The 81,762-nt window shown below is 70.3% G+C and carries 74 protein-coding genes and 1 pseudogene; 57 read left to right on the top strand and 18 right to left on the bottom strand.

All coding sequences use genetic code 11. The features are described from left to right. Nucleotides 1–534 precede the first annotated feature (534 nt). Nucleotides 535–768: a DNA-directed RNA polymerase subunit alpha C-terminal domain-containing protein gene (locus ACFYY8_RS40640; RefSeq protein WP_390050433.1), complete on the bottom strand. Its 234-nt coding sequence runs from the start codon at nt 766–768 to the stop codon at nt 535–537. A gap of 1,233 nt (nt 769–2,001) precedes the next feature. Continuing rightward, complete coding sequence (locus ACFYY8_RS40635; protein ID WP_390050432.1) at nt 2,002–2,574, bottom strand: hypothetical protein; 573 nt, start codon at nt 2,572–2,574, stop codon at nt 2,002–2,004. A gap of 744 nt (nt 2,575–3,318) precedes the next feature. On the opposite strand from ACFYY8_RS40635, the gene ACFYY8_RS40630 reads away from it, so the two are divergent. Both ACFYY8_RS40630 and ACFYY8_RS40625 read left to right on the top strand, forming a co-directional pair. Beyond that, nucleotides 3,319–3,942 carry a DUF4232 domain-containing protein gene (locus ACFYY8_RS40630; protein ID WP_390050431.1) on the top strand — a complete coding sequence of 208 codons (624 nt, stop codon included), beginning with the start codon at nt 3,319–3,321 and terminating at the stop codon, nt 3,940–3,942. Nucleotides 3,943–4,021: 79 nt separating this feature from the next. Continuing rightward, the gene (locus tag ACFYY8_RS40625; RefSeq protein WP_390050430.1) at nt 4,022–4,918 is read left to right on the top strand and encodes a TIGR03564 family F420-dependent LLM class oxidoreductase; all 897 of its coding nucleotides are present in this window, start codon (nt 4,022–4,024) and stop codon (nt 4,916–4,918) included. Here ACFYY8_RS40625 and ACFYY8_RS40620 read toward each other — a convergent pair. The 3 genes from ACFYY8_RS40620 to dapD form a co-directional block, all read right to left on the bottom strand. After that, complete coding sequence (locus tag ACFYY8_RS40620) at nt 4,902–5,162, bottom strand: hypothetical protein (RefSeq protein ID WP_390050429.1); 261 nt, start codon at nt 5,160–5,162, stop codon at nt 4,902–4,904. The two genes, ACFYY8_RS40625 and ACFYY8_RS40620, sit on opposite strands and share 17 nt — an antisense overlap. A 19-nt stretch (nt 5,163–5,181) precedes the next feature. Then, nucleotides 5,182–5,778, bottom strand: coding sequence for a hypothetical protein (locus ACFYY8_RS40615; protein ID WP_390050428.1), 597 nt, complete (start codon nt 5,776–5,778; stop codon nt 5,182–5,184). A 118-nt stretch (nt 5,779–5,896) separates the two neighbouring features. Further along, on the bottom strand, nt 5,897–6,874 hold the full coding sequence (gene dapD, locus ACFYY8_RS40610; RefSeq protein WP_390050427.1) for a 2,3,4,5-tetrahydropyridine-2,6-dicarboxylate N-succinyltransferase: 978 nt from the start codon (nt 6,872–6,874) through the stop codon (nt 5,897–5,899). A 93-nt stretch (nt 6,875–6,967) separates the two neighbouring features. Between dapD and ACFYY8_RS40605 the strand changes: the two genes are divergently transcribed. Together ACFYY8_RS40605 and thrS are read left to right on the top strand one after the other, a co-directional pair. Next, nucleotides 6,968–7,606, top strand: a complete 639-nt coding sequence (locus ACFYY8_RS40605; RefSeq protein WP_390050426.1) for a glycoside hydrolase family 25 protein — start codon at nt 6,968–6,970, stop codon at nt 7,604–7,606. 58 nt (nt 7,607–7,664) lie between these two features. Next, nucleotides 7,665–9,632, top strand: coding sequence for a threonine--tRNA ligase (thrS, locus tag ACFYY8_RS40600; RefSeq protein ID WP_390050425.1), 1,968 nt, complete (start codon nt 7,665–7,667; stop codon nt 9,630–9,632). 56 nt (nt 9,633–9,688) lie between these two features. Here the strand turns inward: thrS and ACFYY8_RS40595 are convergent, their stop codons facing one another. Beyond that, the gene (locus ACFYY8_RS40595) at nt 9,689–10,222 is read right to left on the bottom strand and encodes an Asp23/Gls24 family envelope stress response protein (RefSeq protein WP_390050424.1); all 534 of its coding nucleotides are present in this window, start codon (nt 10,220–10,222) and stop codon (nt 9,689–9,691) included. Between the two features lie 125 nt (nt 10,223–10,347). Here ACFYY8_RS40595 and ACFYY8_RS40590 point away from each other — a divergent pair, with 125 nt between their 5' ends. After that, a complete protein-coding gene (locus tag ACFYY8_RS40590) occupies nt 10,348–10,902 on the top strand; it encodes an HIT family protein (protein ID WP_390050423.1) in 555 nt (184 codons plus the stop codon). Here ACFYY8_RS40590 and ACFYY8_RS40585 read toward each other — a convergent pair. From ACFYY8_RS40585 to ACFYY8_RS40575, 3 genes are all read right to left on the bottom strand, one after another. Then, nucleotides 10,845–12,992, bottom strand: coding sequence for a hypothetical protein (locus ACFYY8_RS40585; RefSeq protein WP_390050422.1), 2,148 nt, complete (start codon nt 12,990–12,992; stop codon nt 10,845–10,847). The two genes, ACFYY8_RS40590 and ACFYY8_RS40585, sit on opposite strands and share 58 nt — an antisense overlap. Before the next feature lie 104 nt (nt 12,993–13,096). Then, nucleotides 13,097–14,725: a glycoside hydrolase family 10 protein gene (locus tag ACFYY8_RS40580; protein WP_390050421.1), complete on the bottom strand. Its 1,629-nt coding sequence runs from the start codon at nt 14,723–14,725 to the stop codon at nt 13,097–13,099. 125 nt (nt 14,726–14,850) lie between these two features. Beyond that, nucleotides 14,851–16,983 carry an elongation factor G-like protein EF-G2 gene (locus ACFYY8_RS40575; RefSeq protein WP_390050420.1) on the bottom strand — a complete coding sequence of 711 codons (2,133 nt, stop codon included), beginning with the start codon at nt 16,981–16,983 and terminating at the stop codon, nt 14,851–14,853. Between the two features lie 199 nt (nt 16,984–17,182). On the opposite strand from ACFYY8_RS40575, the gene pgsA reads away from it, so the two are divergent. From pgsA to ACFYY8_RS40475, 20 genes are all read left to right on the top strand, one after another. Then, a complete protein-coding gene (pgsA, locus tag ACFYY8_RS40570; protein ID WP_390050419.1) occupies nt 17,183–17,800 on the top strand; it encodes a phosphatidylinositol phosphate synthase in 618 nt (205 codons plus the stop codon). Between the two features lie 12 nt (nt 17,801–17,812). Further along, nucleotides 17,813–18,727, top strand: a complete 915-nt coding sequence (locus ACFYY8_RS40565) for a phosphatidylinositol mannoside acyltransferase (RefSeq protein ID WP_390050418.1) — start codon at nt 17,813–17,815, stop codon at nt 18,725–18,727. Between the two features lie 49 nt (nt 18,728–18,776). Next, on the top strand, nt 18,777–19,904 hold the full coding sequence (locus ACFYY8_RS40560) for a glycosyltransferase family 4 protein (RefSeq protein WP_390050417.1): 1,128 nt from the start codon (nt 18,777–18,779) through the stop codon (nt 19,902–19,904). Further along, on the top strand, nt 19,901–20,440 hold the full coding sequence (locus tag ACFYY8_RS40555; RefSeq protein WP_390050416.1) for a hypothetical protein: 540 nt from the start codon (nt 19,901–19,903) through the stop codon (nt 20,438–20,440). Before ACFYY8_RS40560 ends, ACFYY8_RS40555 begins: the two co-directional genes overlap by 4 nt. A gap of 81 nt (nt 20,441–20,521) precedes the next feature. Further along, nucleotides 20,522–21,538, top strand: coding sequence for a DUF3048 domain-containing protein (locus ACFYY8_RS40550; protein ID WP_390050415.1), 1,017 nt, complete (start codon nt 20,522–20,524; stop codon nt 21,536–21,538). Nucleotides 21,539–21,700: 162 nt separating this feature from the next. Next, a complete protein-coding gene (pdxS, locus tag ACFYY8_RS40545; protein ID WP_390050414.1) occupies nt 21,701–22,615 on the top strand; it encodes a pyridoxal 5'-phosphate synthase lyase subunit PdxS in 915 nt (304 codons plus the stop codon). A 191-nt stretch (nt 22,616–22,806) separates the two neighbouring features. Further along, complete coding sequence (locus ACFYY8_RS40540; RefSeq protein WP_390050413.1) at nt 22,807–24,471, top strand: alkaline phosphatase D family protein; 1,665 nt, start codon at nt 22,807–22,809, stop codon at nt 24,469–24,471. A gap of 83 nt (nt 24,472–24,554) precedes the next feature. Next, nucleotides 24,555–24,971: a MarR family winged helix-turn-helix transcriptional regulator gene (locus ACFYY8_RS40535; protein ID WP_390050412.1), complete on the top strand. Its 417-nt coding sequence runs from the start codon at nt 24,555–24,557 to the stop codon at nt 24,969–24,971. Between the two features lie 42 nt (nt 24,972–25,013). Beyond that, a complete protein-coding gene (locus ACFYY8_RS40530; protein ID WP_390050411.1) occupies nt 25,014–26,234 on the top strand; it encodes an MFS transporter in 1,221 nt (406 codons plus the stop codon). Between the two features lie 70 nt (nt 26,235–26,304). Beyond that, nucleotides 26,305–26,895 carry a pyridoxal 5'-phosphate synthase glutaminase subunit PdxT gene (gene pdxT / locus ACFYY8_RS40525; RefSeq protein WP_390050410.1) on the top strand — a complete coding sequence of 197 codons (591 nt, stop codon included), beginning with the start codon at nt 26,305–26,307 and terminating at the stop codon, nt 26,893–26,895. 3 nt (nt 26,896–26,898) lie between these two features. After that, the gene (locus ACFYY8_RS40520) at nt 26,899–27,651 is read left to right on the top strand and encodes a YebC/PmpR family DNA-binding transcriptional regulator (RefSeq protein WP_352011678.1); all 753 of its coding nucleotides are present in this window, start codon (nt 26,899–26,901) and stop codon (nt 27,649–27,651) included. 68 nt (nt 27,652–27,719) lie between these two features. After that, the gene (gene eis, locus ACFYY8_RS40515; protein WP_390050409.1) at nt 27,720–28,877 is read left to right on the top strand and encodes an enhanced intracellular survival protein Eis; all 1,158 of its coding nucleotides are present in this window, start codon (nt 27,720–27,722) and stop codon (nt 28,875–28,877) included. Nucleotides 28,878–28,980: 103 nt separating this feature from the next. After that, nucleotides 28,981–29,565 carry a crossover junction endodeoxyribonuclease RuvC gene (ruvC, locus tag ACFYY8_RS40510; RefSeq protein WP_352011732.1) on the top strand — a complete coding sequence of 195 codons (585 nt, stop codon included), beginning with the start codon at nt 28,981–28,983 and terminating at the stop codon, nt 29,563–29,565. Further along, nucleotides 29,562–30,182 (top strand): Holliday junction branch migration protein RuvA, encoded by a 621-nt coding sequence (gene ruvA / locus ACFYY8_RS40505; RefSeq protein ID WP_352011680.1) that lies wholly within the window; start codon nt 29,562–29,564, stop codon nt 30,180–30,182. The genes ruvC and ruvA overlap by 4 nt, the downstream gene beginning before the upstream one ends. Nucleotides 30,183–30,243: 61 nt before the next feature. Then, a complete protein-coding gene (gene ruvB / locus ACFYY8_RS40500; protein WP_352011733.1) occupies nt 30,244–31,290 on the top strand; it encodes a Holliday junction branch migration DNA helicase RuvB in 1,047 nt (348 codons plus the stop codon). Between the two features lie 226 nt (nt 31,291–31,516). Then, nucleotides 31,517–31,885 carry a preprotein translocase subunit YajC gene (gene yajC, locus ACFYY8_RS40495; RefSeq protein ID WP_390050408.1) on the top strand — a complete coding sequence of 123 codons (369 nt, stop codon included), beginning with the start codon at nt 31,517–31,519 and terminating at the stop codon, nt 31,883–31,885. 86 nt (nt 31,886–31,971) lie between these two features. Continuing rightward, complete coding sequence (gene secD, locus ACFYY8_RS40490; RefSeq protein WP_390050407.1) at nt 31,972–33,783, top strand: protein translocase subunit SecD; 1,812 nt, start codon at nt 31,972–31,974, stop codon at nt 33,781–33,783. Then, nucleotides 33,780–34,835, top strand: a complete 1,056-nt coding sequence (secF, locus tag ACFYY8_RS40485) for a protein translocase subunit SecF (RefSeq protein ID WP_390050406.1) — start codon at nt 33,780–33,782, stop codon at nt 34,833–34,835. The genes secD and secF overlap by 4 nt, the downstream gene beginning before the upstream one ends. A 64-nt stretch (nt 34,836–34,899) precedes the next feature. Next, entirely contained in the window at nt 34,900–35,418 is a 519-nt protein-coding gene (locus ACFYY8_RS40480) for an adenine phosphoribosyltransferase (protein WP_390050405.1), read from the top strand. Nucleotides 35,419–35,657: 239 nt separating this feature from the next. Next, nucleotides 35,658–37,850, top strand: a complete 2,193-nt coding sequence (locus ACFYY8_RS40475) for a bifunctional (p)ppGpp synthetase/guanosine-3',5'-bis(diphosphate) 3'-pyrophosphohydrolase (RefSeq protein ID WP_352011685.1) — start codon at nt 35,658–35,660, stop codon at nt 37,848–37,850. A gap of 96 nt (nt 37,851–37,946) precedes the next feature. On the opposite strand, the gene ACFYY8_RS40470 is transcribed toward ACFYY8_RS40475, so the two are convergent. After that, the gene (locus tag ACFYY8_RS40470) at nt 37,947–39,176 is read right to left on the bottom strand and encodes a DUF349 domain-containing protein (protein ID WP_390050404.1); all 1,230 of its coding nucleotides are present in this window, start codon (nt 39,174–39,176) and stop codon (nt 37,947–37,949) included. Nucleotides 39,177–39,236: 60 nt separating this feature from the next. Then, nucleotides 39,237–40,100: a peptidylprolyl isomerase gene (locus ACFYY8_RS40465; RefSeq protein ID WP_390050403.1), complete on the bottom strand. Its 864-nt coding sequence runs from the start codon at nt 40,098–40,100 to the stop codon at nt 39,237–39,239. 148 nt (nt 40,101–40,248) lie between these two features. Here ACFYY8_RS40465 and ACFYY8_RS40460 point away from each other — a divergent pair, with 148 nt between their 5' ends. From ACFYY8_RS40460 to aspS, 3 genes are read left to right on the top strand one after another with little or no spacing between them, the layout of a single operon-like run. Continuing rightward, nucleotides 40,249–40,944: an MBL fold metallo-hydrolase gene (locus ACFYY8_RS40460; RefSeq protein WP_390050402.1), complete on the top strand. Its 696-nt coding sequence runs from the start codon at nt 40,249–40,251 to the stop codon at nt 40,942–40,944. Nucleotides 40,945–40,947: 3 nt separating this feature from the next. Then, complete coding sequence (gene hisS / locus ACFYY8_RS40455) at nt 40,948–42,213, top strand: histidine--tRNA ligase (RefSeq protein ID WP_362775863.1); 1,266 nt, start codon at nt 40,948–40,950, stop codon at nt 42,211–42,213. Beyond that, nucleotides 42,210–43,946 (top strand): aspartate--tRNA ligase, encoded by a 1,737-nt coding sequence (gene aspS / locus ACFYY8_RS40450; RefSeq protein WP_390050401.1) that lies wholly within the window; start codon nt 42,210–42,212, stop codon nt 43,944–43,946. Before hisS ends, aspS begins: the two co-directional genes overlap by 4 nt. A 91-nt stretch (nt 43,947–44,037) precedes the next feature. On the opposite strand, the gene ACFYY8_RS40445 is transcribed toward aspS, so the two are convergent. Together ACFYY8_RS40445 and ACFYY8_RS40440 are read right to left on the bottom strand one after the other, a co-directional pair. After that, complete coding sequence (locus ACFYY8_RS40445; RefSeq protein WP_390050400.1) at nt 44,038–45,234, bottom strand: cytochrome P450; 1,197 nt, start codon at nt 45,232–45,234, stop codon at nt 44,038–44,040. Between the two features lie 168 nt (nt 45,235–45,402). Continuing rightward, nucleotides 45,403–46,311: a peptidylprolyl isomerase gene (locus tag ACFYY8_RS40440; RefSeq protein ID WP_390050399.1), complete on the bottom strand. Its 909-nt coding sequence runs from the start codon at nt 46,309–46,311 to the stop codon at nt 45,403–45,405. Between the two features lie 197 nt (nt 46,312–46,508). On the opposite strand from ACFYY8_RS40440, the gene ACFYY8_RS40435 reads away from it, so the two are divergent. Both ACFYY8_RS40435 and ACFYY8_RS40430 read left to right on the top strand, forming a co-directional pair. Beyond that, the gene (locus ACFYY8_RS40435; RefSeq protein ID WP_390050398.1) at nt 46,509–46,982 is read left to right on the top strand and encodes a DUF2231 domain-containing protein; all 474 of its coding nucleotides are present in this window, start codon (nt 46,509–46,511) and stop codon (nt 46,980–46,982) included. Between the two features lie 38 nt (nt 46,983–47,020). Further along, the gene (locus tag ACFYY8_RS40430) at nt 47,021–48,334 is read left to right on the top strand and encodes a replication-associated recombination protein A (RefSeq protein WP_390050397.1); all 1,314 of its coding nucleotides are present in this window, start codon (nt 47,021–47,023) and stop codon (nt 48,332–48,334) included. A gap of 3 nt (nt 48,335–48,337) precedes the next feature. Here ACFYY8_RS40430 and ACFYY8_RS40425 read toward each other — a convergent pair whose 3' ends face one another. Then, nucleotides 48,338–48,985, bottom strand: a complete 648-nt coding sequence (locus ACFYY8_RS40425) for a TetR/AcrR family transcriptional regulator (protein ID WP_390050396.1) — start codon at nt 48,983–48,985, stop codon at nt 48,338–48,340. An 81-nt stretch (nt 48,986–49,066) separates the two neighbouring features. Here ACFYY8_RS40425 and ACFYY8_RS40420 point away from each other — a divergent pair, with 81 nt between their 5' ends. The 9 genes and pseudogenes from ACFYY8_RS40420 to ACFYY8_RS40380 all read left to right on the top strand — a co-directional run bounded on the left by ACFYY8_RS40420 (nt 49,067) and on the right by ACFYY8_RS40380 (nt 58,446). Next, the gene (locus tag ACFYY8_RS40420; RefSeq protein ID WP_390050395.1) at nt 49,067–49,981 is read left to right on the top strand and encodes a hypothetical protein; all 915 of its coding nucleotides are present in this window, start codon (nt 49,067–49,069) and stop codon (nt 49,979–49,981) included. Further along, the gene (locus ACFYY8_RS40415) at nt 49,978–51,393 is read left to right on the top strand and encodes an isoprenylcysteine carboxylmethyltransferase family protein (protein WP_390050394.1); all 1,416 of its coding nucleotides are present in this window, start codon (nt 49,978–49,980) and stop codon (nt 51,391–51,393) included. Before ACFYY8_RS40420 ends, ACFYY8_RS40415 begins: the two co-directional genes overlap by 4 nt. Further along, nucleotides 51,363–51,755, top strand: a complete 393-nt coding sequence (locus ACFYY8_RS40410) for a DUF948 domain-containing protein (RefSeq protein ID WP_352011698.1) — start codon at nt 51,363–51,365, stop codon at nt 51,753–51,755. The genes ACFYY8_RS40415 and ACFYY8_RS40410 overlap by 31 nt, the downstream gene beginning before the upstream one ends. Next, complete coding sequence (locus tag ACFYY8_RS40405; RefSeq protein ID WP_352011699.1) at nt 51,752–52,006, top strand: hypothetical protein; 255 nt, start codon at nt 51,752–51,754, stop codon at nt 52,004–52,006. The genes ACFYY8_RS40410 and ACFYY8_RS40405 overlap by 4 nt, the downstream gene beginning before the upstream one ends. A 1-nt stretch (nt 52,007) precedes the next feature. Further along, on the top strand, nt 52,008–54,677 hold the full coding sequence (gene alaS / locus ACFYY8_RS40400) for an alanine--tRNA ligase (protein ID WP_390050393.1): 2,670 nt from the start codon (nt 52,008–52,010) through the stop codon (nt 54,675–54,677). A gap of 53 nt (nt 54,678–54,730) precedes the next feature. Further along, nucleotides 54,731–55,189: pseudogene (gene ruvX, locus ACFYY8_RS40395) on the top strand (Holliday junction resolvase RuvX); the annotation flags it as partial. 86 nt (nt 55,190–55,275) lie between these two features. Then, nucleotides 55,276–56,307 (top strand): endolytic transglycosylase MltG, encoded by a 1,032-nt coding sequence (mltG, locus tag ACFYY8_RS40390; RefSeq protein ID WP_390050392.1) that lies wholly within the window; start codon nt 55,276–55,278, stop codon nt 56,305–56,307. A gap of 178 nt (nt 56,308–56,485) precedes the next feature. Then, on the top strand, nt 56,486–57,622 hold the full coding sequence (mltG, locus tag ACFYY8_RS40385; RefSeq protein ID WP_390050391.1) for an endolytic transglycosylase MltG: 1,137 nt from the start codon (nt 56,486–56,488) through the stop codon (nt 57,620–57,622). Further along, nucleotides 57,619–58,446 carry a shikimate dehydrogenase gene (locus ACFYY8_RS40380; RefSeq protein WP_390050390.1) on the top strand — a complete coding sequence of 276 codons (828 nt, stop codon included), beginning with the start codon at nt 57,619–57,621 and terminating at the stop codon, nt 58,444–58,446. Before mltG (ACFYY8_RS40385) ends, ACFYY8_RS40380 begins: the two co-directional genes overlap by 4 nt. Here the strand turns inward: ACFYY8_RS40380 and ACFYY8_RS40375 are convergent. Further along, a complete protein-coding gene (locus tag ACFYY8_RS40375) occupies nt 58,421–59,395 on the bottom strand; it encodes a hypothetical protein (protein WP_390050389.1) in 975 nt (324 codons plus the stop codon). The genes ACFYY8_RS40380 and ACFYY8_RS40375 overlap by 26 nt on opposite strands. Then, entirely contained in the window at nt 59,392–59,739 is a 348-nt protein-coding gene (locus ACFYY8_RS40370; RefSeq protein WP_390050388.1) for a PadR family transcriptional regulator, read from the bottom strand. Before ACFYY8_RS40370 ends, ACFYY8_RS40375 begins: the two co-directional genes overlap by 4 nt. Before the next feature lie 367 nt (nt 59,740–60,106). On the opposite strand from ACFYY8_RS40370, the gene infC reads away from it, so the two are divergent. The 8 genes from infC to ACFYY8_RS40330 all read left to right on the top strand — a co-directional run bounded on the left by infC (nt 60,107) and on the right by ACFYY8_RS40330 (nt 67,517). Continuing rightward, the gene (gene infC / locus ACFYY8_RS40365; RefSeq protein ID WP_390050436.1) at nt 60,107–60,718 is read left to right on the top strand and encodes a translation initiation factor IF-3; all 612 of its coding nucleotides are present in this window, start codon (nt 60,107–60,109) and stop codon (nt 60,716–60,718) included. Between the two features lie 130 nt (nt 60,719–60,848). Then, on the top strand, nt 60,849–61,043 hold the full coding sequence (rpmI, locus tag ACFYY8_RS40360; protein WP_184716514.1) for a 50S ribosomal protein L35: 195 nt from the start codon (nt 60,849–60,851) through the stop codon (nt 61,041–61,043). A 24-nt stretch (nt 61,044–61,067) separates the two neighbouring features. Further along, a complete protein-coding gene (rplT, locus tag ACFYY8_RS40355) occupies nt 61,068–61,451 on the top strand; it encodes a 50S ribosomal protein L20 (RefSeq protein ID WP_344968263.1) in 384 nt (127 codons plus the stop codon). An 84-nt stretch (nt 61,452–61,535) separates the two neighbouring features. Continuing rightward, entirely contained in the window at nt 61,536–62,351 is an 816-nt protein-coding gene (locus tag ACFYY8_RS40350) for a TrmH family RNA methyltransferase (RefSeq protein WP_390050387.1), read from the top strand. A 77-nt stretch (nt 62,352–62,428) separates the two neighbouring features. After that, complete coding sequence (locus tag ACFYY8_RS40345; protein WP_390050386.1) at nt 62,429–63,511, top strand: ATP-binding protein; 1,083 nt, start codon at nt 62,429–62,431, stop codon at nt 63,509–63,511. Between the two features lie 130 nt (nt 63,512–63,641). Continuing rightward, entirely contained in the window at nt 63,642–64,682 is a 1,041-nt protein-coding gene (gene pheS, locus ACFYY8_RS40340) for a phenylalanine--tRNA ligase subunit alpha (RefSeq protein ID WP_390050435.1), read from the top strand. Next, a complete protein-coding gene (gene pheT / locus ACFYY8_RS40335; RefSeq protein WP_390050385.1) occupies nt 64,682–67,198 on the top strand; it encodes a phenylalanine--tRNA ligase subunit beta in 2,517 nt (838 codons plus the stop codon). The genes pheS and pheT overlap by 1 nt, the downstream gene beginning before the upstream one ends. 70 nt (nt 67,199–67,268) lie before the next feature. Continuing rightward, nucleotides 67,269–67,517 carry a hypothetical protein gene (locus ACFYY8_RS40330; RefSeq protein ID WP_390050384.1) on the top strand — a complete coding sequence of 83 codons (249 nt, stop codon included), beginning with the start codon at nt 67,269–67,271 and terminating at the stop codon, nt 67,515–67,517. Here ACFYY8_RS40330 and ACFYY8_RS40325 read toward each other — a convergent pair. Both ACFYY8_RS40325 and ACFYY8_RS40320 read right to left on the bottom strand, forming a co-directional pair. Next, nucleotides 67,514–68,818 (bottom strand): MFS transporter, encoded by a 1,305-nt coding sequence (locus ACFYY8_RS40325; protein WP_390050383.1) that lies wholly within the window; start codon nt 68,816–68,818, stop codon nt 67,514–67,516. The two genes, ACFYY8_RS40330 and ACFYY8_RS40325, sit on opposite strands and share 4 nt — an antisense overlap. Before the next feature lie 66 nt (nt 68,819–68,884). Continuing rightward, nucleotides 68,885–70,546 carry a class I adenylate-forming enzyme family protein gene (locus ACFYY8_RS40320; RefSeq protein WP_390050382.1) on the bottom strand — a complete coding sequence of 554 codons (1,662 nt, stop codon included), beginning with the start codon at nt 70,544–70,546 and terminating at the stop codon, nt 68,885–68,887. A 212-nt stretch (nt 70,547–70,758) separates the two neighbouring features. Here ACFYY8_RS40320 and argC point away from each other — a divergent pair, with 212 nt between their 5' ends. The 10 genes from argC (at nt 70,759) to tyrS (ending at nt 81,286) form a co-directional block, all read left to right on the top strand. Beyond that, a complete protein-coding gene (gene argC / locus ACFYY8_RS40315) occupies nt 70,759–71,781 on the top strand; it encodes an N-acetyl-gamma-glutamyl-phosphate reductase (protein ID WP_390050381.1) in 1,023 nt (340 codons plus the stop codon). Beyond that, nucleotides 71,778–72,932 (top strand): bifunctional glutamate N-acetyltransferase/amino-acid acetyltransferase ArgJ, encoded by a 1,155-nt coding sequence (argJ, locus tag ACFYY8_RS40310; protein ID WP_390050380.1) that lies wholly within the window; start codon nt 71,778–71,780, stop codon nt 72,930–72,932. Before argC ends, argJ begins: the two co-directional genes overlap by 4 nt. Beyond that, nucleotides 72,929–73,882: an acetylglutamate kinase gene (gene argB, locus ACFYY8_RS40305; RefSeq protein ID WP_390050379.1), complete on the top strand. Its 954-nt coding sequence runs from the start codon at nt 72,929–72,931 to the stop codon at nt 73,880–73,882. Before argJ ends, argB begins: the two co-directional genes overlap by 4 nt. Nucleotides 73,883–73,926: 44 nt before the next feature. Further along, nucleotides 73,927–75,075, top strand: coding sequence for an acetylornithine transaminase (locus ACFYY8_RS40300; protein ID WP_390050434.1), 1,149 nt, complete (start codon nt 73,927–73,929; stop codon nt 75,073–75,075). Beyond that, complete coding sequence (gene argF / locus ACFYY8_RS40295) at nt 75,068–76,036, top strand: ornithine carbamoyltransferase (protein WP_390050378.1); 969 nt, start codon at nt 75,068–75,070, stop codon at nt 76,034–76,036. Before ACFYY8_RS40300 ends, argF begins: the two co-directional genes overlap by 8 nt. An 8-nt stretch (nt 76,037–76,044) precedes the next feature. Next, the gene (locus ACFYY8_RS40290; RefSeq protein WP_184716701.1) at nt 76,045–76,539 is read left to right on the top strand and encodes an arginine repressor; all 495 of its coding nucleotides are present in this window, start codon (nt 76,045–76,047) and stop codon (nt 76,537–76,539) included. 65 nt (nt 76,540–76,604) lie between these two features. Beyond that, the gene (locus ACFYY8_RS40285) at nt 76,605–77,804 is read left to right on the top strand and encodes an argininosuccinate synthase (protein WP_390050377.1); all 1,200 of its coding nucleotides are present in this window, start codon (nt 76,605–76,607) and stop codon (nt 77,802–77,804) included. A 40-nt stretch (nt 77,805–77,844) separates the two neighbouring features. Then, complete coding sequence (gene argH, locus ACFYY8_RS40280) at nt 77,845–79,263, top strand: argininosuccinate lyase (protein WP_352011717.1); 1,419 nt, start codon at nt 77,845–77,847, stop codon at nt 79,261–79,263. Further along, a complete protein-coding gene (locus ACFYY8_RS40275) occupies nt 79,245–79,901 on the top strand; it encodes a DNA-3-methyladenine glycosylase (RefSeq protein ID WP_390050376.1) in 657 nt (218 codons plus the stop codon). Before argH ends, ACFYY8_RS40275 begins: the two co-directional genes overlap by 19 nt. 116 nt (nt 79,902–80,017) lie before the next feature. After that, nucleotides 80,018–81,286: a tyrosine--tRNA ligase gene (tyrS, locus tag ACFYY8_RS40270; RefSeq protein ID WP_352011719.1), complete on the top strand. Its 1,269-nt coding sequence runs from the start codon at nt 80,018–80,020 to the stop codon at nt 81,284–81,286. Nucleotides 81,287–81,762 lie beyond the last annotated feature (476 nt).

Genomic DNA, 81,762 nt, shown 5'->3' with positions numbered 1-81,762 from the left:
AACGCTCGACTGGGAAACCCCAGCCGAGCGTCTCGCTAAGCTTCTGGCGACAGCCAGTTGATCAACTGTGTTGCAACGACCCCTCGAATTCGCCCACCAGTCGGGGTCGCCTGGCTTGCGCTTGCGCGGTCTACAGGTACACCGGCGCGGTTGAAGGTTCGCCATCAGCTCGTCAAGGAACGGCGGCAGGTCGATCTGCCTGACCGAACCGTCCTTGGGGATGCCTCTGTAGAAGCGGCCTCCAAGCTCGTACAACTTTTCTTGCACGTCCAGTTGGCCATCCTCGGAGAGGCACACGGCTCCCTAGGGGCAGGAGAGCGGAGTGCTTTCCCGACGGCGGCGACGGGGACGACGTGCCGGACTTCCTGAAGTGAACCGTCCCCCTCCGGAGGGAGCAGGCCTGCAGCGCCCGCGAAAGGATGGACGTGGCAGGGCGAGCAGCGCGAAGTTCCCGCCGGGCATGACGAGGATGGAGCGTAACCCTCGGAGGGCTCCTCCCGCTGCGTGCGGGAACGCCGCGACAGCTACTACTCCTCAAGCTTCGGCTTCGGCTCCTGAGGGTGCAAGAGACAGTCCGATGGCGGCGAGCCTCTGCTTGACCTCCTCGACATACATGGGGCCGTTGCGCTCGACCGCCAGAAGGTCTTGCTCGCTGTGAGCGACCAGCTCGCCGTAGGTGTCGATGCCCGCACGCTTCAGGGGCAAGTACGCGCGCACCGTGAGGCCAAGTTCCTCAATGGCCACCTTGGCGTGTTTGTCGTTCAGCATGTGCCCTCCCGCACCCGTACGTAGCCGCTCCGAGAAGATAAGCATCACGCAGCCACCGCTCGTGCGGCGCGGACGTCTCCAGGACGGCGGCGGACTCTTCCTCGAACGCGCCGACGTCTCGGATGCGTAGCGCTCAGCGGGCGTCGTCGGTCGACAGGGCTCCCGAATGTCCCCGTTTCGTCATTTGCCGGATCGGACCAGAAGGACCCGCAGCACGCTGCCCCTCGTGGGAATCGATGATTCCATCACCCGTCATTGCGGTAAATGTCGCCAATTTGCGGTTCCTGAGGGCCGGAGGTGAGTAGGTTCCTCTCACGTGATCGACAACCGATATCGAGGCCATACGTGACAGCTATGCCGCTTTTTCCTTATGGCTCATTGGGTCCTCCTGGGCTGGGGTGTGGCCAGGGTATGGTCCGGCGGCCGGGCGGGCAGGCGGACGCCGGCCGTACTTGCCGTTGAGCCTCTTGATGTCCGCTTCCGGTCAGGGAGCGGGATCGCTCTCCCGGGTTACCTTCGAGGCGCTTCCCGAACCTCGCCAGCCTCCTCCGTGGAAGGGCACCCCATGTCTCTGATTAAGCGTCTTGCCGTCACCGCCGCCGCCGTGGTTCTCGCGGTTCCGCTGGCGGCGGTCCCGGCCGCCGCTTCCGGCAGCTCTACTTTCGTCTGCGCCCAGGGAAGGTGGGAGAGTGAGCCGCTGTTCCACTCCTTGTGGCTGATCGGAGAGGGATGCATTGGGACCGCGAGCCCGACGCCTGGTTCCCACGTGATCACCATCACCCCCTGGACCGAGACCTATAGCTGCACGGCATTGATCACCCTTGACGGGGAAAGCGTGGCCGCCAACGCAAAGAAGTGCGTCCGGGCTTAGCGGCTTTATGACGGCGCCCCCGCCCTGAAGGACGGGGGCGCTGTTGCTTACGGCCGTCGGCGTCGCGGGGCGGACTGGTGGCTCATCACCCTGTGAGAGTTCACAACATCGCGCCGTCGGTGGCGACCGGTCCCAACCCCCGGTCCTCATCAAGCCCTACGAGGGTTCGCAACTCGTTCGTATAGACGTCTCCTCCCTCACCGCGCCTCCTCATCGCCCTTCGAGGGTCCGGACATGATGGCGCCCCCGCCTCTACGGAGGACGGGGGCGCTACGCGTTCGCCAGGCCAAGGCCGTGGTCACCACATGCCGACACCCTCTTGAGGGGCGCTCCTGAGGCGCCGCCGGGCCGTAGAGGGCTTTCTAGATCGGCCCGTGCCAGCTTCCCTCGCATTCGATCTTTCCCCCGGACGAGTTGACGTGGCATGCACGCGAGCTGACGTTCCTGGTCTTCAAATAGCTGTAGTAATAGCGACCGTTGACGGCGTCGTTGTTGGTCGAACAGTCGTAGCTCGGAATCATGCGGTAGTGATAGCCCGACCACCCGCTGCCGGTGTAGACCTGGTAGCGGATCTCCGCTCCGGCACAGTAGCCGTCCGTCGCCTCGTCGTTGATAAACGACTCGAGCACAACGTAGTTATTGTCGCGCCACATCATGACGTGCTGCCAGACACCGCCGACTGTGCTTTGGGCATAGCCCACGAATCCGTACCCCTTATCTTGCGGGCGTTCGTTGGACGTGAACCACTCATTGCCGAAGCTCACGACACTCGGTTCGTCGGCGGCGCTCACGAAACCAGGCGTTCCGGCGCTCGCCGCACCCTCCTTGACAGTGCTCGCGGTGTCGGGATCGTTGGCGGCGTTCGCGATGCCGGGAGTTGCCGCCAGCAGCCCTGCGGCGCCTATGACGACGGCGGCCATTCTCATGAAACTCATTTCGTCTCCTTCTTCGTGCGGTGAGCAGGAAGATAGGCAGGCCGATGTTGAGTCCATGTTGAGTTTGTGTTGACTCCGCTCGGGTCAGTCTGTGGGCGGGAACGCCGGCACCTCGTGGGAAGCATGCCGCACGCGTGCTGTCGGGCAGTCCATGGCCGGCGACCCGACCGGGTGGCACCCTTACGGAGGGCGGGGGCTCTGCGGCGTGCTCAACGAGAGCGACGCCCCTGATGGTGGCCGGTCACCACTCCCGCGTGGTGGCCTAGCCGGTAGGCGATGAGCGGCACCAGCTCGGCTACGACCGCACGCGGCTGGGCGTCGACGCCACCTTCGGTGCTGTCCCACACCGGCCGAACGGCGATGACCAGGTCCTCCACCCGGGAGGACTCGACCTTGGCCGGGCGGACGACTGCGTAGCCCTCCTCCAGCAGCTCGTCGAGGACGCGGCCGGTAGCGGAGTCCAGCAGCTCGTCGTGGTACTCCAGGCTGAGCGCCGCCTGCAGAGGACGGGGCCATTAGGGCCGCGGCCGTCGCCGCACGAGTTCTTCGCGACGATCGGCGTGGCCGTGGAGTCCGTCAGCACGGTGGCCGAGGCCGTCGAGGTCTTCCCGGCCACGACGCCGTCCGGCGCCCGGCGGGCCGGAGCACCCCGTGGTCGCTCGGCGATCCGGCGTTCCGCCGTGACCACGGGGGAGAGGGCGAGGCACGGCCAACAAAACCCGGGTGTCGTGTGTCCAAGAAGACATGGAATGGAGAAACAGGACACGACGTGGCCCGGCGACCTCTCTGGTGACGACGGCGGTGCTGGCGGCCGTCACCGCGTGCGCTCCGCCCGCGCTCTCCGGGACGGCGGCCGCACCGGTCCCCGCGCGGCCCACCGGCCCCTCGGCGGGCGCGGGGACGCAGCAGGGCACCGGGACGGCGGTGTTCGAGGGCGCGAGCCTGTCCACCGCGGCCGCCGGGCGCTGCCGTACCGAGGGACTCAGGGCGGATGTCGGCAGGGTGGACGCGGGGGCGGGGCAGCGGTACGCGCCGCTGGTGCTCACCAACGCCTCGGCGAAGAGCTGCTGGGTCTACGGCTTCGTCGGCCTGGTCATGTTCGACGCCAAGGGGGACGCCCTGCGCACCAGGGTCCGCAGGGAGAACGTCCCGGCGCACCGGGTGACGCTACGCCCCGGGGCCTCGGCGCACGCCAGACTCCACTGGACCACGGTGCCGAGCGGGCGCGAGACCTCGTGCCCGTCCTCGGCACGCCTGATGATCATCCCGCCGGACGAGGTGGCGCACCTGGAGATCCCCTTCGCCGGCGTGGTCTGCGGCGACGGCAGACTCGACGTCGCCCCGATGGTCTCCGGTTCCAGGCTGTGAACGCGCCGGGAGTCGCGTTCTCCGAAAAACGATCAACAGGTGCCTAAACTGGCCGCAGTCACGAGAACGGAGTTCTGTGGTGCGGATCGGACTGTCACTCGGTGAGCCCGCGGGCCCCGGCGAACTGGTGAACCTGCGTCGGCAGATCGAGAGGGCGGCCGACGACGGCTTCTCCTCCGCCTGGCTGTCCAACATCTTCGGCCTCGACGCGCTGACCGCGCTGGCCGTCGCGGGTGGTCAGGTGCCCGGGATCGAACTGGGCACCTCCGTCGTGCCCGCGTATCCGCGCCATCCGGCGGCTCTGGCCCAGCAGGCGCTCACGGTCAACGCCGCCCTCGACGGCAGGCTCGCCCTGGGCGTCGGCCTGTCGCACAAGGTCGTCATCGAGGACATGTACGGCTACAGCTTCGACCGGCCTGCCAGGTACATGCGGGAGTACCTCTCCATCCTGGTGCCCCTCCTGCGCGGCGAGCAGGTGGCCTTCGAGGGCGAGACCCTCACCGCGCGGATCGGGCTGACCACCCCCGGCGCCGGGAACCTGCCCGTGCTGGTCGCCGCGCTGGCCCCGCGCATGCTCAAGCTGGCGGGAGAGCTGGCCGACGGGACCGTGCTGTGGATGACCGGCCCCAAGACCGTGGCCGAGCACATCGCGCCCGCCGTGACCGAGGCCGCGCGGGCGGCGGGACGGCCCGCGCCCAGGATCGTGTGCGTCCTGCCGGTCTGTGTCACCGACGACGCGGAGGCCGCGAGGGCGAGGGCCGCCGAGCTGTTCGCGCTCTACGGCGAGTTGCCGTCCTACCGGGCGGTCCTCGACCGGGAGGGGGCCGCGGGCCCGGCGGACGTCGCGATCATCGGGGACGAGGAGAGCGTCTCGGCCAGGATCGGCGAGCTCGCCAAGGCCGGGGTCACCGACTTCGCCGCCGCGGTGTTCGCCGAGGGCCGCAGGACACGGGAGTTCCTTAAGACCCTCCTGTGACGCCCGCCTTCATGACCGCCCTCCTGGACCGCCAGGACAGGACGGACCAGCGGGCGAGCCCCGACAGGATCGATCCGGCGGAGAGCACCGAGCCGATCGACAGGACGGAGGCGGCCGAGCCGATCGAGCCGATCGACAGCACGGAGCCCGCAGAACCGATCGACAGGATCGAGCCGGTGGAACCGATGGAAAGGATCGACCCCTTCGACCCGATCGACCACAACGAATCACGATTTTTCGGCATGAAGAGAATCATGCGTCACTCAGACGCCGAACGCGGTCAGCGTCACCCACGCGGTGCCGAGCCCGGTCAGCGCCCCGACGGCGACCTGGGTCGGGGTGTGGTGGCCCAGCCGTACCCTGGCCCAGCAGACGACGGCCACGACCAGCGCCCCCGCGGCCAGTGTCGGTACGGCGGGCAGCACTCTGGAGAGCACGACGACGCTCCCCGCGGACACGGCGGCGTGGAAGGAGATCTTCCACCTGAGCGTGACCGGGACCGTCACCGCGAGGGCGGCCAGCATCGCGGTCACCGTGGAGACCAGCAGCGTGGGCGCCCGCAGCAGGACGAGCAGCACCAGCGCGGCCAGTACCGCGCAGACGGCGACCAGCAGCGGCTTCGTCCGGCTCGCGCGGTCGACCAGATGATGGGAGTCGAGCCGTCCTGAGCGGACCCCGGCCGCGATCACCCCGGCGGGGACCCCGCCGCACAGCGCCGAGGTCCCCAGCCCCCACAGGACGCCCGGCCAGCCGTCGGCCAGCAGCCCGACGACCGGGGGCAGTGCGATGACCAGCACCTGCGGGGCGAAGACGCCGGTGACCAGCCGGGCCGCCGCCGTCCCCGGCTCATCGCGTGCCATCTCCCGACCGTCCATGCCGTCCTCCCCGCCTGTGCCAGGTCCGCCGGGATAACCTTGGCAGGCGGGCGGCCCCGGGGTGACATCCCGCAGGCCGCCGGAGCGCGGTGGGCGTGAGAGGTCAGTCGTTGGCGTGCAGGGCGCTGTTGAGCTCGATACCCGTGCCGGAGCGCGGCACGACCTCGACGGCCCCGGAGGTGGAGTTACGGCGGAACAGCAGGCCCGGCGAGCCGGAGAGCTCGGCGGCCTTGGCGACCTTCCCGTCGGGCAGGACGACCTTCGTCCCGGCCGTGACGTACAGGCCCGCCTCGACGACGCAGTCGTCGCCCAGCGAGATGCCCACGCCGCTGTTGGCGCCGAGCAGGCAGCGGCCTCCGATGGAGATGACCTGCTTGCCGCCGCCGGACAGGGTGCCCATGATCGAGGCACCGCCGCCGACGTCGGAGCCGTCGCCGACCACCACGCCCGCCGAGATGCGGCCCTCGACCATGGACGTGCCGAGCGTGCCCGCGTTGAAGTTGACGAACCCCTCGTGCATCACGGTCGTGCCCGCGGCCAGATGGGCGCCGAGGCGCACCCGGTCGGCGTCGGCGATCCGCACTCCGGAGGGCATCACGTAGTCGGCCATCCGGGGGAACTTGTCCACGCCGTGGACGGTCACCGGGCCACGCGCGCGCAGGCGCAGCCGTACGGCCTCGAAGCCCTCGACGGGGCACGGGCCGTGGCTGGTCCACACCACGTTGGCGAGCAGACCGAAGATGCCGTCCAGGTTCTGCCCGTGCGGCTGGACGAGGCGGGCGGAGAGCAGGTGGAGACGGAGGTAGACGTCGTGGGTGTCGGCGGGGGCCTCCGACAGCTTGGTGATCCCGGTGAAGACCGCGACCACCTCGACTCCCCTGGCATCGTCCGGTCCGAGAAGCGCGGTGACCTCGGGGCCGAGGGCCTCGGCGGCCTCCTGGGCGGTCAGCCGCCTGGTGCCCGGCGAGGCGGGGTCACCCAGGCGCGGGTCGGGGAACCAGGTGTCGAGCACGGTGCCGTCTGAGGCGATGGTGGCGATGCCGACGCCGTGGGCGCCGGAGGTCTGAGCTGCTGCGTTCACGCCGACCAAGCCTAGTCAAAGCGGGTGCAACGGCCGTACGGCGAGGGTGTGGCCGGCGTGTGCGGGAGCCTCTCCGTCAATAGCCTGGCCGCCATGTTGCCCATGTTGCACGGCATCGATGTGTCGAACTGGCAGGGGGCGGTCGACTGGGGCGGGCACGCCGACAACGGCGTGTCCTTCGCCTTCGCCAAGGCCACCGAGGGGAGCACCTTCACCGACCGGTGGTTCGAGCGCAACTGGACCGGCATGCGGGAGAACTGGATCGTCTGTGGCGCCTATCACTTCGCCAGGCCCGCGGGCGACCCGGAGGACCAGGCGCGCCGCTTCCTCGGGACGGTCGAGCGGGCGGGTGGGCTGCGCCACGGAGACCTGGTCGCCCTCGACCTGGAGACCGGTGACCGGCTGCCGCCCGGGAAGGTGGCCCGTTTCGCGCGCGCCTGGTGCGAGGCCGTCGCCGCCCACGCGAGGGTCAGGCCGGTGATCTACACCTTTCTGGCCTTCGCCGACGCGGGCAACTGCGCCGGGCTTGAGGACCACCCGCTGTGGATCGCCGCCCCCGACCATCCGACGGGCAGACCGGAGATCCCGCAGCCGTGGCACAGATGGACGATCCACCAGTACTGTCACGAACCGCTGGACCGCAACGTCTTCCGGGGGACCAGGGCGCAGCTCACCTCGCTGGGCTACCGGCCCCGGCGGCGCGCTGGAAAAAGGCGTGGCGGACACCGGTAGCATCGGATCCGTAGTCGGGTTTCCCGAGAACCAGCGTCACGCATACCGAGGAGCAACCGTGTCGGCCGTGTCAGAACTGCGCATCACCCTCGCCGGAGCCGAGCGTGTGGTGGCGGGAGGCACGACGTACGGCGACGCCCTCGGGGCGGACGGCCGCTCGGTGGTCGCCGCCAGGGTGAACGGCGAGCTGAGGGACCTCGCGGCCGTGGTGTCCGAGGGTGACCGGGTCGAGCCCGTCGAGGCGGCCAGCGCCGACGGCCGGGCCATCGTGCGCCACTCGACCGCCCACGTCATGGCCCAGGCGGTGCAGGAGATCTTCCCCGAGGCCAGGCTCGGCATCGGCCCGCCGGTCGAGAACGGCTTCTACTACGACTTCGACGTCAAGGACCCCTTCACCCCGGACGACCTCAAGCGCATCGAGAAGCGCATGCGGGAGATCGTCAAGCAGGGGCAGCTCTTCTCCCGCAGGAGGGTCTCCGACGAGGAGGCGCGCGCGGAGCTGGCGGCCGAGCCGTACAAGCTGGAGCTGATCGGGCTCAAGGGCGGCGGCGACGCCGAGGAGAGCGTCGAGGTGGGCGGCGCCGAGCTGACCATCTACGACAACCTCGACGCCAAGTCCGGCGAGCTGTGCTGGAAGGACCTGTGCCGGGGCCCGCACGTGCCCAGCACCCGTTCCATCCCGGCGTTCAAGCTGATGCGCACCGGCGGCGCCTACTGGCGGGGCAGCGAGAAGAACCCGCAGCTGCAGCGCATCTACGGCACCGCGTGGGAGTCCAGGGAGCGGCAGGACGAGTACCTCCACATGCTGGAGGAGGCCGAGAAGCGCGACCACCGCAAGCTGGGCGCCGAGCTCGACCTGTTCTCCTTCCCCGAGGAGCTCGGTTCGGGGCTGCCGGTCTTCCACCCCAAGGGCGGTGTGATCCGCAGGGTGCTCGAGGACTACTCGCGGCGCAGGCACGAGGAGGCGGACTACTCCTTCGTCAACACCCCGCACATCACCAAGGGCCACCTCTACGAGATCTCCGGTCACCTCGACTGGTACGCCGACGGCATGTTCCCGCCCATGGAGCTTGAGGGGGCCAGCTACTACCTCAAGCCGATGAACTGCCCGATGCACAACCTGATCTTCAGGTCGCGCGGGCGTTCCTACCGTGAGCTGCCGCTGCGGCTGTTCGAGTTCGGCACCGTCTACCGTTACGAGAAGTCGGGCGTGGTCCACGGCCTGACCCGGGTGCGCGGCCTGACCCAGGACGACGCCCACATCTACTGCACCCGCGACCAGATGCGCGACGAGCTGAAGTCGCTGCTGAGGTTCGTCCTCGACCTGCTGCGCGACTACGGCCTCGACGACTTCTACCTTGAGCTGTCCACCAAGGACCCGGAGAAGTTCGTCGGCTCCGACGAGGACTGGGAGGAGGCGACCGCGACGCTGCGCGAGGTCGCCGAGTCGGAGAACCTCGACCTCGTCCTCGACCCCGGCGGGGCCGCCTTCTACGGGCCGAAGATCTCCGTACAGGCGCGCGACGCCATCGGGCGCAGCTGGCAGATGTCGACCATCCAGCTCGACTTCAACCTGCCGAAGCTCTTCGAGCTGGAGTACCAGTCGTCGGACGGCACGCGTCAGCAGCCCATCATGATCCACCGGGCGCTGTTCGGCTCGATCGAGCGCTTCTTCGGCGTCCTGGTCGAGCACTACGCGGGCGCCTTCCCTCCCTGGCTCGCCCCCGTGCAGGTCGTCGGCATCCCGATCGGCGACGCCCACGTCCCCTACCTTCAGGACCTGGCCAAGAAGGCCCGCGAGCGGGGTGTCAGGATCGAGGTCGACGCCTCCGGCGACCGCATGCAGAAGAAGATCCGCAACGCGCAGAAGGCCAAGGTGCCGTTCATGCTCCTGGCCGGTGACGAGGACATCGCCAACGACGCGGTCTCCTTCAGGTTCCGCAACGGTGAGCAGAAGAACGGCGTCCCCGTCGCCCAGGCGATCGACGAGATCGTCGACGCGATCGAGCGGCGCGTCCAGGTCTGATCCCCGCCTCCGGCGCGGCCCGTGCCTCCGACGCGGAGCACGGGCCGCTCACCGGGTCAGACGTCCTCGGCGGAACGGCCCTTGACGGGCTCGCCGGGCAGGCGGACGTCCTCGACGCCCACGTTGACCTCGACGACCCGCATGCCCAGCATCCGGCTGACGGTGCGGGCCACGTTGTTCTTGACCTCGTTGGCCACGTCCATCACGACGTGGCCGTACTCCGCGACGATCGAGACGTCGATCGCGACCGTGCGATCCTGGACGTGGGCGCTCACGCCCCGCCCGCCCTTCCTGGCCCCGGGGGCCACCCGCTCGCCGATCGCCTCAAGCACGCCGGAGGGGTCCTCGCCGAGCCCCACGACACCGGCGACCTCCAGGGTCGCGAGGGAGGCCACCTTCTCGACCACCTCGTCGGCCACCCTGATGCGGCCCTTCACCACCGCGGCGGCCGCGGCGGGTCCCGGGTTCTCGGGGATCCCGGGAGCGGTGGCGAGGGAAGCCGAGAGGTTCAGCGGGAACGGGCGGGCGGCCGGGGTCTCAGCGGGAGAGTCGGTCTCCTCGGTGATCTCTTCGACGGAGACGTCGGTCATGGGTACTCCTCGGCTTTCGGTGGTCATGCTCGCGAGGATTCTGCCGGAAAATAGGCCGCTTTGTCCGCATATACGGGCGGCACCGGCTGGGGGCGCCCGAAACCGGTGGGCCTATGCTGCAATGCATGCAGGAGAGCGAGCCGATCGAGCAGGCGGGGGCTGGGGTCCCTGACAACTTCCAGCGACTGTGGACTCCGCACCGGATGGCCTACATCAAGGGGGAGAACAAGCCGGCGGGCTCCGGCCCCGGCGACGGCTGCCCGTTCTGCGAGATCCCCGAACTGAGCGACGAGGACGGCCTGATCATCGCCAGGGGGACCGCGGTCTTCGCCTTGCTCAACCTCTACCCGTACAACTCCGGCCACCTGATGGTCTGCCCCTACCGGCACGTGGCCGACTACGCCGACCTCGACGAGGTGGAGACCGCCGAACTGGCCGACTTCACCAAACGGGCGCTCACCGCCCTGCGCAAGGCCAGCGGCGCGCAGGGCTTCAACGTGGGCATGAACCTCGGCGACGTCGCCGGAGCGGGCATCGCCGCCCACCTGCACCAGCACGTGGTGCCCCGCTGGGGCGGGGACACCAACTTCATGCCGGTCGTCGGTCACACCAAGGTGCTGCCTCAGCTGCTGCGCGACACCAGGGAGCTGCTCGCGGGCTCCTGGCCCGCCTCCGCGTAGGACCGCGCGCTCTCTCCGAGGGCCCTCACCCCGACCGAGAGCGCCAGCGGTACGGCCAGCGCCAGGGCCATGGACAGCACGGCGGCGCCCGAGTCGTTGACCAGGGTGCCGACGACCCCGCTGGCCAGGGTGCCGATCAGACCGGCGCGCAGCGTGGGGGAGTACTCGAAGGCCGCGGGCAGCACCCCCGCGCTGGCCGCGTCCGGCCGCAGCAGCGCGTAGACCAGGAAGGCGAACGCGGCGATCACGATCGGCATCAGGTTCGGGTTGAGCAGCGTGCCCAGCATCGCGCCGAGCTTGCGGCTCACCACCTCGAAGGCCTCGCCGGTGAAGATCTGGCCGACGAAGCGGCCCAGGTGGGTCTGGGACCCGGGCGGACGCAGGTGGTCGAGATAGGCGATGGTCATCACGATGACGCCGCCCGCCACGCAGAAGGCGCCCAGCTTGACGATCGAGACCCGCCTGCCCGCGATCAGCAGCGCCGTCACGGCGATGCCGGGCACGAAGGCGATCACCCCGCCGAAGTCACTGCCGATCCCGGGGAAGCCGCCCAGGATCATCGCGACGCCTCCCAGCGTCGCCACGATCCCGACCGCCGCGTTCTTACGCCCCACGCTCACCAGCCGGTGGGCGATCGAGGTCACCACCAGCAGGACCGAGGTGGCGAACAGCGCGAACGGGATGTTGCCCAGGCCCGAGTAACGGGCGCCGACCACGGCGGTGTAGCCCATGACGCTGTTGAACTGCAGGTTCGTCCCGGTCACCAGGTCACCGGCGATGACCGCCGCGGTGACCCCCGTGACGAGCACCAGCGGCCCGAGCGGGGAACGGCGCCACGGGCCCGCCAGCGCGGTCACGGCCAGCAGCAGGGTGATCACGACGATCCCGCCGACCACGGCGGCCAGCGGCGCCCCCGTGTGCTCCCAGGCGAGAAGGTTGACCAGGTAGGTCGAGACCGGCAGGCACGCCAGGGTGACCGCGGCCACCCTGACCCCGCCGAGCCCGCGCCTGCGACGCATCAGCAGGAAGGCGACGACGTAGAACAGCACCTGCAGCACGGCCACCGAGGTGAAGAAGATCCCACCCATGTCCCTGATCGCCTGGCCGGCCCCGTCGTCGTCGACCAGTTCGGTCTTGGCCCCCTCGACCCCGCCCGTACGGCTCGCCGCCACCCGCCAGGGCACCCCGATCACCGAGGGCGGTACGGCCACGCCCGTGATCCCGAGCATCGTGGCCGTGATGTCGGGCACGATGGAGACGTCCTCACGGTGGGTCGAGGGCGCCCCGAGGAAGCGGCCCGAGGCGTCCTGGGCGCGCATCATGGCCACCCGCAGGTGCGGGGTGCCCCCGTGGTCTCCCAGACCCGCCAGCAGCACGACGGCGTCCTGCGGGAGGGCGTTCAGCGCCGCCCCCGTCTTGGCGTCCGCCAGCCGCAGCGCCTGCGCCCGCTGCTCCGGGGTGAGGATGTCCTCGGCCTCGGGCAGCCGCCCGCCGGTCACGTAGGGCCGGATCAGGTCGTCGACGTCGACCGCGGCCACCCGGCACGTGTCGAACGCGCCGGGGGCCAGCCGTTCCGGGGAGGCGGCGTAGCGGTCGACCCGCCCCGACCGGTCGGCTAGGGCGACGGCCGCCCCGGGCCCCACCGCGAGCGTGCAGCCGCCCGCGGCGTGCACGGCGTCGCCGAGGGTGCCGGTGCCGCGCTGCCCCGCGACCCGGTACAGGTAGTCGTAGCCGGGGATGACGGCGCCCTGCCCCTCGGGGGCGGGCTCGGGCGGCAGGCCGCAGCCGTACCCGACGGCGGACCTGATCCCGGCGGAGACCGTGAGCCAGCCGTCGTAGGGGCAGGTCACGCGGCCGACCGTGCGGACCGAGAGCGACCCGGTCGCGCTCCGGCCCGCCAGGGCCCACAGGTTCGGCGTGCCCTGGGGGGTCAGGTCGCTCCACAGCAGGCCGGGAACCCCGATCAGCACCACCCGCGCGGGGCCTTCCGCATGGGCCGTGACCCGGACCGCCGGTTGCGCCGCCGCGTGCGCGGCCCCAGGCCACAGCACTCCCAGGACCAGCGCGAACACGGCAAGCGTTCGCCTCACCGGAGACCTCCCTGACTCAGCCGAGTGTCGGCACCGTACGGGAAGGTAGGGGAAGAGTCCGCCCGAGGTCTACCGGAAGGAGAGAATCACCGGTATCAACCGGGTCAAGGTAGGACGATCTTGGCGATTGGGCTCTCGTTCTGCAGGCGGTCGAGCGCGGTGACGAGGTAGGTCCCGCTCCCACGCGCGGTGAAGCTCTGCCGCGCCTGGTCCGAGGCGGGCACGACGGCGAGAAGGTTGCGGGCGTCCGCGGTCGCGCACGCCCCGGCCTCACCGGAGGTGACCCGGTAGACGGCGTAGGAGCGGGCGTCGGGGGAGGGGTTCCAGCTGATCGTGCCGTCCTGGACCCTCAGGTCCGCGGGCGTGGCCGGGGCCTTGCCGCCGAGACCCTTGATCAGGGGCAGCAGCGCGGGACGGCTGTAGTACTTGGCGACGACCCGGTCGAGCGCGCCGAGCGGGTTGGTCAGGAGCTGTTTGGCGCTGAAGTAGACGTCGCCGTTGACCTCCTTGTACTTGCGGTTCACCGCCAGGTGCGAGGCCAGCTCACCCGCCTTGGTCCAGGCCGGGGTGTCGGTCGCCCCGACCCGGTAGAGGCCCTGCCCGATGTACAGGTCGACGTCGGTGCCCTTGACCTGGGCGGCCCACCACGGCACCAGCACGTCGTAGTCGGCCGCCTTGAAGCCGCGCGGCCAGTACAGCTGCGGGATGACGTAGTCGACCGTGCCCTTCTTGATCCAGTGGCGGGCGTCGGCGTAGATGGAGTCGTAGGCGGACATGCCGCCGGTGGCCGAGCCCGTCGGGTCCTGTGCCTTGTTGCGCCAGATCCCGAAGGGACTCACGCCGAACTTGAGGTACGGCTTCACCTGGTGAACGGCCGTGTCGACCTGGGAGATCAGCGTGTTGACGTTGGCACGCCGCCAGTCGGCCCGCTTGGCGCCCTTGCCGTACTTCCTGAAGGCCGCGTCGTCGTCGAACGGCGCGCCCGCGCCGGGATAGGGGTAGAAGTAGTCGTCGAAGTGGACGCCGTCCACGTCGTAGCGCTGGGCCACGTCCTTGACGACCGCGGTGACGTGGTCGCGGACCGCGGGCAGGCCGGGGTTGTAGTAGATCTTGCCCTCGTGCTTGACGATCCACTCGGGGTGCTCACGGGCGGGGTGGCCGGCGGGAAGCCCCTCCGCCCCTCCCTCGAACGCGGCGCGGTAGGGGTTGAACCAGGCGTGGAACTCGAGTCCGCGCCGGTGGGCCTCGGCGATCAGGAACGGCAGCGGGTCCCAGCCGGGGTCCTTGCCCGCCGTACCGGTCAGGTACTCCGACCAGGGCTCCAGAGAGGACTTGTACAGCGCGTCCGAGGCCGGGCGGACCTGGAAGAACACCGCGTTGAAGCGGCGTTTGACCGCCTGGTCGAGGATCTTGACGTACTCGGCGCGCTGCCTGGCGGGCGAGAGCCCGGTGCGCGAGGGCCAGTCGATGTTCTTCACCGTCGCGATCCAGATGCCGCGCATCTCCCGCTTGGGGTATTTCGCGTCGGTCTGGCAGGCGGCCGTCACGCTGTCCGCCGCCGGTGTGCCCGAAGCCGGTTCGGTCCCGGTCTGTGCGGCGGACTCGGCGGCCTTGGTGGTCTTGGAGTGCTTGGCCGGCTTCACCGGAGGGGCGTCCGGGCCGAAGGTGTAGGCCGCGCCGGTCGTGAGGACAGCGAGGGCGGTTGCGGCGAGCAAAGGACGTCCGGTTCGCATGGTTCATCAGTCTGTCATCGGGGCCGGGGTGCTTTGGCCCTGAAAAAAGAAATCATTCCGTGACGCTACTGTTATGTAGTCAATTCTTGGGAGGCGTGGGCGGCGACGCCCACGCCTCCCTCGGGTCAGCTCGCGACCTTGTCCGCCAGGTGGGCGGGCAGCGGCTCGTAGCGCAGGAAGACACGGTGGAACGTCCCCGTGCCGTGCGACATGGACCGCAGGTCGATCGCGTAACGGGTGATCTCAAGCTCGGGCACCTCGGCGCGGACGAGCGTGCGCCCGGTGCCGACCGGCTCGGTGCCGAGGACGCGCCCCCTGCGGGAGGACAGGTCGGACATCACCGAGCCGACGTGGTCGTCGGAAACCAGCACGGTCACCTCGTCGACCGGTTCGAGCAGCAGCGTGGGGACCTTGGCGGCGGCCTCCTTCAGCGCCAGCGCCCCGGCGATCTGGAAGGCCATGTCCGAGGAGTCGACCGAGTGGGCCTTGCCGTCGTACAGCGTCACCCGCACGTCGACCAGCGGGTAGCCGGCCAGCACGCCGCGCTGCATCTGGGTGCGCACCCCCTTCTCGACGGAGGGGATGAACTGGCGTGGGACCACGCCGCCGACGATCTTGTCGACGAACTCGAAGCCCCCGCCGGAGGGCAGCGGCTCGATCTCCAGATGGCAGATGGCGTACTGGCCGTGCCCGCCGGTCTGCTTGACGTTGCGGCCCAGCGCCTGACAGCTGCCGCCGAAGGTCTCCCTGAGCGGCACCCGCAGCCCGATCTTCTCGACCTCGACGCCGTGGCGCCTGCTCAGCCGGTCGAGCAGGACGTCCGCGTGGGCCTCGCCCATGCACCACAGCACCAGCTGCCTGGTCTCCGGGTTGTTCTCCAGTCTGAGCGTGGGGTCCTCGGCGACCAGGCGCTGCAGGGCCTGCCCGAGCTTGTCGTCGTCGGCCTTCGACTTCGCCTGGATCGCCACGGGCAGCAGCGGGTCGGGCATGCTCCAGGCGGTCATCAGCAGTGGCCGCTCCTTGTCGGACAGGGTGTCGCCGGTCTCGGCGCGCGACAGCTTCGCCACCGCGGCGATATCGCCCGCCACGCATTCGGCGACCGTGCGCTGGGTCTTGCCCAGGGGGCAGGAGAGCGCGCCGATGCGTTCGTCCACGTCGTGGTCCTCGTGCCCCCGCTCGGCCAGCCCGTGGCCGGAGACGTGCACGGTCATGTCGGGGCGCAACGTCCCGGAGAACACCCTGACCAGGCTGATGCGGCCGACATAGGGGTCGCTGGTGGTCTTGACGACCTCGGCGACAAGAGGTCCCTCCGGGTCGCAGGTGACATCGGTGACCGGTTTGCCGTCGATCGTGGTGATCTCGGGCAGCGGATGCTCAAGCGGGGAGGGGAAGCCCTGGGTGACGAGTTCGAGGATCTCGAAGGCGCCGACCCCCGCCCCGGTGGCGAGCACCGGATAGAAGCCCCCGCGGGCCACGGCCTTCTCCAGGTCGCCGATGAGGATCTCGGTGCCGATCTCCTCACCCGAGAGGTAACGGTCCATCAGGGACTCGTCCTCGCTCTCCTGGATGATCCCCTCGATCAGGGAGGCGCGGTAGAAGTCGATCCGGTCCCGCTGTGAGGCGTCGGGGACGCCCTCGGTGCGCCTGCCGCCGGTGTAGTCGTGGAAGGTCTGGGTCAGCAGCCCGACCAGGCCCCTCAGCTCGCCCCCCTCGGTGACCGGCAGGTACAGCGGTGCCACGCCGTCGCCGAAGGCGTCCTGGCAGGCGGTCAGCACCTCGTCGAACTCGGCCCGCTGGTGGTCGAGCTTCGTGATCACCACGGCGCGGGGCATCCCGACGGCCGCGCACTCCTCCCAGAGCATCCGGGTGAGGCCGTCGATCCCCTCGGAGGCGGAGACGACGAAGAGCGCCGCGTCCGCCGCGCGCAGCCCGGCCCGCAGGTCACCCACGAAGTCGGCGTAACCGGGGGTGTCCAGCAGGTTGACCTTGACGCCGTTGTGGACCAGCGGGGCCAGGGTCAGGTTGACCGAGCGCTGCTGGCGCACCTCGACCTCGTCGAAGTCGCTGACCGTTCCGCCGTCCTCGACCCGGCCCGCGCGCTGCACGGTCCGCGTCGCGGTCAGCAGCGTCTCCACGAGGGTCGTCTTGCCCGAGCCGGAATGGCCGACCAGTACGACATTGCGAATCATGTCCGGCCGGTCGGCCGCGGGCGCCCTACCCGCGGCTCCCGCTGTCCCGCCGGTTGCCTTCTCTGCCACGTCGCCTCCTGCGTCGTTGCCGAAGGAGCGCGGCCGCGTGCGGCCACACCCCGGGGTCCGCCGCCGCGTCCGTACACCGCAAGGACGCGGTGTGTTCACCAAATACCCGTGTGGCGAATATCACAAGAGGGCCGAGGTGATCCGGTCGCGGAGCGTTGGATGCGCGCTCACAGGTTGTGTGGCCTACGATCGGAGCGCGATGCTGAAACTTCTGCGCCCCGCCGTGACCCGAATCCTGACCCCCCTGGGCAGGGCGCTCGCCCGCCGGGGGATCAGCCCCAACATGGTCACCGCGGTCGGCACACTCGGCACCGTGGCCGCGGCTCTCTTCTTCTATCCCCGTGGGCAGTTGTTCCCCGGCAGTGTCGTGATCACTATTTTCGTGCTGGCCGATCTGCTCGACGGGGTCATGGCCAGGATGTCGGGCCCGGGAAGTCTCTGGGGCGCCTTCCTCGACTCCACCCTCGACCGGGTCGGCGACGCCGGGATCTTCTCGGGGCTGGTGATCTGGCTCATGCTGGACGGACAACGGGCGCTGGCGATGGTCGCCCTGTTCTGCCTGGTCGCCGGGGCCGTGGTGTCCTACGTCAAGGCCAGGGCCGAGGGGCTGGGCATGACGTGCGACGTCGGTCTCGTCGAACGGCCGGAACGGCTGGTCGTCGGCCTGGTCGCCGCGGGGATCGGCGGGCTCGGCGTGCCGTACGTGCTGTCGGGGGGACTCTGGCTGCTGGCCGTGGGAAGCGCGGTCACGGTCGTCCAGCGTCTCCTGCACGTCTACCGCCAGGCCTCCTCCTCGGCGTCACGCCCCCTCCGCTGATCGGAAAAAGCGATGACAGGCAAGACCTCTCCCCAGGATCGTCTCGTCGCCGCCGGGTTCGGCGCGGGCTGGGCGATCGTCCCCCACCTGCCGGAACGCCTCACGGCCTGGGCCTTCAGGACGGCCGCCGACCGGTTGTGGAGGCGTCGCGGCGCCTCCGTCCTCCGTCTTGAGGCCAACCTCGCCCGGGTCAAGGGCACGTCGAAGGACGACCCGGCGATCCGCGAGCTGAGCCGTGCGGGCATGCGCTCCTACTTCCGCTACTTCCACGAGGTCTTCCGCCTGCCCTCCATGCCGAAGGCGGAGATCCTCTCCCGCACGCACGCCGTCGGCGTCCGGCGGGTCCACGACAACCTCGCCGCGGGCCGGGGGGTCGTCATGGCGCTGCCGCACATGGGCAACTGGGACATGGCGGGCGCATGGTTCAGCGCGACGGGGCACCCGTTCACCACCGTCGCCGAACGGCTGCGGCCGGAGTCGCTGTTCCTGCGCTACACCGCCTTCAGGCAGGGGCTGGGGATGGAGGTGCTGCCGCTCACGGGCGGGGACGGGCACACCTTCGGCACCCTGTCGCAGCGGCTGAGGGCGGGGGGCGCGGTCGCGCTGCCCGCGGAGCGGGACCTCACGGCCAAGGGGATCGAGGTCGGCTTCTTCGGCTCGGCCACGCGCATGCCCGCCGGGCCCGCCCTGCTGGCCGTGCACACGGGGGCGGCGCTGGTCCCGACGACCCTGTGGTTCGAGGGGGACGACTGGGGGCTGCAGTTCCACGACGAGGTCGCCGTCCCGCAGGAGGGCACCCGGGCGGAGAAGGTCGCCATCCTGACCCAGGCCCTGGCGGACGTCTTCGCGAAGGGCATCGCGGAGCACCCGCAGGACTGGCACATGCTCCAGCGGCTCTGGCTCGAGGACCTGGAGCCCCGCACATGAGCGCCTTCGCGGAACACGGCCGGTACGGCGCGCGAGGGGTGGGCCGGAGGTGAGGATCGGCATCGTCTGTCCCTACACCTGGGACGTGCCCGGCGGGGTCCAGGCGCACGTCCGCGACCTGGCCGAGGCCCTCATCGAGGAGGGCCACCAGGTCTCGGTCATCGCCCCGGCCTCGGAGAACGCCCCCCTGCCCGCCTATGTGACCTCGGTCGGCAGGGCGGTCCCCGTGCCCTTCAACGGCTCGGTCGCGAGACTGTCGTTCGGCTTCCTGTCGGCCAACCGGGTGCGGCGCTGGGTGCGCGAGGGCCGCTTCGACGTGCTGCACGTGCACGAGCCCGCCGTACCCTCCGTCGGGCTGCTGGCCTGCTGGGTGGCCAAGGGGCCGATCGTGGCCACCTTCCACACCTCGCACGAGCGTTACCGCTCGCTGTCGGTCACGACGCCGGTGCTCATGAGCGCGCTGGAGAAGATCAGCGGCCGGATCGCGGTCTCCGACGCCGCCAGGAAGACCCTGGTCGAGTTCATCGGCGGTGACGCGGTGCTCATCCCCAACGGGGTCGCGGTCGGCCGCTACACGCACGCCGAGCCGTTGCCCGGCTGGGACGAGGGCGAGGTGATCGGCTTCCTCGGGCGGATGGACGAGCCGCGCAAGGGGCTGCCCGTGCTGCTGGACGCCTTCGCCGAGCTCGCCCCGCGCCGCCCTGGGCTGCGCCTGCTCGTCGCCGGTCCGGGGGACGAGCAGGAGGCCCTGGCGAGGGTTCCCGCCGCCTTCCGTGACCGTGTCGTGCTGCTCGGCATGGTCAGCGAGGAGGACAAGGTGCGCGCCTACCACTCGGTGGACGTGTTCTGCGCGCCGAACCTGGGCGGGGAGAGCTTCGGCATCGTGCTGACCGAGGCGATGTCCGCCGGAGCCGCCATCCTGGCCAGCGACATCCCGGCCTTCCGCAGGGTGCTCGACGACGGCCGGGCGGGGGCGCTGTTCGAGACCGGTGACGCCGCCTCGCTCGCCCGTGAGGCCGCGGCGCTGCTCGACGACCCCGGCCGCAGGGCCGAGCTGTCCGGCGAGGCGAGCCGGGCCGTGTGGAAGTACGACTGGTCGACGGTCGCCCGCGACGTCCTGCGGGTCTACGAGACCGTCGCCAGCACCGCGGGAGTCGAGGAGGACGACAACCGGTGACGACCACCCTGATCCTGGTGGTGGGCGCGATCGTGCTGCTCACCGCCGTTTACGTCTCCTGGCGCGCCGGACGTCTCGACCGCCTGCACATCCGCCTTGAGCTGGCCAGAGAGTCACTGGACGCCGCCCTGGTACGGCGGGCCGCCGTGGCGCTCGAACTGGCCGCCTCCCGGCTGCTCGACCCGGCCACCAGCCTGGTGCTGGCCACCGCGGCGCACGAGGCCCGTACGGCGGGTCCCGAGGAGCGCGAGCACGCCGAGAGCGACCTGTCACGCGCGTTGCGGGCGGTCGTGGACCAGGAGCGCTTCCGTGAGCGCCTGGCGGACGTCCCTGAGGGGGGCGCGCTGCTCGACGAACTCGGTGCCGCGGTGGCCAAGGTGATCTACTCCCGCCGCTTCTACAACAACGCGGTCGGCGTGACGCGCACCGCCCAGCGCCGGTGGCTGGCCAGGACCCTCAGGCTGGCCGGACACACCGAATATCCCTCCTTCTTCGAGATCGACGACACCCCTCCGAAGGCGCTCGCCATCGAATAGGACACGCGGAACTCGGATATCCGGCAAGTCGGGCACAGGTAAGCTCTTGGGCGTTTCATGGCCGATTTGAGGAGATGAACCGTGCGGGTGCCCCGGATGATCGCCGTCGCGCTGGCGGGAGTGGCTGTTCTCGGGCCGCTGGCGGCCTGTTCCTCGAACGAGCCCGCAGCCGGAGGCAGTCCGCAGGCCGCCGACCCCTCCCCGTCGGAGACGTCCACCCCCGAACCCCCGCCGACCCACCCCTTCACCGGGCTTCCCGGCGCCGCGCGCAGGCCCGTGCTCGCCGCGAAGATCGAGAACACCTCGGCGGGCAAGCCCCAGCTCGGGCTCAGGAGCGCCGACATCGTCTACGTCGAGCAGGTCGAGGCGGGACTGACCCGCCTGATGGCCGTCTTCTCCTCGAAGCTGCCGCCCAAGATCGGCCCGGTCCGCAGCGCCAGGATCTCCGACCTGCACATCCTGCCGCAGTTCGGCAAGCCCGCCCTGGCCTACTCGGGCGTGCAGACCAAGATGATCCCCAAGGTCCAGGCGGCGTCCCTGGTCGACGTCTCCGACAGCAGGGCCCCTGGCGCCTACTTCCGCCAGCCGGGCCGCTACGCGCCCTACAACCTGTTCGCGAACACCAAGCAGCTGCTGGCCAAGGCGCCGGGGGCCTCCAAGGCCAAGGACATCGGCTTCACCTTCGGCGACGCCCCCGAGGGAGGCGTGGCCAAGAAGTCGTTCACGGTCCGGTACCCGGCGGCGCGCTTCACCTTCGCCTGGTCGCAGGAGGCGGGCAGGTGGCTGGTCTGGCAGGACGGCAAGAAGGACATGGCCGCCGAGGGCGGTCAGCTCGGGGCCCCCACGATCGTCGTGCAGTACGCCAAGACCGAGCGTTCGGAGTTCCACGACCTGAACCAGAGCTACACGCCCCTGGTGCACAGCGTCGGCAAGGGCAGGGCGGTCGTGCTCAGGGACGGTCAGGCGTTCAAGGCCACCTGGTCGCGCAAGACGGAGGAGGACGGCACGGTCTTCACCACCGAGGCGGGCGAGCCGATGAACTTCGCCCCGGGCCAGGTGTGGATCGTGCTGGCGGCGCCCAAGCCTGTCATTCCCTGAGGACCATGACGGTCCTTACCATCATGTCCAAGAAGATCACATAAGCGCGACAAGATGGTGTGTAAGGGCACATGCCACTCAGCGCCTACGATAGAGAACGCCGGAAACCCGCCCAGGGAGGCGGACCGTGATCCGCAACCCGCTCGTCGTGAGGTAGAGACCGTGTCCAGCAGCACGCCCGAAGTCACCGAGACCGCCGTCACCGGAACCGCCCGGGTGAAGCGCGGCATGGCAGAGATGCTCAAGGGCGGCGTCATCATGGACGTCGTCACCCCGGAGCAGGCCAAGATCGCCGAGGACGCCGGTGCCGTCGCCGTCATGGCCCTTGAGCGGGTCCCCGCAGACATCCGCGCCCAGGGCGGCGTCTCGCGGATGAGCGACCCCGACATGATCGACGGCATCATCGCCGCCGTCTCCATCCCGGTCATGGCCAAGGCCCGCATCGGCCACTTCGTCGAGGCGCAGGTGCTCCAGTCGCTCGGCGTCGACTACATCGACGAGTCGGAGGTGCTGACCCCGGCCGACTACGCCAACCACATCGACAAGTGGCGCTTCACGGTGCCCTTCGTCTGTGGCGCCACCAACCTGGGCGAGGCGCTGCGCCGCATCACCGAGGGCGCGGCGATGATCCGCTCCAAGGGTGAGGCGGGCACCGGCGACGTCTCGAACGCCACCATGCACATGCGCAAGATCCGCGGTGAGATCAAGCGGCTGTCCTCGCTGCCCGAGGACGAGCTGTACGTCGCCGCCAAGGAGCTGCAGGCGCCGTACGAGCTGGTGGTCGAGGTCGCCAAGGCGGGCAAGTTGCCCGTCGTGCTCTTCACCGCGGGCGGCATCGCCACCCCGGCGGACGCCGCGATGATGATGCAGCTCGGCGCGGAGGGCGTGTTCGTCGGCTCCGGCATCTTCAAGTCGGGCAACCCGGCCGAGCGCGCCGCGGCGATCGTCAAGGCCACCACCTTCTACGACGACCCGGACGTCGTCGCCAAGGTCTCCCGCGGCCTGGGCGAGGCCATGGTCGGCATCAACGTCGACGACATCCCGGTCCCGCACCGCCTGGCGGAGCGCGGCTGGTAGCCGATCAGGACCGGACCGGTTCCGCCGGCTGGAGCACCGCCTGGCGGAGCGCGGCTGGTCGGGGCGGACCACGAGAAGGCGGCGTCTTTGCGGGACGCCGCCTTTTTCATGACCCGGAACGTTAACTCCAGGGTCACGATCGTCGGTAAGGCTGGCGGGCGACCACGTCCGACGACCTTCGAGGGGCCCCCATGTCCCGGCTCAGCCGACGCTCCTTCCTCGTCACCGGCGTCGCCGGCCTCGCGGCGGCGCACGTCACCGCCCCCGCCGCCGCGGCCGTTCCCACCACCCGCCGGCCGCGCGCCGACCCCTTCACCCTTGGCGTCGCCTCCGGCGATCCGAGCCCGGGCGGGTTCGTGATCTGGACCAGGCTCGCCCCCCTGCCGCTGGCCGAGGACGGCCTAGGCGGCATGCCCGACCTGCCCTTCCCCGTCCGGTGGCAGGTCTACGGTGACGACGCCGGGCACAGGACGGTCAGGCAGGGAACGGTGATCACGGACAGCCGGTGGGGACACTCGGTCCACGTCGAGCTGGACGGCCTCGAGCCGGGCCGGGAGTACTGGTACCGCTTCAGGACCGGGCCGTACCTGTCGCCGATGGGACGGGCCAGGACCGCCCCGCACCCCCTGTCGCTCGGCACGGGCCTGACGATGGCCTTCGTCTCGTGTGCCCAGTACGAGCACGGCCACTTCACCGCCTACCGGCGCCTGGCCGAGGAGGAGCCGGACCTCGTCCTGCACCTGGGCGACTACCAGTACGAGTACGCCCGCGACACCTACACCATCCCCGGCGGCAACGTCCGCGACCACGAGGGGCCGGAGACCGAGACGCTGGCGAACTACCGGCAGCGGCACGCGCAGTACAAGACCGATCCCGACCTGCGGGCGGCGCACGCGGCGGCGCCCTGGCTGGTCGTCTGGGACGACCACGAGCTGGACAACAACTGGGCCGACGAGGTGCCGGAGAAGCCGGAGATCCCGCAACCGGGTTTCCTCACCCGGCGCGCCGCGGCCTTCCGCGCCTACTACGAGAACATGCCGCTGCGGCGTACCTCCATCCCCAGGGGGATCGACATGCAGATCTACCGGCGTGTCCGGTGGGGCGCCCTGGCCACCTTCCACATGCTCGACACCCGGCAGTACCGCGACGACCAGGGCTGTGGAGACGGTTACCGTGACTGCCCGGCCGCGACCGACCCGGCGCGCTCGATCACGGGGGAGGCCCAGGAGCGCTGGCTGCTCGACGGCTTCCGCCGGTCGCGGGCGCGGTGGGACGTCATCGGCCAGCAGGTCTTCTTCGCCCAGCGTGACAGTGACGCGGGGCCCGCCAAGGTGACCAGTCAGGACGCCTGGGACGGTTACGTCGCCTCGCGGCGGCGGATCACCCAGGGGTGGGTGGACGCGGGGGTGCGCAACCCGGTCGTGCTCACCGGCGACGTGCACGCCCACTGGGCGGCCGACCTCAAGCTCGACTACGACGACCCGACCACCCCCACGGTGGGCTCCGAGCTGGTCACGACCTCCATCACCACCGGAGGCGACGGCGCGGACTCCGACCCCGGGACGCAGCCGTTCCTCAAGATCAACCCGCACCTACGCTTCTACAACAACCAGCGCGGTTACGTGCTCACCCGGATCGAGCCGGACCTGCTGACCGCCGACTTCACGGTGCTCCCGCAGGTACGGCAGGCCGGTGCGCAGGCTCACGTGAAGGCGACCTTCGTGGTCGAGGACCGGGTGCCGGGCGTACGGCAGACCTATCTGCGCCCGGCCGCGCCTCCGGCGAGCCGGATGCCCACGGAGCCGGAGGCCGATCTCATCCGGGAGGTCGTCGACCTGGAGACCAGGCGCCCCTGAACCCCAACGGGACGACGCATGTCCAGCGTCGTCCCGTTTCTTCTGGAATAATAGTTAGACAGGCTAAGTTAGACTGGCTAACTATGACGACGGATGAACTCGCGGAGAACCTCTCCAAGGAACTGCGCCACCTGGTGCTGCTGTTGCGCCGCGCGGCGGCCGGGCAGCCGATCACCAGCCAGCAGTACGCCGTGCTCGGCTCACTTCAGGACGGCCCGCGCCGGATGACCGAGCTGGCCGAGGAACACGGCGTCCAGCTGCCGACCATGACCGTGCAGATCAACCGCCTCGAGGAGCCGGGACTGGTCGCGCGGGGCGCCGATCCCGCCGACGCCAGGGTCCGCACCGTCGAGCTCACCGACGAGGGCCGCGCCCGCCTGGTGGCCGTACGGCGCGCCAGGATCGCCTACCTGAGCGACAGGCTCGGTGCCCTCACCCCCGCCGAACGCGAGGCCGTCGCCGCGGCGCTGCCCGCCCTGGCCAAACTGGGCCGCCCCTGACGACCCCTTCCCCTCGTCCCCTTCTTCCAAGGAGCGCCTTCCATGTCCTCACAGAGCGGCGGCGGAATCCTGCGTCAGCCGATGTCCGTCTGGGCCACCGCGTTCGCCGCGGTCGTCGCCTTCATGGGCATCGGCCTGGTCGATCCGATCCTGCCCTCCATCGCCAAGGGCCTGAACGCGGGCCCGAGCCAGGTCTCCCTGCTGTTCACCAGCTACTTCCTGGTCACCGCGGTGGCCATGCTCATCACCGGCTGGGTCTCCAGCAGGATCGGCGGCAAGCGCACCCTGCTGCTCGGCCTGGCCCTGGTGGTTGTCTTCGCCGCCCTGTCCGGGACCTCGGGCAGCGTCGGCGAACTCGTCGGGTTCCGCGCCGGGTGGGGCCTGGGCAACTCCCTGTTCGTCGCCACCGCCCTCGCGGTGATCGTCGGGGCCGCCAGCGGAGGCGCGGAGGCGGCCATCGTCCTGTACGAGGCGGCCCTGGGCCTGGGCATCTCCATGGGGCCGCTGGTCGGCGCCGCCCTCGGCGACTGGAACTGGCGCGCCCCCTTCTTCGGCACCGCGACCCTCATGGCCGTCGGGTTCGTCCTCATCCTGACCCTGCTGAGGGCCACGCAGAAACCGGCCGCGCGCACCCGCCTGTCCGACCCGCTGCGCGCCCTGGCCCACGGCGGCCTGTCGACGACGGCGTTCACCGCGTTCTTCTACAACTTCGCCTTCTTCACCATCCTGGCCTTCACCCCCTTCATCCTCGGCATGTCGCCGTACGGCATCGGCGCGGTCTTCTTCGGGTGGGGCGTCTGTGTCGCGCTCGCCTCGGTCTTCGGCGCCCCCGCCCTGCAGCGCAGGATCGGCTCGGTCAACGTGCTCCACCTCTCGCTGGGGGCGCTCGCCCTGCTGCAGGTGGGCATCGCGCTGTCACAGCAGGCGGGGAGCCACCCGGGCGTCGTCGTCTTCGTCGTCCTGTCCGGCCTCCCGATCGGCCTGAACAACACCGTGTTCACCGAGGCGGCCATGGAGGTCTCCGACGCGCCGAGGCCGGTCGCCTCCGCCGGATACAACTTCGTGCGCTGGATGGGCGGCGCGCTCGCGCCCTACGTCGTCACCAAGCTGGGCGAGGAGGTGGGGCCCGCGGTGCCGTACGTCCTGGGCGCGGCCTGCTGCCTGGCGGGCATGGCCGTCCTGTACGGCAGGCGCCATCACATGAGGAGCCTGGAGCGGATCGACGTCGACCACACCTTCCAGGATGCCTCTGCCCCGGCTTGACCCGGTTTGGGGCGACGCGCACAGTGGCCATACGCTGAAGGGGCGTTCCAAGCCCCTTGAGAGGACCACTGTGAGCATCGCCCCGACCATCGGAGTGTTCGCCCTGCAGGGAGACGTGCGTGAGCACACGCGCGCACTGGAGGCGGCGGGTGCCAGGGCCGTCGCCGTACGGCGCCCCGGTGAGCTGGAGGCGGTCGACGGCCTGGTCATCCCCGGCGGGGAGTCGACCACGATGTGGAAACTCGCCGAGACCTTCGAACTCCTCGAACCGCTCAGGATGAGGATCAAGGGCGGCATGCCCGCCTACGGCTCGTGCGCGGGCATGATCATGCTGGCCGACCGGATCGAGGGCGGCATCGAGGGCCAGCAGACCATCGGCGGCATCGACATGGTGGTCCGCCGCAACGCCTTCGGCCGTCAGGTCGACTCCTTCGAGGCGGACCTCGACTTCGCGGGCCGGGGCTCGATACGGACGATCTTCATTCGCGCCCCGTGGGTGGAATCTGTCGGTTCCGATGTCGAAGTGCTGGCTCGGGCCGAAGCTGGGGATAGGATCGTCGCGGTCCGCCAAGGACCGCTGCTCGCCACGTCCTTCCACCCGGAACTTACCGGGGATGTCGGTGTGCATTCATATTTTGTTGACATGGTGAGGGAGCTCTAGCCGATGTCCGGCCACTCCAAATGGGCGACGACGAAGCACAAGAAGGCCGCGCTTGACTCCAAGCGGGGCAAGCTGTTCGCCAAGCTCATCAAGAACATCGAGGTCGCGGCCCGAACCGGCGGCCCCGACCCGGACGGCAACCCGACGCTGTACGACGCCATCACCAAGGCGCGCAAGAGCTCGGTCCCGATCGACAACATCGAACGCGCGCGCAAGCGCGGCGGCGGCCTTGAGGCGGGCGGCGCCGACTGGCAGACCATCATGTACGAGGGCTACGCCCCGGGTGGGGTCGCGGTGCTGATCGAGTGCCTCACCGACAACCGCAACCGCGCCGCCTCCGAGGTCCGCGTCGCCCTGACCCGCAACGGCGGCTCGCTGGCCGACCCGGGTTCGGTGTCCTACATGTTCAACCGCAAGGGCGTCGTGCTGGTGCCCAAGGGCTCGCTGAGCGAGGACGACGTGCTGACCGCGGTCCTCGACGCCGGCGCCGAGGAGGTCAACGACCTCGGCGACCAGTTCGAGGTCGTCTCCGAGGCCACCGACCTCGTCCCGGTCCGCAAGGCCCTGCAGGAGTCCGGCATCGACTACGACTCCGCCGAGTCCAGCTTCGTGCCGACGATGAACGTCCCGCTCGACGAGGACGGCGCCCGCAAGGTCTTCAGGCTGATCGACGCCCTCGAGGACAGCGACGACGTCCAGAACGTCTGGGCCAACTTCGACGTCTCCGACGATGTCCTGGAGAAGCTCGACGCCTGAACGGCCGTCGCGCCGGGCGGGACGGCCGATTCGCCCCGCCCGGACCACGCCGCCTAGGTTGGGTGGCTGTGGAGCTACGTGAACTGACCGCGGACGATCTCGACGCGGTGACGGACAATCGCAGGCGGGCCTTCGGACCGGTGTCGGAGACGGTCCAGCGGCAGTGGGTCGGGATGGTGACCCCGGCGCTCGAAGCGGGGAGATACCTCGGTCTCTTCGACGGCGCCCGCCTGGTCGCGACGAGCCGGATCAACGACTTCACCCAGTACTGGCACGGCAGGCCGATCTCCCTCGGCGGCGTCGCCTCGGTGACCGTCGCCCCGGAGGACAGGGGCGGGGGAGCCGGCCGGACCATCATGCTGGCCACCCTCGAACGCTGCGCCCGCCTCGGGCACCCGGTCTCCGCCCTCTACCCGGCCACCACCCACATCTACCGCTCGCTGGGCTGGGAGCACGCCGGGGCCATGCACCGGGCCGTACTGCCCGCCGAGGCGCTGCGGACCATCGGGCGGACCGAGCAGGTCCAGATCCGCAGGGCCGGGCCGGAGGACGCAGAGCGGATTGTCTCGGTCCTGCGGGGAGTCCACCTGGCCACCCGCGCCTGCGGCCCCGTCTGCTGGGACGCCGACGTCTGGCGGGCGCGCCTGGCGAACGGGGACGACTTCGTCTACCTCGCGCACGACGGCCTCGTCGTCTACCGCTGGCGCGATCAGGACCTGGAGGTTCCCGTCCTGGTCGCGGGCTCGGAGGCGACCGCGCGGACGCTGTGGTCCCTGGTCGGTTCCTCGGCCTCGATCGCCAGGTCCGTCCACGCGGTCGTGGCCCCCGACGACCCCGTCTTCTGGCTGATCGGGAACCGCCCGACGGACGAGGTGGGCCAGACCCGCTGGATGTTCCGCGTCGTCGACCTGGCCGCGGCGATCCGCGAGCGGGGTTTCCCGCCCGGCGTCACCCTCGACACCGTGATCCAGGTCGAGGACCCCCAGCGACCGGGGAACTCCGGGCCCTGGCACCTGTCCGTCTCCGGAGGGCGGGCGACGGCCGAGCCCGCGGGCACCCTCCCCCCGGCTCTGCCCGTCCTCACGGCGGGGGCGTTCTCCGCGCTGTTCTGCGGGGTCCCGGCCGCGACCCTGCGCAGGACCGGCGGACTGACCGGTCCCGCGGACGGCGACGCCGCCCTGGACGGGGCCTTCCACGCCAGGCCGTACATGCTGGACCACTTCTGAGGGGCGCCTTCCCGGGAACCGTGCGTCGTGTGCGCGCAGGCGGTAGAGTCTGGCACCGAACAGGTGTTCGGCGAGTGGAGGCGTGCCGGTGCGGTTGCCCGAACTGCGGGTGATGGGGGTCGATCCCGGGCTGACCCGGTGCGGGCTCGGCGCGGTCGAGGGACGGCCGGGGGCACCGCTGACCCTGGTCAAGGTCGGGGTCGTGCGCACCCCCGCGGAAGACGAGACCGGTGCGAGGCTCGTGGCGATCGAGGCGGGCATCGAGAGCTGGCTCGACGAGATCAAGCCGGACGCGGTCGCCGTGGAGCGGGTCTTCGCCCAGCACAACCTCAGGACGGTGATGGGCACCGCACAGGCCTCCGCGGTGGCGATCCTGTGCGCCTCCCGCCGGGGACTGCCGGTGGCGCTGCACACGCCCTCCGAGGTCAAGGCCGCGATCACCGGTAGCGGCACCGCGGACAAACGACAGGTCGGCACGATGGTGACCAGGCTCCTGCGCCTGGACGAGATGCCCAAACCCGCCGACGCCGCCGACGCCCTCGCCCTCGCGATCTGCCACGTGTGGCGGGGCGGGGCGCGCAACAGGCTCGCGGAGGCGGTCGCGAAGGCCGCCGCTCCCGGCACGAGCGCCGCCGCCTACTTCCGTGGCGGGGGCAGGGCCGGATATTCGAAGGGAAGCACGAAGTGATCGCCTCGGTGCGGGGACGGGTGGCCGCGATCGCTCCGGAGGGAGCGGTGGTCGAGGTCGGCGGGATCGGCGTGCTCGTCCACTGCACCCCCGGCACACTGGCGGCGCTGCGGGTGGGGGAGGAGGCCAGGTTGGCCACCTCGCTCGTGGTCAGGGAGGACTCCCTGACACTGTTCGGCTTCGGCACCGACGACGAGCGCCTGGTCTTCGAGCTGCTGCAGACGGCCAACGGGGTCGGCCCCAAGGTCGCCCTCGCCATGCTCGCCGTGCACACGCCGAACGCCCTGCGGATCGCGGTGGCGAGCGCCGACGTCAAGGCGCTGACCAGGGTTCCCGGAGTCGGCCCCAAGGGCGCTCAGCGGATCATCGTCGACCTCAAGGACAAGCTCGGCACGCCGGAGGAGGCGGTCAACGCCGCGCTCGACGGCACCGCCGCCGTCCCGCCCTGGCGCGACCAGGTGCACTCGGGCCTGGTCGGTCTCGGCTACTCGGTCAGGGACGCCGACGAGGCGGTCGCCACGGTGGCCGTCCAGGCCGACGCCGAGATCGCGCAGGGCAGGGTTCCCCAGGTCGCCGTGCTGCTCAAGGCCGCGCTTCGCGTGCTGAGCGTCCGGTGAGACAGAGCACGGGAAAGGCGGAGACGACGTGAGCGCAGAACGGGACCTGGTCTCACCCGAGATGGAGGGTGACGAGCGCCTGATCGAGGCCGCGCTGCGCCCCAAACGTCTTGAGGAGTTCATCGGCCAGGCGCGGGTGCGCGAGCAGCTCTCCCTGGTGCTGCACAGCGCGTTGCGGCGCAACCGTCCCCCCGACCACGTGCTGATGAGCGGCGCGCCCGGTCTGGGCAAGACGACCCTCTCGATGATCATCGCGGCGGAGCTCTCCGCGCCGCTCAGGCTCACCTCCGGGCCCGCCCTCGAACGGGCGGGTGACCTCGCGGCGATCCTGTCCACCCTCTCCGAGGGAGAGGTCCTCTTCATCGACGAGATCCACCGGATGGCCCGTCCCGCCGAGGAGATGCTCTACCTCGCGATGGAGGACTTCCGTGTCGACATCGTGGTCGGCAAGGGGCCGGGCGCGACCGCCATCCCGCTGGAGGTGGCGCCCTTCACCCTGGTCGGGGCGACCACCAGGGCGGGCCTACTGCCCGCGCCGCTGCGTGACAGGTTCGGCTTCGTCGCGCACATGGACTTCTACGAGGCCGCCGAGCTCGAACAGGTGCTGCACCGCTCGGCGCGGCTGCTCGGCCTGCGGCTCCCCGGCGACGCGGCGCACGAGATCGCCGGGCGTTCCCGGGGCACGCCCCGCATCGCCAACCGGCTGCTGCGCCGGGTGCGCGACTTCGCCGAGGTCCGGGCGGACGGGGTGATCAGCAGGGACGTCGCCGCCGCGGCGCTGAACCTCTACGAGGTGGACGCCGAGGGGCTCGACCGTCTCGACCGCGCCGTCCTGGGTGCCCTGCTCGGAAAGTTCGGTGGCGGCCCCGTCGGTCTGTCAACACTGGCGGTCGCGGTGGGGGAGGAGCCGGAGACCGTCGAGGTGGTCGCGGAGCCGTTCCTGGTACGGCAGGGCCTGCTGGCCCGCACCCCTCGCGGACGCGTCGCGACCGCGGCGGCCTGGGTCCACCTGGGGTTGACGCCCCCTCCCGGAGCCTTCGGCGCGGTGCCGATGCCCGGCCAGGGGCCTGACCTGCACGATCTTGGGGATGACCCCGCGGCTTCCTGACGTTGAGTTACGGTGAGAAAACGCACGGGGTTGATCACAAAAAGGTGACAACCGTATCAAAATGGGAACTTCCCCGCGCGCCAGAACGTGACCTCGTTGCCGCGCTCCTAACAGCTCGCCTAAACTCCGTGGCTTGGCTGGCTGTGTAGGCTGACGTGCTGAGCGCGGCGTGGCCTCACATGACGTCCGGCCCCGGCCGGTCATCCTTAACCGAAGGAGCGGCCCAATGGGCGGCAATTACTCCAGCCTTATCATGATCGCGCTGATGGTCGTGGTGTTCTACTTCCTGCTGATCAGGCCGCAGCGTAAGCGGCAGCAGGAGCAGTCACAGATGCAGAACTCCCTCACCCCGGGGACCCGCATCATGACCACTACCGGGCTTTTCGCGACTGTGGTGGCGATCGACGCCGAAGATGTGATCCTGGAGATCGCCCCCGGCGTCGAGACCCGCTGGGTCAAGGCCGCGATCGGGCGTGTGGTGGGCCCGGTCGACGACGCTCAGGGCGACGCCGAGAACACCGACACCGTGGATGACAATGTGGTGGAAACCGCGCAGTCGCCCGGTGACGACCAGGACTCGACGACCAAGAAGTGATAAGTAGGCTCGCCAACATTCCCTATAGCCGAAAGAACTGACGACCAGTGGCCCGACCGACCAGCGGCCAGAGCAGACCGGGGCGCGTGCTCCTACTGCTACTGGCGATTATTCTCGCCATGGGCGGGGTGATGCTCCTGAACAGGGCTTACACCCCCGAATATGGCCTCGACCTCGCCGGTGGCACGACAGTGACACTGCAGCCCGTCACCCCGAACGGCACGGCTCCCACAGAGGAAAGCCTGGATCTCGCCGTCGGCATCATCCGAAACAGGGTGAACGGCAGCGGTATCTCCGACGCCGAGGTCGCCAAATCCGGTGACAACATCGTCATCTCCGTCCCCGGAGTTGGCCAGGAGGAAGTCGTCAAGCTGGTCGGCACCACCGCGGAACTGCGTTTCCGTCAGGTGATGGCGGTCGCGGCCGGGGCACCCCAGCCGCCGGGGCAGATGCCCACCCAGGCGCCGACGCCGTCATCCTCCCCCTCCTCGACGGCTCCCGGCAAGAAGGGCGACAAGTCCCCCGCCCCGTCCGCCTCCCCCGCGGCCGAGCAGGGTACGAAGACGCCGGAGCCGACCGCGACGGCCGCCGCGAACCCGAGCGCCTCGCCCGCGGGCCGCGCCCTGTCGGCGGCGCTCCTCAACCCCAGCCCGGAGGCGACCCCGACCGCCACCGGCAAGCAGGAGAGCAAGCAGGACACCGGCAAGAAGGGCGACAAGGCGGAGGCCTCCCCCTCGGCCAAGCCCGGTCAGAGCGGCGCCCCCTCGCCCCAGCCCTCCTCGCCCGCGGACAACCCGCTGGCCGACGTGGACACCACCGGCATCGACCCGGCGGTGCTCAAGCAGTTCGAGGCCCTCGACTGCTCCAAGAACAAGGGCCAGGGCGCCCAGGACGACCCCAACAAGCAGTACGCCGGCTGCAGCCAGGACGGCAGCGCCAAGTACGTCCTCGACAAGGCGGCCGTCACCGGAAGCGCGATCGCCAGCGCCAACGCGGGCGTCGACCAGACCACCGGTGAGTGGCTCGTCCAGCTCTCCTTCAAGGGGCAGGGCCCCGACCAGTGGTCCAAGGTGACCACCACCGCGTTCAACTCCCAGCCGCCGCGCAACCAGGTCGCCATGGTCCTGGACGGTGTGATCATCTCCGCGCCGGTCATCCAGGAGCCCATCACCGGCGGCCGGGCGCAGATCTCCGGCAACTTCACCCAGGTGACGGCCAACGAGCTGGCCGGCCAGCTGAAGTTCGGCGCGCTGCCGCTGAAGTTCGAGAAGAGCTCGATCGACGAGGTCTCCTCGACCCTGGGCGCGGACCAGCTGCGCGGCGGCATGATCGCCGGTGGCATCGGCCTGGCCCTGGTGGTCGTCTACTCCATGCTGTACTACCGCGGCCTTGGCGTCGTCTCGGTGCTGAGCCTGCTGGCCGCCTCGATCCTCACCTACCAGGCGGTCGTGATCCTCGGCGCCTTCGCGGGCTTCCGCCTGTCGCTGCCGCACATCATCGGCCTCATCGTCTCGATCGGTATCACCGCCGACTCCTTCATCGTCTACTTCGAACGAATACGAGATGAGATGAAGGAGGGCCGCCGGTCGCTGCGCACGGCCGTCGAGGTCGCCTGGACCCGCGCCCGCCGGACGATCCTGATCGCCGACGCGGTCATGTTCATCGCCGCCGTCGTGCTGTACTTCCTGGCCGTCGGCGGTGTGGCCGGGTTCGCCTTCGCGATGGGCCTGACCACGCTCATCGACATCGTCGTGGTCTTCCTGTTCACCAAGCCGTTCGTCACGCTGCTGGCCAGGCTGAAGTTCTTCGCCAAGGGACACAAGCTTTCCGGTCTCGACGCCGAGCGCATGAGCATCGCGACGGTCGCCGGTACCAAGACCGTTCCGCAGGAGGCATGATGTCCGGCATCGCGAGTCGGTTGTACCGCGGCGAGATCGACGTCGACTTCGTCGGACGCAGGAAGCTCTGGTACGGCCTGTCCGCCGTGCTGCTGCTGGTGTCCATCGCGGGCCTGGTCTTCAACGGAGGCCTCAACCTGGGCGTCGAGTTCAGGGGCGGCTCGGTCTTCTCCTTCAAGGCGCCCAGCGCCCACATCGAGGAGGTCCGCGACACCTTCAACGGCGCGGGCGCCCACCAGGTCATCGTGCAGACGACCAACAACGGCTGGCGGGTCACCACCGACAGCATGCCCCCCGAGCGGGTGACCACCGTCCAGAAGGCGGTCGCCCGGAAGTACGGCATACAGCAGAACGAGGTCACCCTCCAGGTGATCGGCGCCTCGTGGGGCGGTCAGGTGGCCGACAAGGCGGTCACCGGTCTGATCGTCTTCATGCTGGCGATCATCCTGTACCTCACGGTGGCCTTCGAGTGGAAGATGGCGTTGTCGGCGGTCGTGGCGCTCCTCCACGACCTGGTGATCACCGCGGGCGTCTACGCGTGGACCCAGTTCGAGGTCACCCCGGCGACCCTGCTGGGCTTCCTGACGATCCTCGGATACTCCCTGTACGACGCGGTCGTCGTGTTCGACATGATCAAGGAGGTCACCGCCAAGCTCGGCACGACCTCCAAGATGACCTACACGCAGGCGGCGAACAACGCGCTGAACCACACGCTGATCAGGTCGCTGAACACCACCCTGGTGGCGATCCTGCCGGTGGCCGCGATCCTGTTCATCGGCACCACGCTGTTCGGCGCGGGCACGCTGAGGGACCTCTCGCTGGCCCTGTTCGTCGGCATGATCGTCGGTACCTACTCGTCCCTGTGCGTGGCCACGCCGATGCTGGTCACGCTGAAGGAGCGCGAGCCGCGCTACCAGGCGATCGCCCGCAGGCTCTCCTCCCAGAGCGGCGGGGGCAAGGGCGGCCAGACGGTCAAGGGGGCCAAGCAGCCGGTCCCCGCGGGGGCCGCCAACGGCTCGGCGCCCGAAGGCGACAAGCGTAAGAAGAAGTAGCCGGAAGTCAGCAAGGCCTCCGTCCCCGCCGAGGGGACGGAGGCTTTTCCTTGAGGGAGCGACGATGAGTGACCTGAGCAGGCTGATCCTGGACCACGTCCGGGACATCCGCGACTACCCCCAGCCCGGCGTCCTCTTCAAGGACATCACCCCGCTGCTCGCCGATCCTGAGGCCCTGGCCGCCGTGATCGACGGTTTCGCCGGGCTCCACCAGGTCGACAAGGTCGTCGGGATCGAGGCCAGAGGCTTCATCCTGGCCGCTCCCACGGCCTATCGGGCGGGCGCGGGCTTCGTTCCGGTGCGCAAGAAAGGCAAACTGCCCGCGGAAACCCTTGAGGCGTCCTACGATCTGGAGTACGGCTCCGCCACCATCGAGGTCCATCGAGACGCCTTCACCCCAGGGGAACGCGTCCTGATCATCGACGACGTGCTCGCCACCGGCGGCACGGCGTGTGCGGCGGTGGAGCTGGTCCGCAGGGCGGGCGCCGACGTCGTCGCCATCGCCGTGCTCATGGAGCTGGCCTTCCTCAAAGGACGGGAACGGCTGGACGGCGTCGAGGTGCATTCCCTGGTGATTGTCTGATCCCACCCCGCCGGGGAAGGCACCCTGGCCAGTCTGGATACACTGGGGGGATCTGGACTCGAACGTGAGGAGTCTGAGTGCCCCGTGATGTGGTCGTCCCCGACGTGACCGCCGACGGTGGCGGTCCCGAGACGGCCGTCCCGGCAGGCGATGCCGGTTCCGCCATGTCCGGAGCCACCGAGGACAGGCCTGCGGTAAGGCGTAGGCTCGCGCGTTTTGGGGGGCAATGGGGTGGCGCCATGAACCCGGTGCTTGAGCCGCTCTTCCGGACGGTCCGCGCGACGCATCCGAAGGCGGATCTGCGGCTCATCGAGCGCGCCTACGACGTGGCCGCCTACCACCACCGTGATCAGAAGCGTAAGAGCGGTGACCCCTACATCACCCATCCGCTCGCGGTCGCGACGATCCTGGCCGAGCTGGGCACCGACGACGAGACGCTGTGCGCCGCGCTGCTGCACGACACCGTCGAGGACACCGCCTACGGTCTCGACGAACTGCGCAAGGACTTCGGCGACAACATCGCCCTGCTGGTCGACGGCGTCACCAAGCTCGACAAGGTCAAGTACGGCGACGCCGCCCAGGCCGAGACCGTCCGCAAGATGGTCGTGGCGATGTCCCGCGACATCCGGGTGCTGGTGATCAAGCTCGCCGACCGGCTGCACAACATGCGCACCATGCGCTACCTGCCCGAGCACAAGCGGCAGCAGAAGTCCCGGGAGACACTGGAGATCTTCGCGCCGCTCGCCCACCGTCTCGGCATGAACACCATCAAGTGGGAGCTTGAGGACCTCGCGTTCGCCATGCTCTACCCCAAGCGCTACGACGAGATCGCCCGCATGGTCTCCGAGCGCGCCCCGCGCAGGGACCTGTTCCTGCAGGAGGTCATCGAGAAGGTCTCCGGGGACCTGCGCGAGGCCAAGATCCGCGCGGTGGTCAAGGGGCGCCCGAAGCACTACTACTCGGTCTACCAGAAGATGATCGCCAGGGACGTCGCCTTCGACGACATCTACGACCTGGTCGGCATCCGGGTGCTGGTCGACACGGTCCGCGACTGTTACGCCGCCCTGGGAACGATTCACGCGCGATGGAACCCGGTGCCCGGCCGGTTCAAGGACTACATCGCGATGCCCAAGTTCAACATGTACCAGTCGCTGCACACCACGGTCATCGGCCCCGAGGGCAAGCCCGTCGAGCTGCAGATCCGCACCCACGGCATGCACCACAGGGCCGAGTACGGCGTGGCGGCGCACTGGAAGTACAAGGAGGACATGACCACCTCGGGCCCGCCCGGGGCGAAGCTCAAGCCGGCCAGCGACATGGCCTGGCTCAGGCAGCTCCTCGACTGGCAGAAGGAGACCGCCGACCCGGGCGAGTTCCTTGAGTCGCTGAGGTTCGACCTGTCGGTCTCCGAGGTCTACGTCTTCACCCCCCGCGGCCAGGTGATCGCGCTTCCCGAGGGCGGGACCCCGGTCGACTTCGCCTACGCCGTGCACACCGAGGTCGGCCACCGCTGCATCGGGGCCCGGGTCAACGGCCGTCTCGTGCCGCTGGAGTCGCGTCTCGGCAACGGCGACACCGTGGAGATCTTCACCTCCAAGTCGCCGGACGCCGGTCCCTCCCGTGACTGGCTCAAGTTCGTCAAGTCGGGCCGGGCCCGCAACAAGATCCGGCAGTGGTTCTCCAAGGAGCGCCGCGAGACCGCGATCGAGGCGGGCAAGGAGGCCATCGGCAGGGCGATGCGCAAGCAGGGCCTGCCACTGCAGCGTCTGATGTCCGGAGAGTCCCTCCTGGTGCTCGCCAGGGATCTGCACTACGCGGACGTCTCGGCGCTCTACGCGGCCGTCGGAGAGGGCCACGTGGCCGCCCAGGCGGTCGTGCAGAAGCTCGTGCACTCCCTCGGAGGGGTCGAGGGCGCCGAGGAGGACATCGCCGAGGTCTCGGTGCCGACGAAGCTGCGCGGTCGTCCCCGCGGCAGGGGCGGCGCGGGCGTGGTCGTCGCGGGCGACTCCGACGTCTGGGTACGGCTGTCGCGCTGCTGTACCCCCGTCCCCGGAGACGAGATCATCGGCTTCGTGACCCGCGGCCACGGCGTCTCGGTGCACCGCACCAACTGTCCCAACGTGCAGCAGCTGAGGTCCGAGCCCGACCGTCTGGTCGAGGTCTCCTGGTCGGCCGCCGAGGACTCGGTGTTCCTCGTGGCGCTCCAGGTCGAGGCGCTCGACCGGCCCCGCCTGCTGTCCGACGTGACCCGGACCCTGTCCGACCAGCACGTCAACATCCTGTCGGCGTCGGTGACGACCTCGAAGGACCGGGTGGCGATCAGCAGGTTCACCTTCGAGATGGGCGACCCCAAGCACCTGGGGCACGTGCTGAAGGCCGTACGCAACATCCAGGGCGTCTACGACGTCTACCGGGTGAGCGGCGCCTCCTAGGCCCTCTCAGGCCCGCCGGGGGCCATACGGCGCCGTACGGCGAAACGGGGGACGCTCCTGAAAGGAGCGTCCCCCGTTTGCTCTGGCGCCGGAGGGTCAGGAGAACTCGGCGAGCGTGCGCTCGGCCTCCTCAAGCCAGGAACGGCGGGCGGTCAGGGCCTCCTCGGCGTCCTTGGCCTCCTTGTCCCTGCCGGCCGTCTGAGCCTTGGCCAGGCGGGCCTCAAGCTGCCCGATCGACTTGCGCAGCTGGTCGACCGTGTTCTGCGCGCGGGCGCGGGCCTCGGGGTTGGACCGCTTCCACTCGGCCTCCTCGGCCTTGCGGACCGCCTCGTCGATCTTGCGCAGGCCGCCCTCAAGCCGGTCACGCTGCTCGCGCGGGACCGGGCCTGCCTCCTCCCAGCGCTCCAGGAGGCCACGCAGGGCGTTCCTGGCGACGCGGGCGTCGGAGACCGGAAGGATCTTCTCGGCCTCGACCAGCAGCTGCTCCTTGACCTCGGCGTTGGCCGCCAGGGAGGCGTCACGCTCGGCGAAGACCGCTGAACGGGCCTGGAAGAACTGGTCCTGGGCGCCCTTGAAACGGCCCCACAGCTCGTCCTCGACCTCGCGTGAGGCCCGGCCCGCCGCCTTCCACTGCTGCATCAGCTCGCGGTAGGCGGAGGCCGTCGCGCCCCAGTCGGTCGAGGTGGCCAGCGCCTCCGCCTCGACGACGATGCGCTCCTTGGCCGAACGCACGCCCTCGCGCTGCTCGTCGAGCCCGGCGAAGTAGGCCTTGCGCCGCTTGGCGAAGGCCGTACGGGCCGAGGACAGGCGCTTCCACAGCGCCGCCTCGGTCACCCGGTCGATGCGCTCGGCGGCCTTCCACTCCTCGACGAGCTGGCGCAGCCGCTCCCCACCGGTCTTCCAGTGGGTGGTGTCGTCGGCGATGCGCTCGGCCTCGGCGACGATGCGCTCCTTGACGCCTCTGGCCTCGGCCCGAGCCACGTCGCGGGCGGCCTTGACCTCCTCGCGGCGCTGGGAGACCAGCTCCGTGAGGCTGTTGAGGCGGCCCAGCAGCCCGTCGAGATCGCCGACCGCGTGCGCGTCGACGATCGCCTCGCGAAGCTTGACGATCGTCGCCTCCGCCTGGGCGGGCGGCAGATCCGTGCCGCGGACCCGCTGCTCAAGCAGCGTGACCTGCCCGGCCAGCTCGTCGAACTTGCGGTGGAAGTAGGCCAGAGCCTCTTCCGGTTCGCCGGCCTGCCAGGACCCGACGGCCCGTTCTCCCTCAGCCGTACGCACGTAGACGGTGCCGTCGTCGTCTACCCGGCCCCACGGGTCGGTGCTCACCGTGTCCTCCCGCAACTTTCATCAGCCTTTCGAGGCTATCCGCCTCTTGGATGTATTACGTCAGCTCTTGTCGGACATTGTCACGTCTTTGATTTCCACGGTTTCCTTCGGGGCACCGGTGCCGTCCGGGCCTGGGGTGATGACACCCGCCTTGTTCACCTTGTCGAGGATGTCCAGGCCCTTGGTGACCGTGCCGAACGGGGTGTAGTCCGGAGGCAGCTGAGCGTCGCCGTAGACGATGAAGAACTGGCTGCCGTTGGTGTCCGGGCCGCTGTTGGCCATGGCCACGACACCCCGGGTGTACTTCGCGCCTTCGAGGTTCTCGTTGACGAAACGGTACCCCGGGCCGCCCTGACCGTCGGTCGGGTTCTTGCCGTCGGCCTTGGCCAGCGGGTCGCCGCACTGGAGCACGGGGAACTGCTCGGAACCGAGACGGTGGCACTTGGAGCCGTTGAAGTACTTCTTCCCGGCCAGGAACGCGAAGGAGTTGACCGTGCAGGGGGTCTTCTCCGCGGAGACCGCGACGACGATGTCGCCCAGGTTGGTCTTCAGGGTCATCGTCTTCGGCGTGGTGTCCACCTTCGCCGGAGGCAGGCCGACGTTCTTGGCCGGTCCGCCCTCGGTCTCGGCGACGTAACCACAGGTGCCCGCCGCGGGGTCGAAGGCCACCGGCTTGGCGCCGGTGCCCGTCTCCGCCGGGCTCGCAGGCGCGGACGGGGTGCCCGAGGCGGCGGTCGCCGTAGACGTCCCACCACCTCCGAGCAGGGACATCGCGGCGATCACACCGCCGACGAGCACCACGACGGTCACACTCGTGCCGATGATCGCATTGCGCTTCATACGCGACTCACGTTCGGCGCGCCGCTGCATCTGCCGTTCGTAGTGCTCGCGGGCCAGTTGCTTCTGGCGGTCCTTGCCGCTCACCACTTCGCCCTCCCGAGTGCCGGAGTATCACTTATTGAGGTGGGCGAATCGTATCGGCCAATGGGTAATGGTTCGCAGCCCGCCGACCCGCACCGGTACCCTTCGGTTACATTCCCATCCGTTTTCTTGACGAGATCAGCTGAGGCAGATGCTCATCGTCGGCTTTCCCGCAGGGTCGTTTCAGACCAACTGCTACGCCGTGGCTCCCGCCGCGGGCGAGGAGTGCGTCGTCGTCGACCCCGGTCAGAACGCCGTGGGCGACCTGGACGACCTGCTGCGCGAGCATCGCCTGAAGCCGGTCGCCGTGCTGCTCACCCACGGCCACCTCGATCACATGTGGTCGGTCGCCCCGGTCTGCGGAGCGCGTGACATTCCCGCGTGGATCCACCCCGAGGACCGGGAGCTGCTGTCCGACCCGATCAAGGGGATGTCCCTGGCCTTCGGGCAGCAGTTGTTCGGCGGACTGACCTTCTCCGAACCCGACGACGTGCGCGAGATGGCGGACGGAGAGGTGCTGAGCCTGGCCGGGGTGGAGCTGACGGTCGACCACGTCCCCGGCCATACCAGGGGGTCGGTGGCTTTCAGGCTGCCCGGGAGCGGGGAGATCCCCGACGTGATGTTCTCGGGAGACCTGCTGTTCGCCGGCTCCATAGGCCGCACAGACCTTCCCGGCGGGGACTATCCGACCATCCTGCGCAGCCTGGCGACCAAGTGCCTGCCGCTGTCCGATGAGACGGTGGTGCTGCCGGGGCACGGACCACAGACCACGATCGGCCACGAGCGCGCGACCAATCCGTACTTGGCGGAGGCGGCGCCGTACGCCGGTCCCACCAGGGGACTTTAGAAGATGACTCTGCAGGCGCCCAAGGGCACCTTCGACCTGCTCCCGCCTCGCTCCGAACGCGCGCTGGCCGTCCGGGAGGCGCTGACCGCCCCCGCCAGGCGGGCGGGATACGGCTACATCGAGACGCCGGTCTTCGAGGACACCGCGCTGTTCGTGCGCGGCGTCGGCGAGTCGACCGACATCGTCTCCAAGGAGATGTACACCTTCACCGACAAGGGCGGGCGTTCGATCACGCTGCGCCCCGAGGGCACCGCGTCGGTCGTGCGGGCGGTCCTCCAGCACGGCCTGCACAACGGCAGGCTCCCGGTGAAGCTCTGGTACTCCGGCAGCCAGTTCCGCTACGAACGCGCCCAGAAGGGCCGCTACCGCCACTTCTGGCAGGTGGGGGCCGAGGCCCTGGGGGCGGAGGACCCGGCCCTCGACGCCGAGCTGATCCTGCTGGCCGCGGAGGGCTACGCCGGGCTCGGCCTCACCGGGGTCAGGCTGCTGCTCAACACGCTGGGCGACCGCGTCTGCAGGCCCGCCTACCGCGCCGCGCTGCAGGACTTCCTGCGCGGTCTCGACCTCGACGAGGCGACCAGGGCCAGGATCGAGATCAACCCGCTGCGGGTGCTCGACGACAAGCGTCCCGAGGTGCAGGCCCAGCTCGCGGGCGCCCCGCTGGTCGTCGACCACCTGTGCGAGGAGTGCAAGGCCTACCACGAGGAGGTCCGCACGCTGCTGACCGCCTCCGGGGTCGCCTACACCGACGATCCCAGGCTGGTGCGCGGGCTGGACTACTACACGCGCACCACCTTCGAGTTCGTCCACGACGGGCTCGGCTCGCAGTCCGCGGTCGGCGGCGGGGGGCGTTACGACGGGCTGAGCGAGATGCTCGGCGGCCCGGCGCTGCCCAGCGTCGGCTGGGCACTCGGCGTCGACAGGACGCTGCTGGCCATGGAGGCCGAGGGGCTGCTCGACGACGAGGCGGACGGCCCGCACGTCCAGGTGTACGGTGTGCCGCTGGGCGAGGAGGCACGCCGCCGGATGTTCCTGCTCATCACCGAGCTGCGCCGGGCGGGCCTCGACGCCGACATGTCGTTCGGAGGCAAGGGCGTCAAGGCCGCCATGAAGGGTGCCGACCGGTCGGGCGCGGGCTATGCCGTCATCCTCGGCGAGCGGGACATCGCCGCCGGGACCGCCCAGGTCAAGGACCTGGTCAGCGGCGACCAGAGCGCCGTACCGCTCGCCGAGATCGTCACGACCCTGAAGGAGAGACTGGAGAAATGATCCGCACGCACGAAGCGGGATCACTACGCAAGGAGCACGCCGGGCAGCAGGTGACGCTGGCCGGTTGGGTGGCGCGCCGCCGTGACCACGGCGGCGTGGTCTTCATCGACCTGCGTGACGCCTCAGGCTCCTGTCAGGTGGTCTTCCGCGAGGAGGACGACGCGCACGGCCTGCGCGCCGAGTACTGCGTCAAGGTCGTCGGGCAGGTGCGGGTCCGCCCCGAGGGCAACGAGAACCCCGAGCTGCCGACCGGCGCGATCGAGGTCGTGGCCTCCGAGGTCGAGGTGCTCAGCGAGGCCGCGCCGCTGCCCTTCCCGATCGAGGGCGGCACCGGGGTCTCCGAGGAGGCCCGCCTGAAGTACCGCTACCTCGACATCCGCCGTCAGCAGGTCGCTCAGGCCATGCGGGCGCGCTCCAAGGCCACCTACCTGGCCCACGAGGTGATGAACGAGCACGGGTTCGTCTACATCGAGACCCCCACGCTCACCCGGTCGACCCCCGAGGGCGCCCGTGACTTCCTGGTGCCGGTCCGTCTCCAGCCGGGCAACTGGTACGCCCTGCCGCAGTCGCCCCAGCTGTTCAAGCAGCTGCTCATGGTCGGCGGCATGGAGCGCTACTACCAGCTCGCCCGCTGCTTCCGCGACGAGGACCTGCGCGCCGACCGGCAGCCGGAGTTCACCCAGATCGACGTTGAGATGTCCTTCGTCGACCAGGACGACGTCATCGCGCTGGGCGAGGCGCTGATCGGCCGCGTCTGGAAGGAGACGATCGGCTACGAGCTGCCGACGCCGCTGCCCCGGATGACCTACGCCGACGCCATGTCCCGCTACGGCTCGGACAAGCCCGACCTGCGCTTCGGCCAGGAGCTCGTCGAGATGACGGAGTTCTTCGCCGAGACGACCTTCCGGGTCTTCCAGGCTCCCTACGTCGGCGCCGTGGTGATGCCGGGCGGTGCCTCGCAGACCCGTAAGGAGCTCGACGGCTGGCAGGAGTGGGCCAAGTCGCGCGGCGCCAAGGGCCTGGCCTACGTCCTCGTCGGCGAGGACGGCACGCTCGGCGGCCCGGTGGCCAAGAACCTGTCGGAGACCGAGACCGCGGGCCTGGCCGCGAAGGCGGGCGCCGCGCCCGGTGACGCGATCTTCTTCGCCGCCGGTACGGCCGCCGCCTCCCGCGACCTGCTCGGCGCGGCCCGGCTGGAGATCGGCCGCCGCTGCGGGCTGATCGACGAGTCGGTGTGGAGCTTCCTGTGGGTCGTCGACGCGCCCATGTTCGAGGAGGACGGAGAGGGCGGCTGGACCGCGGTCCATCACCCCTTCACCGGTCCGAAGCCCGAGTGGGCCGACAACTTCCAGGACCACCCGGGCGAGGCCCTCGCCTACGCCTACGACATGGTCTGCAACGGCATGGAGATCGGCGGCGGCTCGATCCGTATCCACCGCGCCGAGATGCAGCAGCGCGTCTTCGACGTGCTCGGCATCTCCAAGGAGGAGGCGGAGAGCAAGTTCGGCTTCCTGCTCGAGGCGTTCAAGTACGGCCCGCCGCCGCACGGCGGCATCGCCTACGGCTGGGACCGGGTCTGCATGCTGCTCTCCGGCGGCGACTCGATCCGCGACGTCATCGCCTTCCCGAAGACGGCCTCCGGCTTCGACCCGCTGACGGGCGCGCCGACCCCGATCACGGTCGAGCAGCGCAAGGAGGCGGGCGTCGACGCCAAGCCCAAGGCGGACGCCTGAGACGGCCCTGAGGACCGGTGGGACACGGCTCCGGGGGGTGACCCGCCCGGGGCCGTGCTCGTACGGCTGAGGGCCGTACGGGCACGGCGGGTCAGAAGCGGACAGGCAGCGTACGCAGCCCGCGGATGAGTGACCCGCTGAGGTTCCACCGGATCTCGGCGGGATCGCAGTCCAGCTCGATGCCCGGCAGGCGTTCCAGCAGCGTCCCGAAGGCGATCGATGCCTCGAGCCTGGCCAGCGGCGCGCCCAGGCAGAAGTGGATGCCGTGGCCGAAGGCCACGTGCCGGTTGTCCGCGCGGGTGATGTCCAGGACGTCGGGGCAGTGGAAGACCTCGGGGTCGCGGTTGACCGCGCCGAGCAGGATGTGGACCACACTGCCCTTCGGGATGTGGACTCCCGCGAGTTCGAGATCCTCCGTGGCGAAGCGGAATGTGGCACGCTCGACCGGCCCGTCGTGCCGGAGGAACTCCTCGACCGCCGACGGCAGCAGTTCCGGTCGCTCCCGCAGCAGTTTCAGCTGTTCGGGGGCGGTCAGCAGGGCCAGCATGCCGTTGCCGATCAGGTTGACCGTGGTCTCGTGCCCGGCGATGAGCAGCAGCGTCAGGCCCGCGAGGAGTTCCTGGTCGTCGAGCAGCTCGTCGTCGTCGCGGGCCAGGACCAGCGCGCTGACCAGGTCGTCACGCGGGGCGGCCCGCCGTTCGGCGATGATCGCGGTGAAGTAGGCGCCGACGGCGAGGTTCACCTCGTCACGGTGCCTGACCTGCTCCTCGTTGAGCGCGGGGCCGACCAGGGTGCCCGACCAGTCGCGGAAGGCGTCCCGGTCCTCGACCGGCACGCCGAGCAGTTCGCAGATCACCGTGATCGGCAGAGGGAAGGCGAAGTCGTCGAGCAGGTCCGCCCCGCCCCTGGGAAGCATCGCGTCGACGAGGTCGTCGGCGATCTTCTGGACGCGGGGGCGCAGGGCCTCGATCCTGCGGGGGGTGAAGGCCTTGGAGACCAGGCGGCGCAGCCGGGTGTGGTCGGGAGGGTCGCTGTCGAGCATGTTGCCGGCCAGGATCCGGTTGTCGGCGTGGAAGCGCGCGCGGAACGGCTCGGGCACCCAGGAGACGCTCTTGGCCAGGCGGGGGTCGTTGAGGGCGGGACGGCCGTGCTCGTAGTCGAGCACCAGGAAGGCGCCCATGCCCGGAGGGAAGTCGACCGGATGGACGGGGCCCTTGCCCCTGAGCGCGGCGCAGGCGGCGTGCGGATCGGGGCTCAGTATGAACTCGAAAGGTAACTTCTCCGGCATCGGCGCCCCCCGGGGGAGATGGAACGGATCCTGTTCCCCTCCAGTCTGGCCCGGGAGGTCGCGGCTCGCCCGCCGTGTGCGAGATGGTGGCCGTGATGACCGGTATGTCGGTGCGAGCGAGCCTGCGACGAAAGGACCTCACCCCCGTCGAGGCCCTTCGAGGTGGCTCTAGGTGAGCCGAACGTCCTTGATGATCACCGGGATCTTGGGGGCGTTCGAGCCGCCGTCGCCGGTGATGTCGTTGGGGTTCTCGATCCAGCCGCCCTTGTAGACCTTGTCCAGGATGTCCATGCCCTGCGTGACCGTGCCGAGGGGCGTGTAGTCGGGCTGCAGCTGAGCGGTCTCGTCCGACAGGGAGATCCAGAACTGGCTGCCGTTCTGGTTCGCCGCCTCGGCCGCCTGGGCCAGCGCGACCGTTCCCCTGGTGTAGGGCAGTCCGCCGAGGTTCTCGTCGTTGAAGACGTAGCCCGAGCTGCCCTGGCCGTCGGTGGGGTTCTTGCCGTCGGCCTTGGCCTGCGGGTCGCCGCACTGCAGCAGGCCGAGTCCGGAGTTCTCCGGCGTGGCCAGGCGGTGGCACCTGGTGTTGTCGAAGAAGTTCTTCTTCGCCAGGAAGGCGAAGGAGTTGACCGCGCAGGGGGCCCGGTCCGTCTGGAGCTCGATCACGACGTCACCGAGGTTGGTGGTGATCGTCATGTTCTTCAGCTTCAGGTTGGGCTTGGCCGGGGGCATGCCCACGTACTTGGCCGGGCTGCCGCTGGTGTCCTTGCGGTAGGAGCAGGTCAGCTTGGCCAGCTCCGCCGAGGGGGTCGGCGACGGCTGCAGGGCGGGGGTCTGGCTTGGGTCGGCCCCCGCGCTCTTCTCCGAGGAGACGTTGCGCTGCTTGCCGTCGTCGTTGCCGCCGAGGAGGTTCGTCGCGGCGAACAGGCCTCCGGCCACGACGACGACCGCGACGCCGGCTCCGATGAAGGTGTTCCGCCTCGACTTTGCGGTCGACTGCTGGGCGGTCTGCTGGGCCCGCTGGGCCTGCCGCTCCTTGTGCTCCCGCGCCAGCTGGCTCTGGCGGTCTTCGCCGCTCACCGCTTCGTCCTCCAGAATTGCTGTTCCATGACTATTGACTGGGCGAAAGCGTACCCGCCTCGGCGTGTGATGGATGTAAGTGACAGAATCCGTCAGATGGGGTAGGAGAGGAAGACGCGGGTGAAGTGCCGCGTTCCAGGTAGCGTTCACGGTGGGACCCCACCTGCACAGACGCCGCCGATGACCGGAGCCCCCCTATGTTCGACGAGATTCTGGGCCTGCCCGCCCACCCGCTGATCGTCCACGCCGCAGTGGTTCTGACGCCCCTGCTGGTGGTGCTGGCCGCCGTCTACGCCCTGGCCGCGCGCACGCGCGCCGTGCTGGCCTGGGCGGTCGTCGGGCTCGCGGTCGTCGCGCCCGTGACGGTTTTCGCGGCCAGGCAGAGCGGTGAGGAGCTTAAAAGGGGACGTTTCTCCTCGGCGAGCGGGGAACTCGGGCAGCGCGTCGCCGAGCACGAGAGCTTCGCGACCCCGTTGCTGCTGGCCGTACTGGCGCTCGGAGTGGTCTCACTCGGTCTCGTCCATCTCACACGTCCCGGGCGTTCGGAGAGCGTGCCCAAGGGGGCCGGGACGGCGCTGCGCGCGCTGACGGTGGTCCTGGCCGCGGTGGCCGGCTACTACGTGGCGCGGGCGGGCCACAGCGGCGCCGTCGCGGTCTGGGGAAGTTTCTGAGGGATCGGGAGCCCGCCCCCTGACGGTACTGTCTGAGCGTGGACAGCCTGTTCGACTCGGCGGCGGAGGAGGCCCATCGCGGCCATGAGCCACTGGCGGTGCGGATGCGCCCCCGTGGCCTGGACGAGGTGATCGGCCAGCGTCACCTGCTCGGGCCGGGCACGCCGCTGCGCAGGCTCGTCGAGGGCGAGGCCCCGATGTCGCTGTTCCTGTGGGGGCCGCCGGGCACGGGCAAGACCACCCTCGCCTACGTGGTCGCGGGGGTGACCAAGCGCCGCTTCGTCGAGGTCTCCGCGGTCTCCGCGGGGGTCAAGGAGGTCCGCGCCGCCATCGAGCAGGCCCGCCGCGAGCTGGGCATGTCGGGGCGGCAGACCGTGCTGTTCGTCGACGAGGTGCACCGCTTCAACAAGGCCCAGCAGGACGCCCTGCTGCCCGCCGTCGAGAACCGCTGGGTCACCTTCATCGGCGCGACCACGGAGAACCCGTTCTTCTCCGTCATCTCGCCGCTGCTGTCCCGTTCGCTGCTGCTGACCCTGGAGTCGCTGTCGGAGGAGGACATCCGCGGCGTGCTCGAACGCGCCGCCGCCGACCCGCGCGGCCTGGACGGGAAGGTACGGCTGGCGCCCGAGGCGGTCGAGCACCTGGTACGGCTGGCCGGGGGGGACGCCCGCAGGTCCCTCACCTATCTGGAGGCGGCCGCGCTGATCGCCGAGGACGAGATCACCGTCGAGGTGGTCGAGCGCGCGGTCGACAAGGCGGCCGTGCGCTACGACCGCCAGGGCGACCAGCACTACGACGTGGTCAGCGCCTTCATCAAGAGCATGCGGGGCTCCGACGCCGACGCCGCGCTGCACTACCTGGCCAGGATGGTCGAGGCGGGGGAGGACCCCAGGTTCATCGCCCGCAGGATCGTCATCTTCGCCTCGGAGGACGTCGGCATGGCCGACCCCACCTGCCTGCAGGTGGCGGTGGCCGCGGCGCAGGCGGTCGAGTTCATCGGCCTGCCCGAGGGCCGCCTGAACCTGGCCCAGGCGGTCGTCCACTGCGCGCTCGCCCCCAAGTCCAACGCGGTGATCACCGCGATCGACGCCGCCGCCCAGGACGTACGGCGGGGCGACATCGGCCAGGTCCCCGCCCATCTGCGCGACGCGCACTACCCCGGGGCCCGGGGGCTCGGCCACGGTGAGGGCTACCGCTACCCGCATGACTTCGAGCACGGCCTGGTCCGCCAGGACTACGCCCCCGCCGAGCTCAGGGACCGCCGCTACTACCGGCCGACCCGGCACGGGGCCGAGGCCGCCTTCGCCGACCGCTGGAGCAGGATCCGCGCCTTCCTGCGCGGCGGCCAGTAGCCCTCAGGCGGGAGGCGCGCCGTCCTGCCGCGGGGCGCGGGGTCCGCGGCGGGGGAAGCGCATGGTCAGCAGCCTGGCGCGGGGGGCGACCCGGCGGGCCAGCGTGAACAGGGCGTCGGTGCGGGAGCGGTCGGCGTCAAGGTGGGTGAACAGGTTGACGCCCAGGTAGAAGGTGATCGCGGCGTAGGCGAGGTCGCGGGGCGGCATGAGCCTGGCCAGGGGTGAGCCGCCGATGACCCGCTCCAGCGTCTGCTCGACGAAGTCGATCCACGGGTCGGAGCGTTTGACGATCTCCGCCCTGAGCTCGGGCCTGGCGATGCTCGCGCCGACGAGCTCGGAGAAGAGCGTGATGTGCCCGGCCTCCAGGTCGGCCCGGTAGATCGCGGTGGCGATCTCGGCCAGCTCCTCCAGCGTGCGGGCCCGCTCGACGGCCCTGCGGTAGTCGGTCATCCGCTGCTCGGAGGCGCGGTCGAGCGCGGCGAGCAGCAGCGGATCGACCCCGCCGAAGTGGTAGAAGACCAGCGCCGAGTTGACCCCGGCCGCCTTGGCGACGGCGCGGGCGCTGGCCCCGGCGTATCCCTCGGTCCGTACGGTCTCGGCGGCGGCCTCGATCAGCCGCTCCCGGGTCTCCGCGCCCGCCTGCTTGTTCACTTCGCCGCTCCCCTTGCCATGACGATCTCTCCGATCATACGGTTTAATCGATTGATTAAACCGATCGATGAAGAGGGGCTCATGGACGACTTATCCGGGCAGTCACCGGACTCCGAACCGCTCCCTGGGGACCGGCTCGAGCGCAGGGCACGCTGGAACCTCGCCGGCCTGCTCCTGGCCCTGTTCGTCGCCCTCCTGCTCTACCGGGTGCTCCACGCGGGCCATCTGGAGGAGACGACGCTCTTCTACGTCGGCCTCCCCGCCGTCATCGCCATCACGGTCGTGCTGACGAGCAAACCGAGGTCCGCGACCGGCGCGATCCTGGCGACGATCACCGTGGCCCTCGCCCTCGCGGGACCGTTGCTCGGCGAGGGGATCGTCTGCCTGCTGTTCGCGGCCCCGCTCTTCTACCTCGTCGGCCTGCTGATCGGGGCCGTCATCGACTACTTCGACCGGCGGGGACCCCACGCGCTCGCGGCCCCGCTGGTGCTGCTCACGCTCGTCGCCGTGGGCGCGGAGGTGGCCGGACCGGCCCGCGACAACGCGGTCACCGCGGTGCGTACGGCCACCGCGACCGGGACGGAACAGGCCCTGACCGCCGTCCCCCGGTTCGGCCCGTTCGAGTCGGCGTTCCTGAAGATCGGCTTCCCCAGGCCGCTGGCGGCCACCGGCACCGGCCTCGAAGTGGGCGCCCTGCGGGAGATCACCTTCAACCCGCGCCGCTCCCTCGGCATCGGCGCCCTTCCCGAACCACGTTCGATGACCCTCAGGGTGAAGGAACGCGGCCCGGGGCGGGTGACCTTCTCCGTGGTCCGCGACACCACGCTGACCCGCTGGCTCGACCTCCGCGAGGCGGAGTTCGCCTGGGCGGACGGGAGACTCGCGGTGACCCTGCGCTACCGCCGTACCTTCGATCCCGGCTGGTACTTCGGCCCTCTGCAGCGCTACGCCGTCGGTCAGGCCGCCGACTACCTGGCCGGGACCTTCGCCCGATGACGGGCGACCCCGTGCTGGTGCGCGGCCTGGCCCTCGCGGTACCGGTCGCCGCGGTGCTCGCGGTCACCTGGAGAGGCCGGGTCCGCCGGAGGCTAGCAGAACGGGACACGGCCGCGGCGATCCTGGCCACGCTGTGGAACCTGGAGGCGCTCATCGCGGTGAACCTCCTCGCCCAGGACCTCGGCTGGTGGCGCTTCACCGCGAGGGAGGCCGTCTACCGGGGCGTTCCGATCGACCTGCTGCTGGGCTGGGCACTGCTCTGGGGCGCGGTGCCCGGCCTGGTGACACGCCGGGCGCCGATCCCACTGGTCGCCGCGGCCCTCGGCTGGCTGGACCTGGCGGTGATGCCCCTGGCCGAGCCCGTCGTGGTGCTCGGCGAGCACTGGCTCGCCGGGGAGGCCGTCGCGATGGCCGTCGCCCTGCTCCCCGGGTTGCTGGTGGCCTCCTGGACGGCCGGAGGCCGTCGCCTGCCCCTCAGAGCCGCCGCCCAGATCGTCCTCGCGGCGGCCGGAGGCATGGCGCTGCCCATCGTGCTGACCGGGGTGTGGCGGCAGCCCACGTGGGTGCTCGCCCTCATGGCGCAGGCGCTGGCCGTGCCCTCGCTGCTCGGGCTGGCCGCCGTACGGGAGTTCGTGCTCGCCGGCCGGGGGACGCCGCTGCCGTACGACCCGCCGGAACGGCTGGTGGTCACCGGGCCCTACGCCTACGTCCGTAACCCGATGCAGGCCGCGATGACGGGCGGCTACCTGCTGCTCGCCCTGCTCGACCCGGTGTTCCTGGCCGGGGCGCTGGTCGCCTTCGCCTACGGGGCGGGACTGGCGGCCTGGCACGAGGGGGAGGGGCTCACCGCGCGCTTCGGCGGGGAGTGGACCGCCTACCGGCGCGCCGTACGGGCGTGGGTGCCCCGGTGGCGGCCGGTCGCCTTTCCCGGGGCCGTCGCGTCCGTGTATGTGGCGAGCACCTGCGGGATCTGCTCACAGGTCGGCAGGTGGATCGTCGCGCGCCGTCCCGCCGGGCTGCGCGTGCTCGCCGCGGAGGACCACCCCGCGGGGCTGCGCCGGATCACCTACGAGTCGGCGGACGGGCGCGGTGCCCAGGGGGTGGCGGCGATCGCCCACGTGCTGACCCACATTCACCTCGGCTGGGCCCTGGCGGGCTGGACCCTCATGATCCCGGGGGTCGGCCGGTTCGCCCAGCTCTGCATGGACGCCTTCGGGGGCGCGCCCAGGACACTGGCCGTACGGAACGGGCCGGCGCCCGCGGGAAAGCCCGGCGGGTACGGCGAGCCACCTGGGCGTCGTGTCACGGTATGCCGGGGAAGCGGTTCGGGACGCGGTAAGGTCTTGCCTGTTCCAGCCGGGTCAACTAAGGAGATCGGCGCATGCTTACCGCAGGAGAGGTCGCCGGACTGATCGTCGCGATGGCCTGGGCGATCCTGGTCTGCTTCCTGGCCGTGGCGCTGGTCAAGCTGGCCCGGCTGCTGACCGAGACCACCAAGATGGTCTCCGAGCTGGGTGAACGTGTGGTCCCGCTGCTGGAGGACGTCACCGTCACCGTCAGCGAGACCAACCGCCAGCTGGTCGCCGTCGAGGCCATCGCCAAGGACGTCAAGCAGGTCAGCGGACACGCCGCCAAGATCAGCGACGTCACCCAGACCCTGGTGACCGGGCCGTTGATCAAGCTCGCCGCGCTGACCCACGGCGTCAGGCGCGCCCTGTCGGCCCGCAGGAACGGCAGGCCCGGCTCCCGGGTCCTCGAAGGGCGGCGGCGATGATCCGCAGGCTCTTCTACATCTCCCTGGGCGCGTTCGGCGCCGTGTGGGCGATGCGTAAGCTGCAGTCACTGCATCCGAACCACCTGGCGCGCCGTGCGGTGCGCGGCGCCTCGGGAGTCCTGGACCAGGCGCGGGACTTCGCAGCCGAGGCGCTGGACGGCGCGGCGCAGCGGGAAACCGAGTTGCGCTCCCGATTCGGCCTCGACAGTGTTGAGAACACCTACACCTACCACGTAAAGGATGGCCGCTGACATGGAGTCGGCAGAGATCGCCCGCCGCTTCCTGCGCTTCTTCGAGGAGCGTGGGCACACCGCTGTGCCCTCGGCCAGCCTCATCGCCGAGGACCCGACGCTGCTTCTCGTTCCCGCGGGCATGGTGCCGTTCAAGCCCTACTTCCTGGGCCAGCAGAAGCCGCCCTACCCCCGGGCGGCCAGCGTCCAGAAGTGCGTGCGCACCCCCGACATCGACGAGGTCGGCAAGACCACCAGGCACGCCACCTTCTTCCAGATGCTCGGCAACTTCTCCTTCGGCGACTACTTCAAGGAGCGGGCGATCCCGCTGGCCTGGGAGCTGCTGACCAAGCCCGAGTCCGAGGGCGGCTTCGGCTTCCCCGAGGAGCGGCTCTGGGTCACCGTCTACCACGACGACGACGAGTCCTACGACATCTGGCACCACAAGGTCGGCATCCCCGCGGAGCGCATCCAGCGCCGCGGCCTGGCCGACAACTACTGGCACATGGGCGTGCCCGGTCCCGGCGGCCCCTGCACCGAGATCTACTACGACCGCGGCCCCGAGTACGGCAGGGACGGCGGCCCGATCGCCGACGAGAACCGTTACCTGGAGGTCTGGAACAACGTCTTCATGCAGTTCCAGCTCGGCGCGGTGCGCAGCAAGACCGACTTCGACGTCGTGGGCGAACTACCCGCCAAGAGCGTCGACACCGGCATGGGCCTGGAGCGGATGGCCGCGATCCTGCAGGGCGTCGACAACATCTACGAGATCGACACCACCTACAAGATCCTCGACAGGGCCGCGGAGCTGACCGGGACCCGCTACGGCCGTGACGAGCGCGCCGACGTCTCGCTGCGCGTGGTCGCCGACCACGTCCGCACCGGCGTGATGCTCGTCGCCGACGGCGTGCTGCCCTCCAACGAGGGCCGGGGCTACGTGCTGCGGCGGATCCTGCGCCGTGCGATCCGCAACCTGCGCCTGCTGGGCGCGGGCGAGCAGCGCTACATGCACGACCTGACCGCGGTGACCATCGACGTGATGGGCGATCTCTATCCCGACCTCAAGGCCGACGCCCCGCAGGTCCACGGTGTCATCGACGCGGAGGAGGCCTCCTTCCTCGGCACCCTGCGCACCGGCACCGCGATCTTCGACGCGGCCGTCGAGGAGACCAAGCGCAAGGGGCAGGGCACCCTCGGCGGTGACCAGGCCTTCCAGCTGCACGACACCTACGGCTTCCCGATCGACCTGACCCTGGAGATGGCCTCCGAGCAGGGCCTCAAGGTCGACGAGGAGGGCTTCCGCAGGCTGATGAAGGAGCAGCGCGACCGCGCCAAGGCCGACGCCGCCGCCAAGAAGACCGGCAACGCCGACATCTCGGTTTTCGGCCAGATCCTGGAGAAGACCGGCAGGGTCGAGTTCCTCGGCTACGACAACGTGACCGCCGAGTCCGCGGTCATCGGCCTGCTCGTCGACGGGCTCCCGGTCCCCGCCGCGGGCGCGGGCACCACCGTCGAGGTCGTGCTCAGCCGTACCCCCTTCTACGCCGAGGGCGGCGGCCAGCTCGCCGACCAGGGGATCATCCGTACCGACGGGGCCGAGGTCGAGATCGTCGACGTGCAGTCCCCGGTCTCGGGCGTGATCGTGCACCGGGGCAAGGTCAGGACCGGTGAGGTCCGGGTCGGCGACCAGGCCCAGGCCGAGATCGACGTCGAGCGGCGCCGCGCCATCTCCCGCAGCCACACCGCCACGCACCTGGTGCACAGGGGCTTCCGCAACGCGCTCGGCGAGACGGCCGCGCAGGCGGGTTCGGAGAACTCGCCCGGCCGCTTCCGCTTCGACTTCACCGCGGCGGGCGCCGTGCCGCCCAGCGTGCTCCGCGACGTCGAGGACGAGGTCAACGCCATCCTGATCAACGACCTGAAGGTCAACGCCTTCCACACCTCCCAGGCGGAGGCGAGGGCGATGGGCGCGCTGGCCCTGTTCGGCGAGAAGTACGGTGAGACCGTCCGCATCGTCGAGGTCGGCGACTACTCCCGTGAGCTCTGCGGCGGCACCCACGTCGCGAGCTCGGGCCAGCTCGGCCTGGTCAAGGTGCTCGGCGAGGCCTCGATCGGCGCCGGAGTGCGACGGGTCGAGGCCCTGGTCGGCCTGGACGCCTTCCGCTTCCTGGCCCGTGAGAGCGTGCTTGTCGCCCAGCTCTCCGAGCAGCTCAAGGCCCGCAGGGAGGAGCTGCCCGAGCGGATCGAGGGCATCGTCACCCGGCTGCGCACCGCGGAGAAGGAGCTTGACAGGCTCCGTTCCGCCCAGGTCCTCGCGCTCGCGGGCGAGATGGCCGCCGGAGCACGTGATCTGGGCGGAGTGTCCGTGGTGACACACCGCGCGCCTGATGGCACCTCTGCGGATGATCTGCGTAAACTCGCCCTTGACGTGCGCGGACGGTTCCCAGGGGACCGCGCGGCGGTCGTCGTCGTCGCGGCGGTTCCGGCCGACCGGCCGGTCGTCGTGGCCACGGTCAACGACGCGGGCCGTGAGCGCGGCCTCAAGGCGGGCAGGCTCGTCGGCGTCGCGGCCAAGGCTCTCGGCGGTGGCGGCGGTGGCAAGGACGACGTCGCCCAGGGTGGCGGGACCCGGCCCGAGGCGATCGGTGACGCGCTGGGCGCCGTCGAACAGGCGATCGCCCAGACACTCTGAGCGGCCGACGCCGGTGAGCCGCGCGCGGCTCTGAGGCGGAGGCGGAGAACATGATGAGAAGTGGCATCCGGCTGGGTGTCGACGTCGGCTCGGTCCGCATCGGCGTGGCCCGCAGCGATCCGTCCGGATTGCTGGCCACGCCGGTCGAGACCGTACGGCGAGGCAGAGGCGACCTCGACCGGCTCGCGGAGATCGCGGCCGAGTACGAGGCGGTGGAGATCGTCGTCGGCCTGCCGACCTCGCTCTCCGGCCGTGAGGGGCAGGCGGCGGGGGTGGCCCGCGAGTTCGCGGGCAGGATCGCCTCTCGGCTGGCGCCCGTCCCCGTCAGGCTGTTCGACGAACGGCTCACCACGGTCACCGCGCAGCAGGGACTGCGCGCCAGCGGCGTCAGGGCCAGGGAACAGCGCGGCGTGGTCGACCAGGCGGCGGCGGTCGTGCTGCTCCAGGCGGCCCTGGACAACGAGCGGGCGACCGGCAGGCCACCGGGCGTGGCGGCCGGTCCGCCGGCAGGGCCGTCCTCCGGGGCGCCGAGAGGTTCTTCGTCCGGGCCGCCGGGCGCCCGGCCCGGTGAGGAGAGGCCGAGCGGCGGGACCGGACGGTGAGCGGGCGGCGGCTGACATGGCTGCTGGCCTGCGGCGCGGGCGCCGCGCTGCTCGGAGCCGGGGGTTATGTCCTGGCCAGGCCCTACCTCACCCCCGCCGACTTCGAGGGGCCCGGCGCGGGAGCGGTCACCGTGCGGATCGCCCAGGGCGCGAGCGCGGGGGAGATCGCCGCGACGCTGGCCGACGCGGGGGTCGTGGCGAGCGCGGGCTCGTTCGTCGCGGTGGCCGAGGAGCGCGGCAAGGCGGGCAGCCTGTTCCCCGGGCACTACCGGATGCGCAAAGGCATGTCGGCCGCCTCGGCGCTCGACCTGCTGACCGAGCCCCGCTCCCGGATGGTGCGGCGTGTCGTCGTCCCCGAGGGGCTGCGCCTGCCGGAGCTGCTCGACCGGCTCGCGGAGGGCACGGGGATGCGCAGGGCCGAGCTCGCCGGGGCGGCGAGGAACCTCCGGGCACTGGGCCTGCCCGGCTACGCCAGGGGCCCCGAGGGCTTCCTGTTCCCGGCGACCTACGAGGTGGAGCCGGACACGACCCCGACTGAGCTGCTCGGGGCCATGGTGGAACGTTTCAAGGACGCCGCCGCCGACCTGAACCTGGAGCGGCGGGCCGCCAGGAGGGATCTGACCCCGCTTGAGGCCGTCACGGTGGCCAGCATCGTCCAGGCAGAAGGTGGGAGATACTCGGACTATCCGAAGATCGCTAGAGTGATCTACAACCGGATCAAGGCCGGTTCCCCCCTCCAGCTCGACACCACGGTGCTCTACGCGCAAAGGCGCAGAAGCCTCATGGTCTCGGAGAAGGACACCACGGTGCGCTCGCCGTACAACACCTATCTGAGGCCCGGTCTGCCGCCGGGGCCCGTCGCCAGTCCCGGGGAGAAGGCGTTGAGAGCGGCGCTTCGGCCTGGCCGGGGAAGGTGGTTCTGGTTCGTCACCACGGATCCGGCGCATAGAATCACGAAATTCACTGACAAAGAGAGTGAGTTTGTGAGATACCGGGAACAGCTGAACAGATACCTCGGGACGCACTGATGTCCGGCGGAACACCCCCCGTTCCGCCGCGCGCGGCGATCCACTCCGGCGGTCCGAACGAGGACCAACGGTGGTCCGAGGTGTCCGGTCCGGGGCTCCTCCTCGGTTTGGCGGACCCGCTTGACGCCACGCCGTCCCTGCCGGGAGATTGGCCAGCGCATCTATGAACGGGCTCGATATGGACTTTCTGGTCGGCGCCGAGGACGACGACGGGTCACGGCGTGGCTCCCGCTCGTCCCCAGGACGACGTGGCCGCCGCAGAAGGCGTCGCCGCAACAGGGGCGGCTTCCTCGCCCCGATGCTCGCGGTCATCGTCCTGATCGGCGGTCTCGGCGCGGCGGGCTTCTACGGCTACACCTGGCTGCGCGAGATGACGACCCCCCAGGACTACGCCGGTGAGGGCAGCGGCGAGGTCGTCATCGAGATCAAGGACGGTCAGACCGCCTCCGACGTCGCCCAGACCCTGGAGAAGCAGGACGTCGTCAAGAGCGCCAGGACGTTCACCGGGGCCGTCGCCGACGCGGGCAAGAGCGCCTCCCTGCAACCGGGTGAGTACCGCATGCGCAAGCAGATGTCCGCGGCGGCGGCCGTCAAGCTGCTCGACCCGTCCCTGCGGCTGCTGGAGCGGGTGACGCTGAAGGAGGGCCTGCGCCTGTCCGACACCCTGGCGACGCTCGCCAAGGAGACCGGCAAGCCGCTCAAGGAGTTCCAGCAGGCCGCGAAGAACATCAAGGCGCTCGGTTTGCCCGGCTACGCCAAGGGACGCCTGGAGGGCTACGCCTTCCCCGCCACCTACGACATCACCCCCAAGATGACCGCGGCGGACATTCTCACCGCGATGGTCGACCGCTTCAACCAGACGGCCGACAAGGACGGGCTCGTCTCGGCGGCCAAGAGCCTCGGGCACACCCCGCACGAGATCATGACGATCGCCAGCATCGTCCAGGCCGAGTCGGGCAGCGTCGAGGACATGTCCAAGGTGGCCCGGGTCATCTACAACCGCCTGGACGGCAACCGCAAGCTGGAGATGGACAGCACGGTGATGTACGGGCTGAACAAGTACGGCATCTCCGCCACCAACGCCGACCTGGAGAGCAAGTCGCCCTACAACACCTACAAGAGGTTCGGCCTGCCGCCCGGCCCCATCGCCAACCCTGGTGACCACGCCATCCAGGCGGCGCTCGACCCGGCCAAGGGCGACTGGATCTGGTTCGTCACCACCGACCCCAAGCGCGGTATCACCAAGTTCGCCTCGACGGAGGCCGAGTTCTTCCAGCTGAAGGCGGAGTTCGAGAAGAACAGGAACGGCGGATGACGCGGGCGGCGGTCCTGGGCTCGCCCATCGCCCACTCGCTCTCGCCCCACCTGCACCGGGCCGCCTACGAGGCCCTCGGTCTGTACGACTGGCAGTACGAGGCCTTCGAATGCGACGAGGCAGGACTGCCCGCCCTGCTCTCCGGGCTCGGTCCCGGCTGGGCCGGCCTGTCGCTGACGATGCCGCTCAAGCGCGCCGTGCTCCCGCTGCTCGACACGGTCTCCGACCTGGCGGTCGAGGTCGGCGGGGCGAACACCGTGATCTTCTCCGAGGGCGGTCGCCACGGGGAGAACACCGACGTGTACGGCATCGTCCAGGCGCTCACCGAGGCCGGGGTCAAGCCGCCGCACGGCGCCACGATCCTCGGCGGCGGGGCGACGGCCGCCTCGACGCTGGCCGCCCTGCGCGAGCTGGGCCTCTCGCGGGCCAACCTGGTGGTCCGCGACCCGGCCAGGGCGGGCGAGACGGCACAGGTGGCCGAACGGCTCGGCACCACCCTGTCGGTGCGCACCTTCGACGAGCTGGAGAGCGTCCTGGACGTCGACCTGGTCGTCTCCACCCTGCCCTCCGGCGCCGCGGACGGTTTCGCCGGCCTGCTGGCCGGGGTGCCCGCCCTCTTCGACGTGGTCTACGCGCCGTGGCCGACCCGGCTGGCCTCGGCCGTCGAGGCCGCGGGCGGCACGGTGGTCGGTGGCTTCCCGATGTTGCTGCACCAGGCGGTCCGGCAGGTCGAGATGATGACCGGCCGGACCGACGTCCCGGTCGAGGCGATGCGCGCGGCGGGCAAGGCCGAGATCGTCAGGCGAGCGGCTCCGGGGAGCTGACGGTCCCCGAGCCGTACGGCCGGAAGCCCCTCCTGGCCACGACGAAGGCGGTGGCTCCCACCATGACCTGGACGAGGGCGGGAAGCCATTCGTTGCGCGGCGCCCCGAACTCCGGCACGCCACCGTAGATCACCAGGAGCAACGGCAGCAGGAGGACAAGGGCCCGACGGCCCGGCGGAGTACGGCTGGCCGCCCCGCAGGCCATGCACGCCAGCGTCGTCGTGGCCAGGGAACTGAGTGAGTACTCGGGGATGAGGAAGTGCTCAAAGGCGGAGACGGCGTTCATCGTCAGGACCGCCACGGCGGTCCAGCGCAGCAACGTGCGGCGGCCGATCAGTGCCGCCCCCGCCGCGGGGCCGGGGGAGAGCGTCAGCAGGAGCGCGACGATCACGCCGGGCAGGGCGTTGAAGGCCAGGCCGAGCGGGCTGAACAGGAACCCGGCGGAGAAGGCGACCGGCTCCTGCCCGAAGTAGACCGTCTCGGCCATGCTGAGCCGTACCGACAGCGCCGTGCTGGCCGTGGCCCAGGCCCAGGCGCACGCCGCGGCCGCCCAGCGCGGGCCGCGCAGGGCGAGCCAGACGATCAACAGGTGCGGCAGCGCGTAGACCAGCGGCGTGATGGCGAAAAGGAGAGGCTGGGTGCCGTCGATGACCCACAGCGCGATGGCCCAGGTGCTCATCTCCAGGACCAGCAGATGGAGCGGGGCGACGATCGCGGCGATGTTCAGCGCGTCACGCCAGGAGCCGCCGCTTCCCAGGCCGAAGGCGTGCCGCAGGCGGATCAGCAGTCCTCCCTTGACCAGGTCGAGCACGTCACGCGGGTCGGGGAACCGTCGTCCTCGCCCGGCTTGCGCCAGCATCACCCCGAGCATCTCCTCTCCGTGCCTGGCCCTGTGCCCGGCCGGGTAGAGCGTCAGCAGCCTGCGGTAACGCTCCTCCAGTGTGCTCACGCCGCACCCCCGCCCACGCGGGGAACCAGGGTGCGAAGCCGGGTCGAGGCCGCCTCGGCGTGCCTGCGCAGCCGTTCGGCCTCGGCGGCCAGGCGGGTGCCGCCCTCCGCGGTCAGCCGGTAGTAGCGCCGTATCCGGCCCTCCACGATCTCCTCGCGGTCGGTCGTGATCAGGCCTTCGGACTGAAGGCGGTCGAGGGCGGCGTACAGGGTGCCCGCCCGCAGGCGCACCCGGCCGTCGGATATCTCCTGGACGTCGCTGATCACCCCGTAACCGTGCTGGGGTCCCGCGGCCAGGGCCGTGAGGATCAGGAACGTCGGCTCCTGCATCGATCTTTGGCTCATATGGTCTTTATATATCGACCATCGGCATATTGTGAAGGTGGGAGAACGGGAATGCTTCGGTGGGTGTCGGGGGTTGTGGTAGAGTAACTACTCGATCGGTCCGGCATGCCTGCTGGACGCGCAAGCGGAGGTTCACCTCCCACCTGGTCGACCGAGAGGTCGGCAGGTCAAGGATCACAGCCGGATGACTCCGGCCGAGCTCGCGGTGTTTGAATCGGCGAGTTCATGTGGCCCCGCATGCGCGACGTGCGGGGCATTCGCGCTTCTCGACCTGGAAACGGCCTGTGTTCCGCGACCCTCCCGGCACGATCGAGTATGTGCAAAGCCGCCTGCAAGGACGGCGGCGGATCGCAACCTAGGAGGCCTCATCAGCGCCGAGCCCCGCATCAACGACCGTATTCGCGTCCCCGAGGTCCGCCTCGTCGGTCCGAACGGCGAACAGGTTGGCATCGTCTCCATCGGCGATGCTCTGAAGCTGGCTCAGGAATCCGATCTCGACCTCGTCGAGGTCGCGGCTACGGCTCGCCCGCCCGTGTGCAAGCTCATGGACTACGGCAAGTTCAAGTACGAGTCCGCGATGAAGGCACGCGAGGCGCGGCGTAACCAGGCGTACACGATCATCAAGGAGATCAAACTCCGCCCGAAGATCGACCCGCACGACTACGAGACCAAGAAGGGTCACGTGGTGCGGTTCCTCAAGGCGGGGGACAAGGTCAAGGTAACGATCATGTTCCGTGGCCGGGAGCAGTCCCGGCCCGAGCTGGGCTTCCGGCTCCTGCAGCGGCTGGCCGAGGACGTCACGGAGCTCGGCTTCGTCGAGTCCCAGCCCAAGCAGGATGGCCGTAACATGATCATGGTTATCGGGCCGCACAAGAAGAAGGCCGAGGCCAAGGCCGAGAAGGCGGCGGCCAAGGCGCGGCGTGACGACGATGTCGCGGACGGGTCTCAGGACGAGCAGGTGCCCGCTCCGCAGGAGTGACTCGCATAGCCTGAACCGTCAGGCAGTCGCGAGATGAAGCCGAGGCCGGGTCCGGTCTCACAGTCAGGCATGCCCTTGACTCGGGTTACCGGCCCGGGACATCGGCACGATCGAGGGAGAGACGGCTGAGATGCCGAAGATGAAGACGCACAGCGGTGCGAAGAAGCGGTTCCGGCTCACCGGCTCAGGCAAGATCAAGCGCCGCCGCGCCAACCGCGCCCACTACAACGAGTGGAAGTCCTCCAAGCTGACGCGTCGTCTCAAGCCCGAGGTCGTGCTCTCTGACGCCGACGCCAAGAAGATCAAGAAGCTGCTCGCTAAGTAACGGCCCCCGGGGAGATAGATACAAATGGCACGCGTGAAGCGGGCGATCAACGCCAAGAAGAAGCGCAAGGTCGTTCTCGAGCGGGCGAAGGGCTACCGGGGGCAGCGCTCCAGGCTGTACCGCAAGGCCAAGGAGCAGATGCTCCACTCGATGACCTACGCCTACCGCGACCGCAAGGACCGCAAGGGCGCCTTCCGCCGTCTGTGGATTCAGCGCATCAACGCCGCTGCCCGTCAGAACGGCATCACCTACAACCGCCTCATCCAGGGGCTGCGTCTGGCCTCCATCGAGGTCGACCGCAAGATCCTCGCTGACCTCGCGGTCAACGACGCCGCCACGTTCGCGACCCTGGTCGAAGCCGCCAAGAAGGCGCTTCCGGCCGACGTGAACGCGCCGGTCGCCGGCTGAATCCGGCGCCGACGAACACGCTGAAGAACACGCGGCCCACAGCGATCACGCTGTGGGCCGCATTCGCATTCCTGGGGAACGGACATGGCGGGATCTGAGCTGACCAACATCAAGTCGCCGAGGGTCAAAGCGGCCAGGCGGCTGACCAAACGAGCCTTCAGGGACCGGGACCGGTCCTTCCTGGCGGAGGGGCCGCAGGCGGTTCGTGAGGCGCTGGCGCTCGACGGCGTCGTGACCGAGCTGTTCACCACCGTCGAGGCCGAGGCGCGCCACGCCGACCTCGTCGCCGCCGCCGTCTCCGCGGGGGTGCCCGTGCACCGGGCCAGCGGTGAGGTGATGGCCGAACTGGCCCAGACCGTCACCCCGCAGGGGCTCCTGGCGGTGTGCCGGTTCGTGCACGTCCCCCTGGAGGCCGCGGTCACCGACCAGGCGAGGCTCGTCGCCGTGCTCGCCCACGTCCGCGACCCGGGCAACGCCGGGACCGTGCTGCGCACCGCGGACGCCGCGGGGGCCGACGCGGTGGTCTTCACCGACGCCTCCGTCGATCCCTACAACGGCAAGTGCGTGCGGGCCAGCGCCGGGAGCCTCTTCCACCTGCCCGTCGTCACCGGTGCCCCGGTGGCACAGGCCGTGGACAGGCTCAAAGGGGCGGGCCTGCGGGTGTTCGCCGCCGACGGCGCGGGTACGCGGACACTCGACGACGTCGATCTCTCGGGGCCCGCGGCCTGGATCTTCGGCAACGAGGCCTGGGGGCTGCCCAAGGAGATCCGCGACCTCGCCGACGAGGTGGTCAGGGTGCCGATCTACGGCGGGGCGGAGAGCCTCAACCTCGCGACGGCCGCCGCGGTGTGTCTGTATGCCTCTGCCCGGTCTCAGCGTGTACGTCCCCTGAGCGGGTGAGGCCCCCCGTCCCGAGGCTGCCGGAGGACACGCGAAACCCGCTATTGTCGGCGTTGTAGCGTCGAGGAGGCGGGGTCGTGCACGGCGAACACACCGACGAGCGGAGCGCTGATTCCGCCTGTGTGATCGACGTCGACGACCTTCCCGACGGTCTCATCGTGACCGATCGGGACGGCCACGTGCTGAGCGTCAACCGGGCCGCGACCCGGCTGACCGGGATCGGCTGGGACCAGGCCGTCGGACGTCACGTGCGGGACGTGTTCTCCTTCCGCGATCACGACGGGCGCGACTGGTGGAAGTGGCTCGACACCTACGGCGGCCTGCCGACCCGCACCCGCCAGCCCGAGCTGCCGCTGCGCACGCCCGGCGGTCAGGAGATGCTCGTCGCGGCCCGGCTGGTGCGCAGGCCGGAGCGGGGCGGCGAGATCGCCCGTGTGGTGATCACGATGCGTGACGCGGGCGCGCGGGCCCGGCTGGAACGCAGCCGCGCGGACCTGGTCTCGACCGTCGCCCACGAGCTGCGCTCCCCGCTGACCAGCGTCAAGGGGTTCACCGCGACCCTGCTCGCCAAATGGACCCGCTTCACCGACGACCAGAAGCTGGTCATGCTGGAGACGGTCAACGCCGACGCGGACCGGGTGACCCGGCTGATCACCGAGCTGCTCGACGTGTCCCGCATCGAGTCGGGGCGCCTTGAGATCCACCGTCAGGTGGTCGACGTCCCGGCCAGGGTTCAGAAGATCATCGATGGGCGGGTGGCGGCGGGAGAGCCCGAGGGGCGCTTCCGGCTCCGGGTGCTGGGCGAGCTTCCCGAGACCTGGCTCGATCAGGACAAAATCGACCAGGTGCTGGCCAACCTGATGGAAAACGCCGTGCGCCACGGGCGCGGTACGGTGACAATAGTCGTCGAACCGAACCAATGGGGAGTGACCGTGTCCGTCCGTGACCAGGGAGAGGGCATTCCGCCCGAGCTGGCCACGCGCGTGTTCCGGCAGTTCTGGCGGGGCAACGCCCGTCGCCGCGGTGGCACCGGCCTCGGTCTCTTCATCGTCAAGGGTCTCATCGAGGCCCACGGCGGCACCATCTCCGTGCAGCGGGGGCCCGAGGGCGGGGCCGAGTTTCGATTTATGGTGCCCACCGGCACCCCTGACTTCGCCTGAGCGCGGATGCCAGCCCGGTGGGCTTCCCCGACTAGACTCATGGCCGCTCAAGCCCTGGATTCGGAGCTCTCTCTTGTCTAACTACGACCCGGTCGAGGTGACCCCGCTGCACGCCGACGAGGTGGCGCGCATGCAGGCGGAGGCGCTCGACGCCGTCAAGGCGGCGCGCGACCTCGACGAACTCAAGCAGGTACGGCTCGCGCACGCCGGCGACCGCTCGCCGATCGCCCTGGCCAACCGCGAGATCGGCGCGCTTCCGCCCGCGGCCCGGGCAGAGGCGGGCAAACGCATCGGCGGCGCGCGCAAGGCCGTCGCGGACGCCTTCGCCGAGCGTCAGGCACAGCTGGAGGCCGAGCGCGACGAGCGGGTCCTCGTTGAGGAGACCGTCGACGTCACACTGCCCTGGGACCGTACGGCCCGCGGCGCCCGGCACCCGCTGACCACCCTGCAGGAACGCATCGCGGACGCCTTCGTCGGCATGGGCTACGAGGTCGCCGAGGGGCCCGAGCTGGAAGGCGAGTGGTTCAACTTCGACGCGCTGAACATCTCGCCCGACCACCCGGCGCGCTCCGAGCACGACACCTTCTTCGTCGAGTCCGTCGACTCGGGCAAGGTGCTGCGCACCCAGACCTCCCCGGTGCAGATCCGGGCGCTGCTGAGCCGTCCGCTGCCGGTCTACGTGATCTCGCCGGGCAAGGTGTTCCGCACCGACGAACTCGACGCCACCCACACGCCGGTCTTCCACCAGGTCGAGGGACTGGCGATCGACGAGGGCCTGACCATGGCCCACCTCAAGGGCACCCTGGACAGGTTCGCCGAGGTCATGTTCGGTGAGGGCATCACCACCAGGTTCAGGCCGAACTACTTCCCGTTCACCGAGCCCTCGGCGGAGATGGACCTGCGGTGCTTCGTGTGCCGGGGCGCCTCCGCGGTGCCGGGCAACCCGCACTGCCGTACGTGCAAGTCGGAGGGCTGGATCGAGTGGGGCGGCTGCGGGATGGTCAACCCGCGGGTGCTGATCGCCTGCGGCGTCGACCCGTCCCGCTACAGCGGGTTCGCCTTCGGCATGGGCATCGAGCGCACGCTGATGTTCCGCCACAACGTCGAGGACATGCGTGACATGGTCGAGGGAGACGTGCGTTTCACGCTTCCGTTCGGGATGGAGGTCTGATGAAGGTCCCGCTTTCATGGCTGCGGGAGTATGTCGATCTCCCCGCCGCGACCGCGCACGAGGTGGCCGACAGGCTCACCGCCGCCGGTCTCAAGCTGGAGGCCGTCACCTCCTACGGTCATGACGTCAAGAGCGTCGTGGTCGGCGAGGTGCTCGCCATCGAGGAGCTGCAGGGCTTCAAGAAGCCGATCCGGCACTGCCAGGTCGAGGTCGGTGAGGCCGCCCCACGGGAGATCGTGTGCGGCGCGACCAACTTCGTCGTCGGTGACCGGGTGCCGGTCGTGCTGCCCGGCGGTGTGCTGCCCGGCGGTTTCGAGGTCGGCGCGCGCAAGACCTACGGACGCATGTCCGAGGGCATGATCTGCTCGGAGCGCGAGCTCGGGCTGAGCGACGAGCACAACGGCATCATGGTGCTGCCCGAGGGCACGCCCATCGGCGCGGACGTGGCCGAGCTCCTCGGCCTGCGCGACGACGTGATCGAGCTGGAGATCACCCCGGACATCGGTTACGCGCTGTCGATCCGCGGCGTGGCCAGGGAGGTGGCCACCGCCTTCGGGGTGGCCTTCCTCGACCCCGCCGACGTCTCCCCGCCCGCCGAGGCGGCTCCGTCCTACCCGGCCTCGATCGCCGACGCGAGCGCGTGCGACCGCTTCGTGCTGCGGGAGGTCCAGGGCTTCGACCCGGCGGCGCCGAGCCCGCTGTGGATGCGCACGCGCCTGTCGCGCGCGGGCATGCGGCCGGTCTCGCTGGCCGTCGACGTCACCAACTACGTGATGCTGGAGCTCGGCCAGCCCCTGCACGCCTTCGACGCGACCCGGCTCGACGGTGAGATCGTCGTGCGCCGCGCCGAGCCCGGCGAGAAGCTGGAGACCCTCGACCACGCCGTGCGCACGCTCGACCCCGGTGACATCCTCATCACCGACGCCTCGGGCGCCATCTCGATGGCGGGCACCATGGGCGGCCTGAACACCGAGATCTCCGACACCTCGACCGACATCGTGATCGAGGCCGCGCACTTCTCCGCCAGCGGCATCGCGCGCATGTCCCGCCGCCACAACCTGGTCAGCGAGGCGTCCAAGCGCTTCGAGCGGGGGGTGGACCGGGAGCTTCCGCTCTACGCCTCCTGGCGCGCGGTCAGCCTGCTGGCCGAACTGGGCGGCGGCGTGGTCCAGCCCGGCGTGACCCACGCGGCGATCGAGATCGAGCCCGTCCAGATCTCCATCCCGAGCGGCTACCCCGGCCGGGTCGCGGGCGTCGTCTACGACCGCGAGACGGTGGTCCGGAACCTGGAGCAGGTCGGCTGCACGGTCGTGGACGGCTCGGTCGAGCCCGAGAACGCACTGGCCGCCAAGCTGGCCGTGGTCGGCGACGACATGCTGACCGTCACCCCGCCCTCGTGGCGGCCCGACCTGACCGACCCCAACGACCTCGCCGAGGAGGTCATCCGGCTTGAGGGCTACGACAAGCTGCCCTCGATCCTCCCGGGTGCCCCGGCGGGCGCGGGCCTGACCCCGGGGCAGCGCCTGCGCCGCCGTACGGGAAGGGCGCTGGCGGCCTCCGGCTACGTCGAGATCCTGGCCTACCCGTTCTTCGGGGAGCGTGACCTCGACAACCTGCAGCTGCCCGCCGACGACGCCCGTCGCCTGGCCGTACGGCTGGCCAACCCGCTCAGCGAGGACGAGCCGCTGCTGCGCACCACGCTGCTGCCCGGCCTGTTCAAGACGCTGGTCCGCAACGTGGGCAGGGGCTTCGGCGACGTGGCGCTGTTCGAGACGGGCCTGGTCTACCGGCCCGCCGAGGGCGCGCCCGCGACCGCGCCGGTCCTCGGCGTGGACCGCAGGCCCGAGGCGGAGGAACTCGCCTCGATCGAGGCGGCGCTGCCGGCCCAGCCGCTGCGGGCCGGGGTGGTGCTCGCGGGTGAGTTCGAGCGCTCCGGCTGGTGGGGCAAGGGCCGTCAGGCGGGCTGGGCCGACGCCGTCGAGGCCGCCCGCGTGGTGGCCCGTGAGGCGGGGGTCGTCCTCGACGTCCGCGCCGACCGGCACGAGCCCTGGCACCCGGGCCGCTGCGCCGCGCTGTACGTCGGGGACGTCCTCGTCGGTCACGCCGGTGAGCTGCACCCGCGCGTCATCGAGGCCTACGGCCTGCCGCCGCGCACCAGCGCGATGGAGCTGGAGCTGACCCACCTCGAAGGGCTGATGCCGGGCCCGGTGCAGGTCTCGTCCATCTCCGCCTACCCGATCGCCACCCAGGACGTCGCGCTCGTCGTCGACGCCGCGACGCCGGTTGCCGAGGTCGAGGCGGCGCTGCGCGAGGGAGCGGGCGGACTGCTGGAGTCGATCCGGCTGTTCGACGTCTACACCGGCGCCCAGATCGGTGAGGGGAACAAGTCGCTGGCCTACTCCCTGTGGTTCAGGGCGGCCGACCGGACGCTCACCGTGGAGGAGACCACCGCGGCCCGCGACGCCGCGGTCGCCCTGGCGGGCGAGCGGACCGGGGCGCAGCTGCGCGGGGTCTGATCGGATTCGGTACGGCCCCGGCCACCACGGACGACCCGTGGTGGCCGGGGCCTTCGCCTGTGGGGGATGAATGAGACATCTGCTGGTGTTCGCCGGACGTATGGAGGCCGAGGAGGTCGCGGTGCTGGTGGGAGAGGAGTTCCCGCAGGTGGAGACGCCCTCGGTGGTGCGTGAGGCCCTCGCTGGGGAGGACGACGCAGAGGACGCCCAGTGGCTCGTGGTCGTCGAGGACCCCGGCGGCGCACTGCCCGCCGAGGCCGTGACCCGGCTTGAGGAACTCGCCGAGGAACACGACGGCTGGCGCGAGCAGGACCTCTAGGCCTCGGCGACGGCCGTACGGCGGGCACGCTCCCGTACGGCGTGCTCGTCGGTGCGGGCGTCGTAGCGCCGGAAGTCGGACAGCAACGCCGCCATCGCCGCGACCGCGCCGACACACAGCAGCCCGCCGACGCCCATGGAGAAACGGGTGCCACCGAGCTGGGCCATCATGCCCGCTCGCGCGTTGCCCAGCATCGGGCCGCTGGTGTAGGAGAGCAGTTCGATCCCGGCCAGGCGGCCACGAAGCTCGTCGGGGATGGTCTGGTTCCAGATGGTCGAGCGGAAGATGCCGCTGATCATGTCGGCCGCCCCGGCCAGCGCCAGGAAGGCGAACACGCCCCAGACGGTCGGCATGACGGACGCCGCCGCGACCGCGACCCCGCAGACGGCCGCCGCGACGATGACACCCAGGCCGTGCCGGTGGACCCGGGCCGTCCAGCCGGAGGTGGTCGAGGCGACCAGCGATCCGACGGCGGTGGCGGAGAAGAGCAGGCCGATCGCCTGCGGGGAACCGAGCTCACCGGCCAGGAAGGGGTACAGCGCGGTGCACGAGGCGAAGACCATCGCCGCGATGTCCACCAGATAGGTGCCCATCAGATCGGGACGCCGTACGGCGTAGCGGACCCCCTCGACGAGCGCCGCGATCGAGGCGGGGGGAGCGTCCTTCGACTGCGCGGGCATCCTGACCATCCAGAGCAGGGCCATGGAGACCAGGAAGGTGGCCACGTCGACGCCGTAGGCCGCCGCGACGCCGAACACGGCGGCGATCAGGCCGCTGAGCGCGGGGCCGACGATGGCACCGAGGGTCCAGCGGAAGCCGGACAGCGCGGCGGCGGCGCCGACCTGGTCGTGCCGGACGACCCGGGGGAGCAGCGCCTCCAGGCTGGGCCGCTGCAGGCTGCCCAGTCCCGCGCTGAGCGCCCCGACCACGTACAGGACCCAGATCTGCGGTCTGGGCAGCAGGGCGTTGACCGTCAGGGCGACCGTCGTGAGGCAGAGCCCGGCCTCGGTGTAGAGAATGATCTTGCGCCGGTCGAGCGCGTCCGCGATCGCGCCGCCCCAGAGCCCGCACAGCACCATCGGCACGAACTCGGCCGCGTTGACCAGGCCGACCGCCACGTAGGAGTCGGTGAGCTGCTTCATCTGCAGCGGCAGCGCGACCAGGGTGAGGAAGGTACCGAACATCGTGATCGCCCCGGAGGCGAACAGCAGCCGGAAGTCACGTGAGTCGCGGAGCGGCCCAAGGTCCATTCCGACCCTGCGCAGCAGCCCCCCGAGGGAGCGATCAGATTTCTCCGGCACAAGGAGACAGTTTTTGGTACCGCTCCGCATCGGGGCAAACGGTTTTCCGCCCTGCCCGGCGGCAGGTCAGGCGCCGAGGACCTCCCGGCGCAGGACCGTCTTGAGGATCTTGCCGCCGGGGTTGCGGGGCAGTTCGCTCTCGCGGATCCAGAACCGGACGGGGACCTTGAAGGGGGCGATCCGCTCACGGAGGAAGGTCCGCAGCTCCTCGTCCTCCACGGGGGAGGCGAGCCGTACGATCGCGCCGACCTCCTCGCCGAGCTCCTCGTGTGGGATGCCGATCACCGCGGCGTCCTCGACCGCCGGATGTTCGAAGAGCGCGGCCTCGACCTCGGCGCAGTAGACGTTCTCCCCTCCCCGGATGACCATGTCCTTGGCCCGGTCGACGATGTAGACGAAGCCCTCCTCGTCGACCCTGGCCAGGTCTCCGGTGCGCAGCCAGCCGTCAGCGAAGGCCTCCGCGGTCTCCTCCGGCCGGTTCCAGTAGCCGAGGATCACGTTCGGGCCGCGCAGGCGCAGTTCGCCGACCTCGCCGATCGGCAGTTCCTCACCGCCCTGTCCGGTGACGCGCACGTCGACCACGGGCACGGGAAGGCCGACGCTGTCGGGTCTGGCGAGATAGTCCGGGCCGCCGTTGCCGATGGCCAGCGCGGTCGTCTCGGTCATGCCGTACCCGTTGGTCGGGGAGCGGCTGGGCAGCAGCTCGGTGAGCCGTTCGAGCAGTCTCGGCGGGGCGGGGGCGCCGCCGTACCCGAGGGAGGTGAGGCTTGAGACGTCGGCCTCGGCCAGGCCGGGGTGGGACAACAGCTGCCAGATGTTGGTCGGCACGCCGCTGAGGTTGGTGACCCGCTCCCGTTCGATGAGTTCGAGCGCGCGTCCCGCGTCCCACCTGCGCATCAACACCAGGCCGTCGCCGCCGAACATCGTGGTGGTCATCACCGCGAAGCAGCCGGTGGCATGGAAGAGGGGGACGGTCAGGAGCGTGACGCGGCGCCTGCCCGCCTTGCGCGCGGGGTCCCTGCCCGCCCTGACCGCGCTGCGCGTCGTGCCGTAGGCCACCGTCAGCGGGGACTGGCCCAGGTTGCGATGGCTGCCGAGCGCGCCCTTCGGGCGGCCGGTCGTGCCGGAGGTGTACAGGATGGTCGCGGGGTCCTGCGGGGAGAGGTCGACCGGCGGCGGCGTCACGTCCGGCTCGACGACGCCCAGTACCTCGGCGAAGGAACGGGCGCCCGCGGGCACCTCGCCGCGCGCCACGATCAGCGGGCATCCGGCCCCGGCGAGCGCCGCGGCGCGCTCGCCGTCGGCGATCAGCACCCGCGCTCCCGAGTCGGACAGGCCGAACTCCAGCTCCTTGGCGCTCCACCACGCGTTGAGCGGTACGGCGACCGCCCCGGCGGCCAGCACCGCGGAGAAGGCGATCACCCATTCCGGGTAGTTGCGCATGGCGATGGCCACCCGGTCGCCCTTGGCCACGCCGTACTCCCCGGCCAGGCGCCCGGCCAGCGTCGCGGCGCGCAGGTAGTGCTCCTCGTAGGTGACGCGCTCGTCCTCGTAGACGAGGAAGACCTTGGGGCCGTGGCGCCTGCTGGCCTCGAGCAGTGTCCGAAAGTGGACAGGAGCGTGTTTCCAGGTTCTAACCGGGCCACAGGGACCCGGGACCTCCTCCATCTCGAAGAGCTGCCCCGGGGCGGTGAGCCGAGCCAGGACCTGGTCGTGAGGGACGGCCATGCGTTCGTACTCCCCGGAGATGAAGGGGCGGGAGACATCACGATACCGGGCGGGACCGGGGCGGGCCTCGCATGATCACATGCATGTTTTGTGATGTTTTGTGGATGGAAGGGTAGATTGTCTGATGCTTGCATGACGTTCCCCTGGCGTGCATAATCTTTCTAGTAAGTTCATGAGTAATGATGCATGAATATGCAGTGTTTGGGGGGCGGATGAAAGCGGCCATCGCGGGTGCCAGCGGTTACGCCGGAGGCGAGATCCTGCGCCTGCTGCTGTCACACCCGGAGATAGAGATCGGCGCGGTGACCGCCGGGTCGAACGCGGGCACCCTCCTGGGCGCCCACCAGCCCCACCTGGCCCCGCTGGCCGACCGCACGCTCCTGGAGACGACCGCCGAGACCCTCGGCGGCCACGACCTGGTCTTCCTCGCGCTGCCGCACGGCCAGTCCGCCGCGGTCGCCGAGCAACTCGGCAAGGACACGCTGGTCGTCGACTGCGGCGCCGACTTCCGTCTCACCGACCCCGCCGCCTGGGAGCACTTCTACGGCGGCGTTCACGCGGGCTCCTGGCCGTACGGCCTGCCCGAGCTGCCCGGACGGCGCGAGGAACTCCGCGCCACCCGCAGGATCGCCGTCCCCGGCTGTTACCCGACCGCCGTCACGCTGGCCATGTTCCCCGCCTTCGCCGCGGGTCTCGCCGAGCCCGACGTGGTCGTGGTCGCCGCGAGCGGCACGAGCGGGGCGGGCAAGTCCCTCAAGCCGAACCTGCTGGGCAGCGAGGTCATGGGCTCGGTCGGCGCCTACGGCGTGGGCGGTGTCCACCGGCACACCCCCGAGATGGAGCAGAACCTCACCCCGCTGGCCGGGGCGCCGGTGAAGGTCTCCTTCACCCCGCTGCTCGCCCCCATGAGCCGTGGCATCCTCGCCACCTGCACGGCGCCCGCCAAGCCCGGCGTCACCGCCGCCCTGCTCCGCGAGGCCTACCTGGCCGCGACGAAGGACGAGCCGTTCCTGCGGCTGCTGCCCGAGGGACAGTGGCCCACGACCTCGATGACCCTCGGCGCCAACACCGCCGCCCTCCAGGTCACCCTGGACGAGCGCGTCGGCCGCGTCGTCGCCGTCGTCGCCATCGACAACCTCACCAAGGGCACCGCGGGGGGCGCGATCCAGAGCGCCAACCTCGCACTCGGCCTGTCAGAAGAACTCGGCCTTCCTCTCAACGGAGTCGCCCCATGAGCGTGACCGCCCCCCTCGGATTCAGGGCAGCCGGCATCGCCGCAGGCATCAAGTCCGGTGACGCCCGCGACCTGGCGCTGGTCGTCAACGACGGCCCGTCACGTGCCGCGGCCGGTGTCTTCACGAGCAACCGCGTCAAGGCCGCGCCGGTCGTGTGGTCCCAGCAGGTGCTGTCCGGGGGCCGGGTCAAGGCCGTCGTGCTCAACTCGGGCGGCGCGAACGCCTGCACCGGCAGCGCTGGCTTCCAGGACACCCACGCGACCGCGGAGCGCGTCGCCGAGGAACTCCAGGACTCCGCGGGTGAGATCGCGGTCTGCTCGACCGGCCTGATCGGCGAGCGGCTGCCGATGGAGGCCCTGCTCGGCGGGATCGGCACCGCGGTCTCCCAGGCCAGCAGGGACGGTGGCCTGGCCGCCGCCGACGCCATCCGCACCACGGACACCGTCTCCAAGATCTCCTTCCGCAAGGGCGAGGGCGGCTACATGGTCGGCGGCATGGCCAAGGGCGCGGGCATGCTCGCCCCCGGCCTGGCCACCATGCTCTGCGTGATCACCACCGACGCCGACGTGCCCGCCGAGCAGCTCCAGACCGCGCTGCGCGAGGCGACCAGGGTCACCTTCGACCGGCTCGACTCCGACGGCTGCATGTCGACCAACGACACCGTCCTGCTGCTGGCCAGCGGCGCCTCCGGTGTCAGCCCCGACCTCGCCGAGTTCGGGCAGGTCGTCCGCGCCGTCTGCGCCGACCTGGCCCGTCAGCTCCTGGTCGACGCCGAGGGCGCGACCAAGGCGATCGCCATCGAGGTCATCGGCGCCGCCTCCGAGGAGGACGCCGTCGTCGTCGGCCGTGCCGTCTCCCGCTCCAACCTGCTCAAGTGCGCCATCTACGGCGAGGACCCCAACTGGGGCCGGGTGCTGTCCGCCGTCGGCACCACCGACGCCGTCTTCGAGGCCGACCGGCTCAACGTGGCCATCAACGGCGTGTGGATCTGCCGTGGCGGAGCCGCGGGGGACGACCGCTCCAAGGTGGACCTGCGCCCCCGCGACGTGACGATCACCGTCGACCTGTCGGCGGGCCCGCACGCCGCGACGATCCACACCACCGACCTCACCGTGGCCTACGTCCACGAGAACTCGGCCTACTCGTCATGAGCGTCCCCACAAGGACCCAGGCGGCCCTGACCAAGGCGCACACTCTCATCGAGGCGTTGCCTTGGCTCGCCCGCTTCCAGGGCGCGACCGTCGTCATCAAGTACGGCGGTAACGCGATGACCGAGGAACACCTGAGGGAGAAGTTCGCCGACGACGTCGTCTTCCTGCGCTACGCCGGTCTCAAGCCGGTGATCGTGCACGGCGGCGGCCCCCAGATCAACGCCCAGCTCGACCGGCTCGGCATCGAGTCGACCTTCACCGCGGGCCTGCGGGTCACCACCCCCGAGGCCATGCAGGTCGTCAGGATGGTCCTGGTCGGCCAGGTCAACCGTGACGTCGTCGGCCTGATCAACCGGCACGGTCCGCTCGCGATCGGCATGTCCGGCGAGGACGCCCACCTGTTCACCGCGGTCCGCAAGCACGCCGTCGTCGACGGCGTCAAGGTCGACATCGGCCAGGTCGGCGACATCGTCGACGTCGAGGCCGGAGCGGTGCGGGCGCTGCTCGACGACGGGCGCATCCCCGTCGTCTCCTCGGTCGCGCGCAGCGAGGACGGCACCGTCTACAACGTCAACGCCGACACCGCGGCGGCCGCCCTGGCCGTGGCGCTCGGCGCCTCAAAGCTGATCGTCCTCACCGACGTCGAAGGCCTCTACCGCGACTGGCGCCCCGACGCGGCCGCCGGGGAGAACGAGGTCATCCGGCGCCTGAAGGCCACCGAGCTCGCCGAGCTCCTGCCCGGCCTGTCCAGCGGCATGGTGCCCAAGATGGAGGCCTGCCTGACCGCGGTCCGCGGCGGCGTGCCCCAGGCACACGTGCTCGACGGCAGGGTGCCCCACTCGGTACTGCTGGAGATCTTCACCGACGAGGGCGTCGGCACCATGGTCCTGCCGGACACGTCCGGGCGACGGGCGAGCACCACCAACGAGCTGAACGGGAGTGACACGTGAGCAACCAGTCGGAAGCGCTCAGCAGGCGTTTCGAGGCCGCCTTCATGCCCAACTACGGCGTGCCCCCGGTGGTGCTGGCGCGCGGCGAGGGCTCACGGGTCTGGGACGTCGACGGCACCGAGTACCTCGACCTGATCGGCGGCATCGCGGTCAGCTCGCTCGGCCACGCGCACCCCGCGCTCGTCGAGGCCGTCACCCGGCAGGTCGCCACGCTCGCCCACACCAGCAACCTGTTCCTGAACGAGCCCGAGGTGCTGCTCGCCGAACGGCTGATCGGCCTGCTCGGCGCCCCCGCCCGGGTGTTCCTCACCAACTCGGGCACCGAGGCGAACGAGGCCGCCCTCAAACTCGCCATCAAGTACGGCAAGGCCAACGGCCGCCCCTACGTCGTGGCCACGGAGAACGGCTTCCACGGTCGTAGCCTGGGCGCTCTCTCGCTGACCGGCAAGCGCGCCATCCGCGACCAGTTCGGGCCCTTCCCGGCTGATGTCCGCTTCGTTCCCTACGGCGACGCCGACGCGCTGAAGAACGCCGTCACCGACGAGTGCGCCGCGGTCTTCCTCGAACCCACCCAGGGCGAGGCCGGAGTCGTCCCGCCGCCGGACGGCTACCTCAGGGCCGTCAGGGAGATCTGCGACACGACCGGCGCACTGCTGGTCGCCGACGAGATCCAGTCGGCCATCGGCCGTACCGGACGCTGGTTCGCCCACCAGCACGAAGGCGTCCTGCCCGACGTGCTGACCCTGGCCAAGGGTCTCGGCGGAGGCATGCCGATCGGCGCCTGCGTCGGCCTCGGCGCCGCCGGAACGCTCTTCGCCAAGGGAGACCACGGCTCGACCTTCGGCGGCAACCCCGTCTCGGCCGCCGCGGCGCTGGCCGTACTGGAGACCATCGAGAGCCAGGACCTGCTCGAACACGTCAAGACCGTCGGGACACTGCTGTCCGAGGGAATCGCCGCGGTCGAGCACCCCCTGCTCAAGGGGGTCAGAGGCCGGGGCCTGTGGCTGGCCGTCGTCCTGACCGCCGAGCGCGCGGGTCGTTTCCAGGAGGCCGCCCAGCGCGTCGGCTTCCTGGTCAACGCCGTCCAGCCGGACGCCGTACGGCTCGCGCCCCCGCTCGTGATCACCGCGGAACAGGTCACCGCCTTCGTGACCGCGCTTCCGGCACTTCTCGACGAGGCATCCAGTGACTGAGCAAGGCACCACCTTTTCGGGGACCAGGCACTTCCTGCGTGACGACGACCTCTCGCCCGCCGAGCAGGCGGAGGTGCTCGACCTGGCCACGGCCATGAAGAAGGACCGGTACGGCTACCGCCCCTTCGAGGGCCCGCAGACGGTCGCGGTGCTCTTCGACAAGCCGTCGACCCGCACCAGGATCTCCTTCGCCGTGGGCGTCGGAGAACTGGGCGGCCTGCCCCTCATCCTCGACGCCGGGTCCTCGCAGATGGGCCGGGGCGAGTCCATCGAGGACACCGCCCGGGTCCTGGAACGCCAGACCAGCGCCATCGTGTGGCGCACCTCGGGACAGGAGCGGGTCGAGGCCATGGCCGCGGCCTCCTCCGTGCCGGTGGTCAACGCGCTGACCGACGAGTTCCACCCCTGCCAGATCCTCGCCGACCTGCAGACCGTCAGGGAACACTTCGGCTCCACGGCCGGGCTCACCCTGACCTACCTCGGGGACGGCGCCAACAACATGGCCCACTCCTACCTGCTCGGCGGGGCGCTGGCGGGCATGCACGTGCGGATCGCCGCCCCGACCGGGTACCGGCCCGACCCGGCGATCCTGCGCAAGGCGGGCGAGATCGCCGTGGGCACCGGAGGCTCGGTCGCCGTGCTGCCGGACGCCGGAACGGCCGTGGCGGACGCCGACGTCGTCACGACCGACACCTGGGTCTCGATGGGCCAGGACGGCAAGGAGCAGCGGATCGCCGACCTGACGCCCTTCCAGGTCAACGCCGAGCTGATGGACCGGGCCGCCAGAGGCGCGATCGTTCTGCACTGCCTGCCCGCCTACCGGGGGCTTGAGATCTCCGCCGACGTCCTCGACGGCCCGCAGAGCCTGGTTTGGGACCAGGCGGAGAACCGCCTGCACGCCCAGAAGGCGCTGCTGCACTGGCTGGTCTCGCAGTCCGGGAAGGGAGGGCGGACACCGTGACGATTCCCATGACCAAGGTGGCCCGCCAGGCGCGAATCGCCGAGCTCCTGGCGCGGCAGCCGGTCCGCTCCCAGCCTGACCTGGCTAAGCTTCTGTTGGAGAGCGGGGTGGAGGTCACCCAGGCCACTCTCTCCCGCGACCTGGACGAACTCGGCGCGCTCAAGCTGCGGGCCGAGGACGGTTCCCTGGTCTACGCCCTGCCGGGCGAGGGCGGCGGAAGAATCCCGCCGGCCAGGCTCGGCGGCGGTGAGACTCCGGCCGCCCGGCTGAGCCGGATCGCCGAGGAGCTCCTCGTCTCGGCGGACGCGTCCGCCAACCTGGTGATCGTGCGCACCCCGCCGGGTGCCGCGCAGTTCCTCGCCTCCGCCATCGACCACGCGGGCTGGAAGTCCATCCTCGGCACGGTGGCCGGAGACGACACGATCCTCGTCATCAGCCGCGACCCGATGGGCGGGGAAGCGGTCGCCGAGGCCCTGCTGAGGCACGCCGACCGACGTATGTAGCCCGCTTCGGCGGGCCGCCCCAGCTCAACCAGAAACATCTGCACAAGACTTTGGAGAAACTGATCATGACTGACCGGGTCGTACTCGCCTTCTCAGGCGGCCTCGACACCTCCGTCGCCATCCCGTTCCTCGCGGAGAAGACCGGAGCCGAGGTGATCGCCGTGGCCATCGACGTCGGCCAGGGCGGCGAGGACATGGAGATCATCCGCAAGCGGGCCATCGACTGCGGTGCCGCCGAGTCCGTCGTCGTCGACGCCCGCGAGGAGTTCGCCGCCGACTTCTGCGTGCCCGCCCTGCAGGCCAACGCGCTCTACATGGACCGCTATCCGCTGGTCTCCGCGCTGTCCCGGCCGCTGATCGTCAAGCACCTGGCCACCGCGGCCAAGCAGTTCGGCGGCACCCACGTCGCCCACGGCTGCACCGGCAAGGGCAACGACCAGGTCCGCTTCGAGGCCGGTCTGGCCGCGCTCTTCCCCGAGCTCAAGGTCATCGCCCCCGCCCGTGACTACGCGTGGACCAGGGACAAGGCGATCGCCTACGCCGAGGAGAAGAACCTCCCGATCGAGACCAGCAAGAAGAACCCCTACTCGATCGACCAGAACATCTGGGGCAGGGCCGTGGAGACCGGCTTCCTGGAGGACATCTGGAACGGCCCCATCGAGGACGTCTACTCCTACACCTCCGACCCGGCCCAGCCGCGTGAGGCCGACGAGGTCATCATCAGCTTCGTCAAGGGCGTCCCGGTCGCGCTCGACGGGCGCCACCTGACCCCGTTCCAGATCATCGCCGAGCTGAACCAGCGTGCGGGCGCCCAGGGCGTCGGCAGGCTCGACATGGTCGAGGACCGGCTCGTCGGCATCAAGTCCCGCGAGGTCTACGAGGCGCCGGGCGCCATCGCGCTGATCACCGCGCACATGGAGCTGGAGAACGTCACCGTCGAGCGCGACCTGGCCAGGTTCAAGCGGTCCGTCGACCAGCGCTGGGGCGAGCTCGTCTACGACGGTCTGTGGTTCTCCCCGCTGAAGAAGGCCCTGGACGTCTTCATCGCCGAGGCCCAGGAGCACGTCACCGGCGAGATCCGGATGGTCCTGCACGGCGGCCGGGCCACCGTCACCGGCAGGCGCTCCGAGGCCTCGCTGTACGACTTCAACCTCGCCACCTACGACACCGGCGACACCTTCGACCAGTCCCTGGCCAAGGGCTTCGTCGAGCTGTGGAGCCTTCCTTCCAAGATCGCGTCGGCGCGGGACGCTCGGCTGGCCTGATTGGGCTAAGGTCGCGGATTGAATGGGGAGGAGAACAACGGTGACTGATGGTGGTAAGCCGATGCGGCTGTGGGGCGGCCGGTTCGAGGGAGGGCCGGCCGACGCGCTGACCCGGCTCTCGGTGAGCGTGCACTTCGACTGGCGGCTCGTACCGTACGACCTGCTGGCCTCGCGCGCGCACGCCCGGGTGCTGCAGCGGGCGGGCCTGCTCACCGAGGACGAGCTGGGACGCATGATCGGCGCCCTGGACGACCTCGAGCGGGCCTGCCAGGCGGGAGAGTTCCGGCCGACCGTGGCGGACGAGGACGTCCACACCGCGCTCGAACGCGGTCTGCTGGAGCGCCTCGGCACACTCGGCGGCAAGCTCCGCGCGGGCCGCAGCCGCAACGACCAGATCGCCACCGATCTTCGCCTCTACCTCCGCGACCACGTCAGGCACATCGTGTCCCGGCTGGTCGAGCTGGAGACCGCGCTGATGAGCCAGGCCGAGCAGCACGCCGAGACGGCCGCTCCCGGCATGACCCACCTGCAGCACGCGCAGCCGGTCTCCTTCGGCCACCAGCTCCTGGCCCACGTCCACGCCTTCACCCGCGACATCGAACGGCTGCGCGACTGGGACAGGCGGGCGGCCGTCTCCCCGCTCGGCTCCGGCGCGCTGGCGGGCTCGTCCCTGCCGCTCGACCCGCAGGCAGTGGCCAGGGAGCTGGGCTTCGACTCCGCCGCGCCCAACTCGATGGACGCCGTGGCCGACCGGGACTTCGCGGCGGAGTTCCTGTTCGACGCGGCGATGATCGGCGTGCACCTGTCCCGGCTCGGCGAGGAGATCGTCCTGTGGGCCTCGCAGGAGTTCCGCTGGATCGAGATGGACGACGCGTACTCGACCGGCTCGTCGATCATGCCGCAGAAGAAGAACCCCGACGTCGCCGAGCTCGCCAGGGGCAAGAGCGGCCGTCTCGTCGGCAACCTCATGTCGCTGCTGACGACGCTCAAGGGCCTGCCGCTGACCTACAACCGTGACCTGCAGGAGGACAAGGAGCCGGTCTTCGACTCCGTCGACACCCTGCTGCTGGTCCTGCCCGCGATGGCCGGCCTGGTCTCCACCATGCGCGTCAACACCGCCAAGCTGGAGTCCTCGGCCCCCGACGGGTTCGCCCTGGCCACGGACCTGGCCGAACTGCTGGTGCGCAGGGGCGTCCCCTTCAGGGAGGCGCACGAGGCGGTCGGCCACCTGGTCGTCTGGTGCCAGGTCAACGACAAGGACTTCGACCAGCTCACCGACGAGGAACTACTCAAGGTCTCGGAGCACTTCACCCCCGACTCCCGGGAGGTGCTCTCGGTGCCGGGCGCGCTCGCGGCCCGCAAGGCCCACGGCGGCACGGCTCCCGACAGGGTGCGCGACCAGCTCCTCGACCTGCGGGAGACCGTCGACGGCCAGGCGGCGTGGGCGAGCGGCAACTGACACCCGGCGAGCTTCCGCTCGCCGGGGACACCCCGCTGACCCGCGACTTCTTCGACAGGCCGGGGCCCGAGGTCGCCCCCGACCTCCTGGGCCGTGTGATCACATACGGCCCGGTCGCGGTCCGTCTCACCGAGGTCGAGGCGTACGGCGTGCCCGGTCAGGACCCCGCCTCACACACCTTCCGCGGCAGGACGACGCGCAACGCGGTGATGTTCGGGCCTCCAGGACATCTTTACGTCTACTTCACCTACGGCATGCACTTCTGCGCCAACCTGGTCTGCCTGCCTGAGGGAGTCGGCTCGGGTGTGCTGATGCGTGCGGGTGAGGTGGTCGCCGGGGTCGAGACCGCGACGGCGCGAAGATCGGCGGGCGCGAGCCGTACGGTCTCCGGGCGAGACCTCGCCCGCGGGCCCGCGCGCCTGGCGGTCGCGCTCGGGTTCACCCGGGAGCACAACGGGCTCGACGCCTGCCCGCCGGGACCGATCACGGTCCTTGAGGGGAAGCCCGCCGAACCCGGCCTGATTCGTTCGGGGCCGCGTACCGGTGTCTCGACGGGCCGGGAGACCCCTTGGCGTTTCTGGATCGACGGCGATCGCACGGTTTCCCCGTACCGGCCGCACGTTCCGCGGCGTAGGTAGGGATCCACACTGGTCTGACCGGGAACGTGGGTCTATCAAGTGGCGAAGTGGTGCGGAGATCGGGCAGGCTGTAGGCGAAGCCGTACTGACCGTTCGAGCATTGGAAAGCAAAGATCGTGACCGAGATTCTGGATGACCTCGCCTGGCGTGGCCTGATCGCGCAGTCCACCGACATCGACGCCCTGCGGGCTGCGATGGCCGAGGGTCCGATCACGGTCTATTGCGGCTTCGACCCGACCGCGCCCTCCCTGCACGTCGGCAACCTGGTCCCGCTGCTGACTCTCACCCGCCTGCAGAGGGCCGGGCACCGGATCATCGGTCTGGTCGGCGGCGCGACGGGTCTCATCGGAGACCCGAGCGGCCGCAGCACCGAGCGCTCGCTCAACTCCTCTGAGATCGTCGCCGAGTGGGTCGCGCGAATCCGGGTCCAGCTGGAGAAGTTCCTCGACTTCTCCGAGGAGGGTGGCGGCACCCTGGTCAGCAACCTCGACTGGACCGAGGGCATGTCCGCGATCGACTTCCTGCGCGACGTCGGCAAGCACTTCCCGATCAACCGCATGCTGGCCCGCGAGTCGGTCTCGGCGCGTCTGGGCGGCGACGGGCTCAGCTACACCGAGTTCAGCTACCAGATCCTGCAGGCCAACGACTACCTGGAGCTGAACAGGCGCCACGGCTGCACGCTGCAGATCGGCGGCAGCGACCAGTGGGGCAACATCACCGCAGGGACCGACCTGATCCGCAGGGTGACCGGCGGTCACGTGCACGCGCTGACCGTGCCGCTGATCACGAAGGCCGACGGGACCAAGTTCGGCAAGACGGCCGGCGGCGCGGTGTGGCTCAACCCGGAGATGACCTCGCCGTACGCCTTCTACCAGTTCTGGCTGAACGCCGACGACCGCGACGTCGTGAAGTTCCTCAAGATCTACAGCTTCAAGTCCCGCGAGGAGATCGAGGAGCTGGAGAAGGCGGCGGTGGAACGGCCCGCGGCCCGGGAGGCCCAGCGCGCGCTCGCCACCGAGTTCACCACGCTGGTGCACGGTGCGGACGAGTGCGCCGCCGTGATCGCGGCCTCGGCCGCCCTGTTCGGACAGGGCTCGCTGGAGGAACTGCCCGCACGGACGCTGGGGGAGGCCCTGGCGGAGGTGCCGCGCGCCGAGATCTCCGAGCTGGGAGCCTCCTATGTCGACCTGCTGGCCCAGAGCGGGCTGGTGGAGTCGAAGTCCGCCGCGCGCAGGGCGGTCAAGGAGGGCGGCGCCTACCTCAACAACGTGAAGATCACCGATGAGGCGTACGTACCCTCGGCCGAGGACCTGCTGCATGGGCGGTTCCTGGTGCTGCGGCGCGGCAAGCGCTCCATCGGAGGCGTCGAACTGCTCGGCGCCTGACCTCTTTCTCCGCTGTACGGCGAAGGCCCCGGTGACGAAACCGGGGTCTTCGCCGTTTAGAACGGTAACGTTTGGGTAGCGAAGGTCATGGGTTCCCGGGCGGATCTACGATGACCTGCGGTTTCCCGGGATAGGCCTGATTTGACGGGCCTCGAGGGCCCGCCTAAAGTTTCCAATGCCCCGGGAGCGAGCCGGACGCCTCAAAGCGCGGACGGGCCCCAGGGGTGAACCCCTCTCAACGAACCTCGGTGTTCGGGCTTTGCGCTGGTCTCTGGAAAACAGAGACTTTGACACGGTCTGGATGTCACGGTAAGTTTGGAGGGTTGCTCCGGAGACGGGGTGAGCGAGATCCTAGTGGGTCTGGTGGGTTGGTGTCGAGTGGCTGCGAAGGCGGCGGGTTGACACGGACCGGCCGGAAATGATAGGATGGGAACACGGAAGTTTGTGCCCCTGAAGTGGTCACACCGGATGGTGTG

It is taken from the genome of Streptosporangium sp. NPDC001559, from assembly GCF_042893955.1.
GTDB lineage: Bacteria > Actinomycetota > Actinomycetes > Streptosporangiales > Streptosporangiaceae > Streptosporangium.
Note: the sequence above shows the minus strand (reverse complement) of the source record. Positions and strands in the feature narration are given on the sequence as shown.

What these genes read in the sequence shown, in the direction of transcription:
- ACFYY8_RS40520 (WP_352011678.1), top strand. Translation starts at nt 26,899, where the DNA reads ATGTCCGGCCACTCCAAATGGGCGACGACGAAGCACAAGAAGGCCGCG.
- ACFYY8_RS40475 (WP_352011685.1), top strand. Translation starts at nt 35,658, where the DNA reads ATGAACCCGGTGCTTGAGCCGCTCTTCCGGACGGTCCGCGCGACGCAT.
- ACFYY8_RS40380 (WP_390050390.1), top strand. Translation starts at nt 57,619, where the DNA reads ATGACGCGGGCGGCGGTCCTGGGCTCGCCCATCGCCCACTCGCTCTCG.
- pgsA (WP_390050419.1), top strand. Translation starts at nt 17,183, where the DNA reads ATGCTGAAACTTCTGCGCCCCGCCGTGACCCGAATCCTGACCCCCCTG.
- yajC (WP_390050408.1), top strand. Translation starts at nt 31,517, where the DNA reads ATGGGCGGCAATTACTCCAGCCTTATCATGATCGCGCTGATGGTCGTG.
- argC (WP_390050381.1), top strand. Translation starts at nt 70,759, where the DNA reads ATGAAAGCGGCCATCGCGGGTGCCAGCGGTTACGCCGGAGGCGAGATC.
- ACFYY8_RS40410 (WP_352011698.1), top strand. Translation starts at nt 51,363, where the DNA reads ATGCTTACCGCAGGAGAGGTCGCCGGACTGATCGTCGCGATGGCCTGG.
- ACFYY8_RS40630 (WP_390050431.1), top strand. Translation starts at nt 3,319, where the DNA reads ATGGAATGGAGAAACAGGACACGACGTGGCCCGGCGACCTCTCTGGTG.
- alaS (WP_390050393.1), top strand. Translation starts at nt 52,008, where the DNA reads ATGGAGTCGGCAGAGATCGCCCGCCGCTTCCTGCGCTTCTTCGAGGAG.
- ACFYY8_RS40480 (WP_390050405.1), top strand. Translation starts at nt 34,900, where the DNA reads ATGAGTGACCTGAGCAGGCTGATCCTGGACCACGTCCGGGACATCCGC.
- hisS (WP_362775863.1), top strand. Translation starts at nt 40,948, where the DNA reads ATGACTCTGCAGGCGCCCAAGGGCACCTTCGACCTGCTCCCGCCTCGC.
- ACFYY8_RS40535 (WP_390050412.1), top strand. Translation starts at nt 24,555, where the DNA reads ATGACGACGGATGAACTCGCGGAGAACCTCTCCAAGGAACTGCGCCAC.
- ACFYY8_RS40460 (WP_390050402.1), top strand. Translation starts at nt 40,249, where the DNA reads ATGCTCATCGTCGGCTTTCCCGCAGGGTCGTTTCAGACCAACTGCTAC.
- ACFYY8_RS40420 (WP_390050395.1), top strand. Translation starts at nt 49,067, where the DNA reads ATGGACGACTTATCCGGGCAGTCACCGGACTCCGAACCGCTCCCTGGG.
- ACFYY8_RS40635 (WP_390050432.1), bottom strand. Translation starts at nt 2,574, where the DNA reads ATGAGTTTCATGAGAATGGCCGCCGTCGTCATAGGCGCCGCAGGGCTG.
- ACFYY8_RS40445 (WP_390050400.1), bottom strand. Translation starts at nt 45,234, where the DNA reads ATGCCGGAGAAGTTACCTTTCGAGTTCATACTGAGCCCCGATCCGCAC.
- ACFYY8_RS40565 (WP_390050418.1), top strand. Translation starts at nt 17,813, where the DNA reads ATGACAGGCAAGACCTCTCCCCAGGATCGTCTCGTCGCCGCCGGGTTC.
- ACFYY8_RS40285 (WP_390050377.1), top strand. Translation starts at nt 76,605, where the DNA reads ATGACTGACCGGGTCGTACTCGCCTTCTCAGGCGGCCTCGACACCTCC.
- mltG (WP_390050391.1), top strand. Translation starts at nt 56,486, where the DNA reads ATGGACTTTCTGGTCGGCGCCGAGGACGACGACGGGTCACGGCGTGGC.
- ACFYY8_RS40530 (WP_390050411.1), top strand. Translation starts at nt 25,014, where the DNA reads ATGTCCTCACAGAGCGGCGGCGGAATCCTGCGTCAGCCGATGTCCGTC.
- ACFYY8_RS40640 (WP_390050433.1), bottom strand. Translation starts at nt 768, where the DNA reads ATGCTGAACGACAAACACGCCAAGGTGGCCATTGAGGAACTTGGCCTC.
- ACFYY8_RS40330 (WP_390050384.1), top strand. Translation starts at nt 67,269, where the DNA reads ATGAGACATCTGCTGGTGTTCGCCGGACGTATGGAGGCCGAGGAGGTC.
- argB (WP_390050379.1), top strand. Translation starts at nt 72,929, where the DNA reads ATGAGCGTCCCCACAAGGACCCAGGCGGCCCTGACCAAGGCGCACACT.
- ACFYY8_RS40370 (WP_390050388.1), bottom strand. Translation starts at nt 59,739, where the DNA reads ATGAGCCAAAGATCGATGCAGGAGCCGACGTTCCTGATCCTCACGGCC.
- ACFYY8_RS40620 (WP_390050429.1), bottom strand. Translation starts at nt 5,162, where the DNA reads ATGCCGAAAAATCGTGATTCGTTGTGGTCGATCGGGTCGAAGGGGTCG.
- ACFYY8_RS40540 (WP_390050413.1), top strand. Translation starts at nt 22,807, where the DNA reads ATGTCCCGGCTCAGCCGACGCTCCTTCCTCGTCACCGGCGTCGCCGGC.
- argJ (WP_390050380.1), top strand. Translation starts at nt 71,778, where the DNA reads ATGAGCGTGACCGCCCCCCTCGGATTCAGGGCAGCCGGCATCGCCGCA.
- secF (WP_390050406.1), top strand. Translation starts at nt 33,780, where the DNA reads ATGATGTCCGGCATCGCGAGTCGGTTGTACCGCGGCGAGATCGACGTC.
- aspS (WP_390050401.1), top strand. Translation starts at nt 42,210, where the DNA reads ATGATCCGCACGCACGAAGCGGGATCACTACGCAAGGAGCACGCCGGG.
- ACFYY8_RS40580 (WP_390050421.1), bottom strand. Translation starts at nt 14,725, where the DNA reads ATGCGAACCGGACGTCCTTTGCTCGCCGCAACCGCCCTCGCTGTCCTC.
- ACFYY8_RS40405 (WP_352011699.1), top strand. Translation starts at nt 51,752, where the DNA reads ATGATCCGCAGGCTCTTCTACATCTCCCTGGGCGCGTTCGGCGCCGTG.
- ACFYY8_RS40290 (WP_184716701.1), top strand. Translation starts at nt 76,045, where the DNA reads ATGACCAAGGTGGCCCGCCAGGCGCGAATCGCCGAGCTCCTGGCGCGG.
- ACFYY8_RS40595 (WP_390050424.1), bottom strand. Translation starts at nt 10,222, where the DNA reads ATGACCGACGTCTCCGTCGAAGAGATCACCGAGGAGACCGACTCTCCC.
- ACFYY8_RS40320 (WP_390050382.1), bottom strand. Translation starts at nt 70,546, where the DNA reads ATGGCCGTCCCTCACGACCAGGTCCTGGCTCGGCTCACCGCCCCGGGG.
- ruvB (WP_352011733.1), top strand. Translation starts at nt 30,244, where the DNA reads ATGGAGGGTGACGAGCGCCTGATCGAGGCCGCGCTGCGCCCCAAACGT.
- ACFYY8_RS40415 (WP_390050394.1), top strand. Translation starts at nt 49,978, where the DNA reads ATGACGGGCGACCCCGTGCTGGTGCGCGGCCTGGCCCTCGCGGTACCG.
- pheT (WP_390050385.1), top strand. Translation starts at nt 64,682, where the DNA reads ATGAAGGTCCCGCTTTCATGGCTGCGGGAGTATGTCGATCTCCCCGCC.
- pheS (WP_390050435.1), top strand. Translation starts at nt 63,642, where the DNA reads ATGCAGGCGGAGGCGCTCGACGCCGTCAAGGCGGCGCGCGACCTCGAC.
- ACFYY8_RS40300 (WP_390050434.1), top strand. Translation starts at nt 73,927, where the DNA reads ATGCCCAACTACGGCGTGCCCCCGGTGGTGCTGGCGCGCGGCGAGGGC.
- rpmI (WP_184716514.1), top strand. Translation starts at nt 60,849, where the DNA reads ATGCCGAAGATGAAGACGCACAGCGGTGCGAAGAAGCGGTTCCGGCTC.
- ACFYY8_RS40590 (WP_390050423.1), top strand. Translation starts at nt 10,348, where the DNA reads ATGCAGGAGAGCGAGCCGATCGAGCAGGCGGGGGCTGGGGTCCCTGAC.
- ACFYY8_RS40615 (WP_390050428.1), bottom strand. Translation starts at nt 5,778, where the DNA reads ATGGCACGCGATGAGCCGGGGACGGCGGCGGCCCGGCTGGTCACCGGC.
- ACFYY8_RS40435 (WP_390050398.1), top strand. Translation starts at nt 46,509, where the DNA reads ATGTTCGACGAGATTCTGGGCCTGCCCGCCCACCCGCTGATCGTCCAC.
- ACFYY8_RS40350 (WP_390050387.1), top strand. Translation starts at nt 61,536, where the DNA reads ATGGCGGGATCTGAGCTGACCAACATCAAGTCGCCGAGGGTCAAAGCG.
- ACFYY8_RS40605 (WP_390050426.1), top strand. Translation starts at nt 6,968, where the DNA reads ATGTTGCCCATGTTGCACGGCATCGATGTGTCGAACTGGCAGGGGGCG.
- rplT (WP_344968263.1), top strand. Translation starts at nt 61,068, where the DNA reads ATGGCACGCGTGAAGCGGGCGATCAACGCCAAGAAGAAGCGCAAGGTC.